We start from the raw sequence: 115,343 nt of genomic DNA, 5'->3' as shown, positions 1-115,343 counted from the left end.
CCTCACCGTGCTGGGTCGTCCCGCTCCGAATCTGTCCGGGGTTTCCCCCCGCTGGTTTTGGGCAGGAATCGCAATCATCGCCCTGTTCACGGTGCTCCGCAATACCAGCACCTTCGCTTGGCTGGCACCCTAAATCCTCCCCTCCTTTATCTTGATGGCACAAGCTGAAGCACAAAACCCTTGAGATACTCGGTCTCTGGAATCGCAGGCAGAACCGGGTGGTCCAGCCGCTGTCCATGGCTCGCGATCAGCCGCAAGCTCCGTTTGGCATCGACCGATGCCGATACGATATTCTGTAAAAAGAGCTCCCGGCTCGCGTGATGAGAACAACAGTAGCTTGCAAGAATACCATCGCGATCAAGCAGCTTGATCCCGCGCAAGTGGATCTCCTTATATCCGCGCATCGCATTATTCAGGCTCTTTTTATTTTTGGTAAAAGAAGGTGGGTCCAGAATGACCAAATCATACTGGTCTTCGCAATGCTTCAGAAAATCAAAGGCGTTGTGCTGAACCGCATTTACCTCCACCCCATTGAGCTCAGCATTCCGCCGGGTCGCCTCAATGGCAGACTCGGAAGAATCCACGGCCGTAACACTCGCGGCCCCGGCTTTAGCGCAGGCCAGGGCAAATCCACCCTGGTTACAAAAACAATCGAGGACCCGTTTCCCTTTGGCCAACTTGGCAATCTCACGGTGAGCATCGAGCTGATCCAGGTAAAGCCCGGTTTTCTGGCCATCCATCAGGTCAATTTCAAATTTCACCCCCCCTTCGACGCTGGGGGCTTCCACCACAAAGGTATCCGGCCGTTCGCCATACATCATCAACGTTTCCTGCTCAATCCCCTCGGCTACCAGCATCGGAGAATCATTTCTCAGGATCACCGACGCCGGGGAAAGGAGCTCTACCAACACATCGACAATTTCCTGGCGATGTAACGACATGGCCAAGGTCAGCGTTTGCAGCACAAGGTGGTCTCCATAGCGGTCGACAATCACTCCTGGCAAACCGTCCGACTCACTCCAAACAATACGTGCCAGACGTGGGTCCAACCCGGAACGCTCGCGTAACTCAATCGCCTGCCCGATCCGACGTAGTAAAAACTCGCGATCGAGTTTCTGTTTTCTGCGAGAGATTCTCCGGGCGACAATCTGGGACTCCGGGTTGTAGATAGCCGTCCCAAGCGGACGATCCCGAAAATCCTTGAGCGAAATCACATCACCGGGTTGAGGATCTCCGAACGTCTTCTTGATTTCCGATCCATACACCCAGTCGTGTCCGTGAAATACACGTGCGCGCGGTTTGATGATGATTCCTGCCATGCGCAGACCCTAGACACGCGCCCAATCAAGATGCAAGCATCGACTTATACCGTTTGAGTGGTGGGCTGTCGGGAGAACGGTATTACCTCCTGATGAAACTGAAAACTTGAAACTTCAAGCTCCCCCCTCCATAGTTTTCCCATGCCCGCACCGCGTAAACATACGCCCCCCAACTACGCCATCGCCCGGATCGACCTTCCGAGTGCCGGCACTCACGGCTGGCAAGTTCGCATGCAACGCCGGGGGATCAAATACGGGAAATTTTTTGCCGATCGACCACACGGAGGACCCCAACAAGCACTGCAGGCTGCCCGCCAGTGGAGGGATGCCTTGATCGACGAACTCGCCAACCGTGCCAGCACCCGCATCTGTGAACGCTCACAGCGCAATAGCTCCGGAGTGGTCGGCGTCTCGAAAATCACCGTCGTCAGTAATAACGGCACCACCTACCAGTTCTGGCAAGCCACCTGGTCCCCCGCCCCCGGCCAACGACGTTGCGTCAAATTTTCCATCAAACGCCACGGCGACCGCGAGGCCTTCCAACTCGCCGTAGAAGCTCGAACCCAGGGGATCAGTTCTTAATGACAGATTCTTTATCGGGTAAATAGGACCTATGAAACTCACAGGCTTCAGACAAAAACATACATTTTGCGGCTAACTTCAGTCCTTTGATATAAACTCCGTTGCACACACCGCAACCGACCAAATTAACCATTCACACATGCGCATCCCGACATTTTTGGTCAAACTCCGCCAAACCTCCTTGTGGAGGCACAAGTGGATGTTTCTCACATTTGGAGTGTTTTTGCTGGGCTCCCTTCCTGCGCTCTATATCAGCATCGAAAAGGCCAAGGTCAAAAAAGAGCGGGAAAGCGTTAATGCAAAAGCTCTGGAAAATTACCATTCATTTCGTAAATCTTGGGAAGCAAAAAGCGAGATTTCAGATCTAGACTCCTTTTTTTCACCACCAGTTTCCGAGAAAGATAATTTCTACGCACATCCAGCCTACGTTGCCGAACTCAACAAAATTCATAGCCCCCCCCTCAGCGCAATCCATCGCGATGATATCCAAGGACTGAACTGTAACGACGATGTTTTTTTCGCTACGCAAGATGCTCATAACGACACAAAGGGATATCCATCGCGGATTTCAGAGTGGTTGGATCCACCACAACCGGGCTTACCTGAAAAGTCAGCGGCCCAGCAGTGCTTAAAGCATATTGCAATTTACGACCAACGCCTCAATGCAATTTCGGAAGCATCCAAAATGCCCGAATCAAACAACTCGTTGCACAACCGAGCAAGCTCCTCTAACATAAACATCCACTGCTCAAGTTTACTGGCCAGACGTGCAATTCTCCGTATGGCTATCGGCGATACTAAACAAGCACAGGAGGACGTCCAAGCAATGCTTCGCCTAGCGTCCCATACCAGCAAATATCACACCTTCATAGGCCTAACACATACTATATTTTCGTATTTCGATATTGAAAAAACCGTTTGGGAGGGTCTGTCCAGACACGCCTTCTCAGATGACGAGCTTTCCAAAATTGATGAAAAGCTCTCAACTGTCGACCTGAACGCACTCGCACTTGATGCCATACGCTGTGAGGTCACCGTTTTCTTTGCGAATACAGAGCTTCTAAAGAACACCCCTAAATATATGGAGCCGCCTTTCATGAGCTTAGAAAGCATTGACCTCAAAGAACCAAACACTTGGGACGACTTTTTCGACAAACCCGAACACCCAGGCGGGTTTTGGATTGAGCACAACCTCAAACACATGAAAGCCTTGGTTGGTATTATGTTGTATCCAAATGGTCAACGAGCACGCACCATCCTCAAACCTCAAGTGGATCAAATTCGGAATCCAGAAAAGGCTCGCCTCCTCGATTATTCGGCTGCATTAACGACCTACGTCAAAGCCGCCATCAACCGTCAAGCTCATATAAATAATATGCGCACGGCCATAGCCATTGAACGTTTTCGGCTCAAAAATCAAAGCTACCCAGACAATCTCCGCCAATTATCACCGGCATATCTTCCGGAAATTCCAATTGATATCATCACAGGGAAACCTGTACGCTACAGAATAGATAACAATAATAGCCCAGTTGTCAGCTCAACCGCTTTCGATCTTTTTCAAGAAAGCGATCCTGTTGCTGAAATCCACTGGTCGTATTCTCCTATGCCTTAGCTCCGCATCATCAACACTCATCCACTTTTCATGCATAAACTTTTTCTTCTCGACGGGATGGCCCTGGTCTATCGCGCGCACTTCGCCCTGATCCGTAACCCGATCCTGACCAGCAAGGGCATCAATACCTCAGCGGTCTTTGGATTTACCAACACCCTGCTCGACCTCATTGACAACCAGGGGGCCAGCCATATCGGCGTCGCATTCGATACCAAGGAGCCCACTCCCCGGCACGAAATTTTCCCTGAATACAAGGCACAGCGCGATGCCATGCCCGAAGAACTCGCCGCAGCCATCCCCTACGTCAAACAGCTCTGCCGGGCACTCGGCATTCCCGTGCTCGAAGTCCCGGGCTACGAAGCCGACGACATCATCGGCACACTCGCCCACCGCGCCGATGAAGCTGGCAACATCCACACCTACATGGTGACCCCGGACAAGGATTTTGCCCAGCTTGTCACCGAAACCACCACGATGTGGAAACCGGGAAGGCAGGGAGGAAACCACGAACTTCTCGACGTCGCCGCCATCAACCAACAATGGGAGATCGAAAGCCCGAAACAAGTCATCGACATCCTCGGACTCTGGGGGGACGCCTCCGACAACATCCCCGGCGTTCCTGGCATCGGTGAAAAAACAGCCAAAAAATTGATCAAACAATTCGGTTCGATGGAAAACATCCTCGATTCGACAGATCAGCTCAAAGGCAAACAAAAAGAAAATCTGGAAAACTTCCGCGAGCAGGCACTGCTCTCCAAAAAGCTGGTGACCATCATGCTCGATGCCCCGGTGGACGTGCACTGGAACGATCTTGCCCTCGGCAACCGGGATGATGCCAAAGTGAAGTCCCTACTCACCGAACTGGAATTCAACGCCATTGGCAAGCGCCTCTACGGGGCGGACTTCACCGCGGGCCGGGGACACCAAACAAACGAAAGCTCAACAGATGACACCGACAGCGAGCCGACGGAAGCTCCCCAGCTAAAAACCATCGACGACGTACCGCACCAGTATCACCTGGTCGACAGCGTCCAGGCGCTCGACTCCCTGACCAAAAAACTTTCCATCGCGAACCGCTATTGTTTCGACCTGGAAACCACCTCACTCGACCCTCGGAGCTGTGATATCCTGGGCATCGCCTTTTCCGTCAAAGCCCATGAAGGATACTACGTGCACACCGGTCCCGGCAGCCCACTGAAACTCGTGATGGTGCTCGAAAAACTGAAACTTGTCTTCCAGACAAAACTCGAAAAAATCGGACACAATCTGAAATTCGACCTCTCCGTCCTCGCCATGCATGGATGCGAGGTTTCCGGCCCCTTCTACGACACCATGCTGGTGCACTCACTGGTTTACCCCGACCGACGTCACAATATGGACTTCGTCTCCGAAGCCATGTTAGGCTACACCCCGGTCAAACTTGAACAACTGGCCGAACAATGCAAAGAGCCTGAAAAGGACCTCTTTGCGAGCGAAGAGGAACCAAAACCAAAGAAAAAGAAGGGGAAAAAGAAAGAGCTCAACATGAGCCTGATCCCGGTAGAAGCGCTCGCCGAGTATGCCGCCGAAGATGCCGACGTCACCTTGCAAATTGCTGAAAAGTTGCGCCCGTGGCTTGAAAAAATCGAGCAGGAAGCCATCTATCAAAACATCGAAGCCCCACTGATCCCAGTCCTCACCGCGATGGAAAATGAGGGGATCGCTCTTGATATCGTCGCACTCAAAGCCATCGGCGACAGCTTGGGAAAACGCATCACCGGCCTTACCGAAGACATCACCGAAGCTGCAGGCAAAGCATTCAACCTCAACTCTCCGAAACAACTCGGTGAAATCCTTTTCGGTGAAATGCAGCTGGTTGAAAAACCCAAAAAAACCAAAACCGGGCAGTTTAAAACCGATGAGCAAACGCTGGCCGCCCTCGCCCCCAAACATCCGATTGTTGCCGATATTCTGGAATACCGTGAAGCCAGCAAACTCAAATCCACTTACGTCGACGCCCTACCTAACCACGTCTCCCAGCGCACCAACCGGGTGCACACCCACTTTCACCAACTGTTAGCCTCCACCGGCCGACTCGCCTCCAGCGATCCGAACCTGCAAAACATCCCGGTTCGCAGTGAAGCCGGGCGAGAAATCCGCAAAGCCTTTGTTCCTCGCGACGCCAAGCACACCCTGCTGGCCGCCGACTACTCACAGGTGGAACTCCGGGTGATGGCCGCCCTGTCTGGTGATGAGTCCATGATCCAAGCGATCAAAAACGATCTCGACATCCACTCGGCCACGGCAGCCAAGGTGTTTGATGTCGAAATTGACCAAGTGAGCTCTGAGCAGCGCCGCAGTGCCAAGATGGTCAACTTCGGCATCATCTACGGCATTTCCGCCTTCGGTCTCTCCCAGCGGCTGGGTATCGCCAGAACGGAAGCGAGTGAAATCATCGAAACCTACTTTAAGCAATACCCTGGGATCAAGGACTACATGGAGAGCACCGTCGAATTTGCAGTAGATCACGGCTACATCGAAACCATCACAGGAAGAAAATGCTACATCCGCAACATCGACTCCCGCAATGGCATGCTGCGCAAAGGGGCTGAACGAGCCGCCATCAACGCCCCGGTCCAGGGGTCGGCAGCCGATATGATCAAACTGGCCATGATCCAGGTCAGCGAACTGCTGGACAAAGAGCAGGCCAAATCGAAAATGCTGCTCCAGGTGCATGACGAATTACTCTTCGACCTCGACCTCAGTGAGAAGGATCGTCTTGTGCCCCAAATCATCCACACCATGGAACACGCGCTACCACTGCCATTCGACATCCCATGCAAAGTGGACATCGGAACCGGCAACAACTGGCTGCAGGCGCATTAATCCGACACTGCAGCCCCTTAGCGGTGGGCCTCAGCCTCAACCCGGATGATCTGCTCGGAAAAACCAATCCCCCATAGCATCTGGTCATCGATCGTCACGTCCGACAAGTATTGAGTGCCTGGCCGCTTTGACTTCGCGTCCTCGATCGCCTCACGTGTCGACGGAGATTCGCCTCGTGGAAACACATACAGCACCCAAGTCTGCTTTGACTCCCCGGTGACGGCCCCCAAGGAGGCGCCTTTGGCTTTCTTTTGATCAATGTAGGTCGAAGAAATAAAACTACCGTGGTTCGACGTCGAGCAACTCACCGCCAGCAGCCCCGCCAGACAAAGAAGTAATAATCGGGAATCAAGCATAACAAAAAGTAGGTTTCAAAGATCCGGGATCAGGTCAAATCGGAACGTTGCACTTCGATTTCACCCAGAATCTGATCCTGACGAATGCGGAACTGGTTCATCTTCATCAGCTCCAGCAAGGCCATAAACGTGACAATCACCTCGGCCTTCGATGTGGATTGCTCAAACAAAGAGTAGAACTTCAGGCTCTTGCCCGGTTTGAGCTCACCGAGCAAATACTCGATCTTATCGGCCACCGTATAGCGTTCATCAACGATTTCACCAAGATCGGTCGATTCCTCAAATCGTTTGAGCACATTCTGAAACGCCCGGATCAGATCAAAGATATTTACATCCGGCAGCGGCTCCACCTCGTCATCTGGAACAGGAGCTTCTTTTTCGGGGACATGGGCGAAATAATCCTCCTGCTCGGTCTCCTTACGCGATAAAAACCCGGCGGCATCCTTGAATTTTTTGTATTCGATCAATTGCCGGATCAACTCCCAACGAGGGTCGTCCTCCTCGACATCCTCCTCGGGTGGCTGCTCGGCCTTCGGCAGCAAGGTCCGACTCTTGATATACATCAGGTTGGCAGCCATCACGATGAACTCGGAGGCCAGATCGATATTCAGCATCTTGAAGGTATCGATGTAATCCAGATACTGCTTGGTAATGCGCTCGATCGAAATACTCTGGATATCCACCTCATCCTTTTTGATCAGGTAGAGCAATAGATCCAACGGCCCCTCGAAAATATCGAGCCTTACTTTGTAGTCGGCTTCTTCCACGGAGGAAATCGTTACGCGATCCTTCGCCCGGATGCGAGGAAATTATACCAAGTAGTAAAACAGACGGGACGATAGCCGAGATGAATGAGTTCTTTGGTAAGGCGCGACGAAGGAATGGTGCGGGCACCATGACTAAGGAGAAACAAAGCCAAAGGAGTCATTCATCCGGAATTCTCATGGACCACGTAGTGCTTTTCCACATACCTCAACAACGATCAATCGTCTCGTCTGTTTTGCGGAGTGGTATTATGTGTCCGCTTAGAAGCGCCCAATCGATCCCCCCCCTTTCGCACAAAAACGCTCACACGAAAAAATCCCCGAACTTAGCGCCGGCGGTGGTGCCCGTGGTGCCCGTGGTGCGGGGGGCGGTGGTGGCCATGCTTGTAGTGTTTGTGATGATCGTGGCTGTTGTTTTCACCGATTGCGTAGCCAATCGCTCCGATCGCCAAGGCTCCGACCACCGCAGCGCCCGGATCAATCGTCTCCACCGGCCGCCCATGCGCATCATAGGTGGTGGTACAACTGCTCAATCCCAAGGCCAACACCATGGACGATCCAATAAAAAGGGTTTTGGGTATCGTTTTCATCTCTCTGAGTCTAAACCAAAAATGACATCTTTGCATCGCCTACTTCGACGCAGCCCCTTGGTTTTTATTCAGATTTTGTCGATTTTTTCTCTGACTTCCCCCTGCGTTGCCACCAGCAGATGAGCGCAAAAGCCAAGAAAACGGCCAGTAAGCCAAACCACTTCCACCATCCTCGAGCTCTTTGAACCCAATCAGGACGGCAGGGCATGGGATGAACCAAGGATGCGGAATCAAAGCCACGCTCACCCCAAATCGTATCTTCTCCCGAATCAAATAAAGATTTGTTTTTCAACACAGCTTCTCCGCTGGGATCGATTCTCAACTGCTTGACAGATCCATCGATGCGAAGCACTACAGATCTTCCGCGATAGGCCTTCGGATCAAATTTCGTCCCCTCTCCCGTCATCGACGCCAGCAACAAAGGCCTGGAGGTTGATCCATCGTCATAGTCTATCTTCTGATTTTTGATGTAGGAAAACCCACACTCGCCAGCTTCGAATTTACCAGATCCGGGGGCAATGCCGAGATGAGAGCTACTATTGCTTACAAACTGGCATTTCCCACTGTCCTCGTAATAACCTGCGGCTATCAACTGCCCCAAATAATCGTTGGAGTGATCACCCCGAAAAGCAGCCAACTCACCGACAGCTGTCGCATCCCCGGGAAACATGCCGTGATCCTGCTCAAATTCGAATAAAGCCAGATGAAGTTGCTTGGCATAATATACTTTCGTCGCAAGAGCAGAATATTTTTTCGACTTCAGAACCGTAGGTGTCACCAACCACAGGAAAAGCAAGCCTGCTGATAGAACGATCAAACAAATTTTAAGCAGCTTCATGGAATTCAATTTGAGTATTTCATTCAGCTCCCCATCAGATCACCAACCTACCATATCACGGTTCGTCTTGGCCGACGTTGATCAAAATCTCACGTGGGCGTGCACCGTCACCGGGCCCAATGATGCCGCGGTCTTCGAGAATATCCATCATCCGGGCGGCCCGGGTGTAGCCGAGACGCAATCGACGCTGAAGCAGGGAGGTGCTCGCCTTTTTCTCCTGACGGATCACTTCGAGACATTTTTCGATGATTTCCTCATCCGCATCAGAAACCTCATTATCATCGTCGTCGCCGCCGCTACCACCACTCTCGATGCTCGCCTGCACGGTTTCTTCGAATTTTTGATCCACTTGGTTTGAACAGAAGGAAATCAGATCCTCGACCTCATCATCGGAAACAAAAGCACCTTGGGCACGCTCCAACTTTGCAGAGCCAGGTGGCAGGTAAAGCATGTCCCCCTTACCCACCAACTTATCAGCACCAGACACATCCAGGATCACCCGGCTGTCGAGTTTGGAAGAAACCTGGAAGGCAATCCGGCTGGGGATGTTCGCCTTGATAATACCGGTGACCACATCGGCCCGCGGAGTCTGGGTGGCAATAATGAGATGGATCCCCGCAGCCCGGGCTTTCTGGGCGATCCGGGCAATGCACATCTCCATGTCCGCAGGAGCGGTTTGCATCAGGTCAGCCAACTCATCAATAATGATGACAATATAAGGGACCCGATCCGGGATTTCTTCTTCCTCGTCATCGTCGTCCGAGCCATCCAGCGAAGGGGGGCCAAGTTCGCCATCGGTCAGAGCCTGGGCAATCGAATCGATATGCTCCTGATCGTAGCTTTCCTCTTCTTCCGGCTTATCCTCTTCCTCACCCTCTGCTGGTTCTTCCGGCTGTTCTTTTTCGGGAAGCTCCCGGCTATTGAAGGCATCAAAATTCCGCACGCCGACATCGGCAAAAATCCGGTAGCGGCGTTCCATTTCATTGACCACCCAGCGCAAGGCGGCAAGCACCTTATTGGGGTCGGTCACCACGGGAACCGCCAGGTGCGGCAGCGTGTTATACATCTGCATTTCGACCACTTTCGGGTCAACCATGATGAAGCGCAGCTCATTCGGGCTGAACTTAAAGAGAATACTGGAAATAATCGTGTTGATACACACCGACTTACCGGAGCCGGTGGCACCGGCCACCAGAAGGTGGGGCATCGCCGCCAGGTCACCGATCACGGTGTTGCCGTAGACATCCTTACCCAGTGCCAACGGAATCTTATTTTTCGAGCTTGTGAATGCCGGATCGTGCAGCAAGTCGTGCAGAGGAACCGCCACCTTCTCATTGTTGGCAATCTCAATACCCACCGTATCCGATCCCGGAACCGGAGCCAGGATATTGATCCGCTCCGCCTTGGTCGCCCGGGCAAGGTCAGCTTCCAGTTGGGTGATCCGACTCACCCTCAACCCCATACTCGGGTAGACCTCATACCGGGTAATGGTCGGGCCGCGCGTAATATTTCCTGCCGTCACCTCAACGCCAAAGGCCTTCAAGGTGTCGATGATCGTTTTCTGAACCGACACCAATTCGCCTTTGTCCGCCTCGGTTTCAGGCTCGGCATTTTCCGGGACATTCAGCAAGTCAAACCCGGGAAGCTCGTAGTTTTCGTATTCTTCGGTGCTTAAACCACCGTGGTCCAATTTCTTTTTGGCAAAGGGTTTGGCTCCGGGGACCGACTTGTGCTGGCTGCGCTGGGAGGCGTCAATCACCTGCGGCGGCGGCGTCACCTTCAATGGTAGTTCAGTCTGAGGATCTTCCTCCTTATCATCGTCTTTGTCCTCATTGGCCGCTTTATTCGCGGCTTTCTTCGCCGCCGCTTTTTTACGGGCTTTCGGTTTGGGCGATGCCTCGATTTCATCCTCATCGAACAGCGGATGCTTGCGAGCCAACTGCTGATCACGTTCACGACGCAGCTTTTCACGTGCCGCAGCTTTCTCGGCTGAGGCCACCTTTCGCTCACCACGCCCCTGCCACCACCGAACCGCAAAAGTCACCAATGAACGCGAGAATTGGATCGGGTGTAAACCCGTCAACAAAATCAAACTGACCAAATACACACAGACAAGAACCAGAATGGCTCCTGGTTTGTTGAGCAGAGCTTCCAGAAACTTGGTTCCCAAGGCGTAGCCCACCACCCCTCCAGGGCCACTCAGGTGATTGGCCTCCGACCAGGCTTGTAAAAATAAACTCTGCACCGCAAGTAAGGCGGCACCACTGAGAATAAACACCCCGCAGCCCGTCCAGGTCCTCCATGAAGCCCGGGCATCAAAGACCAGCTTGGCCACCCCCATCCAAAGCATCGTCAAGGGCACCAAATAGGCTGCTGCACCAAAGGTCACAAACGTAATTTGACCAAGAAACACCCCGACCGGTCCAATCCAGTTGGAGCAACCTTCACTCTGCGCCGCTTCTCCGGCATCCCCCATCCAAGGAAGAAACTTTACATCACCCGGAACAAAGGAAATCAAGGAAAGCAGCAAGAGCAAACCTCCACCACACAGTAAAATTCCCAGCACCTCGTTCGGCCACTGACTCCGTTCCCTTTTCTGATTTTTCGGTTTATTACGCGCCGTCGCCATACGTCATCCTCCTTGGTGTCATCCTTGGTATCTTCCCCGTGGTCGCTGGATCATCAGTCGCTCATCTGTCCGGAACTACTCCCAAAACCCATCAACGCACTCATGCCTAGCCGTGTATTCTATCACGTTCTGACGGGCCAGCATCCCCTAAAATCAAGCATCTGGCAAGGCAAATCCCCATAATCTGAATTATCAGGAAAGCTTAGCTAATGGGCGTGATTTTCATCTATTTCGAGTTTGGCGATCTGCCGATGCTCACCTAATCTGCGGCATGCCTTTTCTACAGCTCGACAACGTCAGCACCCATTTTTCCGCCGGGTCGGGCATTTTCCAGCCAAAAAAGCAAGCGGATGTGATCAAGGCTGTCGACAATGTATCCTTGAGCCTGGAACAAGGCGAGATCCTAGGACTGGTCGGAGAATCAGGCTGTGGCAAATCCACGCTATCCAGAACCATCATGCAACTGGTCCCGGCTACAGCGGGGAACATCACCCTCGACGGCCAGAACCTGAGTGATCTGCCGGCACGGCAAATCCGGCAAAAGCGACTGGATTTTCAAATGATCTTCCAGGACCCCTACGCCTCGCTCAACCCAAGGATGACGGTTTTCAGCACCCTTGCTGAAGCATGCCGCCAACGTCACCCCCAACTCAAGGGAGAGGCACTCCAGAACCACATCGACCAACTGATGCTACGGGTCGGGCTCGACCGGAGGTTCGCCCGCAAGTATCCACACGAGTTTTCCGGAGGTCAACGCCAACGGATTGCCATCGCCAGAGCCCTCGCCCCCGAACCCAAGCTCATCATTGCCGACGAACCGGTCAGTGCGCTTGATGTCTCGATTCAATCCCAAATCCTGAACCTCCTGATCCAGCTCAGCAGGGAGCTGCAGCTGACCATGATTTTCATCTCCCACGATTTATCGGTGGTCCGCTACATCGCTGACCGGATTGCGGTTATGCACCAAGGAGGTATTGTCGAATACGGAGGTGCCGAGCAGGTTTTCAATCACCCTGAGCATCCATACACCCGCAAGCTGCTGAATGCCGTTCCCGCATTACCCTCGGTCGATGCCTAAATTCACAGCGAACGATTACGTCGACCCACCCATTCAGGAACAGCCGCAGGGCGAATGCACCAGGGGCTAACAGCCTGCGGCGCTGACAGGAGTCACATGATTGAAGAGGATTTACAGTATTTTTTAAGAAATAAGCGATCGGTTTTGGACAAGCCTTGATCTTCGAAAATTAACAATCCTGTAAAATCTTGAAAAAATCCTGACAATCCTGTCAGCGCCGCAGGCATCAGCGAGATCATCTCCCTAATGGAGGAGCCCTAGGCACAGCCAGATTCAGGATGACTTGCATCCTTGCTATTTTCATGCACTCTCCTCCAGCCCATGAGCGAAAACAACAAACAGCCCAAAGCCAGCGTCCCGGACTATGTGGTCTACGCTATCTACCGACTGTTTGAATGCCTGCTCTCACTTCTCCCGATGAAATGGGTCTGCTGGTCTGGCTCCGCACTAGGCTACCTAAGTTCGCTCCTGCTGGTAGAACGGCGTGCCACCGTTACGCGCAACCTCCGCATCGCCTTCGGGGACAGCATGAGCCATGATGACATTCGCCGTCTGACCCGGAAAACCTTCATGCAAACCGGGGCAAACCTGATTGCCAGTATCCGGACCGCCACCTTCAGCCCGGAAAAAATCCTGCAAAGCATCGAAATCACCGGGGAAGAACACCTGCTCAAAACCAGAAAATCTGAAAAGGGAACCATCTGCCTGCTCTCCCACATGGGAAACTGGGAGTTTCTCGCTCAGGCCCACCTCGCCCTGCCGGAACTCAAGCCTACAGGAACCCTCTACCGACCGATCAACAACCCGCTGATCGACGCCCTGATCCGACGCCGCCGGGGAAGTCAGGGCACCAAGGTGTTCAGTCGCCGCGACGGATTTTTCAAACCCATCGCCCACATCAAAGAAGGAGGATCCCTCGGCGTTCTGGCCGACCAACAAGCGGGGGCTCATGGTCTGGCCGTCCCCTTGTTCGGCAAATTAACCTCACTCACCAACCTTCCAGCGATCCTGCACCGCCGGACCGGGGCTCCCATCGTCCCGATTGCCGTCTCGACGATCGCCCCGGGCAAGTGGAAGTTCACCGTCTACCCCGCGCTCGACATCCCGGAAAACAAGCAAAGCAACACGGTCTACATCACCGCACTCTGCGCCCAAGCCTATGAACGGGCGATGTCCGCCCATCCGGCCGATGTCCTCTGGATGCACGGCTACTGGAAAACCGGACGCAAACGCCCTCTAAAGATCGATGGCCTGCAGAAAAAACGCACCGGACATCAGCGCTCTGCGGCAACCCATCCGTTTCGCGTCCTGGTCTATACCGGATCATTGTCTCCATCCGACACAGAGCATCTCAACCAACTTAATCGGTTAAAGAACTACCGCCCGGACCTGCACCTCACCACTGTCGGAGAACATGGCTTCGATTGTGCAGATGCGCACATCCTTGCTCGAGCGAGCGACACCAGCCCGAAACTGGCGCATCAGATCGAACAATATAACCTCGATCAGGCGGCTCCCGCCGACTGCGCTCTGGACTTTACCGCCAACGCCGAAGGTGCCACCATCTTCCACAAGGCAAAGATCAAACGGATTTTTGCGCTCATCGGTCCATTTCAAAGCCCGTTCACAGCAAAAGCCTTCAATAAAGGCGATGCCCAGGGCTTGGCCGGTTTTCTCGATAGCCTCGGCATCAACGCTTAAGCCCGACAGCCATGCAGCCCGTCACCTATTCACAGGAAGATTTCGATGCCCTTTGCCGCAACGGCCAAGCAATCGATGAAAAAGGAGGCTACCCAGCCGTGGTCCTCCACCCGGATGACACGGTAACCAAGATATGGGCCCGCAAAAAAAAATGGCTGTCGTCGGCGACGCTCCGGCCCTACAGCGGACGCTTTATTCATAACGCCGAAGAACTTGACCAACGCGAGATCCAGGCCCCAAGTGTCCTGAAACACATTGCCCTGGCCGGTAGCCACGTCCGGGCTGTCACCTATCAATCCCTACCCGGGCAATCCATCCGGGAGTTACTCAAACAATCCCCCGAACAGGTCCATATCAGAGATCTCTGCCACTTCATCCACCACCTGCACCAGAAGGGTATCCTGTTCCGAGGCATGCATCTTGGGAACATCATCCAGCTCCCAGACCAGCAAGGATACGGCTTGATTGATTTCACCGACGTCAAATTCTACGCAAAACCAGTGCCGATGTTGAGACGAGCCGCCAACCTGGCCACTCCTCTGCGTTACCGCAAGGACGTGCAACGTATCAAAAAGGCCGGACTACCAAGCTTGCTATCCAGCTACTTGAAAATCCTCCAACTGGACGAAACCGAACAGCAGAGATTCAAAAGCGAGGTCAACCGCTACCTCAAGTGAGCAAATATACCGGGGAGAACCATCGCTTTCCCCCGGTGACGTTGGTAAAATTTTCCAGCCCGAATGAGCACGGACCTCCAAAGGCCGGCGTTACTCCTCAGTTGATCTTTCCAATTCGGACCAATATAAATCTTCAGAAAAGCAGCCATATCCCGGTCCGTAAAACCGCAGTCCACTGCTGAAAACAACAAGGCCCCCAAGTCTTTGACCAGCCAACGACGCGGCACCTTGCTCCGGATCTGGGCACGATGCAAATCCAACAAGGGCAGTCGAACCTCGTCTCCCGGACGCCAGTGTGACCAGTCCCGGTTCTGAATATGGAAATGGCACAGGTAAAAATCACGGTGATTCATTCCCGCCGCATGCATACGCCGAGCCGAATCGGCAACCTTGCGAAGCAGCATCCGCTTCAATGCCAGACGCCGTGGACCGCCAGTTCCACCCATCTCTTTAAAAAAATCCTCAAGCTCAATCCGTTCATCCAGAGCCTGCATCACCACAAACGATTGCACCTTCGCTGGATTCAGGCCCCGCACCCCTTTGCCTACGATTTTCACCGTCTCGACTCCAGACCGCTCCAGCAATGCTACCGCCTTCCACTCATTCGAGGCCGTGATGATCGGCCATTTGAGTTGGCTCAGGTTCTTCCAAATTTCACGCCATCCAATGCCACGGTGGATTTTGGCAAAGTACTCCCGCCCCTGGTGCTCAAACATCAAAGTCCGGCGCCCCTCCTTGGCACGATACACCTCACCCTCCAGATCCATGATCTGATCAAAGGCACTTGAACCGGGAAACCGGTCACGTAATTCGTCCGCCAACTCAATCATCTGCAACCAACACAACCCGCACGGAGCGCAAGGTCAAGGATGGACATCCGATTTAACATGCGATGCTAAAAACGCCTCAATATGGCGATGGGCCGTATCCATACCGGAATAGAGGTCTTCCTCTGCAGCATACCGTAACGCCGCTTCGGCCCGCCCTTCCCAAGAATCAGCCAACAAGGCCGATAGCGCGCGCTCCAAGGCAGCCTGGTCGAAGGGGTGCATCAAAACCGTCCCTGCCCCCGAGGCCGCCACATGGGAAGCAAAACCACAAGCCGCGGTGGTTAACACCCCGGTTCCGGCACTAAGTGCTTCTACCAACACCGTTCCCGTATTTTCACTGCGTGCCGGATGAATCAACAGGTCCGCTGCCAGCATCAACTCCCAGGCATCATCACGCCCGCCGAGAAAGACCACACGATCCTGAACGCCACAGCCTTTGGCCAGCGCCCGGTAACGAGCGTCCTTACCAGACCCGGCAACATACAAAACCACATCCTCAGCTGCTGAAACCGACGCCACAGCCCGAATCGCCCGGTCCAAGCCTTTGGTGGCAAAGCCGGACCCAACGAGCAAGATGACATTCCTTTCATCCGGCCAATCCATGCGCTTGCGGATTTTGCTACGAAGCTCCCGTTTTTGCGCCATCTTCAAGGCGCGACGCCGGATGCTGGGCGGTAAGACCAACAAGCGTTCCGGGTCCGTGCCGTAAATCTTCTGATACGCCGGGACTTCCATATCGGTCAGCATCAGGATGTTTTTAGGTCCTCCTGCAGAAAACAAAAACCACTCAAGCTGAACGCCATGTCGATAACGGCGGCTGAACCGGTACCACCGGGGTTTGTTTCTCGCGATGCGTAGCGCATAACACGGGTCAGCAGCATAATAAAAATCCATGGCTAAGGCCAAACGGCTAAACCCGACCACACAATCCTGAGGGTGCTCTGCCAACCAGGCCTCCGCGTCCTGCTCAAAATGACGATCCATGGAAAGGTTGCTCAGACCTCTTGCCCCGAGCTCCTCCACCATCAGCCCCTCCGGAACCTCTCCCTCCCAACATCGGCAAACGACCGATACCTCATGTCCCGAGTCGATCAATCGAATGGCCAGGTTCACACAATCACGCTGCAAGCCCCCGTAAGGGAAATAACGATGAAGTAATAATGCCAGATTCATAACAGCGCCCAATCCGTCGCGGTTTTCGAAGCATAACCAACAAACACGCCCTGTCCACCCTGAACCCAAACAAGGAAACCGCCACCCATGAGCTGGATGGAATACGTGGTAATACCAAAGACTGAGAACGGCCAACTACCTCAGCCGGGATTGATTCAAATGAGGCAAATCCTCAATAAAGGAGCTTGGCAGCCCGAGAAATTCAACCATTCGGGAGTTATTGCTCTCTTTCTCCACATCAAATACCAACAACTGTTCCGGACGGTTCTGAAAATACTCCAAAATTTGCCGATTACGCTCCTCGTAGAGGCTAACTCGATGTTCCTTGTTATACACAAGCGACCAATCATAGTGCACAGCGTGATTCTCAACCGTTACAGCATGCCTTCTCACCACCTGATAGGAATAGTTTTTATGGAGATAGACCTCCTTATCCTTGAATGAGTTTTCGTTAAAATCTTCAATTTTTTCTACCCCGGCCCGCTTCATGATCCCTTTCAGGTGAAACCTTACCAAGCTGTCAAACCAAGCGTCAGCATCCCGCACCGTCAGAATAAACTGACTCCCGGGAAACAATGCATCCGCCGCAATATAGGCAGAACCTTGTGAAAAAGGCATATCCTGGAAGGCATCATATTTTTTGCACAGTTTTCTCAAGCTCCGGTAATCTCCACGAAAAACATCCTCTGAAATCAGCCGTTCTTGCATGGTTTGTTTGGGCATCACATACCCCATCTTCTTCAAGACCTTTTCAACCGTGGTGGTTCCCGTTTTATTGTATCCAATGCAAAAAACCTTTGTTCGCTTTTTCAAGCTCACCAACCTCTTTAAGCGTTTCATTCTACTCATCTTCCTGCATTGCTATGATCATTAATTCAACCGAACCGCCTTGCCGCCATTGCCCCTGTATCGATCAATCGCCTTGGACAGCCTCGATTGTGATCGATCTTTTAGCTTTCCCCGGTGATGGGCCAAATAATCCATCACGCCAAGGCCCGTAGCCGGCACCGCAGTGAGTTGCTCCATCAGTTCATCCAGCGAGTAGCCCATCGTCTCGAGACGTTCAGCCCCGATCCATTGCAGATACTCGGCCCCCATCTTTTTGCGGTAACGACTCCGAAAAGCCTGTTTCCACCGCGCTGTTGAATCTTCTGACAAGGTGTTCTGGTATTCCTTCGCTCCCGTTGAATCCCCCATCTTGCCACCCAAATCAACCGCCCCAAAGAGTTCGTGCTTGAAGCTCCCCTCAGGTAGATCCAGAAACGTTTGAATTTTGCCCAGCCATCGGTTCGGGTCGGCAACCAAGTCCTCGTATTGGAGTGCTAGCACGCGTTCTTGATTACCCTCATAGCTTTCGATCAAAGAGGCAAACCCCTCATACAAATCGATTTCGTAACCTGCAAAAGTCCAACGCCCTTTTTTCCATGTTCTGGAAATGGAAGCCATCACCGACAGCGGATTACGCCACAAAAAGATACATTTGGCCTCAGGGAAGGTTCGCATCAGATGACTACTGATGATGTGATAACGCGGCGTTTTATCCAAGAAATACCGTCCCTCACCAGCTAACAAACCGTAGAGGTGTTCACCATATGCTCTTGAGGCAGCAAAAAGATCATCCTCCCCACAGGGAAGGCTGCCCAGTATGTCCCTTACCGCTTTCCGGTATCCCTTCACCGAGTAGGCAGAACACATAAGCATCCGCTCGTCATAACTGAAAAGAGGCAGCATGAGCCATGGTTCGGACACGGTGGCAATGTCGTCACTCGTCGCCAATATTTTCTGAAGCAAAGTTGAACCGGACCGAGGTTGCGAAAAAATAAATAGTGGCTGAGCGGCTGATCGTTTCTCTTTCATAACCCGGATGAATTGGCATCAGGCTCTCGTCACACACCAGAGCCCCCCCCGTTATAAGTCACGGCAGCCAAAAGAATAGCTTAAAATATGACTTCCCAAGTTAAAGACAAATGTTACAAATCCTTCCCGCTGTGCCGGGTCGCAACGCTATGAAAATCATTGTAACTGGAGGAGCTGGGTTTATAGGATCCGCCGTTATTCGCCATCTGATCCAGCACTCGGACTGGCAAGTCATCAACGTCGATAAATTAACCTACGCCGGGAATCTGGACTCCCTCTCTGAGGTCAGCGCCAACCCTCGCTACACCTTCGAGCAAGTCGATATCTGTGACGCCGTCGAAATCAAACGGGTATTCAGAGAGCATCGACCCCATGCCATGATGCATCTGGCGGCGGAATCCCATGTTGACCGCTCGATTGACGGCCCAGGCGAATTCATCCAAACCAATGTGCTCGGGACCTACACCCTGCTTCAGGCAGCTCTTGCCTACTGGCAATCCCTGCCAGCCAACGAGGCCGGCAAAAAGGCTCAACCAAACAAAGACGGATTCAGATTCCACCACGTCTCTACCGATGAAGTCTATGGGGACCTCGGAGCCAGTGGTTTTTTCACCGAAGAAAGCCCCTACGACCCGAGCTCACCCTATTCCGCGAGCAAGGCATCTTCCGACCACTTGGTCAGATCCTGGCATCGGACTTTTGGATTACCAACCGTCATCACCAATTGTTCCAACAACTACGGCCCCTACCAGTTCCCGGAAAAACTCATTCCCCTGATGATCCTCAATGCATTGGAGGGACTCGCCCTGCCCGTATACGGAAACGGTAGCCAGGTGCGGGACTGGCTTTACGTCGACGATCATGCTCAAGCCCTGATAAAGGTGTTAATAGAAGGAGCCATCGGCCAGACGTACAACATAGGAGGCCATAACGAGAAAACCAATATCGATGTCGTGCGAACCATCTGCGACATCCTGAATGGCAAAATCGAAAGAAAACCAAACGGCATCAAAGACTTCAAGGAGCTGATCACATATGTCGATGACCGCCCCGGACATGACGTCCGCTATGCTATCGACGCCTCTAAAATCAAACAGTCTCTGAATTGGGAACCTCAGGAATCATTCGATTCCGGGATTCTCAAAACCATCGACTGGTATCTGTCACACAGCGAATGGTGTCAGAGGGTTCAGGATGGCAGCTATCAAAGAGAACGGCTAGGGCAAGGTTCCTGCGACTAAAACAAGAGAACCCCGCAGATAAAACAAGCATCGACATCATGAAAGGTATCATTTTAGCAGGAGGCACAGGAACACGATTATTCCCGGTGACGAGAGGGGTGTCCAAACAGCTCCTTCCCGTCTATGACAAACCCCTCATTTACTATCCCCTCTCCGTTCTCATGCTCGCAGGCATCCGCGACATCATGATTATCACAACGCCACACGATCAGGATGCTTTCCAGAGAGTGTTAGGCACCGGCAAACGCTTTGGGATCAACCTCAGTTATGCCACCCAAGCCCAACCGAATGGACTCGCCGAGGCGTTCCTCATCGGGGAGGAATTTATTGGAGCCGACCAAGTTTGTCTCGTGCTAGGCGACAACCTGTTCTTCGGAACCGGCTTTACCCCAATGCTGCAAAGAGTGGCTAACAGAGACTCCGGAGCAACGGTTTTCGGATACCAAGTCACCGACCCTAGCCGCTTCGGAGTCGTCGAGTTTGATCAAAACAAAAAGGCGATATCGATCGAGGAAAAACCCGAACACCCGAAATCAAACTATGCAGTCACGGGGCTCTACTTTTATGACAATGATGTCATTGATATAGCAAAGACCATACGCCCTTCCGCAAGAGGAGAGCTGGAAATCACCAGCATCAACCAAGCCTACCTTGCCAACGACACTCTGAACGTCCAGCTCCTGGGTCGGGGCTTTGCATGGCTCGACACCGGAACGCACGACAGCCTTTTGGAAGCCTCCCATTTTGTCCAAACAGTTGAGAAACGCCAAGGGCTTAAAATAGCCTGCTTGGAAGAAATCGCGCTCGCCAATCAATGGATGAATGAAGCACAAGTTGAGCAAGCCGCATCGACAATGGGAAGTTCCTCCTATGCCCACTACCTCAAAAACCTTCTCACTGAAAACAACCGTTCTTAACCCTGCCTGACACGGGCTCCCTGACGTTGAGTTCATTGAACTCCCCTCGATCGGCTTCGGTCAATGCGCCAGACGCATCCTAAAGCTAGCGCAGGAAATGAAACCCCGCGGAGTGCCCCCCCGAACTCGAATGTTTCGATCTGGGTATGGTCAATTCTGGACACGATCTCATGACAGCCAATGAGTTTGGCCGTGCCGGCTTCTACCACCCACCCAGGTCCCTCGCTGATACGGTTGCCTAATTCCCCGGATTATGATTGTATCGCCGTCTGCACCATGCGCGAGCCCATCCATGTCACCCAATCAGCCCTTCCCCCACTCCAGGACTACGTCAAACAACTCGAAGGGATCTGGCAACGAGGCCACCTCACCAACAATGGCCCATGCTTAAAGCAACTCGAAGAGGATCTGGCCCGTGAATTCGGGGTAAAGCATGTTCTTCTGGTGGCCAATGCCACCCTTGCCCTGCAACTTGCCATCAAGGCGCTTGGACTCCAAGGCGAAATCGTCACCACCCCCTTCTCTTTCATTGCCACCACGTCCACGATTGCGTGGGAGGGATGCAAAGCCCGCTTTGCCGACATCGATCCAGCCACCCTGTGCATCGACCCCGAACTCATCGAGCAGCAAATGCACGATCGTGTCTCCGCGATTGTTGCCACCCATGTGTTTGGCAACCCGTGTGACGTCAAAGCGATCGACAGCATTTCAAAAAAATGGAACGTCCCTGTCATCTACGATGCCGCTCACGCCTACGGGGTCGAGTTAGCAGGGAAAAACGTCATGCAATACGGTGATGTCTCCGTTCTCAGTATGCATGCAACCAAACTCTTTCACAGTGTCGAAGGAGGAGCGCTCGCCACCAATGATGATGCACTGGCCCATAAATTGTCCTACATGCGGAACTTTGGCTTTGACGGCCCGGAGGCCTTCCAAGGTCTCGGCATCAACGCCAAAATGTCAGAGCTTCATGCCGCCATGGGCTTGTGCCTTCACGGGCGTATACCTGAAATCATTGCCGAACGTCACCGGAGGGTGGAAAAGTATCACTCATTCCTTAAACCATCCGAGTCGATCGCCATGCCTGAGTGGAACGCCAAGGCAACTCAGAATGCAGCATACTATCCGATCATCCTCCCATCGGTCGAAGATCTAAAGACGATTACCTCAGCCTTGGCATCCCAACAAATTTTCCCTCGTCGTTATTTCTACCCCAGCCTCGACGCTCTTCCCTATGTAACAGCTCAGGAAACACCCGTAGCAAGTGACGTAGCCAATCGCATCCTCTGCCTGCCTCTCTATCACGATCTCTCCTTGGATGAAGTCGAAAACATCTCGCAAATCATCCTCAACACCCTCGGTTAACAAAAAAAACCTTTTTCCATGAACACAGTGACGGGCCCAAGCATTGCCATCATGCAGCCGTATTTTTTTCCTTATCTCGGCTACTTCCAACTGATCGCAGCCGTTGATAAGTTTGTCATTTACGATGATGTCCACTACATCAAATCCGGATGGATCAACCGCAACCGCATTTTGGTCAACGGCAAAGAACTGCTGATCACCCTGCCGATCCAAGGCAAAAGATCATTCACAGACATCAAAACCATTGAGCTAGCAAACACAGACCTCTGGCTTACAAAAACCCACCGAACACTGCAAATGGCCTATGGAAAAGCCCCTTACTTCAACGAGGTCAACGATCTCATCCAAACGGCTTTTGATTGCCCATCATCCAAACTCAGCGAGCTGTTAACCCATCAGCTTCGGGTGATCACAAACTACTTGGGGATCCGAACCGAGCTCATCCCCTCATCAAGCATCTACAACAATAAAGAAATGGAACGTCAGGACCGTCTCATTGATATTTGCTTGAGGGAGAAATCAAAAACATACATCAACCCCCTTGGTGGACAATCGCTCTATACCAAAGACGCATTCGCCGAACATGGCATACACCTGTATTTTCTGGAGCCAACGCTTCCAAGGTATACTCAAGCAGGTCATCCCAGTTTCGTCTCCGGCTTATCCATCATCGATCTCATGATGAATCATTCCCCCGCGGCGATACGCCCTTTCCTGAGGGATTACTCACTCACATAGTCCCCCTCGTAAAAACATTTGTTCTATGGCCTACACTGAAGAAATCATCGGAGGAATGTTCGGCAATGAAGGCTTGAATTTCAGCCCGCAGCCGCCCCCACCCTTTTTGCAGCAAGCGCATCTCAGGCTCATCAATGCCAGATCCGGGATCCGGCTCCTCTGCAACCTCTCTCGTCCAAAAAAAGTGTGGCTTCCCTCTTTTTTATGCAACTCCATCACCTCGGCCATTCCCAAACACACCGAAATCTCCTTTTACCCGGTAGATGGCAGATTAAAAACGCACGACTTGAAGTGGGTCAAACACATCAACAAAAAGGATCTCGTCATCTTTATCGATTACTTTGGGTTTCCATCCGACACTACGTCTTTGCAGGCCGTCTCAGAACGTGGGGCCACCATCCTGCAAGACGCGTCCCAAGCACTGCTCTCTACCTTTGAGCGCCCCTATGCTGACTTCACTCTCTATAGCCCCAGAAAAACCGTGGGTGTCCCGGATGGCGGCATTTTGACAAGCCATAAAAACCACGGTTTTTCAGACGTCCGACTACAAGAGGCTCCAGCCGATTTTATCATGGCTTCATACAAAGCCTATGACCTCAAAACCCGTTTTGATCAGTTTGGAAAAATCAACTGGTACGATAGTTATCAAGCCGCTGAAGAACTCCACCCACTTGGCAGCTATAAGATGACGGATTACAGTTACGCCCTGCTCAAGGGGGGCTTCGATTACAAGAGCATTGCCAAGGCCCGCAGGCAAAGATACAAGCAGCTCCTCAATGACTTGTCAGACTGGGCGATCTTCAAAGAATTACCCGAAGAAGTCGTCCCCCTCGGGTTTCCCCTCATCACAAACAAGAGAGAACAAGTCTTAGAGCAAATGTATCGCTCTCGTATTTTTTGCCCAGTCCACTGGCCCATTGATAACAGAGTGCCCAAACATTTTACGGAATCCCAGCATCTGAGCGATCAGATCATGACCATACTCTGTGACCAGCGTTTATCCGACACCGGACTCAAAAAAATGACTCAAATCTTCATCTCATCACAAGGATGAAACAGGTATTGCAGCACAACGAAAGAGAGATCAACACATTACCGGCCATGACAGACCTGACAGAAAAGTTTCGAAAAAGTGAAAACCTGGAAACCACACTCTCTCGAATAAACCAGTGTATTACAGGTACGGAACTCAACCCAGCCACCCGCCCCCAAATGCCCTTGATGCTCATCATGGGCTGCCCTCGATCCGGTTCGACATTGCTGATGCAGAATTTGTCCCGGTTGGGGTGTTTCGGTTACCCATCCAACCTGATTGCTCGGTTTTACGGAAACCCCGCCTTTGGTTGTGAGGTCCAGAAAGCCTTGGTCGACTACGACAAAGAAGATCAAATGGGAATCAAAACTCAACAGCTCGAGTTCGAATCCCAACTAGGTCGGGTCAAAGGGGCTCTCGCTCCCAGTGAATTCTGGTACTATTGGCGCCGATTCTTCCATTTTGGAGAAATCCAAAAGCTCGATGACTCTCAACTTCACAGTGTCGACAGCGACGCATTCCTCCAAGGACTGGCGTCCATGGAGTCGTCGCTTGGCAAACCTCTCGTCATGAAAGGAATGTTGATGAACTGGCATATTGATTACCTCTTAAACATCAGCGAGCGCTTTGTCTTCACCCATATTCGTCGAGATTTATTCTCCGTCGCCCAATCCATTCTTGAATCACGTGTGCACTACTACGGAAACCGTAAAACATGGTGGTCATTCAAACCTCCTGAATACCCGGAACTGGCCGAGCTCGGCGCCATTGAGCAAGCAGCCGCACAAGCCGTATATACCCATCACGCCGTATCAATGGGAATGCAACTTGTCCCGCAATCAAGAAGCATCGAAATCGACTATCTCAGCCTCTGCCAGTCGCCCGAGGCCATCCTATCCACCATCCACCAAAAATATCAGGATTTAGGCTGCCCGCTCGATATGCCGGCAACCCCCGTACAACGCTTCGACCACAGAGAGCAAGTCCGCCTCAACAACGATGACGAATATGCTCTGAGATCCGCCATTGAGAAATACCAGCATCAAGTTTCAGCCTAACCCCCCCTTCCGAGAGGGAGCCAGATCTATCATGAATCACGACCATTACACACTCGCTCCGATCGGAGTGTCGACCTACACTCGCTTGACCCATCTGAAACAAACTATCGAGGCCCTTTCCCAAAACACGCTGGCGAAGCAAAGTAAGTTATATATTTTTTCTGACGCTCCCATGGAGGGAGACGAGAACGCTGTCTCGACCTTACGTTCCTATCTTGAAACCATTGATGGATTTGAATCGGTAACCATTGTGGCACGAACAAAAAACAACCGCATCAAAAACAATCGAGGCGGCATGCGCCAACTGCTCGACGAATATGGGAAACTCATCTGGCTCGAAGATGACATCGTTACGGCACCTGGTTTTTTGTGCTACATGAACGAGGCTCTGGAGTTCTACAAAGATGACCCGCAGGTTCTCAGCATTTGTGGATATGCCCCCCCTCTCAAGGTGAGGTCACAAAGTGACGCCTTTATCCTTAGCCGGTTTTCAGCCTGGGGCTTCGGCATCACCGCGAGCAACTTTGATAAAATCAAAGCCATCCCGTCCAACGCCCTCGAAACCCTCGACAGGGCACGGTTGATTCAAAATGGCAGAGACCTCGAAGGCATGGTCAAACGAGAAGCCTCCGGAAAAATCAACGCCTTGGACATCAGGGCGATGTATGCCCAGTATTTAAACAGCACCGTCACAGTGTATCCGAAACAAAGCCTGGTGCAGAATATTGGACACGATGGCACCGGGGTGCATTGTGGCAATAGCTCCGAATTTCATCATAAAGAACTATGGCAACAAACCGACGGCTTTAGCTTCGTAAAAAATCCGGAACTCGACCCCAGAATCGTCAAAGCCAATGCCCGCTGGAGAAACAACATGAAACGGAAAAGGAAACTATACAGAAAGCTTGGCCTGAAGCGACTTGCAAAATTCTTGAATAATACCATTTGATCAGTTAAATTGGCCGAATGGCACTGAAGGTTTTCGATTTTAACTAGGCGCAAGGAAGGCGCATAGCGGGCTATGCAACTGACGCGCAACAACGGTAAAATCTAAAAGACTCAGTGCCCCCTTGCCATTCAGCTTGCTGACTGACTCATCATCTTAAACTCAAACCATTCTGCCAATTTAACTGGGAGAATGGTATAAGCAACGATAAGCCGTCCAGACATAGCTCAGTCGCTTTCTCCTCATTCTTTGCTGTTGCATAGCCAATTCACCTACTTCAAACTGTTTGCATGCCCAGCACACCTGACAGCTACACCCACCCCGAATGGTCGGCCGGCCTCATCGACGCAGGCTACGCCAGCTTCGATGACTGGTGGAACGCTGAGCAAAACCTGGTGGAGGTAGGAAACTTCCGGGGACCCGACGCCAACACCTCCTGGAGCCATGTCTCCAGAATCGAACTCCCGGACGGGCGCACCGTTTATCTCAAGCGCCAACAAAACCACTTCCCCAATAACACGCTACTCAAGTTGCGGCGGATCTGCACCTTTGAAATCGAATACCAAAACTATCTGAAACTTCAGGAGGCGGGGGTGCCTACGATGAAAATCATCCACTTCGCAACACGCAAGGTGAATGGAGACAAGCAGTGCATTATTGTCTCAGAAGAGCTCAAGGGCATGTCCCCTGTCGATACATTGATCAAGAGCTTCGAAGCCACGCAATGGCCAAGCCGAAAAGACCGGCTTGCGATGCTTCAAGCCGTTGTCAAGGTCGTCAAAACCATGCATCGCGCCGGCTTGATCCACAACGCTCTCTACGGTCGACATATCTACCTCAACATTCCCATCGTCGAGGGCCGGCCTCAACTGCCGGAATCATACAATGCCTGCCTGATCGACTTGGAACGCACCAAATCCCCGGGCCCCAAATCGCCCAAACTGATTAAAAACGATCTCGAAAAAATGTTCCGTCGAATCCGGCAATGGCCTGCCCGGGATTGCCTCTGGTTCCTCAAACAATACCTCGGCATCGACAAACTGACGCCCGAGGCCAAAGCCATCGCAAGGAAGATCGCTGCGACCCGCAAGTAAGCCCCCCCCCGCTCAAGCACCACCGGAATATGGACTTTTTTCCGATGCTTAATCCACGGCGTCGATCACGCGACTGAACATGTTCCGAACTTCGGGCATCTTGTCCCAGTTCCGTAAAAAGCGTCTTATGTCCTTGTCCCGCTTTTTCCTATGTTTGGATGCCGTGCAGTAAAATCTCGTCCCGTCGAGGTCGATCAAGGTCAGCACATCTCGTTGATCCACGACCAGATTACTTCCTTTCATATCGCCATGCGTCGCCTGCAAGGTATCCAAACTCCATAACAGCTGCCCGAATTGCTGAGCCAGACCACTCCCTTGCTCCATCAACTCATCCTCTGGCAGATCCCACAATGGAGGGCCTTCCACCTTTTCCATCACCAGATAAGCAAGCTCCGGTAGTCCTCCGGAGCGAATCACCCCACAAGCCAACGGCCGAGGAGTCGCAATACCAAACAAGCGCAACACATGGCCGTTACTCCAACTTTCCAATGCCCGGGGCGTGGCAAGGCAATGCAGGAGTCGATACAACCAGGGTTTACGGTTGTAGCGTTTGACAATGTATGACCTTCCTTTCACCTCGACTTCAACAACCGAGCAGGTATTTCCATCCTTCAACCAAGTACCTCCAGCAAACAAAGCATCCATGCCAGAAAGCACTTGTTCCCTCAACTCAGGTTCCAGATCCCGGCAAAGCAACCAAGACTCTGCCCCCTCCCGAAGGAGTTCAAATTCCGAACAAGACCTCCGCGTCTTGCGATAATATTTCCGCAAGCGTGTTTGAATCGCCCGCGACGCCTCTCGCCCCCCAACTCCGGCTTGCCTTAAGTCGCTATTCGCGATCAAGGAGTCAACACATCGCCTGTCCGGCAGCGGGATATTCGCAAGCAGCAAAGATAGATTCTCCCGAAGACGCCCCCCATCCACAGGAGGATCCACAAAACAACAGGTAGCGGCATCCAGAAGCCTGACCTCCCCCTGATGCCAAAAGTAATTCCCCAAATGATTATCTTCTTGATAGATTCCTGCAGCGAACATGCGCGAATGCAAATCCAACAACTGGCGATAAACATCACTCCGGTCCGCGTCCTGCCAAGCTAAGCTTGCCAAAGCATCAAGCGTGACTCCTCCTTCCAAATACGCAAAACCCAGAATGGAGCAGCCCTCACCACCACGGGCCAAAAAATAAGGCTCGGCCATCGGCATCTCCGCATCATGCAATCGAATCGAGTGCCGCCACTCCCGCCCCACATCCCGATCCTGTTTGGGATGTGGAAAAAAGACCTTGATGAACAATTCCCCAAACTCACAGCGGGCTTTCCATACTGAACGCCGTCCGGGCAAATAACGCAGCAGACTGAGAAAGGTGACATCCATCTTCCCCAGAAAATCGGCATGTACCGTCTCCTGGATATCAAGCTGTAAAACATCCCCCGGATGGATACCGCCAAAACGATTATCGCCAACAGCGCTCATATCGACGTCAGAGGATGTATTGTGCCGGCACCGCCGGAAGCAAGAGAGGCCACCCCTGCTTCCGGATCATACCGGGCGCGGAATTAAAACCTTACGGTCATCTGAACCCGGGCGTCGGTTTCAGGTCCGTCATCAAGAAGCCCAACACTAACCCCCGCATTCACATCCACATGTTCGCCAATCGGCACGATCACTTGGGGAACCACTTGCAGGCTGTTGTAATCACTGAAGCTTCCTTGGTAAAACAACTCAATCATCGGGTAAATCCACGCATCCCGGGGAGCGTAGACAAACGCAACTGACGCATCGAGCAGGAAAAACTGATCGGACCCTTCATTCGGGTGAATATCATCGGAATCCCAATAATAACGGCCACCAAGGTTACCGATAAAGGTCCAGCAATGGTCCAGCTGCTTGTCCGCCTTCACTCCGAACAGCGCGGCCGATCCACGGTGGTTGATCCGGTCATGTGTCCCCGTGATCTGATTCTCGGAATCCAGATGATCCAGAGCGTAACCCATACCGAGGTAAGCTGCGAGGTTGAACTCACCCGGGGCACTGGCCTGCTTGAACTGATAATCCAGAATCAAGCTGGGGTAGTCGAGTGTACCGCCATCGCCATCCACGTCCACCGGATCACCGGTCGCAATCTCCTGAGCGTCCCCTTCGGTATACACAGGATAATAAAGGCGCAACTGCCAACGCTCACTCAATGGAGCCGTCAACTCAAGATCCACACCGGAGCCATCGAATTTCTCAATTTCCTGAAGCTCGGTATCCTTGAAAGAGCGGTAACTCCCGCGCAAGGTCCACTTCTTCGTGGTCTGGGCATAGCGGGAAAAAAGCGGCTGAATCTGACGTTGGGAACATGCAGGCAGCTCGGGAACCACACATACCACTTCCTTGCCTGAGAGCCCACCTTTGGCTGAGTCACCAGACCCGGCAGATACCGACATCACACCAGATGCCATCATCGAGGCCGCTACTTTTACATAGGTAATTTTCATCATCTTTTTCTTTTGAGTTGATCAATCCGGATCCTGTGAGGTCCGCGGGCCCCAGCTTTTCAGCCATGCCGCCGAGCGTCAAGGGAATAGCACGATCGGGCTCATCATCCGTGCTGCCCATCGTCATTGACGGGTATGCTTCAAGCAATGAAAATGAATCTACTTCAATCACAGAGAAATCGCCCCCATCAATGCAATAGATCCTCCTTCACTCCTATTTTACGATTTACTTGAGGCCTCAGACCATGACATTTCTTTGCCCACAACATATCCAAAGCTAAAGCCCCCCCGGACGAATGAGGAACGCCCCCAAACGCCCCGATCAAGCATTCCGACTCACCATCATGAAACTCCGAGCTAAATAGACCGCGTGAACTTTCTCGTTGGTGAGCCCCACGCGACCCCACACACACGCCCCCCACAAGTCCAGCCATACCCATACTCATACAATTTCCTCTGCCTTTTCCCTTCCCCGAATCTCAAACCATCTTTTCATTCAACGGTCCAAGCTCAACATCTTTGCCAACCGCTTGCAAAAGCTCAAAAAAAATGCTGCTATCGGCAAGAGCAAAGGCAACCCAACAGTCAGTTTACGTTTTTTCAAAAAACTCAACTCCTGCCCCGGGACAAATGAACACCTCTGAACTCACAAAAACCAGCTCCCAATGATTTCACCATGAAGAACAAATGCGTATTCATCATCGGCCCGGAAAGCTCAGGCAGTAAACTCATCGCCAAAGTCTGCTCTCATGCCTTGGGCATCTCAGATTTTAAGGCTTGGGACGGCGGCGCCTGGAACGACTCAGGCACACACAAAGTCTGCCACCGCTCACTACCATACGGAAAAAATCCAAAATTCCCTGATGTCTCATCATGGATCAAGGAGCACGAAGAGGAATACGACCTCTACTTCATCCTAACAACAAGAGATATCACCATCTCACACCTTTCCCGCTATCAACGCTGGAGAAAACCATTTTCCCAGTCGGCCACGGAATCACAAACGGCAAAAAACATCATGCTGGAAGTCATGCATGGTGATATCCCGTATTTTATTTGGTCCTACGAAAGCTTTATGTTTCTCGGAGCCGACTACTTGCAAAACCTCTATCAATTCCTCGGAGTCGAATCAGACTTCATGCCGGAACTCAGAGATGCCAACGCAGGCAAGGTCAGAAAAAGAAAATTCGGTCTGTTTTAATTACGATCAAAACTCGTACCCAAAAGACTCAATATCGCGCCGGTAATAATCGGCTACGACTTCCACCAGGGTCGGAGAATAGTAATCTCGGTATCCTTTCCTACGTGTCGAGTTTTGCTTCCCCAACGCCAAAGGCGTCCTTCCCAAATGAGACAAGAGGCGGTTCATGTCTTCATCAAACGATTCGAGTTTACCGACAAAGTCCAATGGTTCAGGGGTGAACAATGCCTGGGGTTGCCAATGGTGGTTGGGGCAATCGATAGCAAAGGAAACAAAGGATTCAAAATCACTCAGGTCGGCATTCGTCATCACTTCCAACTGCTTCATGCGTGAGGGTTGGGTGGTAAACATCTTCCAGTTCGAAACCATTCGATCCCAAGGGTTTCGAACAAAGGTAAACTTATAATATTGATCGAGTTCTTTCCTGGGGTTGCGCAACGAGGCCATTGCCTTATTTTTGAAAAAGGCCTTGCGGATCGTTGTTGATGCAGCTTTGGGCACATCAAAATACATCAATTTTGATCGCTCATCGATGTAAACAAAACTATACGAGCATGCGGATTGAGCCGGGCACTTGCATTTGGAGCAATCGCAGGCGATCCGCTCTTTAGCATACTGGTAATAGTGGGGGGCCACCTTCTCCATCATGGACCGGGAACCGATTTTTTTACCCACTCTCCAACGGGCGACTCGAATTATCTCTTTCATAACAAGTCCTCACTCCACATCATAAAACAACCAATTACACCTCATCCTCATACCCCAACAGTTCGATATCCTGCCGGTACCGCTCGACGGCCAGTTCGTAAATCTCCTTGCTGTAGTGTTCACTGAAATGCACCTTGGATTTGCTCGATTTGTTTTTATGCGGCAGTTCGGGGAAGCCGAAGCGATCCGCCAGAACCTGCCAGTCTTGTTTAAACGATTCCAACTTGCCAATGTAATCGGCAACCAGCTTCCCATCCACGCTAACAAACCAACTCTGGGAACGAAAATGACGATCGGAAGCACCATCCGGCGTATCCGCCACCATCCGGACAAACTCATCGAAGCTTGTATTATAATCCACCCCCCAGTTTTTAAACTGGTTCTTCACCCCGTATCTCTTGGCATCCACCAGCTTGTTCACATAACAGGAATGAAGCCGACTCAATGGATGACGGACAAAGGTAAATAAAAACATCTCCGGAAACTGCTGACGAACCGAATCCAATGCGTAAAACCCGGAATACTTCTTATCCAGTTCTTTGACCCGGGAATCACTTAGTTGGTCATACGCAATATCCTCTTCGCCTTCGTCCGACTGCAACAAGTGTCGGGCAACGGCCAAACGCAAGGATCGGGAACCCACTTTGTAGTTTTGAATCATCCCGACATTCACCGAGGGAATACGCCAGATATGCGGTTTTTCACGTTGGAGCTTCCGACGCAGGCGGAAGGTTTCAATAGCATCACTTAAATTCATCTCTTTTTCTTCAGGGCTGTCTCCACCCGACACGATACCAAGTGGGGAAATTTACCATCCTTCACAATCGTCTATTCGTCCATCAAATAACGGCCGGGAAACCACTTGAACCAGCGTCGGTGCCAAAGCATCGGTTTGACCACTCCGGGGTGCCATAACAGATCAACCCCTTTTTCCTTCGCGTAAAGCAATTCATCATCCTTGTTCTCCCGCTTCGACAACTGACTATCAGCAATCGAGTAGAGATACATCACCTTGGGGATCACCCCGACCACAACCGCCGGGTCCATCGCCCGCGACCAAAAATCCTTATCTCCAATAATCCGGTAACGGCCATCGAACTGCCCCATTTTCCCTTGCAAGCGCTTGCGCCAAGCTGAAAACGGACCGGGGCGCCGACCGATTTTAAGCTGCTTCATACGCTCCGGAGAAAAACTATCCGGCTCACCGGGAGACTGACTTTTCTGACTGGCAATCAACACGGAACACAAATCCCAATCAGGATGCGCATCCATCTCGGCTACCACCGTCTCCAACAAGCGGGGGTGCATGGCATCATCCATATTGGAATAACAAACGATGTCCGCGCTGGCTGCGTCCCACCCCATATTCCACGCCTCATACAAGGTCTTACGCTCATCCGATGTCACCAAGCGAATGTTGGAAAACTGCTCAGTGTAGGGAGCAATCAACTCCCGCTCCCGTTCGGGCGAAGCGGTCTCGACAAAAAGAAACTCAGCCTGATCAAACCAACTTTGCTGACGAATCTCATGGATTTTTTTCTCCACCAGATCGGAGTCCGAGTAGGTGCTGATAATACAAGAAATTTTGGGTGTTTCACTCATACCTCTCTACGGGATTCAAATTCATATTCAAGCAATGCGATCTCATTGCCGGACGCGTAGCGCCACTTCATTTGCTTCTAAAGATTCATGCATGCCTGAACTTCACGACAGATCACATAAAAGCTCCCGGAAGCCGTTCAGGCAACATGCTGGGGCAGATCTCCGGCATCCACCAGAAAAATATGCGCTTTGTTTGAGTCCGATTTCTATGAATCGGCTTAGGTGACAGATGACAAGACCAGCCCTCGCTTTCCCATTGCCAAACCTCCGAGATTACGCGAAGATTCACGGCACACAAGCCAGACACCCCGCGCCCCCCATTCTCAGCTCCCCCCCTCAGCCCCAACCCTCAGCTCACGCACTCCCATCCCCTTGTCTTCCTGCGCCCAAACCATCAACCTCATCGCCCGCACCAATGGTGTGGGACTCGATCGCGATGTCGATTTAATCCACGCGGCCCTCAGCAAGGCCGGATATGAGGTGCTCATCTCACACTGCCGGGAGATCTCTCCGCTGCGCAGGTATTTCCCCGGGAAACCCCGCTTCGCAGCCAATATCTTCCTTGAGCGCGTTTTCCCCCGCTGGTTCGGCAGCGCCAGAACCAACCTCCTGATCCCCAACCAAGAACGATTCCCGGAACGGCATCTCAAGCATCTCTCCCGTATCGACCACATCCTCTGCAAAAGCCGCCATGCCGAGGACATTTTTTCCGGGCGCGGTTACCCCTGCCAGCACATCGGCTTCACCTCCACCGACCTCAACGACCAGAACATCCGGCCCGACTATCAATCGTTTTTCCACCTCGCTGGACGTAGCACGCTGAAAGGCACTGAAACCGTGCTCGATCTCTGGAACAAACACCCCGAATGGCCAGAGCTAACGATCGTCCAATGCCGGGAAAATGCTCCCGACCAAGTGCCAGCCAACGTCCGATTGATCACAGAGTATATCCCGCACAAGGAAATCAAACGCCACCTCAACCGCCACGGGGTTCACCTCTGCACCTCACTCTCCGAAGGATGGGGGCACTATATCGTTGAAGCCATGAGCTGCCAGGCGGTGGTCGTCACCACCGACGGCCCGCCGATGAACGAACTGGTCACCCCGGAACGTGGCATCACCGTGCCCTACTCCCACTCAGAGCCCCGTCACCTCGGAACCAATTTTCATATTGACCCGGACAAGCTGGAAAAAAACATCCAGGAGCTTCTCATGATGCCCGTTGATAAGAAAAAACAATATGGAGACGCGGCCCGGGCCTGGTTCGAAGAAAACGACCAACACTTCAATCAACACTTCCCAAAAACCCTGCAACACCTTCTCAGCTCTCAACCTTAAATCCCCGCACCTTCCGTGTGTTCCGTGGTTCCATACTGATTTAACATCCATTCGATCGATTCGTCAGATCCGTGGTTCCCCAATCCATTTCATCATGCCCAACGACCTTTCCGAAACCGAGCTCATCCTCGGCAACTCGAACTCACGCTTTTCCGGAGTCACCTCAACCATGCTCCAGGTCCTGCGTATTCAAAAAAATCTGGTCAAGGTCGCGGTTCTCGGCAAACACCATCTACCGGATGATGTCACTTGCGTCAGCTTCTCTCAGCTAATTCAAATCTGCAAAAAACCTCTCCCCGATGGCCGATGGCGCGTTTTTCACGCCCGCAGAAACGACGAAGTGATTCAGGCGCTCATCCTCAAAAAGGTGTTCAGAGCTAAACTCAAAATCGTTTTCACCTCCACAGCCCAAAGACAACACAGCTGGATTACCCGTTATCTCATTCGGCAGTCCGATGCCATTATCAGCACAGGAACCGCTGCAGCCTCATACATCCAAGGCGGCCCGGATATCATCGTCCCCCACGGCATTGACCTCAGCACATACAGCCCCAGTGAGAACCGGGAAGCTCTCTGGCAAGAACTCGGGTACCCCGGAAAATATGGCATCGGCATCTTTGGCCGGGTCAGACACCAAAAAGGCGTCGACCTTCTCGTTGAGGCGGCGATTCCCTTACTCAAAAAACACCCGGACTTCACCGTGATTATTTGTGGGGAAACCACGCCTGACCACCAAAGTTTCCAGGACAAACTCCAAGCTCAGATCGATCAAGCCGGCCTCACCGACCGAATCCTTTTTATCGGTAAGCAACCTTTCTCCGAACTACCCAAGCTGTTCCGCGCCATGACCCTCGTCGCAGCCTTAAGCCGCAATGAAGGGTTTGGGCTTACCGTTCCGGAAGCGATGGCGAGCGAAGCCGCGGTTCTGGCCTCTGAGGCCGGAGCGTGGAAAGATGTCGTCCGGGATGGCATTGACGGCCACATCGTCCCATGCGGTGATCTGGCGGCCACGCAGGAAAAACTGGATGAAATGATGGCCAAGCCCGAACAATTGATAGAAATGGGACAAGCCGGCCGTAAGCGGGTAGAAGAACATTACACCATCGAGCGCGAGGCCTCCCAGCTCTGCGATTTCCTCATGAATGTCTAATCCACTGCTGACGATATGATCAAACCATTCCTTCTTTTCTTCACCGCCACCTGTCTTCTGTCGACGGCGGCCCCCGTCGACGTCTACCTCTTCGGTGGGCAGTCGAACATGCAAGGCATCGGAAAAATTGCCGAGCTCGGACAAGAGGACAAAAAAGCCATTCCCAACGCCCGTTTCTTCAATGGAACCTCCTTTACCCCGATCACACCGGGAACGACTAAAACCTCCCACCGCAAAGGTGAGTTTGGCCCCGAAATCGGATTTGCCCGGTGGATGAGTCAGCACGATCAATCGGTCCACATCATCAAATATGCAGCCAGTGGCATGCCACTGCACCACGGCTGGAATGGCAACCGCTGGCAAGGAGGAGTCCCCACTCCGAAAAGGCGCAATTTCTATCCAGGTCTATCCGACCAAGACCCGAACCAAGGCACGCTCTACCGCGCCATGATCAAGCGATTCCAACAAGGGGTCGAAAACCTGAAAAAGCAAGGGCACACCCCGGTCATCAAAGGTTTTGTCTGGGTGCAGGGGGAACAAGACAGCAAACACGAAATTTCCGCCAGCCAATACGCCAAAAGCATCCTTCATTTACGACAACGGATCGCCGAAGATATGGACTGCCCAATGCTACCAATGGCTCTGCCCCAGGTGCTGCCCCACGAACCAGCCAAAGATCGCTTCACCCACCGCAAGGAAATCCGAGCCGAACTTCAAGCCCTCAAACACACACGGATCCAAGTCATCGATAGCGCCGACTGGCCACTCAAAGCCGACACCGTACACTACAACGCCCAAGGGCAACTTGCCTTGGGAAAGGCCATGGCCAAAGCCCTCTTCGAGCTCCAAAAAGCGAGCAGTGCCCCTGATCCATCCAGGTAGGACCGATTTCTAATCGGTCGACAGACTTGGCCAGCTCTCCACCCCCTCAGCCCTGCCTCCATGGTTGCCGGCAGGTTGGAAAACCTGCCCTACTTCACACCGTAGGACCGATTTCTAATCGGTCGACAGGCTTGGCCCGCTATCCACCCTCTCAGCCCTGCCCCATGGTTGCCGGCAGGTTGGAAAACCTGCCCTACTTCACACCGTAGGACCGATTTTTAATCGGTCGACAGGCTTGGCCCGCTCTCCACCTCCTCAGCCCTGCCCCATGGTTGCCGGCAGGTTGAAAAACCTGCCCTACTTCACACCGTAGGACCGATTTCTAATCGGTCGACAGACTTGGCCCGCTCTCCACCCCCTCAGCTCGGCCCCATGGTTGCCGGCAGGTTGAAAAACCTGCCCTACCTCACCCCGTAGGACCGATTTCTAATCGGTCGACAGACTTGGCCCGCTCTCCACCCCCTCAGCCCGGCCCCATGGTTGCCGGCAGGTTGAAAAACCTGCCCTACTTCACACCGTAGGACCGATTTTTAATCGGTCGACAGGCTTGGCCCGCTCTCCACCCAGCCCTATTCTGGCAATGGCACCATCTCGCCCAAATGTCGGGGTTGTTTATCGGTGACGTTCACATCCAGCCACATTTTGACCCGGGCTAACACCTCGCGGTCTTCCGTTTTCCGGGCCGCATAGCCTTCGACGTCCTGTGCATTGTAACCAATCACATCCATCCCATGTGCCTGGGCAATATAAGCCGCACGTTCATTCTGAAACTTCTGACTCACCAAGGTCAGTTCATTCAAACCAAAGATTTTTTTCGCTCGCACCACGGAATCCAAAGTGCGCAAGCCGGCATAATCACAGGCAATTTTACGAAATGGAACGCCTGCCCTGACCAGCGCACGACGCATGGCCACCGGCTCGTTGTAATACTTCTCCCGGTTATCGCCCGACACGATCAAGCAATCGACTTTCCCAGCCTTCCACAGGGCCGCAGCCGCTTCGATCCGATACTTAAAATACAGATTGTCCCTCGAACCAAGCTTCTCGGAGCAACCGAACACCAATCCCGCCCGCCGGTGGGGAATCTCATCCACCGAATCATAGAGCACGTCCTTCCCCGCACGACTCGCCTCGTAATTGGCGAACCAGACAAAAGCAAAACAGGACAGCATCAGTAAAAAAAACAACCACACCGCGAGCTTCAGCCAGCGCCACCACCCCGCTTTCAGCTTCTGTTTCGCTCTTGAGCCTCCTTCCTTTTTCCCCATCGTTTACTCCTAGCTTCTGTTGGTCCTTCGAACCTGCACGATTCGCACGACTTCCCGGCGCATTCACCAGACAAACTTAAATCTGCTCGCCGAGATCCACATTCCTACGAGGACCATTCAACAAGGCTTTCATCATCGAAGAAAACAGACCGTTTTTCATATTCTCCGGAGCCACCACCCGCAGCTTACGTTTCGCCGGCGCCAGCGTCACATCCCGCACCCTGCCAATCAACTCCCCATCCGCCTCCATCGGAACATCCCGGTCACACTCAATTCGAAAACTCCTGGCCTGCAGGTAATTCACCGACGAGCGGTCAGACCCCATCTCCCCAGTCGCCAATCCCTTCAGTGAATCCGTCACCAACTTGTAACCAGCCTCGGTAAAGACCAGCACATCCAGCATCTCATCACAATTATCCGCTTTATTGAACAGCTTGATCTGCCCGCCATAAAGAGAACCGTTACCCGCCAACACACAAACACCTTCCTCAACCCGCCCATCATCACAGGTCACCTTCATCTTCGGAGGCGTATCACCCAGCACCCTGACAGCCGACATCAAATAGGCCATCGGCCCGAATACCTTTTTACTCTCCCAGGGGGTTTCTTCAATCACCTGGGCATCAAAGCCAACCCCCGCCATCTGCATGAAGGCATGGCCGTTGGCCTCAAACAAATCCACTTCTTTAATGTATCCGGCATTCAGCACATCCAGCGATTTTTTCAGGCTGTTAAATGGCAAACCTAACTCCCGGGCAAACACATTCATCGTCCCCGCAGGCAACACGCCGAGAGCCGTCTCGGTTCCCGCCAGCGCCTGCACCACCCCGTTCAAAGTGCCGTCCCCGCCAGCGGCTACCACCACCGGTTCACCATCCTTGACGAACTTCTCGGTCAATTCCCGGGCGTCATCCAAACTTCGACTGGCATACAGGGCAAAATTCTGGGCATTCGCCATCAGGAATCGCAAGGTCCTGCGTCCTCGCTGGCTGCGTGCGTTCGGGTTGAAAATCAATGGGTATCGAGGCAAATCCGACATCGCGATCATCTTGCACGACTCAGCCGATTTTCAAATCACGAAACCAAGGAAAATGTACCGACGTCCACCCCACCCCATCATACTCCCAGCCATCATCATCCCCACCAATCATACACGTTCAATCCAACAGCGTGAAAAACCCAAGTTTTTACGTGACTTCTGCCGATTTTTATAACATAAGTTATCTCCTAGCTCTTTTTAATCAAGTGCTCAGCACCATTGACTAACGAAAACCCAAACAAACATAACAATGAACATGAAATTAGCTCTAACGGCCCTCGCGGCCAGCGCTATCACGACACAAGCCGCGGTGATCTTTGATACAACACCTAGAGATGACCAAGCAGGCTTCGCCGCAAACTCGGGACAAACATGGATGACAGCAACTCTAGGAAGTGATAATTTACTTTCAACCATTCGGGTCGACAACCGCCCATCAAGTGCCACAGGAACTGGTATCTACCTCGCAGTCTATGAAAATAACGCTGCAAACGGCCAAACCTGGACGCCTGGAACCTTGGTTGGAATCTCAACCAACGCTCAAGACATGGATGTCAACGGAGGCTTTGCCTTGTGGACATTCAGCAATGAGACCCTCAAGGACAATCAACGCTACCTCTTCACCTTCACTTCGGATTCTGCAGGAGCAGTCCCTGTAGCTGTAGAAACTGGTGTAAGACTAAACACCGGCAACTCCGAGCAGAGTGCGTTCAATGGAGGAAGCCTTGCATTTAGCGGAAGCCACACAATGGCTTCTCAAATCACAACTGTCCCCGAGCCATCCTCAGCAGTCCTGCTCGGACTTGGCGGACTCGCCCTGATCCTGCGCCGCCGCAAGTAATCGAGGAAACAACATTTGATCCAACTCAGTACAGCCGGCCCTCTCAAGGGGGTCGGCTTTTCCTTTTCTCCAGGCAAAGCAAACTTTGCAGACAAAAGGTATTATCCTGATACCTTCAAGTTAATCTTGAGAATTTCCACTCAGGTATAGAATGAGGGTGAGCTTCGTCAGATCACAACCCCATCTATCTCGAACGCGAGGGAACAACACAACTTCCCGATAGCAACATAGCGACCCAAAATAAAATCCAATCATGAAAATAACATATACTTTCGCGGCATTAGTCGCTTCAATTGTAGCTGCGAATGCGGCGTTAACATCAACCAAGGATTACACAGGTTCAGGTTTGGACTTCACAGGAGTAGTCAATGGGGGATATGTCTGGGGAATGGAAATTAACCCCATCAATAATCAAGCAAATGTTGATGTTGATGGAAATGGAACCAAAGACTTCCACGAATCGGGAACGACTAATGTTGACCCAACGAAAGTCAAAGCTGCGACCCAGTCTGACGGATATCTGCTGCGTTGGGATTACGGAGACTCTCCATCACGAGCTGCCAGTCTTGAAAGCTCAAACGCAAGTTGGACTCTTGAGTTTGGGCTAAATATGCTCAATACGGGCACGGAAGGATCTCGTGGTGTTTTTGGCATCGCCCCAGAATTTGGGGTCAATGATACGACAGGGGGTCGTCTTCAGCTCGAACTTGAACGCACTGGAATGCATTTCCAAGGAGGCATTGATGCAAGCACTATATTTACACCTGAAGCAATGACCGCCAGCAATTTGGGCTTTCATACATGGCGCATTGCCTACGATGGCACAGCTGAAGAGTTATTCTTTTACCGAGATGGAGTTCTAATGAACGCAGGAGGAAGCGGCATTGCCGCATCAACAGACCTCGGCAACCCATCAAGCACCTTTTTTGGAGATTACTCCAGTGGCCTTTCCGGAGATTTTGAACTGGATTATATGGTCTTGGACGCAAGCGGAGCTTTTGCTCCCGTTCCCGAACCATCCTCCGCAGCGCTGCTCGGACTTGGTGGACTGGCACTGATTCTGCGTCGCCGCAAGTGAGCTGAAATCAAATTCAAGCAAACCATTTCAAGCAGCCGACCCTGTCACAGGGTCGGCTTTTTTCTGCCACACGCCCCCCCCAGCCAAAACCCATCCCGAACCGCCACCAAAGGTATCATCCTGAAACCTTTACTATTCCTTTGTCAAATCGCCCCGATTCTTTCATAAAATAGCTTGTCTGATGAATGAGACTGCTTACGCATCTCGACTCGAATCTCTCATCCACCCAAATAGCAACCCAAACAAACGCATGAAATTGACACATACACTCGCAGTATTTGCTGCCAGCAGCATAGCTGCATCCGCTGCTACGACGCTAACATACGACGGGACCAATGATGGCACTGGCAGTTATGGAGGACAAACCTTCACGGCCAGTGACAGCGACTTCGTGACTACTGGGGACGCCCTCTCGAACCCATTTGCACTTCAAACCATCGAAATAGCAAAGTGGAGTACTAGTGACTACACGACTGCCCAAACTGCAGTCTATGCAAACATTTATGATGGCAATACATTCTTGGGATCGTCCACGAATACGGTCGACTTCACAGTGAGAGTTGATGGAATCATTGGTGATGACGCCGATGATGCTTGGCTTTTCAGTGGTGTTACAGCCTTGGAAAACCTCGACAGTTCAAAAGTTTACTCCATACGCTATTCCACAACAGACACAGCGGGAGACTTTACCTTTCTCCGCCCTGGATTGATCAACGATGCTGCGGCACTGACAGGAGGCAACCTTCTAGATAGCAGTGGCAATCCAGCATCGGCTGGATGGGACACTCGTATGGTGATCACAACCGGACCTGCCGTTCCCGAGCCATCCTCCGCAGCGCTGCTCGGACTTGGCGGACTGGCTCTGATCCTGCGTCGCAGGAAGTAATCACAGTCCTTTTCTACCTTAACACTCTGTTTCGTGTTCACCCCGGCTCTTTTGCGAGAGTCGGGGTATTTTTTTCCCCGCTATTTCCGCGTCACGATTTGAAAGAATCATTCGTCCTCGCTGTATTAGAGGAAATCCATGTCGATCGCCAACACAACCCCCATGGCGGCTGTCAGCCTGATCAGCCTCCACGCCGCCATTGCGGAACCCCTCGAATTCAACCGGGACATCAGGCCCATTCTGGTGGAGCACTGCACCACCTGCCATGGGGGGGTAAAACAAGCGGGTGAGGTTTCCTTCATCTACCGGCAACAAGCGCTGGGAAAAGGCAAATCAGGCAAGACCATCATTGTCCCGGGCAAGCCGGAAGCATCAGAGATGATCAGGCGGCTTACCACCAAGGATCCGGATGACCGTATGCCGCCACCCAAAGAGCACCCCGTCCCCTTATCCGAGAAAAAAATCAAACTCCTCAGCGAGTGGGTCCGGCAGGGAGCCCAATGGCAAGAACACTGGGCCTTTGTCCCACTCAAGGATAAGCAACCCAAGACCCTTTCCAACCCGGAATGGCCGAGCATGCCGATGGACGCCTTCGTTTTGGCTCGACTCGACAAGGAGCAACTCGCCCCCTCACCCACAGCTTCACCTCAGGAGTGGCTGCGCCGCGCCAGCTTCGACCTGACCGGACTTCCACCGACACTCGATGAACTATCCCGCTTCGAGGAGGAAACTTCAAGCCAAGGAGAAAAAGCTTACCATCATGCGGTCGAACGTTTGCTGGCCTCCCCCCACTACGGGGAACGCATGGCTTCGATGTGGATGGACCTCGCCCGTTATGCCGATTCCAAAGGCTACGAAAAAGATGGCCACCGCGATATGTGGCCCTACCGGGACTGGCTGATTCGTTCCTTTAACGAGGACATGCCCTTTGACGATTTTACCCGCAAACAGCTGGCAGGCGACCTACTTCCCGATCCTCAATGGCAGGATCTCGTCGCCACCATGTTCCACCGCAACACCCAGACCAACGAAGAAGGAGGCACCGATGATGAGGAATTCCGCCTGAACGCCCTACTCGACCGGGTGAATACCACCTGGACCGTATGGCAGGCATCCACCTTTGCCTGCGCCCAATGCCACGACCACCCATACGACCCCATACGGCAAGAGGACTACTATCGATTTGCCGCATTTTTTAATAACACCGAAGATGCCGACCTGAATAGCGAGCACCCAACCATCAGGCTCCCGGGAGATGCCAAGGCTGCGGCCGAGGCAACCCAGCTCAGCCGGCAAATCCGATCCATCCGCCAGTCGCTCAATCATGCGGGCAGCCCCCACCTACACGTGGATGCGCAGTGGACCGCTCTGTCCCCCACCCGTTCCTCATCCACCCATGGGGGCTTGAGCCACGAAGCGGGTGGCATCATTCAAGCAACCGGAACGCAGTCCGTAGGCACCCAATTCAAACTAAGCTTCCCCGGGGAAGATTTTACGGCCCTCCGACTGACCATTTACCCCGATGATGCGGACCCAAAACAATCACCCTTTCGAGGGTCCGTCCTTTCCCGGCTGACGGCCACGCTTGAGCACCCGGACGGCAAATCCGAAACCATTCCGTTCAAGGAAGTGTTTGCCGACAGCTTGACCGGCCCTTATGACCCGATGGCTTCATTATCGCCCGGTGCCCCAGGTGTCGGGGCCTACCCGAAACTGTTCAAAACACGCCGGGCCACCTTTGTCCCTGCCGTGGCCATCGTGGCCCCGGCCGGCAGCCAACTGCACCTCAGCATCCAACACAAAGCCTCAACGACAGGAAACCAGGCCGTAACACTGCGACGGTTCCAATGGGAATACACCAACAACCCTCTCTGGACTCAAATCGTGCAAGACCCCGAACGGGCAAGCCAGTGGAAGGCATATCACACCCTCAACAAACAACGCAATAAATTCGGAGGAACCACCATCCCGGTGATGCAGGACCGGCCCCAGTCCGCTATGCGCGAAACCAGACTCTTCGCCCGGGGAAGCTTCAGCTCAAAAGAACAAGTGCTTAAACCCGGCGTGCCATTGATCTTTAATGCCATGCCAAAAGAAAACAGCAACAACCGACTGGGAATGGCCCAATGGTTGACCAGCCCGGACAACCCACTGACAGCCCGCGTGATCGTCAACCGCCTGTGGCATGAATGTTTCGGAACCGGCATCGTTGAAACCCTCGGAGACTTTGGATCCTCCGGACAGGCACCAAGCCATCCCGAATTGCTCGATCACCTCGCCTTACGGCTTCAACGTGAGCACGACTGGAGCCTCAAGAAGATGCTCAGAGAGATCGTGCTTTCCTCCACATACCGGCAGAGCCATCAAAGCACAACCACACTCACCCAAAAAGACCCCCGCAACCGCTTACTCGCCCGAGGGCCACGCACCCGCCTCAGCGCCGAAATGATCCGGGACCAGGCGCTGCTTGGATCAGGACTGCTCAACCGGAACCTCTACGGCCCCTCGGTGATGCCTCCCCAACCCAAAGGCGTCTGGCAAACCGTCTACAGTGGCGCCAAGTGGAAAACATCAACCGGTGGTCAGCAGCACCGTCGCGCACTCTACACCTACTGGCGCCGAACCAGCCCCTACCCCAGCCTGCTCACCTTTGATGCCTCCAGCCGCGAGATCTGCACGCCACGACGGATCGCAACCAACACCCCGCTCCAGGCGCTGGTCACCATGAACGACCCCGCCTACCTCGAGTGCGCCCAGGCACTGGCAAACAAAATGACCACCTCCGGTGGCGCCACACCAGAACAACAACTCGTCTACGCAGTTCAACTCATCAACAGTGAGGCTCCATCGCCGAAGGTGGTCAAGAGCCTGCTCACCCTCTATCGTGAATCGCTCGCCATCTATCAAACTCAACCTGAGCTCAGCAAACAGCTAGCCACGACTCCGGAGCAGGCAGCACTCGTGCTCTGCGCCAATGCCATCCTCAACACCGACGAGGCACTCACCAAATAACCTCCACCCGACAACTTTATCCGTGAACCTTTTCCAACAGCTTCATCACGACGGCCTTCAACTCAAGACGCGTCGACATTTTCTCAAAAACTGCACCACGGGCCTCGGAGGCATGTGGCTGTCTTCCGTCATGGGAAAGGCATGGGGGATTTCTGAAGACCACGGGATTGTCCGTGACCCCACCACCCCGCTGGCGCCCACCGTGCCCCATTTTGCGCCTAAAGCCAAACGTGTTATTTACCTCCACATGGCGGGAGCCCCGAGCCAACTGGAACTCTTCGACTACAAACCGGAACTGCAAAAACTCGATGGCAAAGAGTGCCCGAAAGAATTTCTTGAAGGGAAAAAATTCGCCTTCATCCAGGGCGTGCCCAAAATGCTCGGTGCGCAGTTTCCATTCCACCGTGCCGGTGAATCCGGCCAGTGGATCTCCGACCGCATGCCTCACTTGGAAAAAGTCATCGATGAGCTCTGCATCATCAAATCCATGCATACGGATCAGTTCAACCACGCCCCCGCCCAGTTACTGATGCATACCGGCAGCCAGAACCTTGGAGCCCCGTCCATCGGATCCTGGGTGACCTACGGCCTGGGGACAGACAACCAGAACCTGCCAGGATACATGGTCCTCGTTTCAGGAGGAAAAACTCCCTCGGCCGGCAAGTCCGTCTGGGGAAGCGGCTACCTGCCCTCGGTCTATCAGGGGGTCCAATGCCGGTCCGAAGGTGATCCGGTGCTCTACCTCTCCAACCCAAAAGGCATCGATTCCTCCCTGCGCCGGCGCGCCCTGGACGCCATCACCGAAATCAACCAGACCGCCTACGAAGAATCAGGAGACCCCGAAACCCTGACCCGCATCGCCCAGTATGAAATGGCATACCGAATGCAAATGAAGGCCTCAGATGCCTTCGATATCAAATCCGAACCCGAACACATCAAAGAACTTTACGGAGCAAAACCAGGAAAAGAAAGCTTCGCCAATAATTGCCTGTTAGCCCGCCGCCTCGCCGAACGTGGCGTGCGCTACATCCAACTCTTCGACTGGGGCTGGGACTCCCACGGGGCCGCCGCCAGTGAAGCCATCAATTCCGGATTCAAACGACAATGCCTGAATGTCGACAAAGCCATTGCCGGCTTGATCCAAGACCTCAAACAGCGAGGAATGTTAGAAGACACCCTCGTCGTCTGGGGTGGCGAGTTCGGTCGCACTCCGATGCGGGAAAACCGTGGCGGCCAGGAAATGAAATTTGTCGGTCGCGACCACAACCCGGGAGCCTTCACCGTCTGGATGGCCGGAGGGGGAATCAAACCCGGCATGTCCTACGGCGAAACCGATCCTATCGGATACGAGGCCACCGTCGACAAGGTGTCCGTTCACGACCTGCACGCCACCATGCTGCACCAGCTCGGATTCGACCACACCCATTTCACCTACCCCTCCCAGGGTGTAGAGCAACGACTGAGTAACATCACCAAAAAATCAAAAGTCGTTCACGGCATCCTATCCTAACGGATAGGAAAACCTCTGGCCTTGGCCCCCTCATCAATCAGGTTCGCCAAACGGTACTTTTTAGGTGCGATGCCGGTTCGTTTTTTAAAGAATCGGCAGAAATACGCCTGGTCGGGAATGCCTATAGCATGACCGATTTCACTCATATTCAATAAAGTGGTGGCTAATAGTTCGCGGGCTCTGACTTCTCTTTTATGAGCGATATACTCAGATGGTCGGACACCCGAATGCTCATAAAACTGATCTGAAAAATACGTCTTACTCACCCCCTCCAGATCTGCAAGCACCGCCAGACTCAAATCCTCACCAAGGTGGGTTTCGATAAACTGAAACGACTTCGAAAACCGAATCAACTGCTCACTCCTCTGGGCATCAGCGGCAAAACGCGACAGCAGCAATCCCACCGTCCCCTGTAGCACCAGCTTTTGTTGTAAACTCAGCCCCGCCAATTGCGAACGGAAAATCATGTGATTAAAATCTTCGGAATCCGCATCGACATTGCTCAGCCCGAACCCCGGCAATTGACGATGTAGATGCTGGCATAACTCGTGACTCAAAGCGTCAGCCGATAGTAGATACGGAAACCGGCAGTCGGTGAAGAGGTCTTTTCCATTCTCAAGCCGACATGTAAAAATGAAGTAATACTGACTGCAAACATCAGCACAATAGTAGTCCACCGGAGTGTATGGAGGAATCAAAGCCAAACTATCCCGCTGATGGTGATAGGTTTTCCCATGAAAAGAAACCTCCTGCTTTCCTGCATCCACCAGAAAAATGCGGGCAAATGGGCTGATGTGATTTTTAAAATCCCACCATTTCCCAACCTCGACCTTATCAAAGGCATAGGTATCTATGCTTAAGTGACTTATTTCCAATTTCATTCAATGCATCAAAACGTAACAACAAGGTCAAAATGAACACAATCTGCGATTTGTCCAAAAAAATAGGTGATATTCACTATGATACTTATGAAATACAGACGTATAATCACTGAAGCCATACTCATCTGATACTCATCACAAGCCATGACGAAAAAATTATTCTCTTTGCTCCCCTGCCTGCCCCTGATTCTCGGTGGCACCCTTAGCGCTGCTCCTGATCAAAACACGCCCAACTATGATGTCGTTTGGGATAGCCCAAGTGCGAACGCATCAGGCAGTATGCCCATTGGAAATGGTGACATCGGAGCCAACGTCTGGGTTGAACCCAACGGCGACCTCCTACTCTACATCAGTAAATCCGATGCCTGGGGAGACAACGGCCGACTCCTGAAAGTAGGCAAAATCAGAGTCACCTGCGATCCCGCCATCTTCAAACCTGGTGACACCTTCAACCAGAGGCTCGACCTGCAACAAGGGTGCATCACGATCACCTCCAACAGACCCGAGCAACAAACCAAGCTATCGGTATGGATCGATGCCAACAACCCGAACATTCAGATCGAACAAAATAGCTCACAGCCACTTAAAATGACCGCCAAGCTGGAGCTCTGGCGAACAGAGAAAAAAGCCTACCCTCTTGGCCAGGTCAGTGACCTTCAGGAAAAGCGATCTCAAAAAAACAAGCTGGCAAAAGAAGTGATCATCGAACCCGACACCATTGTCCCCGGCCTCACCAATCAGGTCGCCTGGTACCACCACAATCTCAAATCCGACGGCTTTGAGATGTCGAACCGCCTGCAAGGGCTGTCGGAATACCTTAAAGAGGACCCGATTCTGCACCGGACGTTTGGAGGGCTGATCACCAGCCCGGATGGCAAACGGGTAAACGACACAACGCTCGTCATACCACCCAAGACCAACAGCCAGCTCTCGGTCACGCTGCTCACCCAGCAACCATCGACCCCAAAGCAATGGCTCGGCAAGATCCAAGGTATGGCCCAAGACATCCAAAAACTAACGCTGGATCAACGAAAAAAAGATCACCTAACATGGTGGAGCTCATTCTGGTCGCGCAGCTGGATCCACCTCGCAACAGCAGACACCAGTCCCAAGCGACTAAGCCCCGTCAATCAACATCCAGTGAAACTCGGAGCGGATCAAGCCGGACACAACCGCTTCGATGGTAAAGTTGGCAGAGTCAGCCTCATCCCACATGCCCTGCCAGAAGATCAAATCCGCCAGCTAGCAGCCGCCAAACAGCACACCCAACGAGCCCAAGCCAAGGCACTCGTCTCGGTCACAAATCCCCCTCTTGGAGGAACCCTCGAAGGAATCAGCAACAAAGAGCTGACTGGCTCATTCACGCTCGAAACCTGGATTCAAGCCGGGGCGGGCACGGGCAGAATTATCGATAACATCACACCCGGCGGCAGCGATGGCTTTCTCTTGGATACCTATCCGGGAAAGAGCCTGCGCCTCATCAACGGCAATAGCATCTTAAAACAAAAAGACTGCCTCACCCCTGGAACATGGCACCACATTGCGGTTCGTTTCGACGAAAAGAATGCCGAAATCGCACTCTATCTGGATGGTAAGCAAGTTGACCAGGCAACACTCGAGCAAACAAATGACGCCCGCCTGGTATCCCAGAGCTATGCCCTGCAACGTTTTATCGACGCCTGTGCCGGTCGGGGCAAGCACCCGATCAAATTTAACGGATCGCTTTTCACCGTTCCGTTCAAGGGTGACCCTGATTATCGTCGGTGGGGCCCGGGATTTTGGTGGCAAAATACCCGCCTCCCGTATTTGAGTATGTATGCATCCGGGGACTTCGATCTACTCCAGCCCTTGTTCAAGATGTATGCCGAGGACTGTTTTCAACTCAACAAGTTCCGAACCCAAAAATACCTTGGACATGGAGGAGCCTTCTTTTCGGAATGCACCTACTTCTGGGGAGCTACGTTCACCCAGACTTATGGCTGGCAACCCTTCGAAGAACGAAAAGACAAACTACAAGAAAGCGGCTGGCACAAGTGGGAATGGGTGGCTGGCCCCGAACTTGTCTTTATGATGCTCGACTACTTCGACCACACCCAAGATGATGAGTTCCTCAAACAAAAGATCCTACCGCTTGCCTATGAGGTGGTTCAATTCTTTGACCAACATTACGAAACCAACAAGCAGGGAGAACTGGTCATGCACCCGTCGATGGCATGTGAAACCTGGTGGGACTGCACCAACCCGATGCCTGAGGTGGCGGGACTTCACGCCATCACCCAGCGTCTTCTTTCCCTGCCGACAAATACCCTCAACAACGAGCATCGTGCGTTTTACCGTAAATTCCAAAGTAAGCTAGCCCCGCTACCCATCCGTCAAATTGGTGAGAAATCGGCCTTGGCTCCGGCCACCCGCTTTGCCAGCAAACGCAATGTGGAAAACCCAGAACTCTACGCTGTTTTTCCATTCAGACTTTGCTCATTCGAAAAAGGCAACGCAGCCCTTGGATTGAATGCTCTGCAACACCGCTGGGACAAAGGGACCTCCGGATGGAGGCAAGACAACCTCTTTATGACCTATCTCGGCCTGCGGGAGGAATCGCGCGACTACCTCGTAAAGCGCTGCAAGAATTATGATAAGAGTTGTCGATTTCCCGCCTTCTGGGGACCTAACTACGATTGGACTCCGGATCAGGATCATGGTGGCGTGATGATGAAGGCCGTTCAATCCATGATCATGCAGCCGGACCCGTATTCGCGAAAAATCTTCCTCAATCCTGCCCTCCCCGCAGACTGGAACTGCACATTCAAGCTCCACGCCCCATACAACACCATCATCGAGGGATCGATTCATAAAGGAAAAATGAAACACCTCAAAGTCACCCCCGAATCACGACGCAAGGACATCCTTTTTGTTGATGCCTAATCCCCCCATCACTTATCCACTGCCTCATCCGCCGCCTCATCCTCATCGACAAGCGTCTGATTCAATATCTGTAAAATCCGGCTCCGCTCCCGTGCGCCAAGGTAATCATATGCGCCACTGGTATCCTTGCCCTCGAGCACTTGATAGAGTCGACTCATCACCCGCGACTTAAGCTCCGCAGGCAAATCCCGGAAACCATCAGAATAAATCATGTAGGAGCAGCGGTACTTGAAAATACGCTTGTATAACCTCAGATCCCTGAGCGAAAAAGTCGGGCTTGCTACAGCCTCTTGATTGCCTGCTGGAAGCCGACCCTGACCTTGAAAAGCCCGCTGAAAGGAAGCCGAAGCCTGTACGCCGTCACCCGGCAACTCCGCCTCATTGGCAAAAAGCAAACAGCTCAGAATTTCCTCCGCCATCCTATCCGCCAAACGAGCCGAAGCACTGGTCTCTCCCCCGGGGGCACTTCCTCCCTGATGGGCCAGCGCCTTCTCCAGCCACAAGGCTCTCTGATAGTGCATTTTCGCCCTGACCAACAAACTATACATCCGGGCTTGGTGGTCCAGTAACATCAGAGCCAACACATCACTGCCGGCGTGAGGATAGCGACCAGCCGGCACTTGCCGATCAAGATCCAGCGCTTGTCCTCCAGCCCAATTCCCCAAGTGCTTCATTCCATCCAAGCGACCGGTCACATACCATCCCCCCCAACGTTTTTGGTAAGGAGTCCGGTGGTTCACAGCGTGATCCACCACCGCTCCCGGAGTTCCGGATCGAGCGGTCTTGGTCGACCTCAGGGTCAGCCCGAGGCTTCCTCCTTGGTGGATATGGCATGCCAGGCAACTCCCCGACCGCTGCAGGCTGATATGCCCATCCTCTGCGGAAGGCATCACCTCATAAAAGACGGGGCCTAAGACCGGATCATGCACAATCGCCTCAATACTTCCGCCGGGAACCCAGGCAAGGTAGGCATTATCGGAAAAATAAATCGCCCTCGGATTCCCCGGACTGATCAGTGAAACTTGTTTACTCGTTTTGGAAAAAACAAGCACCTGGGATTCCACCGGAATATCAAGCTCTCGCAACAAGGCTAACAATAGCGACTTGGTATCCTTGACTGGCAACGATTTTTTCCCAGCCTGCACATCGGCAACCAAGCGAGCAAGCGGGTCGTTCGGCTTTGTCTGGGAGTAGCGTAAAGGTGGCAGCTCCCATAACTCAGCAGCCTGGCCACAGGCGCTTACCCCGGCCAATATCAAGAAGCCCCGGATCAGGAACAGGCAGGGCCAAGCCCTCTGCCGCTTGCCACTGACCCAAAATGCTCTCATCTTCTATCGTTCAACCGGCACCAGTTTGGTGACCCGGCCGGTGGCATTCCAATCCTGCACGTAGAGACGACCTTCGGCGTCATAGGCCAAGCCATGAGGCGCGGTAAACACCCCCTCCTGCCAGTTCGCTACCGGGACTGGAAATTTTGCCCACTGCTTCCGGTTTGGGTTATCACCGAGAAAAGCCAAGGGAGCTCCCTGTTTCGAAAGAATGGTGACCCGCCCCTCCAGCTCTGCCACGGCACAATACTCACCGTGGAAATCGATGGCACAGGGACGGCGCAAATGGGAAGCATACACCCCCAGCCAATTGCCCTCGAGGTCCAGGTGAACCAAACGCCGGTTCTCCCGATCCGCCACTAACAAGCGAGGGGCTCCAAATCGCAAATCCACAGCCAGTCCGTGGCAGGTTTTAAACTTTCCTTCTCCACCTCCTTTGCCCCCGATGCTTTTGATCAGTTTTCCTTCTGGCGAAAACTTATGAATCAAATTCGACCCGTATCCGACGGCGACATAGATCGAATCGTCCGGAGCAACAGCAACGGCGGTCACGCCCTTGAAACCGCCTGGAACATCATCACTTCCCGGCGCTGGCAGACTCATGATGAGCTTCCCATCGAGATCCAGCTTCACCACCCTCTTGCCTTTCAGGTGCGCGCCATAGAGAAAATGTTTCCCTCCCTGTTCATGCATCACCAAGGAATGCAGGCCAACACAATCTGGCGCGATATTTTTCAAATGGGATCCGTCAGGGCGAAACACACAGAGGGCATGTTTCGCATCCGTGCTAACGTAGATGTTCCCTTGAGGTCCGACAGCCACGCCTCCGTGCGTCGGTCCAATGGAACGACCGTCCGGCATCTTTGCCCAACGGGGGGCGGTCATAAAGCGATGTTCACCGTTACCGGTCAACACCGGGGTGTCCAGAGCTGGCTTTGCCGGAGCGTCATGCTTGCCTTCATGGGCAATCAGGCTACTAGGTACAAATAGGAGAAAAGCTGCGAGGGGTTGTAGAGGTTTCATACTTGATCTGAATGTAAAAACTAAGGTTGGGGGCTTTGACTTCCGATGGAGATTTCGCAATCGGGAAGCTTCGCCTGCAAGGCCTGTATCCCATCATGGGTCACCTTGCTTTGCCAAAGATAAAGATGTTTCAGCTGTGTCATCGCAGCGAGCTGCATCACACCTTGGTCACTGACCTCCGTGCCATAAAGGCTCAAGGACTCCAACTGCTTCAAGCCGGTCAGCGCCGCTACCGTCTGGTCACTCACCTTGGTTTCCGACAGTCGCAAGGATGTCAGCGAAATCATCGATGCCAGGATAGGGGCTGAATCGTCACTGATCGAGGCCGCCGTCAAATCCACCCGGGACAGGAGCGGAGCAAGGTCTCGAAACAAGGCCAAATCCTCATCGTTGAAACGCTCGCGGACACTGGCAACGTTCAATGACAAGTGGGCATCCCCCCGGGATAGCCAGGTCAGGCTCCCAGGGAACTTCTGCTGAAGCTTGGCTACCGTCTCGGCGTACTTTTGTTTGATTTGTGCGGGGTCGGGAGCGTCGGCATCCGGCTTTGTTGCTGCTGGTTTGCCAGACGGCTTATCTGCCTTCGCTCCAAACAACTGCTGTAAAGCCGAGCGAACGGGGTCGGGCAATTCCAAGGATTCTAATTTCGTCTGCTGGGGAGCTCCCATTTCGACCCACCAGGTGATCACCTTGGTTTCGGCATCGGTCAATTGAGGTTTATCCTCGGGTGGCATGCGGAACTCATCATCTTCCGGAAGATGGATCAGCTCAATCATCAAGCTTTTCTTAGGATCGCCGGGCACCAGACACGGTCCCTCATCCCCTCCTTCAAGCATCGCTTCATAGCTGTCCATGCGTAGCCGCCCTTTGCTTTTTTTCGGCCCGTGGCAGTTGTAACATTTATTCTCCAGAATCGGGATGACGATATCTTCATACACCAACTGTTGGCCCAAACCTGCCCCCGCCTGCATCTGCACCCCTTGCCCCCGCTTTTGCTTGCGGTCGTTTTTCTGATTCCATGGGGCTGCATCCAGAGGATCGCCGTGGGTAATCACCCCGCCGTAATGCCCGGTCGCAAACATCAAAGCGGTACTGAGAAATAAAAGCACCCAGTATGTTCGCTGCCCCCTGCCGGTTTCATTGTAGCGCAACTTGAAAAACAAGGTCCAAATCAGGATCACCGTGAAAATCACCCCACTCCACAAGTGCGCATCGATGGAATCCTCCGGGTAGGTGTTGGAACGCATCAGGATGTAGCCAAACACCACAGCGATCACCGAGGTGAGCGCGGACATCGCCAGCGGCATCGTGGCATGGGACTTCCGACCGCGCATCCGGGCAATCACCTCCATCAACACCACAATCACCAACATCCCGATCGGCAAGTGCAAAAAAACCGGATGGAACATGCCGGCAAACACCAAGATCTGAGCGGGCTCCTGCCACGACTCCTTGAACACCAACATCAGTAAGAGCAGCACACTCAAAACCGTGCAGCTGACAATCCAATGCTTCATTTTTTTCCAGCCGAAAAACCGCCTTTTACTCTCTTCCAATTTCATCATGTTGCGTGCCGTGATACCTTCCCTGTATTACAGATGAGATCCCCCCCATCTTTCAAGTTAGAATGCCATCTTTCCCGACATGGCCAATCTCTCCGATTATCTCCTTGTCGGCAGCCCTCAGGATTGCCAATCATAGAGCATGACTCCGCAGCTCGAAGACCTTTTTGCCTTTCTCCGATTTCCCAGCATCTCGACCGACTCCCAACATCGTGGCGACGTCCGCGCCTGCGCCCATTGGTTGATCGAAAAACTCCGCAGCATGGGGCTGGATACCGAACTGCATGAAACGCCCGGGCACCCGATCGTCACCGCTCGCAACACCCACCAAGCGGATAAAAAAACACTGATGATCTACGGCCACTACGACGTCCAACCCGTGGACCCGGTCGAACTCTGGGACACCGATCCCTTTGAACCCGTCATCAAAGAGGGCCGGATCTGGGGCCGCGGCTCCACCGACAACAAAGGCCAAATGCTCGCGCACGTGCTCGGTGTTGAAGAAACCCTTCAGGATCATGGAGAACTCCCGGTCAACCTCATCCTGCTTTTCGAAGGAGAAGAAGAAATCGGCAGCCCGAACCTCGTCCCCTTCCTCGAAAAACATAAAGAAGCACTCGCCTGCGACGTCATCGCGGTATCAGATACCGGCATGGTCGCCAAGGGCGTGCCCACCATGGGGTATGGCCTGAGGGGTATCACCTGCTGCGAAGTCACCGTCCATGGCCCCAGCGGAGACTTGCACTCCGGTGTCTATGGCGGCGCCGTTGCCAACCCCGCAACCGCAGTCGCCCGATTGGTCGCCTCACTACACGATGCCGATGGCCGGATTGCCATCGACGGTTTTTACGATGACGTCCGCCCACTCGAGCAATGGGAGCGGGACATGTGGGCAAAAGTCCCGGGAGTCAGTGATGAGGACACCCTGGCCATCACGGGTTCGCCGGAAACCTTTGGAGAACCCGGGTATAGCTCGTCGGAACGACTCTGGGCCCGCCCGACAGCTGAAGTCAACGGCATCGGCGGCGGCTACCAAGGCGAAGGATCGAAAACCGTGATCCCTGCCAAAGCCATGGCCAAGTTCTCCTTCCGTCTGGTGCCCGACCAGGAACCGGCGGACATCATGCGCAAGGTCAAAGCGCACCTGCTCAAGCACTGTCCGAAGGGGGTCACCGTCGATGTGGAAATCGGTCACGATGGCAAACCCTTTTTCGCCGACCCGCATTCAGAGAATGGCAAAGCCGGCCAGGCCGCGCTTAAGGAGGCCTTTGGTGTTGACCCCGTGCTCATCCGCGAGGGTGGGTCCATACCGATCATTCAGGACATGAAAGAGATTCTCGGCGTGGAGTCCCTGATGCTGGGCTTGGCATTACCCGACTGCCAGATCCACGCCCCCAACGAAAACTACTGGATCGAGAACTTTGAAGCCGGGATCCGCCTGAACAAAGCCCTGATGCGGGAGCTGGCATCCTCATAGGCCGCCGGCAAGGAGCCCCATCATCATCACCAGATAAATCACAACCCCCAACACGCCAACACCAAAGGCAATGGCACACCATTTGCCTGCGGTTTCGGAGGCGTGGCGGGCGCCCATCATATCCCCCGCGTACTTCAGGCTGTCCACCTTGGAAGCATAAACAATGGCGACAATTCCCAGAGGAAGGCAGCACATCAAGGTCACGACGATCGACTGCCATAGGTAAGTGGGAATATCTGAATCCACATGGCTTTTGGGCATCAGCCCGTCGCTCTCTGGTCTTCGGGGACGTTGATAAGGTTCCAGTGCCACGGGTTCGGGAGGCGCCAAGGGTGTGCCGGAAAGGGACGGCATTGCAGGGGCTGGAGAAACGCTCAACTCATCGACCTGATCGAGTGGAAGCCAGTTATCCATCCCCACCTTCCAGACCTGATCACTGCCAGCCAAGCGACCGGACTTATACATGGCTTTGATTTCCGCTGCCGCGATCGGCCCTGCCTTTTTACCTCCCTTTATGTAATACCACTGCATCCTTTGACCGCTCCGGTGAAGCGCCGTGATTTAAGGCTTCGAGGCGAAATAATAAAAGGCAAAAAAGGCTCCGCGATGAAACGCCAGTCTCGCCACCTATCAGAGGTATCCCGAGTTACGCTTCGCCCCGGGTGAAGACAAACGAGGACGCATCACTCAGGGAAGCATCGTAGGCATAGCCCCCTCCGGTAAAGGCCTTCAACTCGTCAGGAGTTGTCAGCTTCTTGCAAATCGCCCAGGCTGCCATCTGACCTCGTGCCTTTTTGGCATAAAAAGAAATCACCTTCAGCTTGCCGTTTTTCCAATCCTTGAACACCGGAGTCAGCACCGGAGCCTTTAAGTCCTTCGGCTGCAGAGCAGAAAAATACTCGTTGGATGCCAGATTTACAATCGCATCGTCAGGCCCTTTGAGCTCCTTGTTCAAACTCTGGGTCAACAAATCGCCCCAAAATCGATACAGGTTCGCCCCCCTCTCGGTCGCCACCTTTTTTCCCATTTCCAAACGATATGGCAACATCAAATCCAGAGGTCGAAGCACTCCGTATAATCCTGATAAAATCCGTAACGACTTCTGGGCTTCGGCAAAGTCTTCCTTTGCCCACGCTTCCACAGCAAGCCCCTGATAGACGCCCCCTTTAAAAGCCAAAATAGCCTGTCTGGATTCGGCCTTTGAGTAATCCGGCTTCCACGAGGCAAAGCGCTCCACATTCACCTCGGCCAGCTTGGGCGAGATCCCCATTAAGGACTGCAAATCCTCCGCTGACATCGTGCGCATCACCTCGACCAATTGCTCGGAATGGTCAAGAAATCGGGGCATCGTTCCACGCAGCGAGGGAACATCGGAATCGTAATCCAGTGTCTTGGCCGGAGAAAGCAGGTAAATCATGGTTGTTGGGTGTTACTTGAGTGTCGCTCGGGGGCGATTGAGGGTCGCTTGAGTCCTCGTTTCAAGGACATGCCATTCTCCCACCAATCTCCTATTTTTCAACCGAAGAAAAACAAAAGGGGCGTGACATGCCGCCCGGCATCCACACCCCTTGAAATAAATTCATATCGCAATTCCTTAGGACAGAGCCGTATTCCAATCGGAAACGCGGCCGGACTGCGCAGCAAACAAGGCGTCGGTGCTGTCGTGAATCTCGATCGATTCGATGGTATCGCCCTGAGCAATCGCATCCACCACATCCTGACCTTCGGTCACTTCGCCAAACACGGTGTGTTTACCATCCAGGTGAGGCGTCGCTCCATGGGTGATGAAAAACTGCGAACCGTTCGTGTTGGGGCCGGCATTGGCCATGGAAAGAATCCCGGCTTTGTCGTGCTTCAGGTGAGGTTTGCACTCACACTCGAACTTGTAACCCGGGCCGCCCATACCAGAACCCGTCGGGTCTCCCCCCTGAATCATAAAGTTGGGGATCACACGGTGGAAAACGATCCCGTCGTAAAAGCCTTTGCTGGCCAAATTCAGGAAGCTGGCGCAGGTCACTTGAGTGTCACCGGCAAACATACGCACCTTGATGGCGCCCTTGCTGGTGTTCATGGTAATGTTAATGTCTTGAATATCGCTCATGGCTAAGAATAGTTTAGTTTTCGTGATGCAGATTAATGAATACAAATACACATCATGGCCTCAGCAGAATACACACATGCGCCTGCAACCAAAGCGATTTCTTACTTTCGCTACTAGACTTCAAAGAGCATGCAAAAGGCAGGTCGTAAAAACGACAGGAAGAATGAGCCGAAAACTATTGCAAGGCCAATGACCTCAAGCTGATGGACACATACATGGACCTTGGCATATCAGCAAAAATATGGCAACGGGTGGAAGAGCTTTTGAACAAACTAACCTATTTGGTCGTCTAGCTCTTTATAAATTCGACTAATCTTGATTTATGAGTAACGTCCTAAAAAAGGATCGATTATAGTAGCTATAGCAATACACGGACTACCGAGCACAACTTTTCTTGCACGGATACGGAACAGATAAACATAGGAAAATCAAACAAGGACGCCACATTGGGAGTATCCCAGTGATTGCCACAAGTATTATTACGATATGTCTATTTATTTTGCGACTAATGCGATCACCTCGTGATACTAGATCAGATATCCCCCCATAATAAAACGCTCTTAGCCCGCTCAGTATAAACAACCACTCCATCTCCGAATCTACTGAACATGACCAATAAAGATGCTCACTCTATTCAATCGGCAAATCTCAATTGGTATGCTGATTCAGTCTCAGGAACAAAAAGTCCTATAAATGACGATTCCTGGTTGGTTTTTAGTGCTGATATTAACGGTGCCACATTTCTTAAAAATCAAGGTAGTGAATCAATACACTCCCAGGATTTAATCTTTGTAGTGTCAGATGGTATGGGGGGGGGAAATGCGGGTAATGTCGCGTCCGATCTCCTAACCCGAATTCTCAGTGCTCTACTCCCAGAAGCATGTGAAATTGCAGCTAGTGGGAAGACTCCAGACTATATTGGACTATTAGAAAGCACGGTACAAGACGTACACCACGCCATCAATATGACTGCGGACAAGGATAAAGCTCGGCAAGGAATGGCAGCAACGCTCACTTTGGCGTGGTTTACCTCCCAAAAATTATATTTTATAAATGTTGGAGACTCTCGACTGTATCTATACCGAAAAGGAATTGATCAAGATGACAGCCAAAACGACTTACAGCAACTTTCACAAGACCATACCTTTGCTTGGCGAAAACTAAACCGAGGTGAACTTACCGAGCGAGAGTTTCGTAATCACCCACACCGCTCAGCTCTGTATCAGGTTATGGGTGGAGGAAATGCTACTGTCAAAGCATACTCCTCAACCATCAACTACGCAATTGGTGATCAATTTTTATTATGCAGCGACGGATTAATTGATGGGGTTTGGCAAAAACATATTCACTCAGCGTTTTCTAAAAATCTGGGGTGTATGAGCACACTCGCTGATCATCTCATGTCTCGATCAATCAACAATGATGACACAGATGATACGACTTTAATTACTGTGGCCATCACTAATTAACACATTTCAAAATATGAGCTGACAGCACAAAATTACCTTGTCAAATCAGACTCTGTTCTATTCGATGACTTTATGAGTAGAAGCGTACGCGACAATCGCGAAAAGCGGGCTAGTGAGTTTCAATTATCAGCATTATTAATTCTACTCCTCATGCTGGTAGGAACGGGTTCCTATACTACCCAACTCTATGTCGCCAATAACGATACAGCAGGAGCAGCGAAGATTAAGCGACTGGAATCGTTGCAGTTGGTTGATCACCTACGTCAAACATCCGATGATTTGACACGCATGGCTCGGACTTATGCCGCTACTGGCGACTCTCGATACGAGGAATACTTTAACAGAATATTGGCGATTCGTAGAGGCGAAGCCCCCCGCCCTATCAATTATAGTTCTATTTACTGGGACTATGTAGTTGCCACTGGGGACAAACCGAGGTCAGACGAAAAGGCTATTGCTCTTAGGGTTCTGATGGAGGATGCAGGCTTTTCGGAGGATGAATTCCAGCTACTAAGGAAAGCTCAAGAGACATCGAACAAATTATCGATGTTCGAGCAAGAAGCTATGTATGCAGTGAAAGGTATTTTCTTGGATAACACCGGCAAATACACGCAACGGGGAAACCCAGATTTAAAGCTGGCGCATAGCCTTCTATATGGAAATGACTACCATAAAACCAAGGCCTCCATCATGGCTTTAATTGATGAGGTGAATGCGTCCGTTGATAGTCGCACACAATTAGAACTCGATCAGTTAACACTTGAAGGTGAAGGCCTATTGCTGATCGTCATGTGCATCGGCATCTGTTCTATTATCGTTATTTTATTTTTGATCGTTTCAGCCTTCAAACACTTTAAAAACAACAAGGACAACAATCAACAAAAAGTAAAACCGTCAAGCATCACAGATAAGAAAAGCAGCCTCATCATTGCTGGTGTTGTTCAAAGTTGGCCTCTTCTTGCAGCTTCATTAGTAGCCATCGGGCTAATTGCCGGGATCTCATGGAGAAACATGACTCACCTTGTTGATAGTGAAAAAAGAGATCTACGCAACACATTAGACACAGTTCTCGGGACTACTTCCAAAGCTGCCAAACATTGGTGTGTAGAAAGAGAACAAGAAGTTCGATCATGGGCCGGTTTACCAGAGGTTTCACAACTCTATAGCAGCCTTTCTGAGAATGATACTGACCTTGTTAATGCTGCAGAACAAATGCGCCTAAGGATCATTCTAGAGCCGTTGATGACAGAGAAGAGGTATGAGGGGTTTTTGTTAATCACCCCTAATGGAAGAGTGGTCGGAAGTGATAAGAACATAATGCTTAGTCATCAAACCAAGAGGTCAGAAGATATAAGCTTTGTTAGCGACGTGCTACGCGGGCCACGCTACAGCTCCTTCGGACTCCCAGCTCAATGGTTTCCAAATGGACTAATGCTAAAGCCGCGTGCGACCATGCTCGCTGGAGCTAAGGTAAAAGGTCAGGGAGGAAAAGATGGAGTGCTGATTTTTCTCATCAATCCGGAAGAAGAGTTCACTGGTATCCTCCAACGCGGACGAGTCGGTGACTCTGGTGAAAGTTACGCCTTCAACCGTAGAGGTCAGCTAATTAGTGAAAGCCGCTTCGACCAAGACCTGAGGCAGATCGAACTCATTAAACCCGGCGAACGAGGAATCCTTAATATTGAAATTCGTGACCCAGGAGGTAATATGGTAGAGGGGTTCCGTCCATCTGATGGTCATCAGGATTTTCCGTTGACCCACATGGCTGAGAACGCAACCGCAGGTAAGGTTGGGCGTAATTTGGATGCATATAATGATTATCGTGGAGTCCCAGTTATTGGAACTTGGACTTGGGATGAAGAGCTTGGATTTGGGGTTTGTTCAGAGATCGATTATTCTGAGGCCTACGAATCAATCAAAAACATTAGAAGGCAGGCATTCTGGACAATGGCTTTTTCATGTGTCTTGTTATCAATTTTAACAGGTATATTTGCTTGGAGCCGCGTCCGCATGGCCATTGCAAATAAGCACCTGCAGTACTCAGAAGGCAAAATGCGTAACAGCGAGAAACGCGTTAGTGCAATTATTCAATCTAGTGCTGATGGCATTGTCACCATTGACACTCAGGGCCGCATGCAGATATTCAACAAAGCTGCAGAGGAAATATTTGGCTATAAGGCGGAAGAAGCGGTTGGCAAGAATGTAAAAATACTTATGCCAAAAGCAATTGCAGCCAACCATGATGATCACTTAAATAATTACCGTCCTGCACAGCCTTCAACCATTGTAGGCAATACCCGAGAAGTAGAGGGAGTGCGCCATGATGGCACGACATTTCCTCTCGAGCTTAAGGTTTCAGAGCTTACCCTTGATAACGAAAAAATATTTATTGGTTTATTGCGTGACCTAACGGAGCGCAAAGAGATGGAAGAGAGAGAGCACAAAGTCGCGCTAGAAGCAAAGCTCCTAGATCGAGGGCCAAGCCTAGCAGCGGAAGCATCTAATTTCGAAGAAGCCCTAGATAAAGTCTCAGGGATGATCTGTAGTTATATGAACTGGGAACTCGGTCATGCTTACCTGTGGAATGAGAAGCATTCCGAGTTACGTTCCACTGATATCTGGCATGTAAAGGACGAGGACTATTTTGCGAAATTCATTCAGAATGCTTATGATGCCACGTTAATCAGAGGAAAAGGCATAGCTGGCCATGTGCTAAAATCAGGCAAACCTGAGTGGATAGAGAATCTTCATCTCGATGAAAACTCCTCAGAAAAAATCGATCTTGATGGAAGCGGAATAGGCTTCCCTGTTCTCGCTAACGGCAAAGTCATTGCTGTTCTAGAATTCATTAAACGCAATTCCAGTGCATCAGAACCTAGCATCCTTCAGGTGATGGGCAACTTGGGAGATCAACTTGGTAGAGTTTATGAGCGGTTTAAATCAGCTCAAGAATTAAAGAAAGCTCAGGAAGCTTCTGATGCAGCAAACAAGGCAAAAAGCGATTTCCTTGCTAATATGAGTCATGAGATCCGAACTCCCATGAATGCGATCATTGGCTTGAGTGATTTATGTTTACGGACCGAGATGGACGATAAACAACGTGACTATATCTCTAAGGTGCACCAGTCCTCAAAATCGCTTCTAGGAATCATTAATGACATTCTTGATTTTTCTAAAATCGAAGCTGGCAAGCTCGATATGGAGGAAGTGCCATTTATGGTTGATGATGTACTGGATCAAGTTGCGACTGTTGTGTCCGTGAAAACACAAGAAAAAGGATTAGAGCTTCTATTCGATCGTGGGGACTCCGTTCCATCCTCCCTGCTTGGCGACCCCCTCAGACTAGGACAAATTCTTATCAATTTAGCTAATAACTCGGTCAAATTTACTGATCGAGGTGAGGTGGTATTGCGTATTACCAAAGAGTCGGAATCCCATGCCGGCGTAAAATTAAAATTCTCGGTAAGCGACACCGGAATAGGCATGACCGATGAGCAAATGAGCAAATTGTTCCAGTCTTTCTCCCAAGCTGACTCCTCGACTACTCGTAAATACGGAGGAACTGGTTTAGGCTTAGCAATTTGTAAGCAGCTCGTTGAAATGATGGGTGGAAAAATCTGGGTCGAAAGCATACCTGATCACGGTAGCACGTTCAGCTTTACAGCGGTTCTAAAACGGGGCAAATCGACTGATTCTCGCGGAGACTTTTCTCCCTCCCCCGATCTGAGAGGACTAAATGCCCTAGTAGTAGACGACAACTTAACTTCTAGAGAGATTCTAACCCACTACTTTACGTCATTTAGTTTCAACGTTATAACTGCTGACAATGCAGAACAGGCCTTTGCTGTAATCAAAGAGCACGACATTGACCTTATAGCAATGGATTGGTTAATGCCAGGGATGAACGGAATAGATGCCACCATTAAAATCAAATCTGAAATGAACCTGACAAAGATCCCTAAGGTGATTTTGATTTCAGCCTTTGCTCAAAATGAACTCTCTAAGAAAAAGGGTTCTGAATATGCCGATGGTATATTAACTAAACCGATTAGCCCATCCCATCTGTTTGACGCTTCTATGGAAGCGTTTGGTAACAATCTCTCGCACAGATCCTCGACACGAAGATGTGAGGACAAGAGCAACATGACGGTCGATTTAGCACCCATTGCGGGTGCTCGTGTTCTGCTGGTTGAAGATAACCAGATTAACCAGCAGGTGGCTAGCGAACTACTATTACAAGGTGGCCTTGATATTGAGATTGCCAATCATGGTCAAGAAGCTCTGGATTTGCTCGAGAAAAATACATACGAGGCCATACTGATGGATATCCAAATGCCTGTAATGGATGGATATACGGCAACTAAGAAAATCAGGTCGAATACTAAATACAACGACCTCCCGATAATTGCCATGACGGCCAACGCCACAACCGAAGACCGACAAGCTGCATTTGATCATGGAATGAATGAGCACATTGCCAAACCTATCGACCCTAACTTTCTGTTCACCACTCTGCTGAAATGGATTCCAGCGAAACATCAACCAGCAAATGATTCTCATAAAAAGCCGATACCAATGGTTGGACGATATGACCTTCCTAATCAGATCCCAGGAATCGACTTCGAAAAAGGATTGAAAAATGTAGGAGGAAATCACAAATTATACAGTAAACTATTAAAGGATTTTTATGACGATCACAGACATGATTCAGCATTGATAGCGTCCTGTATGAGCAGTAAGGACCAAGCTGCTGCTGTTCGTACAGCTCATACCATCAAGGGTATCGCTGGAACAATTGGAGCCCAAGAACTTCAAAAAGTGTCCAAATCACTGGAGTCAGCCCTTAAGAGTTCCGATGAAGACGCGAAACAGTCAGCATATGAGCAGTTTGAGAGTGTCATGAACCCGCTAATGGACGCTTTGCCTGCTACTTGGGCGATTGAACGAGATACTACAGATAAACATTCTGAAAAAGCCCCCCTAGACATTAAAAATGTCAAAATCATCATTTCTACACTAAATGATTTGCTGGCAGAAATGGATCCTGATGCTGAGGATACTGTAGCCGAACTTTCTGAACTCATTTCAGAACATATTACTACAAGACTCTTATCAAAGCTCACCACTCAGGTGAGGTCATTTGCATTTGAAGACGCTCAACAGACTCTACTAGATTTACAAAAGGATATCCTGCCCAATCCCTAATCCTGTATCCCCCCCCACTATCAGCTTTATAGCGTAGACTAATTCACTTGCAATACTTGCTCACTTATCTCACATTAACTGCACGAACAAGCATCATTACTCAAAATCATTATTATGAAAATCAATGTTAGCCAGCAAGAAGATATCACTATTGTAAGCCCTGTTGCCCGCTGGGACTCAGCTAATGCCGATCAAGCTGAAGAACTATTACAAAAAACTCTCGATAGCGGAGCGAATAAAGTAATCATTGATTTCACTGATACAACTTTTGTTTGCAGCTCTGGGCTTCGTACTTTGCTTATCACCCAGCAATCATTACAAAAATCAAAGGGGAAATTTGCTCTTTGCGTAGCAAACGAAGTGATAATAAACATTCTGAGCAACAGCGGATTCCTTCCAACGATGGCACATTTTGATACGCTTGAGGAAGCCTGCAACTATATTAAATCATCCTAATTTAGCTCTATGCTACCTCACTGTGAGTAGTATTACACCACTTGCAGCGAACCAACAATTTCGACGGCAACTCCTTCGAAATCATAAGATTACAGCAAATAGTTGTTTCCTTCTATTTGTCAAAATTCGTAAACGTCCCCATCACAGTTTATGGAACATCTTATACCGATCCTAATAGCCACCTTGGCAGTTGCGACATTACTAAACGTAATCTTACGTAAGTTCAACATCCCTACTGTTATTGGCTATATTATTGCCGGTGCAATAATCGGCGCGGTGATGGGCATTGAACATCACGGTAATAAAGAACTCGAGCACATAGCAGAGTTTGGAATCGTGTTCCTAATGTTTACTATCGGACTCGAATTCTCCGCTAATCATCTATTAAGTATGAAGCGCGAGGTTTTTTTGTTCGGGCTACTGCAGGTCGTCGTTACCGGTGCAGCATTTGCTATAATTTCAACCACTCTATTTGATCTTTCCGCCAAGTCCTCGATCATAGCAGGCTTAGGCTTAGCCTTGTCTTCAACAGCCATCGTACTCAAGATCCTTAACGAATCAGGGCAAATTAAAGCTGAGTTTGGACGCAACTCATTGGGCATCCTTATATTTCAAGACATAGCGGTTATCCCTATTCTATTGATGGTGACTCTGTTCACAAATGATGACAAATCCATTGGAGTTCTACTCGGCGAAACTGCCATTAATGCCCTCATCGTTCTTGCCATTCTAATTATTATTGGCCGGTTCTTTCTGGCCAGAATTTTTAAGGTAGTGGCTACCACCAATTCGAAAGAAATTTCGATGGGCACTATTCTACTGGTAGTCATCGGAGCCTCGTATCTGGCGCATCACTTTGGTTTTTCCTTCTCTCTTGGTGCCTTTATCGGTGGAATGATGCTAGCTGACACCATCTATAAGTATGAGGTTGAAGCCGACCTAATCCCCTTCCGCAATCTTCTGCTCGGCGTTTTTTTTGTATCCGTGGGTCTGCAGATCGATCTAAATTTAGTAGGAGAGAAAATTCTTACCATAATTATGCTCCTTGCTGGCATTATGCTTGTTAAGGCTCTGGTTATTTATCTGTTGCTGGCAATCTGGCAGGGAAAGAAAAGCGCTCTTAAAACAGCCATCACACTCTCTCAGATTGGCGAGTTTTCTCTAGTCGTTTTTTCGTTACTGATGTCAACCCAGATGCTCGATCCGACTATCTGCCAAACAGTAATGATCACCGTAGTGTGTTCGATGATTTGCACCCCTTTCCTCATTAGTAATGCTGATCGGATAGCACTCATATTCACTTCCGAAAGTCTCGATGATGATCAAATTTCAGAAGATGATGTTCTTGGAGAACATGTAATTCTGTGCGGCTACGATAGTTTCGGCAGAGCCGTCTCAGACAACCTCGACAATGCAAAGATCAAACATGTCGTGGTTACTGACAATACTGACGATTACATCAAAGCACGCAAAGAAAATAAGATGGTTGTGTTTGGTGACGCTTCTGATCGAGTCATTCTAGAAAGGCTCAACATTGGCAAAGCCATGAGTACCGTCGTGACGGCTGATGAAATCGATCGTATCAAAGAGATCACAGCTTCGATCTCTATCATCGACCCTAAACTTAAAGTTATCGCTAAAGTTCTTAACGATGAGGAGAAAGAAGAACTTGATGAGTTTAATCATGAATTCATCCTTGATGGAAATAGTCATGCTGCCTCTCTAATGGTTGACCGCATCAATAAGTCGCGCCTCCTCGCTAATGAAACCGCACGTTTACAATTCTTGGATAAATTCTCTCTCGATGATCCTGGCCTCTCGCTTGATTTACTCGCTTCAGAGCAAGCTCGCCTCCTGGATATCATGTCGCATTCCTTCAACGCATTAAGAGAGCACCGGGATATAATGTCCATCAAGGCATTCCACGAGTCATTCAAAGTTCTCTATGAGATTATTGAGAAAATGCTGCAAAAATTGTCTGTATCAGGAACACTTGCTACCAAGGAATTTGAACGACTAAATGTGATTTCTGATAATCAGCGAATCATGGAATCTATGAATCACACTCTTGAAGCAATGGGTAAAGAGCTAAGAGGTTTAGAAGAAGTTGACGCTACTCGCAATCTTGCCGGTGTTGCTATTGAAGGCCTAGATGCCATTCTAATGACACTAAAAGACGTTGCGGTTTCCCCGTCTGAAGAGGATCTTCAGATTCTCGAAAACCTGACTGCAGGTGAAGGTTCGAGCATGAGCGGGATTCGTGAACGCTATCTCAACGGCGAACACACTCTTCCACCTTCGGTGAGGGGGCTTTTAGTGTCAACAACTGGACACATGGACCAATTAAAAGATCAATTCGGCGCACTCGGCAGCAACTACAAGCGGCTAGTTAAACTCTCCTGATCCTTCCTCCCTAAGCGCATGCCCTCTATGCGCTCATTTCTAAGTCATAACTTCGCTATACCTAATTAGGAAATAGCGCCGATGCTACTGTCGAGATTATCGTAACAGTCTAGAATATTCATAAAACCACTGACTTCCATAACCTCCTTAATCTGCTCATTGAGCCCACACAAAGCCAGCCGACCACCACCTACTTTAATCTGCTTCGCAGTCTTCAACAAAACCCTGAGGCCAGCACTCGACACATAGTCCACCTGTGCAAAATCAAGGACCAGTCTAGCTTCACCACCTCCGATGTTTTCCTGAATCACCTTCTCAACCTCAGGCGAGTTATTTGTGTCTACTCGGTGCCTAGGGGCTAGGATGGTTACTTCTCCGCGTTTTTCAACAAGCATAGCTTTGGTTCTTCTTTGTGTTATTAATAATAGTTCCTTAGACAGGATAACCTTTGAAGGAAATCTAAATGAACATTGTATTTCCTAGTGGTCAAAGTCAAGTCTAAGAGTTGAATGCTTACCATCTGCTTTTGACTCTACTTTGTCAGCAAGCTGACCAATGAGAATACCAGAAGCGTTGGAAACTAGAGCATCCAAAGCTTCGTCATCATCATCATCCATCAAGTCTTCCAGAGAAACCTTAGTTTTTGGCGTCATGTTAATAGGGTGCCCCTCGTATTTCAGTTCCACCGTTACTTTGTATTCATCAAATGATGCCTTCAAATCAACAGGCCAAGTACAAACAGCGGTTCCATTCAACTTCTCGATAGCTTCACCAACAGCCATGCCAGCCCGCATCATTACTTGATGCCGAGCACCCCAGTCTTCTCCTTTTTCCTCTAAGAATTCAGTTAACTGTGTAAGCGACTCAACCCCAGTAAGCTGCATTGTACCGGTCTGTGAGATGCCAATCCGAAAAATCAGGTTGAGTATAATGGCCGTCACCGTTCCCATCGTCAGCGCAGAGCCAACAATTGGCTTAAGCCCCTCTGGAGCACCGGCAGTAAGCGCAGGCATGAGTAGTACGGCCGCTCCGACAGCTATGCCAAGTCCAATCATGAAAGTTCGCCGGCTATTAATCATACGGGATAAAACTAATTCCATACCAGCTACCAACATATAACCAGCTGTATATAATACGATAGCCCCTACTACAGGCTGTGGGATCTGTGTGAGAAAGGTCGACACCTGAGGCAAGAAGGCCACAACTACTAAAATAGCCCCTGTAACCAGACCTACTTTCCTAGCTGCAACACCCGATGCGTGGGCAAGCCCAAGGTTAGCCGATGATGTTCCAATCGACATGGTCCCCATTAAACCAGCAAAAAACACACCAATACCATGACAAGTAACAGTCCTTCCAATCATAGGCATATCAGCACGATGCCACTTAGCATTATTGATCTTATCAATAGCAACCCCAGTTCCAATACTATCTATAGCCGAGATCACCTCGATTAAAAGAATCGGAATAATTGCACCTAGGATAAATTTAGGCATTGGAATCTCAAATCCTCCACCAAACGGAAAAGAAACGAGTGGCTGCTGAGAGACTACCGCCATTTGTTCGTGCCCAAACTCGCCCATCAGTGCGGCTGTTATCAATCCTGCGATAGCACCAATAACAATAGCGAACAACTTTAAGCGTCCACCAGCCCAAATCGAAAGACCAATAATGGAAACGAGTGTAACAGATGCAATAATTGTAGACGCACTATTTATGCTACCCCCATTCAGTCCAGTATAACGACTGACCCCCCCTTCAACCAAACTCAGCCCAAGTAGGACAAGAAGCACTCCAGCAACTTCCGCAGGGAAGATTGAACGAAGGCTCGGGAGAACCCGCGCAAGTGCTATCACCACAATCCCAGAAACAATGAGGGCTCCAGTTGCTGCTCCAATCCCATAGGTCGAGCTTACAGCTATGAAGCCAGCCATGCCAATAGGGCTTGGATTGTGAACTATTAAGTGGCCCGAACCAAATCTAGTTTTAGTTGACTGCAAGAAAGTCGCTATACCAGCAGCAACAATTACCACCGAGACAAAGCCACGAAGCTGCCCCTCTGTAAACTCTAATTCTTGACCTGCGATCACTGCATAAATCGCCAACATAAGCAAAACCACTGCATGCTGGGCCCCGACTGCAAACGCAGTCCCCATTGTGGGATTTTCGTGCGCTACATAGAGCATGTTTTTAGGTTTAACCCGCTCAGTCTCCCGAAAAGGAGGAAATATAGCATCTAACCACTTCACCAAGTTTCTAAGTGTATCCTTATCCATAAATAGCCTCGATTAAATCTAAATTCGTTTAGTGAGCGTTAAAACGTTTTGGTTTACTTTCCTCTCGTATCCCACTTCATCCATCAACTTCTTCACGAGATGAATACCCAAACCTCCAATTTCACGTTCATCTAGGGAAGATGTGGTATCTGGATCCTCACGAGTGAAAGGATTAAAAGGCGCTGCATCATCACACAATACTACGGTGACATGATCCGCATGAATATCTACGGTGATGTCTATCTCACGTTGTTCCCCATCTTCATATCCATAGGAAATGGTATTAGTCAGCAACTCATCGAAGGCTACCCCCAAATTACAAGCAACTGCCATGGATAACTGTTTTTCGTCAGCAAATAGCTCAAATGCATCAAGAAAACCTGGCAACTCTGAAAGGTCATTCTTGATAGTCATCGAAAAACTTCCATCCGTCGAAGTCGGTGTGTAGCCCCTGTAAAGCAAACTAAGCAATGTAATATCATCAGCTTGCCCTGCACCTTGTTCAAATTTTTTCACATCATCGAAGACAGCGGCGTTGATAGTCACACTATCAACGAGTTGCTCGGACGCAAGAAGACCTTCGAGGCGCCTCTCTGAATAAAGGTTTCCTTCGGGGTCCATAGCCTCCGTCACCCCGTCAGTGAAAGTAACAAGGATATCGCCGCTCTCAAGGGTAACACTACTTTCACCGTATACCATCCCTTCCATGGCGCCTGACACCATTCCGTGGCGTTCAGGCAACAGAATGACATCACCATTCGCTTTTTTAATATTAGGTGGGTTGTGCCCAGCATTTGAATAGACCAACTCACCCGTTTTTATATTCAAAACAGCAAAGAACAGAGTAACAAACATACAAGCCTCATTACCTTCGCATAGAGAATCGTTAACAAAGGTCATTACACTTGCTGGTGAGCCATCGCTTAATGCCCGGGACTTTATCAGAGTTTTAGAAACAGCCATAAAGAGTGCCGCAGGCACCCCTTTTCCTGAAACGTCACCAATACAAAGACAAAGTCGATCAGGATCGATAAAGAAAAAATCATATAAATCTCCACCTACTTCACGTGCTGGGACAATCGTTGCTGCTAATGAAAACTCCTTACGGTCTGGGTAGAATGGAGAGTCTTGGCGAAGCATGCTCATTTGAATCTTGTGCCCAACATCCAGCTCACCTTGCATTCGTGTCTTTTGAGATTCGATGAGCTTATACGCATCTTCCAGCTCAAGCATATTTCTCCTAAGTGCTACGTGGGATCTAACTCGAGCTTCAACAACGGCAGGAACAACCGGCTTCGTGATATAGTCTACAGCACCAAGAGCTAGACCTTTAGTCTCGTCCTCCTCTTCCCCCATTGCTGTCACGAACATTATAGGAATATCTTTCGTTAAAGTATCTGCTTTCAACTGTCGGCATACTTCATAGCCATCCATTTCAGGCATCATGATATCGAGTAATACTAGATCTGGAGGATTTTCACCCCGAGCAGCCTTGAGAGCCTGTTTACCATTGATAGCAGCCATTATCTTATAGTTGGACTTCAACAGATCCGATAAAACCTTAATGTTAAGGCGTTCGTCATCAACTATAAGAATTCTCGGCTTTGTGTTCATAACGTTGGCAATGTATGTAATACTGTGTGTGTACATGTAAAATGCAAAGCCTGTATTCAAAATACAAAACTGCATTGGGCTAAATTCAACTGCATCAGTAATAATCACATTAAGGAGCATATTCCATGACCAAATACCAAAATGTGTTACTCATCCATACCCATACCGCCGTCCTCTGACCAGAGGGGGCTGGGACGTTGCACTTCAACAGCTTCCTCGAAATAACGACAGCAGTGTGCGCAACTCAAGTCCCTCCCTGAGCTCCTACTATCATGCATCACAACTCTTTTTGTATTTATTGCTTAGAGGCTGTCTTAAAAATACCTAGGAAGCAATTCTAGCGAGCATTCGTTTGCTCATGGATATGTGGACCATGGCTTCTAAGTGATCGATTCTGGTTTCGTAGCCACGAACAAGTCGCCTTGATTGGATCAACCAACCAAAGGTTCGTTCGACGACCCATCTCCTCGGCAGTAATTTGAAACCTTTGATGTCATCACTCCGTTTGACAATTTCAAGCTTCACCTTGCGAAGGCGCTGTATCTTTGCAACTTCATCAATGAGCTTGCCTGTATATCCACCATCGGCCCAAATCAGCTTGAGCCAACCGAGTTCGCTGCTGAAGCTGGTGATTGCTTCTGGTGTTACACCAGAAGCCTCTGCCAGAATGTCCTTGGGGATGAACGGGGGACAATGATGCCAAACCTAAACAAATGCTGTCAATCTGGTTGGCCGTAGTTTTAGGATACTGATCCTTAAGATGGGCTAGGGCAGAATCAAGTTGAGATTCGATCTGATCTTCAACACTCATTCCGGATGGACCAAAATTGCAGAGGATTTTTTCTAGGCTCTGCCCAGATGAATTGAGCGCCATCGCCTGCACACGGGGATTCTCACTGTAAGCGGTGTCGTGTCGGTAGACAGAACACGCCTGCGTTTCGACGAAGGTCGCTGCTGGCCGAAATCCGAAAGAATCAACCCTGAAGCTAGAACCATCCTCAAGCGCATGGTAAAAGTCGATGGCTCCTTTGATACATTACTGTCGCATACAGGACCATTAACCGACGTCCCGATAACAAACCCATTTACAGAGTCTTTTGCATCAACAGACACAGATTTGTTGGCAGACCATCAAAAGAAGCGAGAAACCATCACTCTAATCTAGGTAATCTCAGGTGTCAAAGACACACTATTTTGGACATTTCCACCAAACTTGGGAAAGCCACGAGTATGGCATGTCCATGCGCTGCCTTGATATTTGCGAGTTTGTAGAACTGTAAATCCCCTTACCCTGTATAGGTTTCCCCTTCATTTCCCATATTTCACGTGTTCATGAAAACTAGAACTTTCATGGCATAGGCAAAAAACCATGGATTAGACGATTCTGCACGGATAATTTTATCTTCCGATTGAATATCCCGAGCTACGGCACGTCGAAGCCTCTATGACACGATCATCCATCCACCGCCTGCGCTTTCTCATCCCCCTCGTTTTTTACCTCTCCGCTATGGCTGGCGCAGCCACAGCAGCCCCATCCGAGCTCAGTAAAGAACAAGCGATCGAAATCATTGCCACCCTCGAGGAACTCCACCCCCGGCACTATCAAATCATCCACCTGATGGACGGATCCTTGGAAAGAAAAGATGGATTTCGACACCAATCCGCAAAACGCGTCCAGTTTTTTGGCCCGAAAGACCATCGTGACACCCGCCGGGTCCTCAGATCCTGCACCCTGTTACACAGTGCCGAATACGGCTGGTTCCTCCAACGATCAGCCGAAGATGCCCGGGGACACTATCTTGAAATCAGTTCCCAAACCAAAGGGCGAATCTTCATTCGCTAAAAGACATGCGTTTAGCAACCGCAGCCACTGCCACAGGTATGCCCGCCTTTTTTCGTCGGAGCCTTATCTCCTTGAGCCCCCTTCTTATAGGAATCACTCCGGTAATCCGTCTGATAAAAACCAGACCCCTTGAAAATCAATCCAGCCCCAGAGCCAAGCAAACGCTTCACCTTACCGTCACAGCTCTTCTGAGGACAGTCCTCAAGCTTCGGGTCACTCATCTTTTGAAACACCTCAAAAACATGGTCACAGGTTTCGCAGCGGTAATCGTAATTCGGCATAATCGTTTGTCGTTGTGGGGTTGACGCAGGCTCGATAACGTCGATCCTCCGCTAAGGCAAGCCTGAAAACCACGGCATCAGCCCAAGGCAAATACACCAGGGGCTAATAGCCTGCGGCGCTGACAGGATTCACATCGTTGAAGAGGATTTACAGGATTTTTCTAGAAGGCAGCGATAGGTTTTGGCCAATCCTTGATCTTTGAAAATGAAAAATCCTGTAAAAACTTGAAAAAATCCTGACAATCCTGTCAGCACCGCAGGCATCACCGAGATAATCTCCCTAATCGAGGAGTCCTGGGCATCCGCCAGATGCTTGGCATATAAGCAGCAAGCACTTACTGCCACACTTCTCAGTAGAAGCCCCCTTGACCCTGAGCGAAAAATAGGAGAATGTGTCTTGTCATCCCCATCAAGTCTCTTATATCACTTTGCTTGTCGAAATACCTGTTATGCTAAAAAAACTACACATATTGATTGGGAGTGCCGTGATGACGGCCTTACTCAGCCAATGCAGCCCCTATGCCCCGTACTCTGGAAACCCGGCATCGATGTATGGAGGAGGAACCCAGTATCTTTCGGGATACGGCCCTCCGGGACAAGCCGTAACCACAGCTGGAGGTGCTACAAGCGGGGGCAATGCGCGACCTTCTCAACCCCAAGGCTACTGGGATGGCGACGGTGTCGGCGGAGCTTCCAAGATCAGAATCGTCCGCAACGAACAAAAAGCCTATTTCTATAAAGGTGGCACCTTGGTTGGAGTCACCCCGATTTCATCCGGCACCGACGGGCACCGGACACCGGCAGGAAGTTTCAGAGTGAGCCAAAAAAACATCGATCACCAATCGTCCTGCTACGGAGTGATCAAAAACAAGGCCACAGGGGAAATTGTCAACAACGATGCGGACAACCGCAAGGACAGGGTTGGCCCAGGAGAAGTCTTTGTCAACGCACCGATGCCCTACTTCATGCGCTTTAATCACGGGATCGGCATGCACACCGGTTACCTTCCGGGTTATGCCGCCTCTCACGGCTGCGTAAGACTCCCCGACTACATGGCCCGCAAATTTTTCGAGCATTCGAAAATAGGCACCCCGGTCATCGTCGAATAATGGTACTGACCTGATACGTATCCCATGCTAGGTTAGAGCCATGCCGGCACTTCCCCGTTTGTTTTGATTAAAGCTAGGGACAAGGGCCTCAGCAGAACCACATTCCATTTATACCTATTCCATTTACGCTTAGCCAACCATCACCATGTCTATCTCCCTCGTTCTCACTATTTCCGCCCATGACCGGCCAGGTATCATGAGCCGCCTCTCCACCACCATCGCAGATCAGAACGGAAACTGGCAGGAGAGCCGTATGGCACGACTCGCAGGCCAGTTTGTCGGTATCATTTGCATCCAGAGCCCAGCGGAGAAGGAAGCCTCGCTCCGCACATCCCTCGAACAACTCCACGACGAAGGAATCCACGTTCACGTGCTCGGCCAGGGAGAACTCACCGACTACCCGTTCACCAAACACCTGCGTATCGACATCTTCGGAAATGATCGACCCGGCATTGTCAGTCAACTCACCCGAACCATTTCAGATGCCGGAGCCAACATCGAGGAACTCAACACCTCAATCGAAAGCGCCGCCATGTCGGGCCAACCGGTTTTCCATGCATGCGGAACCGTCTGTCTGCCTGAGAGCAGTGAAGACGACGTCATCATCTCCGCCATTGAAGCCCTCAGTGACGACCTCACCATTGAGATAGACGCTCTCTAATTCCATCATTCTGGAATGGGCTCAATGCATGCCCCCGGACACACCAGCGCATGGCCATCCATCTTGACCAGATCTCCTGCTCGTTTGGTAGTACCCGTGCGCTGCACCATCTATCACTCGACATCGCAGTCGGGGAACAGGTAGCCCTGATCGGCCCCTCGGGGTGTGGCAAAACCACCCTGCTCCGCCTGATCGGAACCCAACTCCGCCCGAATCAAGGGCACCTGACGGTTCTCGACCAGAACCCGGCCCTACTCGACCCCGGGCAACTCCGCAAGCTCCGCACCCGGATCGCCATGATCCCGCAACACCTCGGACTGGTCCCCAACGTCCAGGTCCGACGCAATGTCCTCAACGGAGGCCTCGGTACCATCGGCCTGCCCCGGACACTGGTCCAGTCCATCCTACCCAGCCCCTCCGAAACCCAAAGGGCATTCCACTGGCTGGATCGCACCGGCATCGGTGAAAAAATCTATGACCGCACCGACAGCCTCTCAGGTGGGCAACAACAACGGGTGGCCGTGGCCCGTGCCCTCTATCAAGAACCCGGAATCCTGCTGGCCGATGAGCCAACGTCCTCCGTCGATCCGGCCCGAGCCCGGGATATGATCGAACTGCTGACCAGCTTATCCCGTGAAGAAGGCCTGACACTCGTCGTCTCCATGCACGACCTGGACCTCGCCCGGGCATGCTTCCCTCGCCTCGTCGGGCTGCGCCACGGAGAAGTTGCCTTTGACCAATCGCCTGACGAACTCAGCGAAGAGGCCTGCCAGTCCCTCTATCAACTAGAATCCAGTCTGCCGGAACACCACCATGAGCAGACGGACTAACATAAGGCCACGTCTGCTTCATGGAAACAGCCGCAAACTTACCGTCTGCGGCTTTCTCTTCCTGTTTGTTATTTGCGTCTGGCATCTGGGCCCCGGGTCCCAACATCTTCCGGGAAGTCACGACGGATTCCTAACCGCGGCTTTTCATCCGACACTCAGCGACCAAAGCCAAAGCCTACCACCGGATGCGACACCCTTTGCGACGCGCATCCTGCGGGAAATGATGGCCACAATCCGCTACGCACTGATTGCCATGAGTCTGGCTGTCCCCGCGGGTATGGTTCTCGGATTTTTTGCCTCCACCGCCTGGTGGCCTCGTGGTCCGGGACGAGGGCCGCTGCGCGCCCTACTGCACCCGCTGCATTTTCTGATCCGACTCCTCATCACCTTGATGCGGTCGATTCATGAACTGATTTGGGCTTTGTTTTTTCTCGCGGCCCTGGGTTCCGACCCGCTAACGGCCTGCATTGCGCTCGCGCTTCCCTTTGCGGGAACGCTCGCCAAGGTATTTTCTGAGATCATCGATGAGCTTCCGTCTCAGGCCAGAGATCAGGCGCTGAGTTCCGGCACCGGCCCTATCCAGGCGTTTTTTACAACTCTGATCCCGCAGTCCTTTCCGGACATGGCAACCTACACTTTGTACCGCTTTGAATGCGCCCTTCGCTCATCCGCGGTCTTGGGCTTCATCGGGATCGAAACCATCGGCCTGTCGATCCAGAAATCATTCGAGAATAACTTCTACAACGAACTGTGGACCGAACTCTATCTCCTGGTCTCTGTGATTATGCTGGTGGATATTCTCGGTGCCGCTCTACGCAAGCGACTCAACACCATCCCGAGCCGCCGGGCTCCCGTTCCCGACCTCGCCCATAACGACCCACGTTTCCTCAGGGCGCTACGCAAAAGCAGCCCTCGCTTTCTCCTACCCCGTGTTGTTTTTCTGGCAACGTTCGCCAGCACCCTGCTGGCATGGTTCCCTCAACTCATCGCAATTGAAGCGACTCCACTGCTCCGTTCCGCAGAAACACTCGACCGGGGAGAGCGCATCACGCGCTTCATCGATAAAATGACACCGCAACCCGTCCGGGAGGGAGGCACCTGGTGTGACGCCGGCACCTGGGCCGCCCAACTTTGGGCTGACCCGGGGAAGGAAGCCCTGCTCAACACCCTGAGTATCGCCACCGCTGCCATTCTCATTGCCGCGATGGCGGCTTGGATCTTCCTGCCATGGGCCAGTCGCAACCTTGCCAATGCCCGACCCTTTCATGCCTTCCACGGCAACCCGCACTGGCTCAGCTCCCTGCTCTGGAAAAGCTGCGGGATGATCACCCGTGCCCTCTTCCTACTCAGCCGCGCCATCCCGGAATACATCATCGCCTACCTGCTCATCGGCCTACTCGGTATCAGCGCCTGGCCACTGGTTCTCGCCCTTGCCATTCACAATTTTGGTATCCTCGGCCGACTCTGGGGTGAAGTGATCGAAAACCAAGCACCTCATGCCGCCCGCCATATTGTCCAGAGCGGAGGCTCACGCATCCAGAGCTACCTGCACAGCTACGTCCCCGAATCCTTCAACCGGTTTATCCTCTACCTGTTTTACCGATGGGAAACCTGCGTTCGCGAAGCCACCATCCTTGGCATGTTAGGCGTCGTTTCCCTCGGATACCATATCCAGCTGGCACGGAATTTTTCACGGGCCTACGATGAGATGTTGTTTTATGTCTTACTGGGGGCCGCCATGATTTTCATCGGAGACATCCTCTCGTTTTTCCTCCGCCGATTCCTGACACGATCTTAGATTCGCCCGTCAAGGACACGTGATGCACATTTCATCCAAGTGTGTGCGTTCTTTCTTCCGAACTTGATTCTATCAGGCATTTAAGCTATGGGCGGAGTTGATGGATCATCATCAGCAGAACAAAGAAACCGTCGTCCTGGAAAAACGACATAGTACCGAGCGAGCCACAACCGCGCGGAAACTGGTTCTTATCGTGATTGCCTTTATTGCTTTTCTGGGAATTCGCAACTACCTCCCGGTCAGCAATCTGCCCGATGGGGCTTCTCCCGATGCCGTGCGGACGGGACTCGCGATCCTCACTCTGGCAGCCATCCTCTGGCTGAGCGAAGCCCTCCCGCTGGCGATCACCGCCCTGCTCATCCCCGTGACCGCCGCACTCACCGGAACCATGCCCGTCAGTGCCAGCTTTTCCGGATTTTCCCACCCCTTGATTTTCCTCTTCCTCGGCGGCTTTGGACTGGCAGCGGCTCTCTCCCGGCAGGAATTGGACCGCTGGCTGGCCATGCGCATTCTCATCTTGGGCCAAGGAAAATTTCACCTGACGGCCATCGCCTTGTTTCTGGTCTCGGCCATGCTCTCGATGTGGATTTCCAACACAGCCACCGTTGCCCTGCTGCTCCCCGTTGCTCTGGGGATCCTGTCCAATATCGGCAACCGGTGTGGCAATCACATCCGGGAAAAAGTGGCGCCCTACCTCCTATTGGGCATTGCCTATTCCGCAAGCGTTGGCGGTATTGGTTCGATCATCGGCACTCCCCCCAATGCCATTGCCGCCGCCAATTTAAAAATCAGCTTCACCGAATGGCTGGCGATCGGCATCCCCTGTGTGCTGGTCTTACTCCCCACCCTCTTTATTTTACTACGCATGCTCGCACGCCCGGGCAAGGTTCCGGATTTTGAAGTCCAGACAGATCATTTCAGCTTCACCCCCAAACGTCTGCTCACCCTTGCCGTTTTCTTTGCAGCTGTCGCGTGCTGGTTGTTCAGCTCCCCACTATCATCAGCCATCGGAATCGATACATCATTCGACACCTTGGTCGCGCTCGGTGCCGTCCTCATCCTGGCCTCGCTGAGACTTGTCCGCTGGAAAGACATCGACCGCGCAACCGACTGGGGCGTGCTCCTCCTTTTTGGAGGAGGCATCACGCTGAGCAAGGTCCTCGGCAGCACGGGGGCAAGCGCCTTTCTAGCAGCACAGATCCAGAGCCTAACCACCGGATGGCCGATCATCTTCATTGTCGGAGTCATCGTACTCTTTGTTATTTTCCTGACAGAACTCTCCAGCAACACGGCTAGCACTGCCTTGCTGGTTCCTATTTTCGCCGCCGTGGCTATTGACATGGGAATCCCTACCACCCAATTGGTTCTCCCGCTCACGGTTGCCGCGTCCTGCGCCTTCATGTTGCCTATCGCCACACCGCCCAACGCCATCGTCTTCGCATCGGGTCACATCCAGCAGCGCCAAATGGTCCGCATCGGCTTGGTCCTCAACCTCAGCTTTGCCGCCATCATCACCCTGATGGGCTACCTCTTCTTCTCCTGAACATTCACACCATCCTAATTCACAGCCATCTGATCCTATGAATATAACCACCAGCATCCTGTCCGCCTTATGTTTTTCCCTAGCCGCGGTTACCGCCGCGCCTGTGCTGACCGGCAAACCATCCGGCCAAATCCTGGCTACCGGCTCACGCCGCGTCGTTTTACTAGACCAACAAGGGAAGGTCACTTGGCAACACAAGGGAGACAACACCACCGATTGCTGGATGCTCGCAAATGGCAACGTCCTCTTCACGGACAACGGCGTACACGAAGTCAATCCAAGCACCGGAGAAAAAACCTTCACCTACCAATCCAACCTTAAAAAAGGAGGTGGTGTTTTCGGGTGTCAACCCCTTGCCGATAATAAGATCCTGATCGGTGAAAACTCGACCGGCAAACTCTTGGAAATGACTCGGGACGGAAAAGTCACCTTCGAACTTCAACTCCCAATCTATCAAGCGGGAAGCCACCACAACCTGCGTATGGTCCGTAAACTCGACAATGGTAACTACCTCGTTTGTCACTCCGGCAAGCATCTCGTCCGGGAATACACGCCGGAGGGCAAGGTCGTCTTTGAAGTCAAAGTGGACAACATCGCCTTCACCGCCATCCGGCTTGAAAATGGCAACACCCTGGTCGGGCACATCGATGCCATCACGGAGTTTACGCCAAAAGGTAAGACCGTTTGGAGCTTCAACAAAACCGAGCTGGAGGGCATCTCTATTGCCACGCTCTGTGGCATCCACGTTCAGCCGAATGGAAACCTCTGCATCGGCACCTACGCATCCTATAAAAAGGGAGGACAAGTAGGACTGATCGAAATCACCCGTGAAAAGAAACTCGTCTGGAAATACGCCAACCCCAAGGGCGACCGCAGCATGATGAGTATGCAGATGCTCACGCCCCAAGGCAAAAAACAAGCTGGAAAACTGCTGCGTTAGACGCCACCTCGTTCAGGCGGAAAACTAGCGGCGGCGGATAGAGCCCCATTCGCCCGACCGACCACCCTTGGATGATTCTACCGCCAATCCGGCCGGTCTTCTTTTTCGAGCTCAATGCGATCCGCGAGATTCCGGGCTTTCACCCGGTGGTCGCGCTTGGCTCGGCGCTCACTGATCATCCTGCGTTTTTTCTGCCGCTGTTCTAACTTTTCAATCTCTTCGTCGAGCTTGAGATAACTTTCGTATCGTCCTGGGTCGAGATCTCCGGACTCCACAGCGGTCCGGATGGCACAACCGGCGTCATTCCCATGCTTGCAATCGTGAAATTTACAGTGTGACGCCAACGCCTCCACATCGAGAAAGCTTTCCCGCAGGGTTTGTTCATCGGTCCACATCTGAACCTCACGAATTCCAGGATTATCAATGAGGATCCCACCTCCTTGCAGAGGGATCAACTCACGGGCCGTCGTCGTATGGCGCCCCTTACCTGTCAGTTCGTTTACATCCGATGTCCACTGAAACTCCTCGCCGAGGAGCTGGTTGACCAAGGTGGATTTTCCAACCCCACTGGAACCAACCAAAGTCACAGAAACACCAGGGGTCAAATACTGTTGCAACACCTCCAAGCCATCGTTTTCTTTGGCCGATGTGATGTGCACATCCGCTTCGTCGCTCAGCTCCCGAATCATGGCGGCAGCTTCCTCGTTCTGTTCGCGGGGAAACAAATCGGATTTATTCATCAGAACCACCGCTTTCGCACCGCTACGCCGAACCAGCATGAAATAGCGCTCCATGCGCCGCGGATTAAAATCCGGCCCGGCATCGGTGACAATCACAACGACCGAGACATTGGCCGCAATCACCTGCTCTTCGGTACTTTTCCCCGGCGTTTTACGGGAGAAGCATGTTTGCCGTGGGAGACGCGCCCGAATCATGTTTTCACACTCATCGGTTTTTTCGACCTTCCCTTCCTTGGCGGCCTTGGACAGCTCAAGCGCCACCCAATCGCCCACGGCGGGCAATTCAGCATCACTTGCCGCTTCGTGATAGACCTTGCCGCTCATCACCACCTCGTATTCCTCACCCCCCTCCGTGAGAGCGCCATACGAGATTTTATTGTCGCGAATCAAACGTGCAGGCACACAGCGCTTGAGCGAAAGCGAATCAAAGGCTTTCTGAAACTTCTTGTTCCAGCCGAGATCGTGAAGGGTCATGAGGCGGACACCATAGCAAAGATGTGACCGGCTCACAAGCGCCCGTCGTCGGCATCGAGATAATCAAAGAAGCTTTGAATCTCATCACGGTCCAGCCATCCGGCTTCTTCCTTGCGGAATTGCAGTTTGTCACTGAGGTCGTCACGGAACCCCCGGTTGCGCATGTAACTGTTCCACCACTCGAGTTCATGTTCGCTCGGGCGCTTTCCAGTTTCCCAGCACCACTGCAACACATCACGGTCGGAAGCCCCGTCCACAACAAGTTGTTTCAGCGTTTCATATTCGACTTGTAGCAACTGGCAAGTCCAGAGGTCCATCGCCCGTCCCAGGTTCGGGTGAAAGTCAGGGTGCAGCTCACCGGATGCCTGGAGTCGGATCTTACTGCACATGCGGATGAAGTACACCATGCCTTCAATTTCTTCACGCGGGCTGGCAGGAGGAAGATAATCATTCATCGTTTAATCGTGTTGATTGATAGAAATCAGCCACCCCCGGAAACAACCCGGGGGTGGCTTGAAGGATTCTCTTACTCAGCAAAGGCCTCCATACCAATACACGAGCAAACGAGGTTGCGGTCACCGTGCACGTTATCGATTCGGCCAACCGAAGGCCAGAATTTATGGTCACGCTGGCAAGCCATCGGGTAGGCAGCTTCCTCACGGCTGTAGGGATGTGTCCAGCTGTCACTGATCACCATTTCCGCTGTGTGTGGCGCATTTTTCAGGAGGTTGTCCTGCTTGTCGGCGGAGCCATCAATCACAGCTTGGATCTCAGCATGGATCGCCAACATCGCATCGCAGAAGCGATCGAGTTCGGCTTTCGACTCGGATTCAGTCGGTTCGATCATCAAGGTTCCGGCAACCGGCCAGCTCATCGTTGGCGAGTGGTAGCCGTAATCCATCAGACGTTTGGCCACATCTTCCACCGTGATGCCACTGGCATCGGATAGAGGACGGATATCAATGATACACTCGTGAGCGACCAGCCCCTTGTTCCCTGTGTAAAGGATCGGATAGGCGGTGCTGAGACGCTTAGCCACATAGTTGGCGTTTAAGATCGCCATCTTGGTCGCTTCGGTCAAACCATCCGCCCCCATCATGGCAATGTACATCCATGAGATCGTGTTGATCGATGCACTACCGTAAGCGGCAGAACACACTGGAGCCTCTTTGTTTTCCAACGAGCCATGACCGGGAAGGTAGGGAACGAGTTGTTCGGCCACACCGATCGGGCCTACTCCGGGACCTCCACCACCGTGTGGGATGCAGAACGTTTTATGCAAATTCAAGTGACAGACGTCAGCGCCGATGAACCCGGGGCTGGTCAAGCCAACCTGGGCGTTCATGTTGGCTCCATCCATGTAGACCTGCCCGCCGTGAGTGTGAATGGTTTCACAAATCTCAACAATCGTCGATTCATACACACCGTGTGTGGACGGGTAAGTGATCATCAAGGCTCCGAGGTTCTCAGCATGCTTTTCGGCTTTTGCTTTCAGATCCGCGACATCGATATTCCCGGCTTCATCGCAGGTAACAGGCACCACCTTGAAGCCAACCATCACGGCGCTGGCCGGGTTGGTTCCGTGGGCTGAGGTTGGGATCAGGCAAACGTTCCGGTCCGTATCTCCATTGGCCAGGTGATAACGGCGAATGGCTAACAAACCTGCGTATTCACCTTGCGAGCCGGCATTCGGCTGCAATGAAACGGCGGCAAATCCAGTGATCCGAGCCAACCAATCGGAAAGTTCGTCAAGCATTTCACGGTATCCCACACTCTGGTTATCCGGAACGAAGGGGTGAATACTCGAAACATTCGGCCAACTCAGAGGCATCATCTCCGCGGCGGCATTCAGCTTCATCGTGCAAGACCCCAAGGCAATCATGGACTCATTCAGAGCCAGGTCCTTTTTCTCCAAACGGGAGAGGTAACGCATCATTTCCGTCTCGGAATGATAACTGTTGAACACCGGGGAGGTGCAGAAATCCGAAGTTCGGGTCAGACCTTCAGCCCATGCTTTTTGGTCTGCTTCAGGAATATCGGCATCTTCCACACCAAAAGCAGCGAGAATATCCTGACCTTCCTTGCATCCGAGGGTTTCATCAGCGGCAATCGCGACGTGGTCGCCATCGATCTTTCTGAGGTTGTATCCCTTTTCCACTGCTGCGGCAAGAATGGCATCCGCCTTGCCTGGTGTTTTGACGACGATGGTGTCGAAATAGCTTTCATTGAGTAGTTCGTAACCTGCCTTTTTCAGGCTGGCAGCCAAAATACGTGCGGCAAAGTGGGTATTGCCGGCAATCTGCTTCAGTCCGTCCGGCCCATGGTAAACAGCATACATCGATGCCATCACCGCCAATAGAACCTGGGCGGTGCAGATGTTCGATGTCGCCTTGTCACGGCGAATATGCTGCTCGCGAGTCTGCAACGCGAGGCGATACCCCGGCTTGCCTTGGGAATCCACGGATACCCCGATCAAGCGGCCTGGCATCTTGCGCTTCAACTTGTCGGTGCAGGCCATAAATGCGGCATGTGGACCACCAAAACCAAAGGGAACACCAAAGCGCTGGCTGTTACCAACACAGATATCGGCACCAAACTCACCGGGAGCTTTCAAAACCGTCAGAGCCAAAATATCGGCAGCAACAATCGCCAAAGCACCCGCAGCGTGCACCGCCTCGATCAATGAGCTGTAATCATCCACCGAGCCCAAAGTATCAGGGTATTGCAGCAACACAGCAAACAAGCCCTCACAGGATGATGGGTCAAAAGACTTCCAATCGCCCACCACAATTTCAATTCCAAGGGGTTCCGCGCGGGTCTGAACCACATCGATCGTCCGTTGGTGACAGGTGTCCGCAATAAACAGGGTGGTCCCCTTCCGATTGCCGGACTTGGCGAGAGCCATTGCTTCAGCAGCGGCTGTGCCCTCATCCAGCAAGGAGGAATTGGCAACATCCAGTGCCGTCAGATCAGAGATCATCGTCTGGAAATTCAACAAAGCTTCCAGGCGCCCTTGGGAAATCTCGGCCTGGTACGGCGTGTAAGCAGTGTACCAACCCGGATTTTCGAGGATGTTTCTCTGAATCACAGGGGGAACGATCGTTCCGTTGTATCCCTCGCCGATATAGGATTTCAACAACTGGTTCTTGGCCATGATGCCGCGAAGCCGGTTGAGCGCGTGGGTTTCACTCAACGCGTTGGGCAGATCCAACTCCGGACCTCCCTGGATATTGGAGGGCACGGCGTCTTCGATCAGATCGACAATACGCTCATACCCCAACTCCTTGATCATGGCTTCGCGGGTGCTGCCCACACTGCCAACATGACGACTGCAAAAATTCGTATACATAAATAAATTGATGGGTTCTTGGATTGTTCTTAAAAAAGAAATACAGGCGTGCCGAAGCACGCCTGCATCAAATAGGTGTTCATCACTGGAGGTCGATTAGCCAAGCAGCGCCTTGTAGTCATCCGGTGAAAGCAAGGCCTCGACATCAGCGACGTCCTTCACCCGGATTTTGAAGATCCAACCAGCACCGTATGGGTCGGTATTGGCAAGGGAAGGATCCCCCTCGAGTTCGGCATTGCCTTCAACGATTTCGCCGGCAATCGGCGCATAAATATCACTGGCAGCCTTCACAGACTCAACCACTGCCACGGGGTCCTCCGCATCACAGGCACGTCCTTCATCAGGTAATTCAACAAAAACGACATCAGTCAGTTCTTCCTGGGCGTGATCGGTGATACCGACTTTGGCAACATCGCCTTCGAGCAAAATCCACTCGTGATCCGAAGTGTAACGTAAATTTTCTGGAACGTTCATAATAGTATTGGGTTGATAGGTGATTGGGTAAGGTTGATTTTCAGATTTCTGTTCATGGGTTTTTGCGCAGAATTACCCCTTTTTGTAAAAAGGTTTTTTCACGACTTTTGCTTCGAACCGGCGTCCGCGGACATCGATGTCGACAAGCGTCCCAATTTTGGCGTAATCGACGGGAAGGTAGGCCATCGCAATCCCTTGCTTGAGGCTCGGGGAAAGTACGCCACTGGTCAACTCTGTCAACCGCTCTCCCTCTTTGGTGAAGACTTCGTAATGGGCACGGGGAGGAGCACCTTTACCGGTGTATTCCAGAGCGATCAGCCGCTCTTTGAATCCATCCTCTTTTTCCTGCATTACCACATCCTTGCCGATGAAGCCACATTCCTTGGTCAGGGAAACGGCAAAGCCCAAGCCTGCGGATCGAGGTGTGCGCTCAGGCGATAAATCCGAGCCATTCAACGGATAACAAACTTCCAACCTCAAGGTGTCTCGGGCACCCAACCCACATGGCTTGGCACCGGCATCAACAAAGCGTTGGAACCAGGCGCTGCCATTGCCTGCGGAACTGAAGAACTCATAGCCGTCCTCTCCGGTGTATCCCGTCCGGCAAACGACCAGAGTTTCGCCATCCTGTTCCCAAGTGTGCAAGCCATTCCGTGGTGGCAGATCCACTCCGGGGAACAGAGCCGCAAAGGCACCAGGAGAGTTCGGCCCCTGCACGGCCATTCCGGCCCAGCTGTCACTTTCGTTGGTGAGAGTCAATCCATCCGGGAGAGCCTTTTCAAGCCATGCATAATCTTCGTCGATCATGGAAGCGTTCACCACGAGGAAAATGCGCCCCGGCGCCTGACGGTAAATGATCAGGTCATCAATCACGCCGCCATTTTCATTCAACATGAAGGTGTATTGCCCCTGCCCGGGTTCGAGCTTGGCGATGTCGTTGGTCAAAATGGTGTTCAACCACTCTTCCGCCCCCTCGCCAACGAGGAAAAACTGTCCCATATGGGAAATATCAAAGATGCCGACGGCTTCACGAACCGCAGTATGTTCATCCATGATACTGGTGTATTGAACCGGCATATTCCAACCGGCAAAAGGAATCATCTTTGCCCCCAATTCAACATGCAGGGCTGCCAACGGTGTTTCTTGAATAATCTCACTCACGTCCTGCAATCTGATGAGTGCAACTAACCTTGTCAATTCCAGCGAGGGGGTTTATTTTCCGATTTATGCCAAATAATTATCAGGCGCTCCGATCATTGCCATCCATTGAAGCCCTCTCCCTGAAACTGGAGGCGGCATGCCCCCTGCCACGAGCCCTGGTCACGGCCTTCATCCAGCAGGAAATTTCCCGAACCCGCGAGCAAATCCTGGAAGGCGCAAGTCCGAGCCGAGAACAAATCGAGCAACAAATCTCCCAATCCCTGCAAGCCTTCGCCGACAGCCGGCTGCAAGCGGTTATCAATGCCACCGGCGTCATCATCCACACCAACCTCGGCCGCTCCCCGCTCGGGCAGGACGCCGCGAAGCGACTCACCGAAATTGCCACCGGCTATTGCAATCTCGAGTTCAACCTTCCGGAAGGAACCCGCGGAAAGCGCGCAGGATACCTGGAAACGGCACTCGCCGCCCTACTCGACGCCGAAGCGGCAACCGCCGTCAACAACTGCGCGGCAGCACTGGTCCTCACCCTACGCTACCTCTGCCAGGGAGACAAAAAGGAAGTCATCGTCTCCCGTGGTGAACTGGTCGAAATCGGAGGAGGTTTCCGCATTCCCGAAATACTCGAAACCTCGGGAGCCACCTTGGTCGAAGTCGGAGCCACCAATAAAACCCACCTCAAAGACTACGCCAAGGCGATCACACCACAAACCGCCATGATCCTCAAAGTCCACCGCTCAAATTTCTACTTGGGCGGCTTCACCGAGGAACCTGACGTCCGGGAACTCGCCGATCTGGCACACGAACACAAGCTACCACTCGTCGAAGACATCGGATCCGGCGCCATGATGAGTACAGAAGACCTGGCCCCCATCGAACACGAACCCACGCCGCAACAAGCGCTACGCAACGGCATCGACCTCGTTTGCTTTTCCGGAGACAAACTATTGGGCGGTCCCCAATCCGGGATCATCGCCGGCAGAAAAGATCTGGTGGCGGGGATCAAGCAAGAACCGTTTTTCCGCGCCGTCCGCTGTGATAAATTGATTCTCACCGTGCTTCAGGAGTGCATCAACACCTACCTTCATACCCGCTCCCATCCGCAAAAAACCGACGTCCCAACCCTCAATTTTATTGCGGCCAGCACCGAATCACTGACCACTCGCGCTGAAACCATCATCCAGAGCCTGCCTGCCCAGCTTCAGGCATCCTGCACGATCAGCCAGAACACCGCCCGCACCGGAGGAGGTACCATGCCCCAATCATCCATCCCGTCCATCTGCATCAGCCTGACACCTGAAAATGGCTCGGTTACCAGACTCAGCAAACGACTGCGGGCCCACACACCTGCCGTTGTCGGCAGCATCGAAGAAGGTCAACTTAAGCTCGATCTCAGGACGGTTTTCCCCCATCAGGATCCGGTTCTGGGCAATGCGATACGTTCAGCACTTGGTGAATAAAATCACAGCAAGACCACGAGCTGGAGGCGTTTCTTCAGCCCTCCCCATTCCCAACGTGGACACACAGGCAAAACATGCATAGAGTATGGGCTAAACGGCTCATTGTTTCCCCTTGCAAGTCCGATTCGGAAGGAGCAATTTACGCCCAGTTTTTCCAAGGCTATGCTCACTCTCGTCCTCAACACAGGCTCATCCTCTCTTCGCTTCGCTCTTTACGACGGATCGGCACCTGAACCCGTCACCTCCGGAATGGCCGAACGGCTTGGCACCCCCGGTGCCAGACTGGAACTCGACCTCCCGGAACAGGAACTCGAAATTGATATTCCGGACGAACTTCACGAGCAGGCGCTCAGGCTCGCCATCTCAAAACTCCACGAACACAAGGTGCTCAAACAACAACCGGACGCCGTCGGGCACCGGGTGGTTCACGGCGGGGAACACTTCACAGCCCCTGCATTAATCAACGATGAAGCCCTGCAAATCATCGAATCCTGTAATCATCTGGCACCACTACACAACCCCAGTGGACTGCTGGGAATCAAGGTGGCCCAACAAATTTTCCCCGACACCCCGCAGGTGGCGGTCTTCGATACCTCATTCCACCAAACGCTTCCGGAGCACGCCTACCTCTATGCCATTCCCCGTGAGTTCTACAGCAATCACGGGGTGCGCCGTTACGGGTTCCACGGGAGCAGCCACGGCTACGTCGCCCAGGCCGCAGCAGACCAACTCGCCTTCCCAATCGAGCAATCCAGAATCATCAGCTCCCACCTCGGCAACGGCTGCTCGGCTACGGCCATCCTGAATGGCAAAAGCGTAGACACCACCATGGGCCTGACCCCCTTGGAAGGTCTGGTCATGGGAACCCGCAGCGGAGACATTGACCCCGGATTGCTGATCTTTCTTGGTGAACAACTCAACATGAGCATCCAGGAGATCTCCGATCTACTCAACAAGCAATCCGGCTTACTCGGATTGAGCGGACAATCCAATGACATGCGCACCTGCCGCAAACATGCCGACGACGGCTGCCATGAAGCGGCCATGGCGGTAGAAATCTTCTGTTACCGCGCCGCCAAATCCCTGGCGGCACTCACCGTCGCCACAGGAGGACTCGACACCTTGATTTTCACAGGCGGCATCGGAGAAAACGATTTCCGCACCAGAGCCAGGATCATGGAACACCTCCAACACCTGGGGCTCAATATCGATCCTGAGCGCAACCCCAACCACGGCAAGAACCACCGAGGCGTTATCACCTGCGATGACAGCCCAGCCACTGCCGTGGTAATCCCCACCAGAGAAGAGCTGATGATTGCCCGACTCACCGAGCAAACCTTGCACGGATAAGTCACAATCCAGTTCCCCTACACTAACAAAGCCACCGAACCACGCTTCACCATGCACACCATTCTCGTTGTCCCCCTGTCAGACCACGCCGGGCTCACCTCGACATCGATCGGGCTTGTCCGAGCCCTCGACCGGATGGGAATCCACGTCAGCTTTTTCAAGCCCATCAGTCAGTCTTATCATGAGCAAAGCGAAGATCTCTCGACCGCTTACATCAAAACAACCACATCACTGACGCCCCCCGAACCCATTTCGATGGAGGAAACCGAGATGATGCTCGCTTCCGGGGCAAGTGAAACCCTGCTGGAACAAATCACTGAAAAATACCAGCAAGCAGCCGAGAATGCCGATATCGTTATCGTCGAAGGATTGCAGGCGTCCTCGAAAAACCAGTTTCTGAACTCCCTCAACCCGAGGATCGCCCACGCACTCAACGCCGAAGTCATCTTCGTCGCTTCAGCCAAAGGCAAATGTCTGGAGAAAGCAAAAAAACGTATTTGCCGTCGACTCGACTCCGCCTGTGAGGCCATCGACCGCAACCACAACGACCGCGTTCTCGGAGCGATCATCAATCAAAACAACAAGGACCAATCCGAAGAGAGCAAACCCAACATCGACCTCACCAATGAGACACTCCCGTTGAAAAACGGAGAACTCAAATTACTTGGATTGATCCCATACGATGCCCGGCTCACCCAACTCAGGACCTCGGACCTCATTGAGCCTCTGAATGCCAAAATTCTCAACGAAGGCGAAATCAACACCCGCAGGGTCACCAGCACCCACCTCTGCGCCCGAAACATTGACCACGTCACCCATACCTTTCACGCCGGCTCCCTCATCGTGACCCCTGCCGACCGCTCGGATATCATTCTGAGCACCTGCTACGCAGCCTTGACCGGCATCCCCATCGCAGGCCTGATTCTCACCGGAGACACCCATCCATCCGAGGCCGTGCTCGAATTCTGCCAAGCCGGCATCGATTCCGGGCTCCCCGTAATGACCACCGCCACGTCCTCTCTGGAGACCGCCAATGTCCTGTCATCCCTCAACCCCGAGATCCCGACAGACGACACCGCCCGCTTGGAACATCTGGTCAACCACGTTGCCCGCCACCTCGACACCCAGTGGCTCCAGAAATACAGCGAAACGCCGAATAAACCACGACTTTCACCACCTGCATTCCGACACCAGATCAGCCAGATTGCCCGCAGCAACCCCAAGCGGATTGTCTTACCCGAAGGAGAAGAGCCCCGCACGATCGAGGCAGCGGTCATTTGCCACAAGCGAGGCGTCGCCAAGCCTGTCCTACTGGGGAACCACGCCAACATCCTCAACTCGGCCGCAACCCTGGGGATCGATTTCCCGACAGATATTGAAATTCTCGACCCACAGGACTATCGGGATCGCTATATCGACTCTTTCATGGAGCTACGGAAACACAAAAACCTCTCCAAGGAACAAGCGGTCAGCCGTCTGGAAAACAACATTACACTGGGCACCATGATGCTTGCCGAGGGGCACGTTGACGGCTTGGTCTCTGGAGCCATTCATTCCACAGCCGATACGATCCGCCCTGCGCTGCAACTGATCCGCACCGCACCCGGAGTGAGCAGTGTCTCATCCGTCTTTTTCATGTGCCTTCCCGACCAGGTTCTGGTTTACGGAGACTGTGCCATCAATCTGGATCCTGATGCCAGCCAACTTGCCGACATTGCGATTCAGAGCAGCAGCACCGCCAAGGCCTTTGGAATCGACCCCCGCGTGGCCATGATTTCCTATTCCACTCACGATTCGGGATCCGGCAGTGATGTGGATAAAGTCAGGACCGCCACCGCAAGGGTCAAGGAGCTCCAACCCAATATCATGGTCGACGGCCCGCTGCAATATGATGCAGCGAGTAATGCCAGCATTGCCAAAACCAAAGCACCCAACAGTGCCGTAGCAGGTGATGCCACCGTCTACATCTTCCCTGACCTCAATACAGGCAACACCACCTACAAGGCGGTGCAGCGAGCCGGCAATGTTATTTCCATGGGACCCGTGCTGCAGGGGCTAAACAAACCCGTCAACGATCTCTCCCGCGGAGCCTCGGTCGAAGATATTGTCTTTACCATTGCCATCACCAGTATTCAGGCACAATAGCGGCAATTTCGACCTTGATGTTTACGGGCCAGTCAGGAAAATGGCTCTCTTATGTCAAGCATCCTGCGCTACTCGCATTTCCTGACCGGCCTGATCGCGGCTCTGCTCTTGGGTGCCTGCACCCAGGACCCGTATTTTCGATCATCTCCAACATACATCGCCTACAACGATGCTCCGGCCTCTACCTTGAACCGGGCGTGGATGTCCGGAAGTTCACTCTATTACATCCAATGCATGCAAATGCAGGGGAGAAAAACGCCCAGCAGTAACGACGAACGCATCGCCATCGCAGAGCGAGAGGTCTTCCGCGCACAAAAGAGCCTAGGGAAATCCCGGGAACAAGCAGCGGCCCACTATCTGAAGGCTGCCGAAACCCTCTGGCCCGTCGTCCGTGACAATGCAAACCCCTCCGAACGAGCCTACTGGGGTGAGAAAAAACGCCTGATCATCGCGCACCAACTCTACATCCACGCTGTTGGCCAGACGACGGAACTTCTGGTTCACAGTCGCCAACTCAAGAAAGGAATGCAAGGTGTCCAACTCGGTGGAAGAACCCTCAACTTCAACACTGAGAGTCCGCACACGCTCCATCCCTCGTTTTTTGATGAGGTTCATCCTATCGACACCCACGTCTACGGCAACGTTGGAGCCAACCACTACACCTCCACCGGATTGGGAGCGGCCATCATCGGCAGCCAATCCCCAAGCCCCGAGAGAAAACAACACAACCCGCTCTTGTCACCGGATGGTATGCACATCCCGGTCAATGCCATCATCGATTACCCTCGCCCGGGCCACGCCCGACTGACATTGACCAACCTACTGGAAACCGACCAGACCCGAATCACCGGATCTCCCAGACCTCTCTCGGCCGACTACTCGGCAGCCGTTGCAGCCACCATGGATAGTGAATCCTCACTGCTCGGGCTGAGTATCGCTCTGGCCCCGCAAAAGTTCAACCGCGGGTCCGGGCTCTTTTCTCTGGGTCCCTACGACCCCGGTAAAATCCCAGTCATCTTCATCCACGGCTTGATTTCACAACCCTCAACCTGGACCACCCCCACCAACTTTCTCTTGGCCGACAAAACCATCCGGGAGAACTACCAGTTTTTTTACTACTTCTACCCCACCAGCATCTCCCCCTTGGTCACGGGGACCGAATTGCGGAGTAAACTCCTGACTTTTTACCGTCAGCACAATGTCGACGCCAACCGTGAACTCAATCGGACGGTGCTTATTGGTCACAGCATGGGTGGCATTCTTTCCTCCGTGCAAAGCCGCCAATTTGACGAAGATCTTTGGAACCGGCTCTTCAAGCACTCCTCGGAAACGATCAACGACCCCCAATCCGTCATGGCCCGGGCACGCCCTCTCTTTTCGCCCCCGGTCCTCGAACCTATCGACAGGGTTGTGTTTGTCGCAACCCCCCATCGAGGCAGCGAACTGGCAAACAACTGGATTGGCCGAATCGGAGCGTCGCTAATCACTCTTCCCAAAAATATCATCAGCCTGCAGGTCTCGGCAACCGCCGAAAACATGACGGAACTCGGCCGATCCCTGATCAATAGCGATGGTCCGGCAGACTCCATCAGCCGACTCAAACCCAACAACCCGTCGCTGAAATTTTTGATCGATCAACCATTCAGCCAAAAGGTCACCTACCACTCAATCATTGGTGACCGAGGAAAAAATAATCCGGCAAAAAGTTCGGACGGCGTCGTGCCCTACTGGAGTTCCCATATGGAAGGCGCGGCATCGGAAAAAATCGTCCCCGCAAACCACGAAGCCCACCTGCACCCCGAAGCCCACCATGAGCTTTCGCGAATCCTGCACCTGCACCTCAAACAACAGAAGCGCTAGTATCAGGTCATGATGGAGAACTCCCCGACACCTTATACCATTCTCCCAGTTAAATTGGCAGAATGGTTTGGGGTTAAGATGATGAGTCAGTCAGCAAGCTGAACGGCAAGGGGGCACTGAATCTTTTAGATTTTACCGTTGTTGCGCGTCAGTTGCATAGCCCGCTATGCGCCTTCCTTGTGCCTAGTTAAAATCGAAAACCTTCAGTGCCATTCAGCCAATTTAACTGATCAAATGGTATTACCAGCTTGCATCAAGGCTCCAACGTGCGCATTCACCGCAGAAGCAAGCCCCTGAGGGTCATAGCCACCTTCGAGAATTGAAACCACACGACCATCACAACAGGCATCCGCCCATGCGCAAACCATGCCGGTGAGTTCGGCAAAATCTTGGTCAGTCAATGCCAGCATACCGACGGGGTCATCTACACGTGCATCAAACCCCGCCGATATCACAATCAGATCAGGGTTAAAATCCAGAACCAATGGACCGATCTTGTCTCGCCACAAGGGAAGCAGCACATCGCCCCCAACACCGGAAGCAACCGGAAAATTAGCCGTCAAGCCCACCCCCTCTCCTCCTCCGGTTTCCTCAGGCGATCCGGTATGAGGAAAGAGATCCTCTTCGTGGCTAGAGACAAACAAAACAGAAGCATCATCATAAAAAATATCCTGGGTTCCATTCCCATGATGCACATCCCAATCCAGGATAGCCACCCGCTTCATTCCATGGCGCTTCTGGGCATGCCGGGCCGCAATCGCGACATTGTTGAAAATACAAAAACCCATCCCTTTCCCTTGAGATGCGTGGTGACCCGGAGGCCTCACAGCAGCAAATGCATTTGCCAACCCCCCTTCACAAACCGCATCCACAGCCGATAACGAGGCACCAACCGCGGCCATCGCCACATCATAAGATTCAGGACAAATCGCCGTATCCCCAGTGCGCAGAACCTCAGCGAACTGATCCACATCCATCCGCACCACGTCATGATACCACGCTTCATGGCAGAGTAAGACATCCCCGATCTCCGCCGGAATCCAACCGAGACGAGACAAACGGTCTCGATTCTCCTGCCTCAATCCCTTCAACGAATGCATCACGGCGACGTAACGCTCGGCATTTTCAGGATGTAAATCTCCCGTATCATGTTCGGTGTACCGAGTGTCATAGAGAATACCGGTCTGCGCTGTCGTTCGTTTCGCCATCGTGTCCAGCCACTCTGAAGGCAACACTCAAGCATCGCAAGAAGCGAATGCTCACGTCATGACATGGAATCCACGCCTACTGCATAACAGAGCGGTCGCAAGGCCCCACTATCGCACCTCCACTCAGATATCAGACGTTGGCCATCGCCGCCAACTTGTGGTTCAAGGCAATCGAACTGCGCAAACTTTGCATTTGGGCCACCAAGTGCGCGTGGTCTTTGCAGATGCGGGTGCACGTCTCGTCCATACCAACATGGTGACTAACATAACGCCCGATTTCACAAAAATGTAATTTCATCTCAGCCTCCACAGCACCCACTTCGGCCGCCAATTTTGAAATATCCCGATTCGCCTTACCGATGCTCTGATAAGCACTGGAGGCTTCATCACGCAAACGCTTACGATCGTGCCCCAAGGTTTCTTCAACATGCATGATTTTCTCATCCAATGCTGCCACTTGGGCCCCAATCACATCCCTCTGCTTTTTAAGCTCTCCAAATTCTTTTTTATACTGCTCCACTTTTTGGCGCTCCCCGGCGATCACCTCCTCGTTCCCGCCTTCTCGTCCCAGAACCTGAATTTTAGTTCGGGCAGCCTCAAACTTTCGCTTGATTTGCTTGGCCTCGGCCACTGTCCGATCCCTCTTGGCGATCAGTTTTTCCGATCCCTTGATGTAGTCATTACGCTTGGCTTCGAGCGCCTGACACTCCTTGTTGGTCTGGGTGAGAATCACGTTGCGCTCCTCATGCGAGGAGCTCAACAAGACATCTGCCTCCTGAATAGCGTCCTTGAGCTTGGCCACATCCATTTTCAGCTTGCGCAAGCTCCAGTATTCCACGCTGATCTCCTCGATATCCTCGGCGAGCTCCCAAACGTCTTCACCAAGGATCTCTTCGGCCTGTCGAAGCAAATGCATCTCATCGGCCGCCTCGGTAAGACGTCTGTTTTTGCGGTGCCATCCGAAGGATAGCAGGATTCTGGAAATAATGTAACGGGAGGTGTTCATCTCTGTGGGTCAAATCTGAAACGCGCTATTTTTTCTGAACCAGCGCTTCCAGGTTTCGGACAACATTGATATCCTCAAGGGTGGTCATGTTACCCGTGGCTTTACCAGTGGCAACAAGCTCCTTAAGAAGGCGGCGCATAATCTTCCCTGATCTGGTTTTTGGCAAGGCTTGAGTGAAATAAACATCGTCAGGTTTGGCAATCGCTCCGATGATTTTACCAACGTGATCCCGAACCTCCTTCAACAAGGCGTCCGAGCTTTCCACTCCAGCTCGCAAGGAGACAAAAGCAACTACGGCCTGCCCCTTGATATCATGTGGCCGACCCACCACGGCAGCCTCGGCAACCGCTTTATGTGACACCAAAGCACTCTCCACCTCCGCCGTTCCCAGGCGGTGCCCTGAAACGTTGAGAACATCATCAAGACGGCCCACGATCCAGAAGTTTCCTTTCTTATCGCGGCGCGCTCCATCTCCCGCAGTGTACATCCCGGAGTAATCACTCCAGTAGGTATCTTTATATCGCTTTTTGTCACCGTAAATCGTCCGAAGCATCGACGGCCATGGCTGGCGAATGACCAGTCGCCCACCTTCGTTCGCCTTACATTCCTGACCTGTTTCATCCAGAATCGCAGCATCCACCCCAAAGAAAGGCAGTGTAGCGGTCCCCGGTTTGATCGGGGTGCACCCAGGCAATGGCGAAAGCATAATGGCACCGGTCTCCGTCTGCCACCAGGTATCGACAATCGGACAACGGCCACCACCGATCTTATCGTAATACCACATCCAAGCTTCCGGATTGATCGGTTCACCGACGGTTCCAAGCAAGCGCAATGATGACAAGTCATGTTTCTCCACGAGCTCGTCACCCGCCTTGATAAAGGCACGGATAGCGGTCGGGGCAGTATAAAAAATGGTCACCCCGTATTCTTCGACGATTTGCCAGAAGCGCGAAAAGTCAGGGAAATTAGGAGCTCCCTCATACATAACCTGAGTCACGCCATTCAGCATCGGCCCATAAGTGATGTAAGAATGCCCGGTGATCCAACCAACGTCAGCGGTGCACCAGTAAACATCATCATCACGCATATCAAAAATATACTTACACGTGGTGTACGTGCTGATCATGTATCCCCCGGTTGTATGTAAAATCCCCTTGGGCTTTCCGGTCGAGCCCGAAGTGTAAAGAATGAACAAGGGATGCTCGCTGTCGAATGCCCTTGCCTTGTGCGTCGCCGGAACCTTGGCGGCTTCTTCATGCCACCAAACATCACGGCCCCGCTTCATCTTGACTTCATTTTCCGTGCGCTTGAGCACAATGACTTTTTTGACCGTTTTGTCCCCTTTCAGAGCGTCATCCACATTGGCTTTAAGATCGATCACCCCGCCACGACGCCAACCTCCGTCCGCCGTAATCACGGCCACGGCTTTGGAATCCTCCAAACGGTCCTTGATCGACTCTGCGGAAAACCCACCAAACACAATGGAGTGAACCGCCCCGATACGGGCACAGGCCAACATCGCAATACTAGCCTCGGGAGTCATGGGCATATAAATCAACACCCGGTCCTTGGACTTTACTCCATTGGCCTGCAGCACATTCGCAAATCGACACACTTCGCGCTGAAGCTGTTGATAGGTCAAAGTGCGCTTGTCACCAGGTTCGCCCTCCCAAATGATCGCAGCCTTGGTGCCCCGTCCTTCCTCGACGTGGCGGTCCACGCAATTCACACAAATATTGGTCTTTCCGCCAACAAACCACTTGGCATACGGAGCCTTCCAGTCAAGCACCTTGGTCCATTGCTTCGACCACTGTAGCTCTTTGGCTTCACGCGCCCAGAAGGTGGCAGGCTTCTCGATCGACTCCTTGTACATGCGCTTGTATTGCGCCATGCTGGAAATCCGGGCTTTTTTGGAGAATTCCTTGGAGGGTTTAAATTCGCGGTCTTCGCTCAGGTGACTTTCGATGTTTTTACTCATGATCTTAGGGTTTGGTTTTACCAAGTCCGAAAACCATACCTAATTAACCTGATCCGACAACTCTCCTTTTCGTCTTACTTTCTCCTTTTTTTCACCGAATTACCCGTCGTTCTTGGAGATTTCCTTTTTCCCCCGGGGCGACCCATTTTTTTTGCCGGACGACGTCCGGGCTTTCTAGCAAGTCCGGGCTTTTTGCCGGCATCAAATCCACGGTCGCTCCTCCCCTTAGCGGGTTCAGGATTGGTCTGCAGCGCCTGAATATCCTCCTCGTCGAGCACCCGGCATTTCCCAAGTTCAAGACCTTCTCCGACCAGTGTGCCAATACGAACCCGAACCAACTTGGTCACCTTCAGATGCAGAGCCTCAAACATCATACGAATCTGGCGCTTCATCCCCGTAACCAATACCACCCGAACCCGGCGTGAAGACACCCTGCGAACCGACTTGGCAGAAGCCCGACCTTCCGGAGTGTGCACACCTGCAATCAATTGATCGATCACTTCGTTCGAAAACGATTGATCCAAAGTCACCAGGTATTCTTTTTCAACCTTCTGTCGAGGGTGAGTCAATGACAAAGCCAACTCACCATCATTGGTCATCACCAACAAACCTTCGGAATCCATATCCAAACGCCCGACGTGTTTCAGATGTCGATACTTTGGCGGTAAAATACTGTAAACCGTCTCCCTGTTCAGCTCGTCACTGGAGGTGCAAACCAAGCCTCTTGGCTTGTTCAACAAAATCACTTCCGTCGATCGTGGCCGAACCACTTTACGCCCCACCCGAACCACATCTTCAGCAACAACCCGAGTCGCAAGATTGATACACACCGCGTTATTCACATACACGCGCCCCTCTTGAATGATCGCATCACAGGCACGTCTGGATCCGACGCCGCAGGATGCGAGATACTTGTTAAGGCGAATGCCTTGTCCGGTGGTTGCCATGATGAAAAAGTCGGTTAGAAAAGATTTGGGAATAAACTCAGGATGAAAAAACCCGCCCGATGGATACCACGGGGCGGGTTGAAAATAATGTGGCGTGTTGCCGGGAGCATTCCCGACTTACGCTTCAGGCTTGGTTTTAGGCAGACCGATCGGGCTCTTGCCTTCTTTCCACTGGCCGCGCTCTTTGAGCAGTTTAATCCGCTCGAACCGCTTGAGAACGGAACGCTTGCCACTGGCTCCACCGCCAACTTTGAGAGATGCGTGCTTGGACATATTTCTTGAATAGATAATAGGTTTCGATCGTAGCGAGTATTAACGCTTGGAGAACTGGAACTTCTTACGAGCACCTGGCTGACCGTATTTCTTACGCTCTTTCTGGCGAGGATCACGACGCATCAGACCGGCTTCTTTCAAAGCAGGACGAAGCTCTTCGTCGTATTCGCAAAGGGCACGGGAGAGACCGAGGCGGATGGCTCCGACCTGACCGGCGAGTCCACCTCCTTTGGCGACAACCTTGACGTCAAACTTGTTGACCAGATTGGCTTTTTGGAATGGCTCAAGCACGGCATTCTGAAGCGTCACCGTAGGAACGTAGTCTTCGAATGTCTTGTTGTTGACAGTAATCTTACCGGTGCCGGGGGTAACCCAGACGCGGGCGACGGATGTCTTGCGACGTCCGGTGGCGCAGTGTGTTGTTGCTTCGCTCATTGGAATAAAAATAATAAAAGGTTATAGGATCAAACGCGGGTTACTTAACTTCGTAGGCTTCTGGCTGCTGGGCATCGTGACCGTGTTCAGGCCCAACCACCACTTTCAGCTTCTTGTAGATCGCATCACCAAGCTTGTTGTGAGGAATCATGCCGCGAACAGCACGCTCAAGCAAAAGCTCGGGGCGGCGGGCACGCACCTTCTTAGGAGTCTCCACCTTTTGGTTACCAACGTAACCAGTATAACGGGTGTAGATTTTGTCCGATTCCTTGTTTCCGGTAAGAACCACTTTCTCAGCATTGGTGATCACGACAAAATCGCCGGTGTCAACGTGAGGGGTGAAAATGGGCTTGTTCTTTCCGCGAAGAAGATTCGCGGCCTCGACGGCTACCTGACCGAGCACCTTGTTTTCGGCGTCAATCACGTACCATTTACGCTCAACATCCTGAGCTTTGGCTGAAAAAGTTTTCATACTTTTAATTAATAATTTGCGTTGTTAATGCGGGTTTCCCAGGGCAGACGACCTGCCCACCTCCTGACGAGGGGCGCGCAAGCTAGGAGGAAGCCCTTCACATGTCAACCCAAATCTCCACCCGTTTCATAAAAAGCTGAGTTTGAGTGTGTTTTCACACTCAAGACCTTACCCAAACAAGCAAAAACAGCACCGAAGCTGCGGTTTGACATTTCATCAACATTTCCTCATTATCAAGAGGTGCCTGATCAACATTCCAACTCCGACCCGGAACGCGAAAACCCCCACCATTCGTCCCACCGTGGAAACTTCAAACAGCGCCTTTGGGAAATCATCTTCGAAGCGGAAACCCCGGCGGGACGAGTGTTCGACATCGCCCTACTCTGGTTCATCGGAGCCAGCGTGATTGTCGTGATGCTCGAAAGCATCCCGGAATTCAGCAAAAAATACCATGACTTCCTGATTTTTGCCGAGTGGACTTTCACCATCGCCTTTACCCTTGAATACCTTCTGCGCATCTGGCTGGTCCGTCGACCATGGAAGTATATTTTCAGTTTCTACGGCGTCGTTGACCTACTCTCCTGCGTTCCAGGCTACGTTTACCTGATTTCCGGAGCCAACAGTCATTTTGCGGTCATTCGCACGCTGCGCCTGTTAAGGATGTTTCGGGTCCTCAAAATGGTTGGCCACGTCCGTGGTGCCGACGTCATTCTTCGCGGCTTGGCTGCCTCACGCGCCAAAATCACGGTCTTTTTCACCGCCGTGCTTATTTTTGCCATCCTGGCGGGAACCGTGATGTACGTTGTCGAATCCGGCAAGGAGGGCTCCCAGTTCACCAGTATCCCAATCAGCATCTACTACGCCATCGTGTCCATCACGACCGTTGGCTACGGTGACGTCGTCGCCTGTTCAGCCCTGGGCAAATTGATCACCGCCCTGATGGTTCTGACCGGTTACGCCATCATTGCCGTGCCCACGGGCATCGTGGCCGGCGACATGGTCCGCGAAGCCATGTATAAGGACGAAACAACGGATGCCTGCCCCGGCTGCGGTGTTCATGGACACCTACGCGACGCCATTTACTGCCGTAAATGTGGCGAGCACCTCGATGCCTAGCCATTGTCCATGCATGTATGGACAATCGCCATCCAACCCAACAAAAAATTTAAATTCGCCCTTTCCAAGCACAGACAATGGACTAGTTTGCAGAAAACCAAGCAACCTACCTACACACATGTCTGACATCCCGGTTTACGACCACGTTGATCAATACCTCCAAGTGGGGATTGAATACCAGTGCTCTGATATCCACCTTCCTACCGCCTACCCTCCGGCATGGCGGCGCTTCGGCCAACTTCAGCCGATTTGGGAAGGTGCCGCCCACCTTACCCCAGAAAATACCGAACAACTCACCCGATCATTCCTGGGCGAAGCCGAGTGGAATCGGCTCCAGGACAAGGGCGATGTCGATTTTGCTTACCAAAACGCCCAGGGGCGTTTCCGGGCATCCGTTGTCAAACAACGGCTCGGCTACGACATCTGCTTCCGTATCATTGATACCGAAGTGCGCACTATGGAGCAACTCGGATTACCCGTTGAGTCCCTGCTTCCGCTGACCCGTTACCAAAACGGCCTGCTACTGGTCACCGGATCCGTCGGCTCCGGAAAATCCACAACGCTCGCCTCCATCGCCGACTTCATCAACGGCGACCGTCAGGACCATATCCTGACCCTGGAGGACCCGATTGAGTACATCCTCGAATCGAAAAGTTGCCACGTCAACCAACGCGAAGTGCACACGCATACCGAATCCTTCCCCAAAGCCCTGCGTGGAGCCCTGCGGGAAGACCCCGACATCATCGTTGTGGGGGAAATGCGCGACCTCGAAACGATCTCGCTCGCACTGACCGCTGCTGAAACCGGGCACTTGGTGCTGGCGACCCTGCACACAGGAAACGCCCCCCGAACCCTGGACCGAATCCTCGACGTCTTCCCCCCGGACCAGCGGGACCAAATCCGCATCATGGTCTCGGAGTCCCTGCGAGGCATCATCTCTCAACAACTCGTCCCCAGACTCGACGGCAATGGCCGGGAACTCGCTCTGGAACTACTGGTGAACACCCCGGCCGTAGCCAACTGTATTCGAGAAGGAAAAACCTTCATGCTGCCAGGCATCATGCAGACCGGTAAAAATGTCGGCATGATCACCATGGACGACTCACTTCGTAACCTCTACGTCAAAGGCCTCATCTCTCAAGAAGAAGCCATGTTCCGCTCTGAAGACAAGGGCCAGATGCGCCAATTTTTTGCCCTCTAAGCGGCCCCGTCCAAACATTCCCATTTTTCATCTACACACTTTTTTTGATTTACTGCCATGGCCGCCCTTGATCCATTACTGCAATACCTCGTTCAATCCGGAGGTTCCGACCTCCACATCAGCGAAGGCGAGTATCCGAAAGTCCGGGTTCACGGTTCGATCAATGTCATTCCTGACCAGGAACTTCTGACTCACGATCACATCCGCAATCTCCTGCAAAGCATCTGCGACCCGAAAGCCTACGAACTCTACATGAAAACCGGCGACCTCGACTTCGCCTATTCCATGGACGAGCAATCCCGCTTCCGCTGCAATTACCTTAAACAAAAAAACGGCCTGGCCGCTGTCTTCCGACTGATCCCAACGGAAATCGCCTCGCTGGAAGACCTCAACATCCCAGCTGTGGTCAAGGAGTTCGGCCACATGCGATCCGGCTTGGTTCTGGTCACCGGCCCCACGGGATCAGGAAAGTCAACCACACTTGCCGCCCTGATCGATTACATCAACAGCAACTACAACCGCCACATCATCACCATTGAGGAACCAATCGAGTTTGTTCACAGCAATAAAAAATCGATCATTACCCAGCGGGAAGTCCCGATCCAAACCCCATCGTTTGCCGATGGGCTCAGGGCCACCTTGAGGGAGGATGCCGATATTGTGCTCGTGGGTGAGATGCGTGACCTCGAAACCATCTCACTTGCACTGACTGCGGCCGAAACCGGCCTGCTCGTCTTCGGCACGCTGCACACCAACAACGCCCGTAAAACCGTCGACCGGATTGTCGACGTGTTCCCAGCCGACCAACAATCCCAGGTCCGAACCATGCTGGCAGCCTCGCTGCGTGGTGTGGTAGCCCAGCTATTGATGAAACGCTGCGACAAACCAGGTCGCTGTGCGGTGAACGAAATCATGTTCGCCAACACCGCGGTTTCCGCCATTATCCGGGAAGGAGCCACCCAAAAACTCTACGACGTCATCATCGGTGGTAAAGCCGAAGGCATGCAGTTCATGGATGAGGCAATCTGGGACAAACTCCAGGCCGGAATGGTCACCCCGCAAGAAGCCTACATGAAAGCGATCGATAAAACCCGCTTCAAAAAATTCTTACCTCAAGAACTCGCCCACCTCGGCGACGCTTCGGGTGAAAGCCCGCTCGAGCATTAACCCGAGTAGGCTCACTCAATAAAAAAGCCCTCGAAACACACCTTTGCAAGGGGCGCTTCGAGGGTCACACCGCGACGGCAGGCTTACACATGACCTGCCGTCACTTTTTTACACCAAAGGATTAACGACCACGTCCGCGGCCACGACCTCGTCCGCCACTGGACCAGTTTTGGATTCGGTCCTTGGATTCCTGACTGATGGACTCGGTTGTTTCCAAATAGTTTGTGGCAGCCTCCTTGTCCTGCCGCATCCAGCCACCGACAGTCATCCCGATTGTCCGGCTGCGGGTCCGATCATCTCCGATGGTTTCAGCCAGGCTGAGGTTTTGCTGAATATCCCCACCTTGGTTCGAAAACACATAGGAGGAAGCAGCGCTGTCTCGCAGCCCACCTTCGGGTTGCTCATTGATAAAGGCCATGGCTGCGGCAGAATCCTGCTGAACCCATGATGGCATCACTCTTTCAATGCTTTCCTTCTGGGCGTTCTCAGAGCCATTGGCCATCACCCATGAAGCTGCGGCCGCCGGGTCATCACGCCCCCATTGACGGGCAATACTTTCCATCACATCGTCACGGGCCTCTCCTTCCGGGACCATGCTGATATTTCCAGCCGCCTTCTCGGGGTCGGTCTCGGCGAGTCCTCGCAAAGCCTGGGAACTGGCTCCGGCCTGATCATCGGCAGGTAAGCTTGCAATCCAGGTCTGGGCATCCTCCCAGTTCTGTTTACCCCACTCACGGGCAACTGAATTTTGAGCTTCCTTTTTCGCTTCCGGATCCGTCACGGTTCCCAGCATGGCTGCGGCTTCGGAAGGATCACTCTTGGCGGACTCGGAAAAAACATTCCGGATCGCATCGCGCTGGTCCCGGCCCTCCAATGACTGAGCCCAGGTGAGAGCCCCTGCGCTGTCCTGCCGTGCCCATTCCGTAGCGATCACTCCTGCTGTCGAGGCTCCACCACCGCGGCCCCGGCCACCCATCATTCCACTCATTCTAAATTCTCCGGGGTTATCTTGGTAATACTGGGCTGCCCCTTGAGGATCCTTCGACGCCCAACTCTGCATCACCGTGCCACTGACAAACATACCGGCAAATCCCATCGTCTTGGTGTAGGCAAGCGCTTCCGTGGGATCTTCTTCACCCCAGCGGGAAAATAACAGGTAACCGACCATGATCCGCTCACTCCATGGCAGATCTTCCAGTTTGGCAGCTTCCTCCTCAAACTGTGAAGGATCCAGATTGGCATAATAATCCATTAACGCCTGCAAGCGGGAATTTTGCCCAGGCAAGGCCAGGGCCTCACTGGCACTTTTCACCCGAACGCTACGAGCGGATCCCCCACCGGACGTGGAGCCCGAACCACCACCCGATCTCCGAATGGAACGGATATCAGTGGTCGTTGCATCCTTTTCTTCCGGCTCTGGAGCCGTGTTTTTGCCAGCAATAAATCCTGCGGCTCCTCCAATAACAAGAGCCACTATCGGCCCGAGAACGGTCATTTTCATGATATCATTTTTCTTTTGTTTGTGTAGATGGGGAGTGTTCCCCGTGTAATTACGTCATCCTCCAACCCCAAAAGCGCCACAAAGTTGCACAATTTTCAAAGATCCTTCTTTTCTGTCCATCCTCCCCCCATACAATCCCAGAAACTTACAAGCCATCCATGATCCATCACTCTGTTTCCCGCTGGTGCTTTGCATCCACTCCAATCGACCAACTCTGCCACCGATGCCAACAACTCGGGATCTCAGGCATCGACTTACTTACACTGGAAGAGATACCCGAAGTCCAGCAACTCGGACTAGCCTGCTCCATCACTGCAGCCCACCCGGATCAGGACGGTATCGGAACCATTGAAAAAGGGTTTAACCAACCCGCTTACCACCCGGCACTGCGCCGGATCTATCAACAACTGATCCCTGCAGCTGCAGAGCTCGGGGTGAAACAAGTGATTTGCTTCTCCGGCAACCGGGATGGTCTCGGCGACGAAGAAGGGCTCGCGAACTGCGCCAAAGGCCTCGCCCCGATGGTTGAACTCGCAGCACAACACCAAGTCACCCTAGTCATGGAACTGCTCAATTCCAAGGTGGACCACCCTGACTACCAGTGCGATCGGACAAGCTGGGGAGCCTCACTCTGCGAACGCCTCAACTCCCCCTCTTTTAAACTTCTCTATGACATCTACCACATGCAGATCATGGAAGGAGACATCATTCGCACGATCCGGGAAAACCACCAGCATATCGCGCACTACCACACGGCCGGAGTTCCTGGACGCCATGAGTTCGACGCCACCCAGGAGCTCAACTATCCCGCCATCACCCGGGCCATTGCCGACACAGGTTTCCATGGCTTCATCGGCCAGGAATATGTCCCCAGCACCGATGACCCCTTTACCTTTCTAGCCAAGGCTATCCAATACTGCTCTCCTGAATAGTCGCTCTACAGGCCAAAGGCCCCGATCACCGCAGCCAATACCACCAGCGCCCAAACCGGGAGCCACCTGAAATGCAAAGCGAGAACAAGGAGCACAATAGCCAGAACGTCCCAAATGCTGGACACGCTACCACCAAAAAACATCGCCGCCAGAGCAGCTCCAAGCACGCCAACCACCGTGGCATTCGCCCCGCGCACACCAGCCCTGGCCCAGGAAAAATGCTTCATTCGGTCCCATACTGGCAGACCTCCACCAAGTAATACCATCCCTGGTAAAAAGACAGCAACCAAGCCCGCAAGTCCCCCAAGCCATGGGTTACCAAACAAGCCCATCACGGCCCCGAGAAAAGCACAGAAGGTAAACATCGGCCCCGGCACTGCCTGAGCCGCACCATAACCGGCCAAGAATTCATACTTGGGCATCAACCCGGCATCCACCGTCGAGGTTTCGAGCAAAGGCAGGACCACATGCCCCCCGCCAAAGACCAAGGCCCCCGCATGCATCAACCCACCCAGTGCCATGGCATCCCGACTCTCCGGGAACATGGCAGGCACAGCCATCAAAACCACCATGAGCAATGTGGCGGGAACAACACTATGCCACCAGCGCGCCTTGAAGCTTCTCTTTTCCAAGCTCTCCCCACACTCTTTGGCCGCACGGTCATGGAACACAAAAGCTCCGACCAGCCCACCAATCAGAATCACCACTGGCTGAACCCAGGCCTGTTTGGTGAACATCAAAACCAAAAGTGCACCAATCGCAAAAACTGCCTCTTTTTTGCCGGTACATAGCTTCTGCTGCATACCAAACAAAGCCACCACAACCACTGCAATGGCGGCAATTTTCAAGCCATGCAACCACCCCAAACCCAACCATTCCTGCACGCTACTCATCCCAATGGCAAAGCCAATCATCAGTAGAGCCGAGGGCAAAGTGAAGCCCAGCCAGCTTCCAAGTGAGCCCAACCAGCCGGCGCGTTCGTAACCAATCGCAGCTCCCAACTGGCTGCTTCCCGGCCCGGGAAGAAACTGAGTCAACGACACCAATTCCGCATAGCGCTCGTCACTAAGCCACTTCTCCCGCTTGACATACACTTCATGGAAATACCCCAAGTGGGCGACCGGCCCACCAAAGGAGGTAAGCCCCAGCTTCAACGAAGTCCAAAAACATTCCAGTGCTCCACGCTGCATGGCCGGATCATACACCGTATTTTTTAACATTCTATGGGATAATATTCAGAAGCCGTCATACTGCCAATACTCCCTGCGCTCACTCTTGCTTGCTTCCGTGTGTCAATTCACTGCGTAACACCTTGTGAGAGTAATGACATCTTCCATCAATATCATAGATTGAAAAAACAACAGACGGGTTTTCCGCTGTGGTATCGATGTCGAGCTGCCCAAATGAGCAAGTTTTGTTGAACCCGTAAATCATTTCCGATGGTTCAGAAGACTGAATCAGCGGATGCACATGCACATTGGTCAGCCTTGAACTTTGAAGCTCGTAAAATCGGTATCCGCTTTCCCTGGGGGTCCTCCACAGATCCGTCCTGTGCCGATCTGCTGATATCAAAAACACACCATCGAGACGCTGGTCTTCGACAAAAGAAAAGATTTCCTCCCTTTCCTCCGGAAACCCATCCCACGTATCTTTGGACGAATGCTTCGTCCCGAACGACCATGGCACGGATGAGACCAGCACCGTAAAGGAAGATTGGCCCTTATTTTTTTTCAAGCGCTCAAACAACCACTTTTTCTGAGCCGGCCCGATCATGCTTTTCCCCTTCAAGTCCCGATAATACCGGCAATCCAGCATGACAAAATGGACGTCACCAAGGTGAAAATCGTACCAACACCCCGGTTGCTCCCGACCTCCTCCATATGATGGGTTATTCCAATTGTGAGAAAACGTATTCCACACAGGTTTCTTCCACGAAGGACGGTCAACCAACGGACCAGCAACGCAATCGTCTGTTCCGAAGTCGTGGTCATCATAAATGCTGTAAACAGGAACTCCTGACACCAGCGACTTCCACTCAGCTCTGGCATGACGCCTGTAATAACAATACTGCTGGGTCTCCTTATATTCGGGATGGTCAATATAAACGTTATCTCCGAGCAACAGCATGGCATCAGCTTCCTGATCCTTAATCGTATGCCACATCCGCTCATACTTTTCCGTGTATCCAGCCCCTCCACCAAAGACAATGCGCTGCTTCCCCTTTGACCGCCCCGCCACCTGGGTCTTGAACTCTCCAGAAACCGCACTCTTCTTTTCTCCAAGATAAAGACGATAACGGTAGCGCGTCGATGGGGATAAGCCCTTCAGCTGAACGACCGCTGTATAATCCGCTTCGGCCCGGCTTCTCACCGGCAAGGACATCACCGACTGAGCGCTGCCATCTTGTGTCAGTTCGACTCGAATCTCTTCCTCATCAACGGTCCTCAACCAAATTTTCGCTGAATCTCCCGTAACATCACCAAGCATGGGCCCATGCAGAATCTCTGAATACGTATGCTTCGCCTTCCATTCTTTAAAACTCTCCGAATCATACAAGGGAGATAAAATATCACGAGGGCCAGCAAGCAAGCGCTCAAACGGCAGGCCCCATTCAACCGCTTGCTTTGCATGCTCAAGAGCCTCGGACACCTTCTTTTGCTTACTGGCGTGCATGGCTAACACAAATTGTCGCTCGGCCCGATCCAAATCGCTATTCATGCGCTTGGGCTTTTTACGGTTCACCTCTCTAAGTGCCTGATCGTATTTTCCCTCAGCTAAAAAACGAACGGCATTACGTCCGGCATCGTGCTGAGCAACCAGTGGCGTTGCCAAGATCCCCAGCAAACAGAAGAAAAAGACTGCAGAAAAAAAAGCATATCCCTTCTGCCTGCTAAGACCCAACCGACCAGCCTGTTCGAAATCCAATCCAATGATCATAAAACCATTCAACAAAGAACCACTCTGTTGTCAAATCACTCGCATCGCCCACCCCAAACAATCCAAATATGAATGAGCCCCATAAAAACACACTCTCCTGTTACCTCCAAGCCCTCCACACCTTCCAAGCCCTCGGATGGGTCAAAACAATCGAAGGTTCCACTAAAACCCGAACGACTTAATCTTTGAGTGTGGACGAAGGCTCGTCCCATCCAACTTACCCACATGGCTTTCAATCCCTTATTCTACAAAGGACACAGAGAACAATTAAAAATCATCTCGTGCACTTTTGTTTACTTTAGCGAAGTTCAGATTGGCATACTCGTTGACATACTTTCGGCTCGATCTTTAGTGATTTAAACTCGATGTAAAAGAAGTCTCAACAGTCCCCAGGCAGCCATCAATACCGCCTCTACCAACAAGCCCGAAGCCCTTATCGGGTTAAAGAGCTTTGGGAGCTTCGTCGCCATAGCCCCATTCTTTGATCGTAAAATGGCGAATGCGTATTGCTCGAGTTCGTGCCATTTGAGATGGGACTTGTTTGAAAAGGCGCCACGAGGAGCGGGTGGTTTGGCGAGTCCGATGGAGCAAAAATCAGCTAAAATTCGGAGACTCCGTTATTTTTCAGTCATTTCTTTGTGGTCCATGACCCAGTAACGAAACCCGCCGGATATTTCAATGCCCTGATCAACCGCGCCGAAGCTGGAGAACTCCACCTTCACAAATCCATTTTCGGCATCTTAAAACGGAAAATGAACTGAATTCGAGGCAGAACAGGGCAACTTTTGGTTTATAGAATGGCTTGCTATAAACCATTTTTACCGATAATATGGTTCATAGAAACGGGATTTATACACCATCATGTGGAACTGGCAGCAAAAAGATTGGCCTCATTTTACCTTCGACCGCAAGGCCTTGGAAGGCTTGGAGACACAATTTCTCCGCAACGCAGGCGAAAGCCTCGGAGCTTTTAAGCACGTCTCGGAGGAAGACAAGAACTTGCTCAAGGTCGAGCTAATCAGTGAGGAGGCACTCAAAACCTCGAAAATTGAGGGCGAGATTCTGGATCGGGACAGCTTGCAATCGTCCATCGGCAGGCAGTTCGGCATCCAGACCGACCACCGCCGCATTCCCCCGACGGAGCAAGGCGTCGCCGCCATGATGGTCAATCTCTACAAGAGTTTCGACAACCCACTGACCCACGAGACATTGTGGCAGTGGCACAGCATGTTGATGAATGGTCGTCGCGATATTCGCACGATTGGGGGCTACCGGGATCATGATGAACCGATGCAGATCGTTTCTGGTGCCATGTATGAACCAACGGTGCATTTTGAAGCCCCTCCCTCATCCCGCATGGACGCGGAAATGAAGGCCTTCATCGAGTTTTTCGAGCAGAGCAAGGAAGGTGGCAAGCAAGCCTTGCCAGCCCTAACCCGTGCAGGCATTACCCATTTGTATTTTGTTTCCATCCACCCCTTTGAAGACGGCAACGGGCGGATTGGCCGAGCCGTCGCGGAGAAGTCACTTGCCCAAAGTCTCGGACAGCCGACCCTGATCGCGCTCGCTTACACCATCGAACGCAACAGGAAGGCTTACTATGAAAAGCTGGAACTCCACAATAAAGATAACGACATCACCGGATGGCTCGTCTATTTTGCTGAAACCATTCTGGAAGCCCAACTCAATTCCCAGAAACGCATCGAGTTTATTATCGAGAAAACAAAGCTCTACGACCACTTGCGCGGCAAGCTGAACGAGCGTCAGGAAAAGGTTCTGGAGCGTATGTTCCGCGAAGGCATCGACGGCTTCAAAGGCGGACTCAGCGCCGAAAATTATATTTCCATCACAGGCGCACCGCGAACCACCGTCACTCGCGATCTCAACGATCTTGTAGCCAAGGGTGCATTGATCAAAACTGGTCAACTCAAATACACCCGCTACTACCTCAACATCTCAGATCAGGAAAAAGCCTGATTACTCAGGAAGATTATCACTATAAACCGAGCGAAGGCCATGCGTGCCAGGTGGTCTGGATTTCTCCGCCATCGCCTGAGAGCGTTTGAAAAAAATAAAGGTAGGGCCGCAGGGACTTGAACCCTGGACCAAAGGATTATGAGTCCTCTGCTCTAACCAACTGAGCTACAGCCCCCTTATTTTTACAACCAACGGGCGATTTACTACCCGTCGACGGGCACGTCTTACCCTAGAGCCAAGACAAGAGGCAAGCGAATTCGACCTCGTTTAGAGGTCCGGCTAGGAAACTTTGCCCCTTGACCAGAAATCATGCCCGTTTTAAGTTGGAGGCTATGAAATGTTTATTTTCCATCGTCATCGCCATGGCTACGGTGACTCCTGCTTCCCGGGCTGATGATTTCAACCAAATCATCGTAGAAACGTCCGTCATCTACTACCCCGGGGACCGAGAGCTGCGAAACGAATATGTCGACGCTGAGCGCAAGGACGGCCAGAGCTTCCACAATTACGCACCTAGTGCCGATGTGCCCAACTCTGTGCTTAAACCCATCAAAGAACTCTGCATTCACAAATACCCCTATTCCATGCAAAACCGCTTGATTGAACTCAGAGAGCAAATCGCAGCTTACCGGTTTTTTAAACAATACGCCTGGGCCGATGGGCTAACCGACGCGGCAATCAGCAAAATTGAAGCTGTCAGCGAAACCCTACTGGGAACCGACTACATTCTGATCCACCAGAGAGCCGTAAACGAATCCAGGGCCTTTAAACAACTCGGCAAAATTAACTTCGAAAATAAAGCCGCGGCTGCAAGAAAATACCCGAACAGCTATCAAAGCCAGCTTCATCAAGTCCTCGGTTTGATCCATGAACTTCCCCTGAATACCAACAAATAGCCCACATCAGGTATGCGCTGGAAAGGACGAAAACAAAGCTCCCACGTCGAAGACCGGCGTGGTCAACCACCTCAGCGGGGATCCGGAGGTAATGCGGCTCTTGGAGCCCTCCTTTTTGGACTCTTTCGCAAAGGCAATAGGAAAACAAAAATCCTCCTGATTCTCGGAGGAGTCGTTGCATGCTTCATGTTTAACATCAACCCGGTAAACCTCTTAATGTCGCCTACAGGGCAACCGGCAAGCCTGTCGTCCTCACCTGCCGACCCCGAAATGAAGGCCTATCTGGCCACCATGAAATCCGACAATGAAATTGTTTGGTCGAAAATTCTCGCAGCGCACGGTAAATCCTATCGCCCGGCCAACATGGTCATCTATACCGGTAGAACCCAAACCGCTGGAGGAACAGCCGATGCCCGGATGGGGCCATTTTACATGCCTGCCGACGAGACCATTTACATCGACCCTTCGTTTTTCCAAGAAATGCGTGACAAATTCGGTGCCACGGGTGATTTCGCTCAAGCCTATGTCGTCGCACACGAAGTGGGCCACCATATTCAGCATCTGCTGAACCTCACTGACAAGGTACACAGCCAAAGAGGCAAAATTTCAGAATCGGAATACAACAAACTGTCCGTGCGGCTTGAACTGCAGGCCGATTTTCTTGCCGGAGTCTTTGCTCACCATGCTGATGAACAATTTCAATTTCTTGAACATGGTGATATCGATGAAGCGATTCGGTGCGCTGAAGCCATAGGTGATGACCGACTGCAAAAAATGACACGTGGAGAGATTCAACCTGATCTTTTTACCCACGGCACCTCGGCCCAACGTAAGCGTTGGTTTATGAAAGGATATAAAAGTGGCCAACTGAGTGAGGGAGATACCTTTACCATCCCTTATGACCAGTTGTAGAGCGAACGACTCTCCGATTGAACGATCACCCCCCGACATCCCGGGCTCCTCCATTGGGAAGATTATCTCGGTGATGCCTGCGGCGCTGACAGAATTGTCAGGATTTTTTATTTTCAAAGATCAAGGTTTGCCCAAAACCTATCGCTCCTTCTAAAAAATCACTGTCAGTGGCGAAGGCTGTTACCCCTTAGTGTATTCGCCCTGCCCGACATCCCTCGCAAGTCGTCTTGACCTGAGCCCCAATATCCTCAATGATCCTCGGCATGAAGTCAGTATTCTTATCCCTCTTTACCGCTCTGGGGACATTCATCGTCGTATCCTGTGCCTCAAGTGGCAGCTATGTTGGCAGCGGAGGATTCGGTTCACCGAACATGGGCGGCCCGAGCGTTGAGGAACGGCAGGCAAGCATTGCCAGTGAGCCCAAAGGTAATTTCTTCTATGGTCGCAGGTACTACGTCGAAAAAACAAGATTCTGGGGCTACCTGCGCAAACCAGGACAAAGTGCCAAAAATGCCAAGCTGGTGATTATCAATGAATCCAGCAAACGCACTCCCGACCGACTTCCGGAGAATGGCCCAGCCGGCCGCCGCTACGGCTTTGATCAAAACTACGAATATCGTCTGTACGGACATTACACTGGCGAGCAAGTCTATGAGGTCAACTCGAACCAGTTCCTCCCGGAATTCAAACTCACTCGCTACGAAGTGGTCAATAAAAACCCGGGGTGGTTGTTTAGCCCGAATGACCACTACAACCCACAGAGCATCACTCTGATTCCTCGTTAAGGTTTCTCTCTCCACCCACGCCCCTCCAATTCGACCTCACGACCTCATGGCAAACACCCCCGAAGAACTCGCTCAGGTTCTGGAAGAAATCGCCCTATTGCTCGAAATCAAGGGTGAGAACCCCTTCAAAATCAGAGCCTACAGAAACGGGGCAGAAAGCGTGCGCCAGTTCGATGGAGATATCGTCTCACTGGCTAAGCGCAACGAATTAAAGGGGATCAAAGGGATTGGCTCAGCCCTGCAAGACAAGCTACATGAGCTGGCTAGCACCGGACAGCTTGCGTTTCTGACCGAGCTCAAAGCTGAGTTTCCTCCAGGTTTATTTGATCTCTTTGGTTTACAAGGGCTCGGGCCAAAAAAAATTCGAGCACTCTACGATAAACTCAGCATCGACTCCATCACCAAGCTCAAACAAGCCTGCACCGATGGCAGCGTGGCTGGCCTCCCCGGCTTTGGAAAAAAATCTGTAGAGAAACTACTCGAAGCCATCGAGCTAAAAGAACAATTCGCCGACTTTTACAGGCTCGGAGAGGTGGCCCCCCTCGCCGAAACCATCAAACACACCCTACAACAACACCCGGACTCCCTGAGAGTCGAAATTGCTGGCTCCTACCGTAGAGGCAAAGAGGTCCTACACGACCTCGACTTCCTCGTCGCAACCTCACAGCCAGCAGCCTTAACCCGTTTTTTTACCGAGCTTCCTGAAGTCACATCCATCATTGCCTGTGGCGACACAAAAGCCTCGGTTCGACTCGAAAACGGCTTGCAGTGTGATCTCAGAGCCGTCTCTAACGAGCAGTTCCCCTTTGCCCTCCAGTATTTCACCGGGAGCAAGGAACACAATGTCGCACTTCGCTCGAGGGCACTTCAATATGGATGGTCACTGAACGAATATGGTTTTACGCCAAAAAATAAAACCACCCCCGCGCCGCCGGCTGCCAGAGACGAAAGCCAAATCTATCGGATACTCGAACTTGAGCGCATCCCTCCGGAGTTACGAGAAAACAAAGGAGAAATCGAAGCCGCCGACGCAGGAAGCCTACCTCGTCTGGTCGAACTGGACAACCTGAGGGGGACGTTCCACAACCACACCACCGAATCTGACGGACGCAACTCCTTGGAAGAAATGGCAGAGGCAGCCCGGGACCTCGGACTGCAATACCTCGGCATTGCGGACCACTCCAAAGGCCAGTTTCAAGCGAACGGACTTTATCCTGATCGCTTACTCCGGCAGCTGGACCATATCAAGTCCCTCAATCAACAGTGGGATGATTTCAAAATCTTCGCCGGCACCGAGGTCGACATTCTCAAAGATGGTAGCCTCGACTTTACTGACGGTTTATTAGAACAACTCGATTACTGCGTGGCCTCCATCCACAACTCCACTCAACTGAGTGAAAAAGAAATGACAGCCCGGATCATTGCTGCGATGGAAAACCCGCACGTCACGATGATTGGTCACCTTACCGGGAGGCTACTGCTTCAGAGAAAAAGCTACGCCCTCAACATCGACAAGGTAATCGATTGTGCGGCAAAAACCGGAACCATCATCGAGCTCAATTGTAATCCAAGACGGCTCGACATGGATTGGCGTCACTGGCACAAAGCCAGAGATAAAGGTGTAATCACTTCGATTAATCCAGACGCCCACCACACAGACCACCTCCAGTACTTGGCTTTTGGCGTGAAAGTAGCCCGTAAGGGGTGGCTACGGCGCGAAGATGTGCTCAATACCAAAAGCCTTGATGAGATAAGCACTTGGCTCGCCAAGCCAAAAGGGCAACGCTAAGCCTCCTATTTCGGAGAGTCCTTCGGCTTGAAACACCTTTGAGGCAGGTCGAACTGAACGACCCCTCATTGAGAATGCTACCCGCTTGCTGGGGGCTTTATACCACTCCGCAAAACAGACGAGACGATTGAACGTTGTTGAGGTATTTGGAAGAGCGCTGCGTGATCCATGAGAGTTCCGGATGAATGACTCCTTTGGCTTTGTTTCTCCTTAGTCATGGTGCCCGCACCATTCCTTCGTCGCGCCTTACCAAAGAACTCATTCATCTCGGCGATCGTCCCGTCTGTTTGACTACTTGGTATTTCCTCCCCCCCTTTCTTGGCTCAAAGGGCACAAAAAAAGCCCGGTTTCTTCCGTCAGGAAAAAACCGGGCATAGACCTGGCAACGACCTACTCTCACAGGGCCTATCGCCCCACTACCATCGGCGCAACAGCGTTTCACTTCCGGGTTCGGGATGGGACCGGGTGGTTCCACCATGCTATGGTCACCAGAGGTCGGGCTACGTGTTCCTGTTAACAGTTATCTGTTATCCGTTAACTGGATTGTATCGCGACCTCCAATTACCCTAGCCTTGTGGCTTCGATGATTAGAGTGTTCGTTTTTCGGTCTTGTCAAAGATCGGAGTAATCAACCACTGATAACTTAATATCCGGTAACTGATAACCTGAACGCGCAGCGTTCGCTGACAACTGTAGAGAATGATATTTCCTTTTACATTTAAAACCATGACCAAGTTTTGTCTCAGTCCTTGTCTTACTCGTTTAACATGGCTTTCACCAATCAAACTTGAATTTCAATTTTGCTTTCCTTGAAATCA

At 52.0% G+C, this 115,343-nt stretch carries 94 protein-coding genes, 1 tRNA gene and 1 rRNA gene (1 of these 96 running past the window's edge); 50 read left to right on the top strand and 46 right to left on the bottom strand.

The window, feature by feature from the left end:
- Positions 1-133 carry the final stretch of a DUF2752 domain-containing protein gene (locus HW115_RS14535; protein ID WP_178933668.1) on the top strand. Its footprint begins 275 nt before the window's first position, so 133 of the gene's 408 nt are visible here — the last part of the coding sequence; the start codon falls outside the window, past its left edge; the stop codon is at positions 131-133.
- Between the two features lie 13 nt (positions 134-146).
- On the opposite strand, the gene HW115_RS14530 is transcribed toward HW115_RS14535, so the two are convergent.
- Positions 147-1,319 (bottom strand): class I SAM-dependent rRNA methyltransferase, encoded by a 1,173-nt coding sequence (locus tag HW115_RS14530; RefSeq protein WP_178933667.1) that lies wholly within the window; start codon positions 1,317-1,319, stop codon positions 147-149.
- Between the two features lie 141 nt (positions 1,320-1,460).
- Between HW115_RS14530 and HW115_RS14525 the strand changes: the two genes are divergently transcribed.
- From HW115_RS14525 to polA, 3 genes are all read left to right on the top strand, one after another.
- Positions 1,461-1,901 carry a hypothetical protein gene (locus HW115_RS14525; RefSeq protein ID WP_178933665.1) on the top strand — a complete coding sequence of 147 codons (441 nt, stop codon included), beginning with the start codon at positions 1,461-1,463 and terminating at the stop codon, positions 1,899-1,901.
- A 199-nt stretch (positions 1,902-2,100) separates the two neighbouring features.
- Positions 2,101-3,516 (top strand): hypothetical protein, encoded by a 1,416-nt coding sequence (locus tag HW115_RS14520; protein WP_178933663.1) that lies wholly within the window; start codon positions 2,101-2,103, stop codon positions 3,514-3,516.
- A gap of 30 nt (positions 3,517-3,546) precedes the next feature.
- Positions 3,547-6,381 (top strand): DNA polymerase I, encoded by a 2,835-nt coding sequence (gene polA, locus HW115_RS14515; RefSeq protein WP_178933661.1) that lies wholly within the window; start codon positions 3,547-3,549, stop codon positions 6,379-6,381.
- A gap of 17 nt (positions 6,382-6,398) precedes the next feature.
- Here the strand turns inward: polA and HW115_RS14510 are convergent, their stop codons facing one another.
- The 5 genes from HW115_RS14510 to HW115_RS14490 all read right to left on the bottom strand — a co-directional run bounded on the left by HW115_RS14510 (position 6,399) and on the right by HW115_RS14490 (position 11,558).
- Positions 6,399-6,737, bottom strand: coding sequence for a hypothetical protein (locus tag HW115_RS14510; protein ID WP_227021546.1), 339 nt, complete (start codon positions 6,735-6,737; stop codon positions 6,399-6,401).
- A 29-nt stretch (positions 6,738-6,766) separates the two neighbouring features.
- A complete protein-coding gene (locus tag HW115_RS14505; protein ID WP_178933659.1) occupies positions 6,767-7,504 on the bottom strand; it encodes a segregation and condensation protein A in 738 nt (245 codons plus the stop codon).
- Between the two features lie 323 nt (positions 7,505-7,827).
- On the bottom strand, positions 7,828-8,091 hold the full coding sequence (locus tag HW115_RS14500; RefSeq protein WP_178933658.1) for a hypothetical protein: 264 nt from the start codon (positions 8,089-8,091) through the stop codon (positions 7,828-7,830).
- A gap of 64 nt (positions 8,092-8,155) precedes the next feature.
- On the bottom strand, positions 8,156-8,929 hold the full coding sequence (locus HW115_RS14495; protein WP_178933656.1) for a hypothetical protein: 774 nt from the start codon (positions 8,927-8,929) through the stop codon (positions 8,156-8,158).
- Between the two features lie 55 nt (positions 8,930-8,984).
- Positions 8,985-11,558 (bottom strand): DNA translocase FtsK, encoded by a 2,574-nt coding sequence (locus HW115_RS14490; protein WP_178933654.1) that lies wholly within the window; start codon positions 11,556-11,558, stop codon positions 8,985-8,987.
- A gap of 271 nt (positions 11,559-11,829) precedes the next feature.
- On the opposite strand from HW115_RS14490, the gene HW115_RS14485 reads away from it, so the two are divergent.
- The 3 genes from HW115_RS14485 (at position 11,830) to HW115_RS14475 (ending at position 15,014) form a co-directional block, all read left to right on the top strand.
- Positions 11,830-12,636: an ATP-binding cassette domain-containing protein gene (locus HW115_RS14485; RefSeq protein WP_178933652.1), complete on the top strand. Its 807-nt coding sequence runs from the start codon at positions 11,830-11,832 to the stop codon at positions 12,634-12,636.
- A gap of 321 nt (positions 12,637-12,957) precedes the next feature.
- Entirely contained in the window at positions 12,958-14,337 is a 1,380-nt protein-coding gene (locus HW115_RS14480) for a lysophospholipid acyltransferase family protein (protein WP_178933650.1), read from the top strand.
- 11 nt (positions 14,338-14,348) lie between these two features.
- Complete coding sequence (locus tag HW115_RS14475; RefSeq protein ID WP_178933648.1) at positions 14,349-15,014, top strand: hypothetical protein; 666 nt, start codon at positions 14,349-14,351, stop codon at positions 15,012-15,014.
- On the opposite strand, the gene rfaP is transcribed toward HW115_RS14475, so the two are convergent.
- The 4 genes from rfaP to HW115_RS14455 all read right to left on the bottom strand — a co-directional run bounded on the left by rfaP (position 15,002) and on the right by HW115_RS14455 (position 18,874).
- Positions 15,002-15,844, bottom strand: coding sequence for a lipopolysaccharide core heptose(I) kinase RfaP (rfaP, locus tag HW115_RS14470; RefSeq protein WP_227021545.1), 843 nt, complete (start codon positions 15,842-15,844; stop codon positions 15,002-15,004). The two genes, HW115_RS14475 and rfaP, sit on opposite strands and share 13 nt — an antisense overlap.
- A 33-nt stretch (positions 15,845-15,877) precedes the next feature.
- Positions 15,878-17,017, bottom strand: coding sequence for a glycosyltransferase family 4 protein (locus HW115_RS14465; protein WP_178933644.1), 1,140 nt, complete (start codon positions 17,015-17,017; stop codon positions 15,878-15,880).
- A 135-nt stretch (positions 17,018-17,152) separates the two neighbouring features.
- The gene (locus tag HW115_RS14460) at positions 17,153-17,830 is read right to left on the bottom strand and encodes a sulfotransferase (protein WP_178933642.1); all 678 of its coding nucleotides are present in this window, start codon (positions 17,828-17,830) and stop codon (positions 17,153-17,155) included.
- A gap of 57 nt (positions 17,831-17,887) precedes the next feature.
- Positions 17,888-18,874, bottom strand: a complete 987-nt coding sequence (locus tag HW115_RS14455) for a sulfotransferase family protein (RefSeq protein WP_227021544.1) — start codon at positions 18,872-18,874, stop codon at positions 17,888-17,890.
- 149 nt (positions 18,875-19,023) lie between these two features.
- Between HW115_RS14455 and rfbB the strand changes: the two genes are divergently transcribed.
- The 8 genes from rfbB to HW115_RS14415 all read left to right on the top strand — a co-directional run bounded on the left by rfbB (position 19,024) and on the right by HW115_RS14415 (position 27,266).
- Entirely contained in the window at positions 19,024-20,115 is a 1,092-nt protein-coding gene (rfbB, locus tag HW115_RS14450; RefSeq protein WP_178933638.1) for a dTDP-glucose 4,6-dehydratase, read from the top strand.
- Positions 20,116-20,153: 38 nt separating this feature from the next.
- Positions 20,154-21,032 (top strand): glucose-1-phosphate thymidylyltransferase RfbA, encoded by an 879-nt coding sequence (gene rfbA, locus HW115_RS14445; RefSeq protein WP_178933636.1) that lies wholly within the window; start codon positions 20,154-20,156, stop codon positions 21,030-21,032.
- A 276-nt stretch (positions 21,033-21,308) separates the two neighbouring features.
- Positions 21,309-22,397: a DegT/DnrJ/EryC1/StrS family aminotransferase gene (locus tag HW115_RS14440; RefSeq protein WP_178933634.1), complete on the top strand. Its 1,089-nt coding sequence runs from the start codon at positions 21,309-21,311 to the stop codon at positions 22,395-22,397.
- 18 nt (positions 22,398-22,415) lie between these two features.
- Entirely contained in the window at positions 22,416-23,135 is a 720-nt protein-coding gene (locus HW115_RS14435) for a WbqC family protein (RefSeq protein WP_178933632.1), read from the top strand.
- A 25-nt stretch (positions 23,136-23,160) separates the two neighbouring features.
- Positions 23,161-24,189: an aspartate aminotransferase family protein gene (locus HW115_RS14430; RefSeq protein ID WP_178933630.1), complete on the top strand. Its 1,029-nt coding sequence runs from the start codon at positions 23,161-23,163 to the stop codon at positions 24,187-24,189.
- Positions 24,190-24,236: 47 nt separating this feature from the next.
- Entirely contained in the window at positions 24,237-25,226 is a 990-nt protein-coding gene (locus HW115_RS14425; RefSeq protein ID WP_227021543.1) for a sulfotransferase, read from the top strand.
- A gap of 31 nt (positions 25,227-25,257) precedes the next feature.
- Positions 25,258-26,175 (top strand): glycosyltransferase family 2 protein, encoded by a 918-nt coding sequence (locus HW115_RS14420; RefSeq protein WP_178933626.1) that lies wholly within the window; start codon positions 25,258-25,260, stop codon positions 26,173-26,175.
- A gap of 287 nt (positions 26,176-26,462) precedes the next feature.
- Positions 26,463-27,266, top strand: a complete 804-nt coding sequence (locus HW115_RS14415) for a lipopolysaccharide kinase InaA family protein (protein WP_178933624.1) — start codon at positions 26,463-26,465, stop codon at positions 27,264-27,266.
- Positions 27,267-27,314: 48 nt separating this feature from the next.
- Here the strand turns inward: HW115_RS14415 and HW115_RS14410 are convergent, their stop codons facing one another.
- Both HW115_RS14410 and HW115_RS14405 read right to left on the bottom strand, forming a co-directional pair.
- Positions 27,315-28,739 carry a lipopolysaccharide kinase InaA family protein gene (locus tag HW115_RS14410; protein ID WP_178933622.1) on the bottom strand — a complete coding sequence of 475 codons (1,425 nt, stop codon included), beginning with the start codon at positions 28,737-28,739 and terminating at the stop codon, positions 27,315-27,317.
- An 83-nt stretch (positions 28,740-28,822) separates the two neighbouring features.
- On the bottom strand, positions 28,823-29,749 hold the full coding sequence (locus tag HW115_RS14405; RefSeq protein ID WP_178933620.1) for a TonB-dependent receptor: 927 nt from the start codon (positions 29,747-29,749) through the stop codon (positions 28,823-28,825).
- A gap of 673 nt (positions 29,750-30,422) precedes the next feature.
- Between HW115_RS14405 and HW115_RS14400 the strand changes: the two genes are divergently transcribed.
- On the top strand, positions 30,423-30,947 hold the full coding sequence (locus tag HW115_RS14400; RefSeq protein ID WP_178933618.1) for a hypothetical protein: 525 nt from the start codon (positions 30,423-30,425) through the stop codon (positions 30,945-30,947).
- 6 nt (positions 30,948-30,953) lie between these two features.
- Here HW115_RS14400 and HW115_RS14395 read toward each other — a convergent pair whose 3' ends face one another.
- From HW115_RS14395 to HW115_RS14385, 3 genes are read right to left on the bottom strand one after another with little or no spacing between them, the layout of a single operon-like run.
- Positions 30,954-31,655 carry a sulfotransferase family 2 domain-containing protein gene (locus HW115_RS14395; RefSeq protein WP_178933617.1) on the bottom strand — a complete coding sequence of 234 codons (702 nt, stop codon included), beginning with the start codon at positions 31,653-31,655 and terminating at the stop codon, positions 30,954-30,956.
- Between the two features lie 34 nt (positions 31,656-31,689).
- Positions 31,690-32,445: a sulfotransferase family 2 domain-containing protein gene (locus tag HW115_RS14390; protein WP_178933614.1), complete on the bottom strand. Its 756-nt coding sequence runs from the start codon at positions 32,443-32,445 to the stop codon at positions 31,690-31,692.
- A 38-nt stretch (positions 32,446-32,483) separates the two neighbouring features.
- Positions 32,484-33,257 carry a glycosyltransferase family 2 protein gene (locus HW115_RS14385; RefSeq protein WP_178933613.1) on the bottom strand — a complete coding sequence of 258 codons (774 nt, stop codon included), beginning with the start codon at positions 33,255-33,257 and terminating at the stop codon, positions 32,484-32,486.
- Positions 33,258-33,479: 222 nt separating this feature from the next.
- Here HW115_RS14385 and HW115_RS20110 point away from each other — a divergent pair, with 222 nt between their 5' ends.
- From HW115_RS20110 to HW115_RS14370, 3 genes are all read left to right on the top strand, one after another.
- Positions 33,480-34,595, top strand: a complete 1,116-nt coding sequence (locus HW115_RS20110; RefSeq protein ID WP_319609331.1) for a glycosyltransferase — start codon at positions 33,480-33,482, stop codon at positions 34,593-34,595.
- 94 nt (positions 34,596-34,689) lie between these two features.
- Complete coding sequence (locus tag HW115_RS14375; RefSeq protein ID WP_178933611.1) at positions 34,690-35,745, top strand: glycosyltransferase family 4 protein; 1,056 nt, start codon at positions 34,690-34,692, stop codon at positions 35,743-35,745.
- A 15-nt stretch (positions 35,746-35,760) separates the two neighbouring features.
- The gene (locus tag HW115_RS14370; protein ID WP_178933609.1) at positions 35,761-36,627 is read left to right on the top strand and encodes a sialate O-acetylesterase; all 867 of its coding nucleotides are present in this window, start codon (positions 35,761-35,763) and stop codon (positions 36,625-36,627) included.
- Between the two features lie 569 nt (positions 36,628-37,196).
- Here the strand turns inward: HW115_RS14370 and HW115_RS14365 are convergent.
- The gene (locus tag HW115_RS14365; RefSeq protein ID WP_178933607.1) at positions 37,197-37,895 is read right to left on the bottom strand and encodes a SanA/YdcF family protein; all 699 of its coding nucleotides are present in this window, start codon (positions 37,893-37,895) and stop codon (positions 37,197-37,199) included.
- Between the two features lie 76 nt (positions 37,896-37,971).
- The gene (locus tag HW115_RS14360; RefSeq protein WP_178933605.1) at positions 37,972-38,934 is read right to left on the bottom strand and encodes a diacylglycerol/lipid kinase family protein; all 963 of its coding nucleotides are present in this window, start codon (positions 38,932-38,934) and stop codon (positions 37,972-37,974) included.
- Positions 38,935-39,190: 256 nt separating this feature from the next.
- On the opposite strand from HW115_RS14360, the gene HW115_RS14355 reads away from it, so the two are divergent.
- The 5 genes from HW115_RS14355 to HW115_RS14335 all read left to right on the top strand — a co-directional run bounded on the left by HW115_RS14355 (position 39,191) and on the right by HW115_RS14335 (position 46,261).
- The gene (locus HW115_RS14355) at positions 39,191-39,775 is read left to right on the top strand and encodes a PEP-CTERM sorting domain-containing protein (RefSeq protein WP_178933603.1); all 585 of its coding nucleotides are present in this window, start codon (positions 39,191-39,193) and stop codon (positions 39,773-39,775) included.
- 253 nt (positions 39,776-40,028) lie between these two features.
- Positions 40,029-40,853, top strand: coding sequence for a PEP-CTERM sorting domain-containing protein (locus tag HW115_RS14350; protein ID WP_178933601.1), 825 nt, complete (start codon positions 40,029-40,031; stop codon positions 40,851-40,853).
- Positions 40,854-41,103: 250 nt separating this feature from the next.
- A complete protein-coding gene (locus tag HW115_RS14345; protein WP_178933599.1) occupies positions 41,104-41,739 on the top strand; it encodes a PEP-CTERM sorting domain-containing protein in 636 nt (211 codons plus the stop codon).
- Positions 41,740-41,877: 138 nt separating this feature from the next.
- A complete protein-coding gene (locus tag HW115_RS14340; RefSeq protein ID WP_178933597.1) occupies positions 41,878-44,751 on the top strand; it encodes a PSD1 and planctomycete cytochrome C domain-containing protein in 2,874 nt (957 codons plus the stop codon).
- On the top strand, positions 44,714-46,261 hold the full coding sequence (locus HW115_RS14335) for a DUF1501 domain-containing protein (RefSeq protein ID WP_178933596.1): 1,548 nt from the start codon (positions 44,714-44,716) through the stop codon (positions 46,259-46,261). The genes HW115_RS14340 and HW115_RS14335 overlap by 38 nt, the downstream gene beginning before the upstream one ends.
- Here the strand turns inward: HW115_RS14335 and HW115_RS14330 are convergent.
- Entirely contained in the window at positions 46,258-47,142 is an 885-nt protein-coding gene (locus HW115_RS14330) for a helix-turn-helix transcriptional regulator (RefSeq protein WP_178933595.1), read from the bottom strand. The two genes, HW115_RS14335 and HW115_RS14330, sit on opposite strands and share 4 nt — an antisense overlap.
- 144 nt (positions 47,143-47,286) lie before the next feature.
- Here HW115_RS14330 and HW115_RS14325 point away from each other — a divergent pair, with 144 nt between their 5' ends.
- On the top strand, positions 47,287-50,064 hold the full coding sequence (locus tag HW115_RS14325; protein WP_178933594.1) for a DUF5703 domain-containing protein: 2,778 nt from the start codon (positions 47,287-47,289) through the stop codon (positions 50,062-50,064).
- Between the two features lie 8 nt (positions 50,065-50,072).
- Here the strand turns inward: HW115_RS14325 and HW115_RS14320 are convergent, their stop codons facing one another.
- The 3 genes from HW115_RS14320 to HW115_RS14310 are packed head-to-tail and all read right to left on the bottom strand — an operon-like array spanning position 50,073 to position 53,980.
- The gene (locus HW115_RS14320; RefSeq protein ID WP_178933593.1) at positions 50,073-51,392 is read right to left on the bottom strand and encodes a hypothetical protein; all 1,320 of its coding nucleotides are present in this window, start codon (positions 51,390-51,392) and stop codon (positions 50,073-50,075) included.
- Positions 51,393-51,395: 3 nt separating this feature from the next.
- Complete coding sequence (locus tag HW115_RS14315) at positions 51,396-52,415, bottom strand: NHL repeat-containing protein (protein ID WP_178933592.1); 1,020 nt, start codon at positions 52,413-52,415, stop codon at positions 51,396-51,398.
- A gap of 20 nt (positions 52,416-52,435) precedes the next feature.
- Entirely contained in the window at positions 52,436-53,980 is a 1,545-nt protein-coding gene (locus tag HW115_RS14310) for a c-type cytochrome domain-containing protein (RefSeq protein WP_178933591.1), read from the bottom strand.
- Between the two features lie 139 nt (positions 53,981-54,119).
- On the opposite strand from HW115_RS14310, the gene HW115_RS14305 reads away from it, so the two are divergent.
- Entirely contained in the window at positions 54,120-55,454 is a 1,335-nt protein-coding gene (locus HW115_RS14305; protein WP_178933590.1) for a dipeptidase, read from the top strand.
- Here HW115_RS14305 and HW115_RS14300 read toward each other — a convergent pair.
- The 3 genes from HW115_RS14300 to HW115_RS14290 all read right to left on the bottom strand — a co-directional run bounded on the left by HW115_RS14300 (position 55,449) and on the right by HW115_RS14290 (position 57,555).
- Positions 55,449-55,985: a CD225/dispanin family protein gene (locus HW115_RS14300; protein ID WP_227021542.1), complete on the bottom strand. Its 537-nt coding sequence runs from the start codon at positions 55,983-55,985 to the stop codon at positions 55,449-55,451. The genes HW115_RS14305 and HW115_RS14300 overlap by 6 nt on opposite strands.
- Positions 55,986-56,100: 115 nt before the next feature.
- On the bottom strand, positions 56,101-56,871 hold the full coding sequence (gene yaaA / locus HW115_RS14295; protein ID WP_178933589.1) for a peroxide stress protein YaaA: 771 nt from the start codon (positions 56,869-56,871) through the stop codon (positions 56,101-56,103).
- A gap of 177 nt (positions 56,872-57,048) precedes the next feature.
- Positions 57,049-57,555, bottom strand: a complete 507-nt coding sequence (locus HW115_RS14290; protein WP_178933588.1) for a peptidylprolyl isomerase — start codon at positions 57,553-57,555, stop codon at positions 57,049-57,051.
- Positions 57,556-58,163: 608 nt separating this feature from the next.
- On the opposite strand from HW115_RS14290, the gene HW115_RS14285 reads away from it, so the two are divergent.
- The 4 genes from HW115_RS14285 to HW115_RS14270 all read left to right on the top strand — a co-directional run bounded on the left by HW115_RS14285 (position 58,164) and on the right by HW115_RS14270 (position 67,088).
- Entirely contained in the window at positions 58,164-59,024 is an 861-nt protein-coding gene (locus HW115_RS14285) for a PP2C family protein-serine/threonine phosphatase (RefSeq protein ID WP_178933587.1), read from the top strand.
- A gap of 72 nt (positions 59,025-59,096) precedes the next feature.
- Positions 59,097-64,229 carry a response regulator gene (locus tag HW115_RS14280; RefSeq protein WP_178933586.1) on the top strand — a complete coding sequence of 1,711 codons (5,133 nt, stop codon included), beginning with the start codon at positions 59,097-59,099 and terminating at the stop codon, positions 64,227-64,229.
- A 114-nt stretch (positions 64,230-64,343) separates the two neighbouring features.
- Positions 64,344-64,685, top strand: coding sequence for an STAS domain-containing protein (locus HW115_RS14275; protein ID WP_178933585.1), 342 nt, complete (start codon positions 64,344-64,346; stop codon positions 64,683-64,685).
- A 150-nt stretch (positions 64,686-64,835) separates the two neighbouring features.
- A complete protein-coding gene (locus HW115_RS14270; protein WP_178933584.1) occupies positions 64,836-67,088 on the top strand; it encodes a cation:proton antiporter domain-containing protein in 2,253 nt (750 codons plus the stop codon).
- A gap of 65 nt (positions 67,089-67,153) precedes the next feature.
- Here HW115_RS14270 and HW115_RS14265 read toward each other — a convergent pair whose 3' ends face one another.
- The 4 genes from HW115_RS14265 to HW115_RS20195 all read right to left on the bottom strand — a co-directional run bounded on the left by HW115_RS14265 (position 67,154) and on the right by HW115_RS20195 (position 71,572).
- Positions 67,154-67,483: an STAS domain-containing protein gene (locus HW115_RS14265; protein WP_178933583.1), complete on the bottom strand. Its 330-nt coding sequence runs from the start codon at positions 67,481-67,483 to the stop codon at positions 67,154-67,156.
- 84 nt (positions 67,484-67,567) lie between these two features.
- Positions 67,568-69,364: a uracil-xanthine permease family protein gene (locus HW115_RS14260; RefSeq protein WP_178933582.1), complete on the bottom strand. Its 1,797-nt coding sequence runs from the start codon at positions 69,362-69,364 to the stop codon at positions 67,568-67,570.
- 18 nt (positions 69,365-69,382) lie between these two features.
- Positions 69,383-71,098: an ATP-binding SpoIIE family protein phosphatase gene (locus HW115_RS14255; RefSeq protein WP_178933581.1), complete on the bottom strand. Its 1,716-nt coding sequence runs from the start codon at positions 71,096-71,098 to the stop codon at positions 69,383-69,385.
- A gap of 204 nt (positions 71,099-71,302) precedes the next feature.
- Complete coding sequence (locus HW115_RS20195; RefSeq protein ID WP_343219707.1) at positions 71,303-71,572, bottom strand: transposase; 270 nt, start codon at positions 71,570-71,572, stop codon at positions 71,303-71,305.
- A gap of 850 nt (positions 71,573-72,422) precedes the next feature.
- Between HW115_RS20195 and HW115_RS14245 the strand changes: the two genes are divergently transcribed.
- Complete coding sequence (locus tag HW115_RS14245) at positions 72,423-72,821, top strand: hypothetical protein (RefSeq protein WP_178933580.1); 399 nt, start codon at positions 72,423-72,425, stop codon at positions 72,819-72,821.
- Positions 72,822-72,832: 11 nt separating this feature from the next.
- Here HW115_RS14245 and HW115_RS14240 read toward each other — a convergent pair whose 3' ends face one another.
- Positions 72,833-73,102: an FmdB family zinc ribbon protein gene (locus HW115_RS14240; RefSeq protein ID WP_178933579.1), complete on the bottom strand. Its 270-nt coding sequence runs from the start codon at positions 73,100-73,102 to the stop codon at positions 72,833-72,835.
- Positions 73,103-73,551: 449 nt separating this feature from the next.
- Here HW115_RS14240 and HW115_RS14235 point away from each other — a divergent pair, with 449 nt between their 5' ends.
- From HW115_RS14235 to HW115_RS14210, 6 genes are all read left to right on the top strand, one after another.
- Entirely contained in the window at positions 73,552-74,211 is a 660-nt protein-coding gene (locus HW115_RS14235; protein ID WP_178933578.1) for a L,D-transpeptidase family protein, read from the top strand.
- A 145-nt stretch (positions 74,212-74,356) separates the two neighbouring features.
- Positions 74,357-74,872 (top strand): glycine cleavage system transcriptional repressor, encoded by a 516-nt coding sequence (locus HW115_RS14230; protein WP_178933577.1) that lies wholly within the window; start codon positions 74,357-74,359, stop codon positions 74,870-74,872.
- Positions 74,873-74,922: 50 nt separating this feature from the next.
- On the top strand, positions 74,923-75,702 hold the full coding sequence (locus tag HW115_RS14225; protein ID WP_178933576.1) for a phosphonate ABC transporter ATP-binding protein: 780 nt from the start codon (positions 74,923-74,925) through the stop codon (positions 75,700-75,702).
- Positions 75,686-77,500 carry a PhnE/PtxC family ABC transporter permease gene (locus tag HW115_RS14220; RefSeq protein WP_178933575.1) on the top strand — a complete coding sequence of 605 codons (1,815 nt, stop codon included), beginning with the start codon at positions 75,686-75,688 and terminating at the stop codon, positions 77,498-77,500. Before HW115_RS14225 ends, HW115_RS14220 begins: the two co-directional genes overlap by 17 nt.
- 100 nt (positions 77,501-77,600) lie before the next feature.
- Positions 77,601-79,043, top strand: a complete 1,443-nt coding sequence (locus HW115_RS14215) for an SLC13 family permease (protein WP_178933574.1) — start codon at positions 77,601-77,603, stop codon at positions 79,041-79,043.
- 37 nt (positions 79,044-79,080) lie between these two features.
- Complete coding sequence (locus HW115_RS14210) at positions 79,081-79,983, top strand: NHL repeat-containing protein (RefSeq protein WP_178933573.1); 903 nt, start codon at positions 79,081-79,083, stop codon at positions 79,981-79,983.
- 77 nt (positions 79,984-80,060) lie between these two features.
- Here HW115_RS14210 and rsgA read toward each other — a convergent pair whose 3' ends face one another.
- The 5 genes from rsgA to gcvT all read right to left on the bottom strand — a co-directional run bounded on the left by rsgA (position 80,061) and on the right by gcvT (position 86,181).
- Complete coding sequence (gene rsgA, locus HW115_RS14205) at positions 80,061-81,197, bottom strand: ribosome small subunit-dependent GTPase A (RefSeq protein WP_178933572.1); 1,137 nt, start codon at positions 81,195-81,197, stop codon at positions 80,061-80,063.
- Positions 81,198-81,229: 32 nt separating this feature from the next.
- The gene (locus HW115_RS14200; protein WP_178933571.1) at positions 81,230-81,652 is read right to left on the bottom strand and encodes a DUF5069 domain-containing protein; all 423 of its coding nucleotides are present in this window, start codon (positions 81,650-81,652) and stop codon (positions 81,230-81,232) included.
- A gap of 71 nt (positions 81,653-81,723) precedes the next feature.
- Positions 81,724-84,546, bottom strand: coding sequence for an aminomethyl-transferring glycine dehydrogenase (gene gcvP / locus HW115_RS14195; protein WP_178933570.1), 2,823 nt, complete (start codon positions 84,544-84,546; stop codon positions 81,724-81,726).
- 96 nt (positions 84,547-84,642) lie between these two features.
- Positions 84,643-85,023, bottom strand: coding sequence for a glycine cleavage system protein GcvH (gcvH, locus tag HW115_RS14190; protein WP_343219706.1), 381 nt, complete (start codon positions 85,021-85,023; stop codon positions 84,643-84,645).
- Between the two features lie 69 nt (positions 85,024-85,092).
- Positions 85,093-86,181 (bottom strand): glycine cleavage system aminomethyltransferase GcvT, encoded by a 1,089-nt coding sequence (gene gcvT / locus HW115_RS14185; RefSeq protein ID WP_178933568.1) that lies wholly within the window; start codon positions 86,179-86,181, stop codon positions 85,093-85,095.
- Between the two features lie 65 nt (positions 86,182-86,246).
- Here gcvT and selA point away from each other — a divergent pair, with 65 nt between their 5' ends.
- The 4 genes from selA (at position 86,247) to HW115_RS14165 (ending at position 92,993) form a co-directional block, all read left to right on the top strand.
- The gene (gene selA, locus HW115_RS14180) at positions 86,247-87,638 is read left to right on the top strand and encodes an L-seryl-tRNA(Sec) selenium transferase (protein ID WP_178933567.1); all 1,392 of its coding nucleotides are present in this window, start codon (positions 86,247-86,249) and stop codon (positions 87,636-87,638) included.
- A 162-nt stretch (positions 87,639-87,800) separates the two neighbouring features.
- Positions 87,801-88,988: an acetate/propionate family kinase gene (locus HW115_RS14175; RefSeq protein ID WP_178933566.1), complete on the top strand. Its 1,188-nt coding sequence runs from the start codon at positions 87,801-87,803 to the stop codon at positions 88,986-88,988.
- Between the two features lie 51 nt (positions 88,989-89,039).
- Entirely contained in the window at positions 89,040-91,133 is a 2,094-nt protein-coding gene (pta, locus tag HW115_RS14170; RefSeq protein ID WP_178933565.1) for a phosphate acetyltransferase, read from the top strand.
- Positions 91,134-91,184: 51 nt separating this feature from the next.
- Positions 91,185-92,993, top strand: coding sequence for an esterase/lipase family protein (locus HW115_RS14165; protein WP_178933564.1), 1,809 nt, complete (start codon positions 91,185-91,187; stop codon positions 92,991-92,993).
- 230 nt (positions 92,994-93,223) lie between these two features.
- On the opposite strand, the gene HW115_RS14160 is transcribed toward HW115_RS14165, so the two are convergent.
- The 7 genes from HW115_RS14160 to rplM form a co-directional block, all read right to left on the bottom strand.
- Positions 93,224-94,201 carry a histone deacetylase family protein gene (locus tag HW115_RS14160; RefSeq protein ID WP_178933563.1) on the bottom strand — a complete coding sequence of 326 codons (978 nt, stop codon included), beginning with the start codon at positions 94,199-94,201 and terminating at the stop codon, positions 93,224-93,226.
- Positions 94,202-94,331: 130 nt separating this feature from the next.
- The gene (locus HW115_RS14155; RefSeq protein ID WP_178933562.1) at positions 94,332-95,207 is read right to left on the bottom strand and encodes a hypothetical protein; all 876 of its coding nucleotides are present in this window, start codon (positions 95,205-95,207) and stop codon (positions 94,332-94,334) included.
- 25 nt (positions 95,208-95,232) lie between these two features.
- Positions 95,233-97,185 carry an acetate--CoA ligase gene (gene acs, locus HW115_RS14150; RefSeq protein WP_178933561.1) on the bottom strand — a complete coding sequence of 651 codons (1,953 nt, stop codon included), beginning with the start codon at positions 97,183-97,185 and terminating at the stop codon, positions 95,233-95,235.
- Positions 97,186-97,259: 74 nt separating this feature from the next.
- Complete coding sequence (locus tag HW115_RS14145; protein ID WP_178933560.1) at positions 97,260-98,132, bottom strand: pseudouridine synthase; 873 nt, start codon at positions 98,130-98,132, stop codon at positions 97,260-97,262.
- 117 nt (positions 98,133-98,249) lie between these two features.
- A complete protein-coding gene (locus tag HW115_RS14140) occupies positions 98,250-98,405 on the bottom strand; it encodes a small basic protein (protein WP_178933559.1) in 156 nt (51 codons plus the stop codon).
- A 39-nt stretch (positions 98,406-98,444) separates the two neighbouring features.
- The gene (gene rpsI, locus HW115_RS14135) at positions 98,445-98,840 is read right to left on the bottom strand and encodes a 30S ribosomal protein S9 (RefSeq protein WP_178933558.1); all 396 of its coding nucleotides are present in this window, start codon (positions 98,838-98,840) and stop codon (positions 98,445-98,447) included.
- 40 nt (positions 98,841-98,880) lie between these two features.
- Entirely contained in the window at positions 98,881-99,312 is a 432-nt protein-coding gene (gene rplM, locus HW115_RS14130) for a 50S ribosomal protein L13 (RefSeq protein WP_178933557.1), read from the bottom strand.
- A 240-nt stretch (positions 99,313-99,552) separates the two neighbouring features.
- Between rplM and HW115_RS14125 the strand changes: the two genes are divergently transcribed.
- The 3 genes from HW115_RS14125 to HW115_RS14115 all read left to right on the top strand — a co-directional run bounded on the left by HW115_RS14125 (position 99,553) and on the right by HW115_RS14115 (position 102,796).
- Positions 99,553-100,428, top strand: a complete 876-nt coding sequence (locus HW115_RS14125; RefSeq protein ID WP_178933556.1) for an ion transporter — start codon at positions 99,553-99,555, stop codon at positions 100,426-100,428.
- A 118-nt stretch (positions 100,429-100,546) separates the two neighbouring features.
- Entirely contained in the window at positions 100,547-101,629 is a 1,083-nt protein-coding gene (locus HW115_RS14120) for a type IV pilus twitching motility protein PilT (RefSeq protein WP_178933555.1), read from the top strand.
- 57 nt (positions 101,630-101,686) lie between these two features.
- Positions 101,687-102,796: a type IV pilus twitching motility protein PilT gene (locus HW115_RS14115; protein ID WP_178933554.1), complete on the top strand. Its 1,110-nt coding sequence runs from the start codon at positions 101,687-101,689 to the stop codon at positions 102,794-102,796.
- A 121-nt stretch (positions 102,797-102,917) separates the two neighbouring features.
- Here HW115_RS14115 and HW115_RS14110 read toward each other — a convergent pair whose 3' ends face one another.
- Positions 102,918-104,297: a hypothetical protein gene (locus HW115_RS14110; RefSeq protein WP_178933553.1), complete on the bottom strand. Its 1,380-nt coding sequence runs from the start codon at positions 104,295-104,297 to the stop codon at positions 102,918-102,920.
- A gap of 158 nt (positions 104,298-104,455) precedes the next feature.
- Between HW115_RS14110 and HW115_RS14105 the strand changes: the two genes are divergently transcribed.
- Positions 104,456-105,229 (top strand): hydroxypyruvate isomerase family protein, encoded by a 774-nt coding sequence (locus HW115_RS14105; RefSeq protein ID WP_178933552.1) that lies wholly within the window; start codon positions 104,456-104,458, stop codon positions 105,227-105,229.
- Positions 105,230-105,234: 5 nt separating this feature from the next.
- Here the strand turns inward: HW115_RS14105 and chrA are convergent, their stop codons facing one another.
- On the bottom strand, positions 105,235-106,449 hold the full coding sequence (chrA, locus tag HW115_RS14100; RefSeq protein WP_227021541.1) for a chromate efflux transporter: 1,215 nt from the start codon (positions 106,447-106,449) through the stop codon (positions 105,235-105,237).
- Between the two features lie 49 nt (positions 106,450-106,498).
- On the bottom strand, positions 106,499-108,166 hold the full coding sequence (locus HW115_RS14095; protein ID WP_178933551.1) for an alkaline phosphatase D family protein: 1,668 nt from the start codon (positions 108,164-108,166) through the stop codon (positions 106,499-106,501).
- An 858-nt stretch (positions 108,167-109,024) separates the two neighbouring features.
- Between HW115_RS14095 and HW115_RS14090 the strand changes: the two genes are divergently transcribed.
- Positions 109,025-110,143 carry a DUF4172 domain-containing protein gene (locus HW115_RS14090; protein WP_178933759.1) on the top strand — a complete coding sequence of 373 codons (1,119 nt, stop codon included), beginning with the start codon at positions 109,025-109,027 and terminating at the stop codon, positions 110,141-110,143.
- A gap of 101 nt (positions 110,144-110,244) precedes the next feature.
- Here HW115_RS14090 and HW115_RS14085 read toward each other — a convergent pair.
- Positions 110,245-110,318 (bottom strand) — tRNA-Ile (locus tag HW115_RS14085).
- Between the two features lie 157 nt (positions 110,319-110,475).
- On the opposite strand from HW115_RS14085, the gene HW115_RS14080 reads away from it, so the two are divergent.
- From HW115_RS14080 to polX, 4 genes are all read left to right on the top strand, one after another.
- Entirely contained in the window at positions 110,476-111,039 is a 564-nt protein-coding gene (locus HW115_RS14080) for a hypothetical protein (protein ID WP_178933550.1), read from the top strand.
- Between the two features lie 12 nt (positions 111,040-111,051).
- Positions 111,052-111,951 carry a KPN_02809 family neutral zinc metallopeptidase gene (gene ypfJ / locus HW115_RS14075; protein WP_178933549.1) on the top strand — a complete coding sequence of 300 codons (900 nt, stop codon included), beginning with the start codon at positions 111,052-111,054 and terminating at the stop codon, positions 111,949-111,951.
- A 263-nt stretch (positions 111,952-112,214) separates the two neighbouring features.
- Complete coding sequence (locus tag HW115_RS14070; RefSeq protein ID WP_227021539.1) at positions 112,215-112,736, top strand: hypothetical protein; 522 nt, start codon at positions 112,215-112,217, stop codon at positions 112,734-112,736.
- 46 nt (positions 112,737-112,782) lie between these two features.
- On the top strand, positions 112,783-114,525 hold the full coding sequence (gene polX, locus HW115_RS14065) for a DNA polymerase/3'-5' exonuclease PolX (RefSeq protein ID WP_178933548.1): 1,743 nt from the start codon (positions 112,783-112,785) through the stop codon (positions 114,523-114,525).
- A gap of 377 nt (positions 114,526-114,902) precedes the next feature.
- Here polX and rrf read toward each other — a convergent pair.
- Positions 114,903-115,018: ribosomal RNA gene (rrf, locus tag HW115_RS14060) — 5S ribosomal RNA — on the bottom strand.
- Between the last annotated feature and the right edge of the window lie 325 nt (positions 115,019-115,343).

Source organism: Oceaniferula marina (assembly GCF_013391475.1).
In the GTDB taxonomy this organism is placed as follows: Bacteria; Verrucomicrobiota; Verrucomicrobiia; order Verrucomicrobiales; family Akkermansiaceae; genus Oceaniferula; species Oceaniferula marina.
The sequence above is the reverse complement of the archived record's forward strand: the minus strand, read 5'-3'. Positions and strand labels throughout refer to the sequence as shown.

Excerpts from the sequence above, each read along its gene's own strand:
- HW115_RS14530 (WP_178933667.1), bottom strand. The coding sequence starts at position 1,319 with ATGGCAGGAATCATCATCAAACCGCGCGCACGTGTATTTCACGGACAC.
- HW115_RS14525 (WP_178933665.1), top strand. The coding sequence starts at position 1,461 with ATGCCCGCACCGCGTAAACATACGCCCCCCAACTACGCCATCGCCCGG.
- HW115_RS14520 (WP_178933663.1), top strand. The coding sequence starts at position 2,101 with ATGTTTCTCACATTTGGAGTGTTTTTGCTGGGCTCCCTTCCTGCGCTC.
- polA (WP_178933661.1), top strand. The coding sequence starts at position 3,547 with ATGCATAAACTTTTTCTTCTCGACGGGATGGCCCTGGTCTATCGCGCG.
- HW115_RS14510 (WP_227021546.1), bottom strand. The coding sequence starts at position 6,737 with ATGCTTGATTCCCGATTATTACTTCTTTGTCTGGCGGGGCTGCTGGCG.
- HW115_RS14500 (WP_178933658.1), bottom strand. The coding sequence starts at position 8,091 with ATGAAAACGATACCCAAAACCCTTTTTATTGGATCGTCCATGGTGTTG.
- HW115_RS14495 (WP_178933656.1), bottom strand. The coding sequence starts at position 8,929 with ATGAAGCTGCTTAAAATTTGTTTGATCGTTCTATCAGCAGGCTTGCTT.
- HW115_RS14490 (WP_178933654.1), bottom strand. The coding sequence starts at position 11,558 with ATGGCGACGGCGCGTAATAAACCGAAAAATCAGAAAAGGGAACGGAGT.
- HW115_RS14485 (WP_178933652.1), top strand. The coding sequence starts at position 11,830 with ATGCCTTTTCTACAGCTCGACAACGTCAGCACCCATTTTTCCGCCGGG.
- HW115_RS14480 (WP_178933650.1), top strand. The coding sequence starts at position 12,958 with ATGAGCGAAAACAACAAACAGCCCAAAGCCAGCGTCCCGGACTATGTG.
- HW115_RS14475 (WP_178933648.1), top strand. The coding sequence starts at position 14,349 with ATGCAGCCCGTCACCTATTCACAGGAAGATTTCGATGCCCTTTGCCGC.
- rfaP (WP_227021545.1), bottom strand. The coding sequence starts at position 15,844 with ATGATTGAGTTGGCGGACGAATTACGTGACCGGTTTCCCGGTTCAAGT.
- HW115_RS14465 (WP_178933644.1), bottom strand. The coding sequence starts at position 17,017 with ATGAATCTGGCATTATTACTTCATCGTTATTTCCCTTACGGGGGCTTG.
- HW115_RS14455 (WP_227021544.1), bottom strand. The coding sequence starts at position 18,874 with ATGAAAGAGAAACGATCAGCCGCTCAGCCACTATTTATTTTTTCGCAA.
- rfbB (WP_178933638.1), top strand. The coding sequence starts at position 19,024 with ATGAAAATCATTGTAACTGGAGGAGCTGGGTTTATAGGATCCGCCGTT.
- rfbA (WP_178933636.1), top strand. The coding sequence starts at position 20,154 with ATGAAAGGTATCATTTTAGCAGGAGGCACAGGAACACGATTATTCCCG.
- HW115_RS14440 (WP_178933634.1), top strand. The coding sequence starts at position 21,309 with ATGCGCGAGCCCATCCATGTCACCCAATCAGCCCTTCCCCCACTCCAG.
- HW115_RS14435 (WP_178933632.1), top strand. The coding sequence starts at position 22,416 with ATGAACACAGTGACGGGCCCAAGCATTGCCATCATGCAGCCGTATTTT.
- HW115_RS14430 (WP_178933630.1), top strand. The coding sequence starts at position 23,161 with ATGGCCTACACTGAAGAAATCATCGGAGGAATGTTCGGCAATGAAGGC.
- HW115_RS14425 (WP_227021543.1), top strand. The coding sequence starts at position 24,237 with ATGACAGACCTGACAGAAAAGTTTCGAAAAAGTGAAAACCTGGAAACC.
- HW115_RS14420 (WP_178933626.1), top strand. The coding sequence starts at position 25,258 with ATGAATCACGACCATTACACACTCGCTCCGATCGGAGTGTCGACCTAC.
- HW115_RS14415 (WP_178933624.1), top strand. The coding sequence starts at position 26,463 with ATGCCCAGCACACCTGACAGCTACACCCACCCCGAATGGTCGGCCGGC.
- HW115_RS14410 (WP_178933622.1), bottom strand. The coding sequence starts at position 28,739 with ATGAGCGCTGTTGGCGATAATCGTTTTGGCGGTATCCATCCGGGGGAT.
- HW115_RS14405 (WP_178933620.1), bottom strand. The coding sequence starts at position 29,749 with ATGATGAAAATTACCTATGTAAAAGTAGCGGCCTCGATGATGGCATCT.
- HW115_RS14400 (WP_178933618.1), top strand. The coding sequence starts at position 30,423 with ATGAAGAACAAATGCGTATTCATCATCGGCCCGGAAAGCTCAGGCAGT.
- HW115_RS14395 (WP_178933617.1), bottom strand. The coding sequence starts at position 31,655 with ATGAAAGAGATAATTCGAGTCGCCCGTTGGAGAGTGGGTAAAAAAATC.
- HW115_RS14385 (WP_178933613.1), bottom strand. The coding sequence starts at position 33,257 with ATGAGTGAAACACCCAAAATTTCTTGTATTATCAGCACCTACTCGGAC.
- HW115_RS14375 (WP_178933611.1), top strand. The coding sequence starts at position 34,690 with ATGCCCAACGACCTTTCCGAAACCGAGCTCATCCTCGGCAACTCGAAC.
- HW115_RS14370 (WP_178933609.1), top strand. The coding sequence starts at position 35,761 with ATGATCAAACCATTCCTTCTTTTCTTCACCGCCACCTGTCTTCTGTCG.
- HW115_RS14365 (WP_178933607.1), bottom strand. The coding sequence starts at position 37,895 with ATGGGGAAAAAGGAAGGAGGCTCAAGAGCGAAACAGAAGCTGAAAGCG.
- HW115_RS14360 (WP_178933605.1), bottom strand. The coding sequence starts at position 38,934 with ATGTCGGATTTGCCTCGATACCCATTGATTTTCAACCCGAACGCACGC.
- HW115_RS14355 (WP_178933603.1), top strand. The coding sequence starts at position 39,191 with ATGAAATTAGCTCTAACGGCCCTCGCGGCCAGCGCTATCACGACACAA.
- HW115_RS14350 (WP_178933601.1), top strand. The coding sequence starts at position 40,029 with ATGAAAATAACATATACTTTCGCGGCATTAGTCGCTTCAATTGTAGCT.
- HW115_RS14345 (WP_178933599.1), top strand. The coding sequence starts at position 41,104 with ATGAAATTGACACATACACTCGCAGTATTTGCTGCCAGCAGCATAGCT.
- HW115_RS14340 (WP_178933597.1), top strand. The coding sequence starts at position 41,878 with ATGTCGATCGCCAACACAACCCCCATGGCGGCTGTCAGCCTGATCAGC.
- HW115_RS14335 (WP_178933596.1), top strand. The coding sequence starts at position 44,714 with ATGCCATCCTCAACACCGACGAGGCACTCACCAAATAACCTCCACCCG.
- HW115_RS14330 (WP_178933595.1), bottom strand. The coding sequence starts at position 47,142 with ATGAAATTGGAAATAAGTCACTTAAGCATAGATACCTATGCCTTTGAT.
- HW115_RS14325 (WP_178933594.1), top strand. The coding sequence starts at position 47,287 with ATGACGAAAAAATTATTCTCTTTGCTCCCCTGCCTGCCCCTGATTCTC.
- HW115_RS14320 (WP_178933593.1), bottom strand. The coding sequence starts at position 51,392 with ATGAGAGCATTTTGGGTCAGTGGCAAGCGGCAGAGGGCTTGGCCCTGC.
- HW115_RS14315 (WP_178933592.1), bottom strand. The coding sequence starts at position 52,415 with ATGAAACCTCTACAACCCCTCGCAGCTTTTCTCCTATTTGTACCTAGT.
- HW115_RS14310 (WP_178933591.1), bottom strand. The coding sequence starts at position 53,980 with ATGATGAAATTGGAAGAGAGTAAAAGGCGGTTTTTCGGCTGGAAAAAA.
- HW115_RS14305 (WP_178933590.1), top strand. The coding sequence starts at position 54,120 with ATGACTCCGCAGCTCGAAGACCTTTTTGCCTTTCTCCGATTTCCCAGC.
- HW115_RS14300 (WP_227021542.1), bottom strand. The coding sequence starts at position 55,985 with ATGCAGTGGTATTACATAAAGGGAGGTAAAAAGGCAGGGCCGATCGCG.
- yaaA (WP_178933589.1), bottom strand. The coding sequence starts at position 56,871 with ATGATTTACCTGCTTTCTCCGGCCAAGACACTGGATTACGATTCCGAT.
- HW115_RS14290 (WP_178933588.1), bottom strand. The coding sequence starts at position 57,555 with ATGAGCGATATTCAAGACATTAACATTACCATGAACACCAGCAAGGGC.
- HW115_RS14285 (WP_178933587.1), top strand. The coding sequence starts at position 58,164 with ATGACCAATAAAGATGCTCACTCTATTCAATCGGCAAATCTCAATTGG.
- HW115_RS14280 (WP_178933586.1), top strand. The coding sequence starts at position 59,097 with ATGAGTAGAAGCGTACGCGACAATCGCGAAAAGCGGGCTAGTGAGTTT.
- HW115_RS14275 (WP_178933585.1), top strand. The coding sequence starts at position 64,344 with ATGAAAATCAATGTTAGCCAGCAAGAAGATATCACTATTGTAAGCCCT.
- HW115_RS14270 (WP_178933584.1), top strand. The coding sequence starts at position 64,836 with ATGGAACATCTTATACCGATCCTAATAGCCACCTTGGCAGTTGCGACA.
- HW115_RS14265 (WP_178933583.1), bottom strand. The coding sequence starts at position 67,483 with ATGCTTGTTGAAAAACGCGGAGAAGTAACCATCCTAGCCCCTAGGCAC.
- HW115_RS14260 (WP_178933582.1), bottom strand. The coding sequence starts at position 69,364 with ATGGATAAGGATACACTTAGAAACTTGGTGAAGTGGTTAGATGCTATA.
- HW115_RS14255 (WP_178933581.1), bottom strand. The coding sequence starts at position 71,098 with ATGCTCCTTAATGTGATTATTACTGATGCAGTTGAATTTAGCCCAATG.
- HW115_RS14245 (WP_178933580.1), top strand. The coding sequence starts at position 72,423 with ATGACACGATCATCCATCCACCGCCTGCGCTTTCTCATCCCCCTCGTT.
- HW115_RS14240 (WP_178933579.1), bottom strand. The coding sequence starts at position 73,102 with ATGCCGAATTACGATTACCGCTGCGAAACCTGTGACCATGTTTTTGAG.
- HW115_RS14235 (WP_178933578.1), top strand. The coding sequence starts at position 73,552 with ATGCTAAAAAAACTACACATATTGATTGGGAGTGCCGTGATGACGGCC.
- HW115_RS14230 (WP_178933577.1), top strand. The coding sequence starts at position 74,357 with ATGTCTATCTCCCTCGTTCTCACTATTTCCGCCCATGACCGGCCAGGT.
- HW115_RS14225 (WP_178933576.1), top strand. The coding sequence starts at position 74,923 with ATGGCCATCCATCTTGACCAGATCTCCTGCTCGTTTGGTAGTACCCGT.
- HW115_RS14220 (WP_178933575.1), top strand. The coding sequence starts at position 75,686 with ATGAGCAGACGGACTAACATAAGGCCACGTCTGCTTCATGGAAACAGC.
- HW115_RS14215 (WP_178933574.1), top strand. The coding sequence starts at position 77,601 with ATGGATCATCATCAGCAGAACAAAGAAACCGTCGTCCTGGAAAAACGA.
- HW115_RS14210 (WP_178933573.1), top strand. The coding sequence starts at position 79,081 with ATGAATATAACCACCAGCATCCTGTCCGCCTTATGTTTTTCCCTAGCC.
- rsgA (WP_178933572.1), bottom strand. The coding sequence starts at position 81,197 with ATGACCCTTCACGATCTCGGCTGGAACAAGAAGTTTCAGAAAGCCTTT.
- HW115_RS14200 (WP_178933571.1), bottom strand. The coding sequence starts at position 81,652 with ATGAATGATTATCTTCCTCCTGCCAGCCCGCGTGAAGAAATTGAAGGC.
- gcvP (WP_178933570.1), bottom strand. The coding sequence starts at position 84,546 with ATGTATACGAATTTTTGCAGTCGTCATGTTGGCAGTGTGGGCAGCACC.
- selA (WP_178933567.1), top strand. The coding sequence starts at position 86,247 with ATGCCAAATAATTATCAGGCGCTCCGATCATTGCCATCCATTGAAGCC.
- HW115_RS14175 (WP_178933566.1), top strand. The coding sequence starts at position 87,801 with ATGCTCACTCTCGTCCTCAACACAGGCTCATCCTCTCTTCGCTTCGCT.
- pta (WP_178933565.1), top strand. The coding sequence starts at position 89,040 with ATGCACACCATTCTCGTTGTCCCCCTGTCAGACCACGCCGGGCTCACC.
- HW115_RS14165 (WP_178933564.1), top strand. The coding sequence starts at position 91,185 with ATGTCAAGCATCCTGCGCTACTCGCATTTCCTGACCGGCCTGATCGCG.
- HW115_RS14160 (WP_178933563.1), bottom strand. The coding sequence starts at position 94,201 with ATGGCGAAACGAACGACAGCGCAGACCGGTATTCTCTATGACACTCGG.
- HW115_RS14155 (WP_178933562.1), bottom strand. The coding sequence starts at position 95,207 with ATGAACACCTCCCGTTACATTATTTCCAGAATCCTGCTATCCTTCGGA.
- acs (WP_178933561.1), bottom strand. The coding sequence starts at position 97,185 with ATGAGTAAAAACATCGAAAGTCACCTGAGCGAAGACCGCGAATTTAAA.
- HW115_RS14145 (WP_178933560.1), bottom strand. The coding sequence starts at position 98,132 with ATGGCAACCACCGGACAAGGCATTCGCCTTAACAAGTATCTCGCATCC.
- HW115_RS14140 (WP_178933559.1), bottom strand. The coding sequence starts at position 98,405 with ATGTCCAAGCACGCATCTCTCAAAGTTGGCGGTGGAGCCAGTGGCAAG.
- rpsI (WP_178933558.1), bottom strand. The coding sequence starts at position 98,840 with ATGAGCGAAGCAACAACACACTGCGCCACCGGACGTCGCAAGACATCC.
- rplM (WP_178933557.1), bottom strand. The coding sequence starts at position 99,312 with ATGAAAACTTTTTCAGCCAAAGCTCAGGATGTTGAGCGTAAATGGTAC.
- HW115_RS14120 (WP_178933555.1), top strand. The coding sequence starts at position 100,547 with ATGTCTGACATCCCGGTTTACGACCACGTTGATCAATACCTCCAAGTG.
- HW115_RS14115 (WP_178933554.1), top strand. The coding sequence starts at position 101,687 with ATGGCCGCCCTTGATCCATTACTGCAATACCTCGTTCAATCCGGAGGT.
- HW115_RS14110 (WP_178933553.1), bottom strand. The coding sequence starts at position 104,297 with ATGAAAATGACCGTTCTCGGGCCGATAGTGGCTCTTGTTATTGGAGGA.
- HW115_RS14105 (WP_178933552.1), top strand. The coding sequence starts at position 104,456 with ATGATCCATCACTCTGTTTCCCGCTGGTGCTTTGCATCCACTCCAATC.
- chrA (WP_227021541.1), bottom strand. The coding sequence starts at position 106,449 with ATGTTAAAAAATACGGTGTATGATCCGGCCATGCAGCGTGGAGCACTG.
- HW115_RS14095 (WP_178933551.1), bottom strand. The coding sequence starts at position 108,166 with ATGATCATTGGATTGGATTTCGAACAGGCTGGTCGGTTGGGTCTTAGC.
- HW115_RS14080 (WP_178933550.1), top strand. The coding sequence starts at position 110,476 with ATGAAATGTTTATTTTCCATCGTCATCGCCATGGCTACGGTGACTCCT.
- ypfJ (WP_178933549.1), top strand. The coding sequence starts at position 111,052 with ATGCGCTGGAAAGGACGAAAACAAAGCTCCCACGTCGAAGACCGGCGT.
- HW115_RS14070 (WP_227021539.1), top strand. The coding sequence starts at position 112,215 with ATGAAGTCAGTATTCTTATCCCTCTTTACCGCTCTGGGGACATTCATC.
- polX (WP_178933548.1), top strand. The coding sequence starts at position 112,783 with ATGGCAAACACCCCCGAAGAACTCGCTCAGGTTCTGGAAGAAATCGCC.